Source organism: Neorhizobium galegae (assembly GCF_021391675.1).
Classification (GTDB): domain Bacteria; phylum Pseudomonadota; class Alphaproteobacteria; order Rhizobiales; family Rhizobiaceae; genus Neorhizobium; species Neorhizobium galegae_B.
The window spans coordinates 403,019-518,361 of sequence record NZ_CP090096.1 but is presented as its reverse complement, the minus strand read 5'-3'; the positions used below and the strand labels follow the sequence as shown (position 1 = coordinate 518,361).

At 60.0% G+C, this 115,343-nt stretch carries 107 protein-coding genes, 2 tRNA genes and 5 pseudogenes (2 of these 114 running past the window's edge); 65 read left to right on the top strand and 49 right to left on the bottom strand.

Features of this window, described 5'->3' with window-relative positions; genetic code table 11:
• The 5 genes from LZK81_RS25200 to LZK81_RS25185 form a co-directional block, all read left to right on the top strand.
• Positions 1-940 carry the 3' portion of a FecCD family ABC transporter permease gene (locus LZK81_RS25200; RefSeq protein WP_233957735.1) on the top strand. 101 nt of this gene lie to the left of the window's left edge, so only the last 940 of its 1,041 coding nucleotides appear in the window; its start codon lies off the left edge, out of view; the stop codon is at positions 938-940.
• Positions 937-1,698: an ABC transporter ATP-binding protein gene (locus LZK81_RS25195; protein WP_233957734.1), complete on the top strand. Its 762-nt coding sequence runs from the start codon at positions 937-939 to the stop codon at positions 1,696-1,698. The genes LZK81_RS25200 and LZK81_RS25195 overlap by 4 nt, the downstream gene beginning before the upstream one ends.
• Positions 1,699-1,826: 128 nt before the next feature.
• On the top strand, positions 1,827-2,228 hold the full coding sequence (locus LZK81_RS25190) for a hypothetical protein (RefSeq protein ID WP_233957733.1): 402 nt from the start codon (positions 1,827-1,829) through the stop codon (positions 2,226-2,228).
• Positions 2,229-2,439: 211 nt separating this feature from the next.
• Positions 2,440-2,742, top strand: a complete 303-nt coding sequence (locus LZK81_RS29495; protein WP_418936526.1) for a GCG_CRPN prefix-to-repeats domain-containing protein — start codon at positions 2,440-2,442, stop codon at positions 2,740-2,742.
• A gap of 202 nt (positions 2,743-2,944) precedes the next feature.
• Positions 2,945-3,130, top strand: coding sequence for a hypothetical protein (locus tag LZK81_RS25185; RefSeq protein ID WP_046608080.1), 186 nt, complete (start codon positions 2,945-2,947; stop codon positions 3,128-3,130).
• Between the two features lie 22 nt (positions 3,131-3,152).
• Here the strand turns inward: LZK81_RS25185 and LZK81_RS25180 are convergent, their stop codons facing one another.
• On the bottom strand, positions 3,153-4,808 hold the full coding sequence (locus tag LZK81_RS25180) for an acyltransferase (RefSeq protein WP_233957732.1): 1,656 nt from the start codon (positions 4,806-4,808) through the stop codon (positions 3,153-3,155).
• Positions 4,809-5,093: 285 nt separating this feature from the next.
• On the opposite strand from LZK81_RS25180, the gene LZK81_RS25175 reads away from it, so the two are divergent.
• On the top strand, positions 5,094-5,831 hold the full coding sequence (locus LZK81_RS25175; RefSeq protein WP_233957731.1) for a FadR/GntR family transcriptional regulator: 738 nt from the start codon (positions 5,094-5,096) through the stop codon (positions 5,829-5,831).
• A gap of 184 nt (positions 5,832-6,015) precedes the next feature.
• Here LZK81_RS25175 and LZK81_RS25170 read toward each other — a convergent pair whose 3' ends face one another.
• Positions 6,016-6,948 (bottom strand): LysR family transcriptional regulator, encoded by a 933-nt coding sequence (locus tag LZK81_RS25170; RefSeq protein WP_233957730.1) that lies wholly within the window; start codon positions 6,946-6,948, stop codon positions 6,016-6,018.
• Between the two features lie 267 nt (positions 6,949-7,215).
• Here LZK81_RS25170 and LZK81_RS25165 point away from each other — a divergent pair, with 267 nt between their 5' ends.
• From LZK81_RS25165 to LZK81_RS25140, 6 genes and pseudogenes are all read left to right on the top strand, one after another.
• Entirely contained in the window at positions 7,216-7,950 is a 735-nt protein-coding gene (locus LZK81_RS25165) for an SDR family NAD(P)-dependent oxidoreductase (RefSeq protein ID WP_046608092.1), read from the top strand.
• A gap of 50 nt (positions 7,951-8,000) precedes the next feature.
• Positions 8,001-8,753 carry an SDR family NAD(P)-dependent oxidoreductase gene (locus LZK81_RS25160; protein ID WP_233957729.1) on the top strand — a complete coding sequence of 251 codons (753 nt, stop codon included), beginning with the start codon at positions 8,001-8,003 and terminating at the stop codon, positions 8,751-8,753.
• A gap of 31 nt (positions 8,754-8,784) precedes the next feature.
• Positions 8,785-9,384 (top strand): NADPH-dependent F420 reductase, encoded by a 600-nt coding sequence (locus tag LZK81_RS25155; protein ID WP_233957728.1) that lies wholly within the window; start codon positions 8,785-8,787, stop codon positions 9,382-9,384.
• A gap of 161 nt (positions 9,385-9,545) precedes the next feature.
• Positions 9,546-10,175, top strand: a complete 630-nt coding sequence (locus LZK81_RS25150) for an NADPH-dependent F420 reductase (protein ID WP_233957727.1) — start codon at positions 9,546-9,548, stop codon at positions 10,173-10,175.
• Positions 10,176-10,477: 302 nt separating this feature from the next.
• Entirely contained in the window at positions 10,478-10,891 is a 414-nt protein-coding gene (locus LZK81_RS25145) for a nuclear transport factor 2 family protein (RefSeq protein WP_046608074.1), read from the top strand.
• 103 nt (positions 10,892-10,994) lie between these two features.
• Positions 10,995-11,626, top strand: a pseudogene (locus LZK81_RS25140) (class I SAM-dependent methyltransferase).
• A 194-nt stretch (positions 11,627-11,820) separates the two neighbouring features.
• Here the strand turns inward: LZK81_RS25140 and LZK81_RS25135 are convergent.
• The 5 genes from LZK81_RS25135 to LZK81_RS25115 form a co-directional block, all read right to left on the bottom strand.
• A complete protein-coding gene (locus LZK81_RS25135; RefSeq protein WP_233957726.1) occupies positions 11,821-13,200 on the bottom strand; it encodes an enoyl ACP reductase FabMG family protein in 1,380 nt (459 codons plus the stop codon).
• Between the two features lie 391 nt (positions 13,201-13,591).
• The gene (locus tag LZK81_RS25130) at positions 13,592-14,011 is read right to left on the bottom strand and encodes a hypothetical protein (protein ID WP_233957725.1); all 420 of its coding nucleotides are present in this window, start codon (positions 14,009-14,011) and stop codon (positions 13,592-13,594) included.
• Positions 14,012-14,202: 191 nt separating this feature from the next.
• On the bottom strand, positions 14,203-14,451 hold the full coding sequence (locus tag LZK81_RS29490; RefSeq protein WP_418936525.1) for a diguanylate cyclase domain-containing protein: 249 nt from the start codon (positions 14,449-14,451) through the stop codon (positions 14,203-14,205).
• Between the two features lie 336 nt (positions 14,452-14,787).
• Positions 14,788-15,180: a hypothetical protein gene (locus LZK81_RS25120; RefSeq protein WP_233957724.1), complete on the bottom strand. Its 393-nt coding sequence runs from the start codon at positions 15,178-15,180 to the stop codon at positions 14,788-14,790.
• Complete coding sequence (locus LZK81_RS25115; protein WP_233957723.1) at positions 15,177-15,743, bottom strand: hypothetical protein; 567 nt, start codon at positions 15,741-15,743, stop codon at positions 15,177-15,179. Before LZK81_RS25115 ends, LZK81_RS25120 begins: the two co-directional genes overlap by 4 nt.
• A 273-nt stretch (positions 15,744-16,016) precedes the next feature.
• On the opposite strand from LZK81_RS25115, the gene LZK81_RS25110 reads away from it, so the two are divergent.
• On the top strand, positions 16,017-16,202 hold the full coding sequence (locus LZK81_RS25110; protein WP_233957722.1) for a hypothetical protein: 186 nt from the start codon (positions 16,017-16,019) through the stop codon (positions 16,200-16,202).
• A gap of 228 nt (positions 16,203-16,430) precedes the next feature.
• Here the strand turns inward: LZK81_RS25110 and LZK81_RS25105 are convergent.
• A protein-coding gene (locus LZK81_RS25105; protein WP_233957721.1) for an IS3 family transposase occupies positions 16,431-17,533 on the bottom strand; the annotation gives its coding sequence in 2 pieces (ribosomal slippage) (positions 16,431-17,272 and positions 17,272-17,533; 1,104 coding nt in all).
• Positions 17,534-17,611: 78 nt separating this feature from the next.
• Between LZK81_RS25105 and LZK81_RS25100 the strand changes: the two are divergent.
• Positions 17,612-17,740 (top strand): annotated as a pseudogene (locus LZK81_RS25100) (helix-turn-helix domain-containing protein); the annotation flags it as partial.
• Between the two features lie 348 nt (positions 17,741-18,088).
• On the opposite strand, the gene LZK81_RS25095 reads toward LZK81_RS25100, so the two are convergent.
• Together LZK81_RS25095 and LZK81_RS25090 are read right to left on the bottom strand one after the other, a co-directional pair.
• Entirely contained in the window at positions 18,089-18,880 is a 792-nt protein-coding gene (locus LZK81_RS25095; protein ID WP_233957720.1) for a discoidin domain-containing protein, read from the bottom strand.
• A gap of 11 nt (positions 18,881-18,891) precedes the next feature.
• Positions 18,892-20,673 carry a heparinase II/III domain-containing protein gene (locus LZK81_RS25090; protein WP_233957719.1) on the bottom strand — a complete coding sequence of 594 codons (1,782 nt, stop codon included), beginning with the start codon at positions 20,671-20,673 and terminating at the stop codon, positions 18,892-18,894.
• 220 nt (positions 20,674-20,893) lie between these two features.
• Here LZK81_RS25090 and LZK81_RS25085 point away from each other — a divergent pair, with 220 nt between their 5' ends.
• The 7 genes from LZK81_RS25085 (at position 20,894) to LZK81_RS25055 (ending at position 28,967) form a co-directional block, all read left to right on the top strand.
• Entirely contained in the window at positions 20,894-21,844 is a 951-nt protein-coding gene (locus tag LZK81_RS25085) for a carbohydrate ABC transporter permease (protein WP_233957718.1), read from the top strand.
• A gap of 3 nt (positions 21,845-21,847) precedes the next feature.
• Positions 21,848-22,684 (top strand): carbohydrate ABC transporter permease, encoded by an 837-nt coding sequence (locus tag LZK81_RS25080; protein WP_046607297.1) that lies wholly within the window; start codon positions 21,848-21,850, stop codon positions 22,682-22,684.
• A 4-nt stretch (positions 22,685-22,688) separates the two neighbouring features.
• Positions 22,689-23,861, top strand: a complete 1,173-nt coding sequence (locus tag LZK81_RS25075; RefSeq protein ID WP_233957717.1) for a glycoside hydrolase family 88 protein — start codon at positions 22,689-22,691, stop codon at positions 23,859-23,861.
• A gap of 9 nt (positions 23,862-23,870) precedes the next feature.
• The gene (locus LZK81_RS25070) at positions 23,871-24,980 is read left to right on the top strand and encodes an ABC transporter ATP-binding protein (RefSeq protein WP_233957716.1); all 1,110 of its coding nucleotides are present in this window, start codon (positions 23,871-23,873) and stop codon (positions 24,978-24,980) included.
• A gap of 20 nt (positions 24,981-25,000) precedes the next feature.
• Positions 25,001-25,732: a DUF624 domain-containing protein gene (locus tag LZK81_RS25065; protein ID WP_233957715.1), complete on the top strand. Its 732-nt coding sequence runs from the start codon at positions 25,001-25,003 to the stop codon at positions 25,730-25,732.
• Between the two features lie 30 nt (positions 25,733-25,762).
• Complete coding sequence (locus tag LZK81_RS25060; protein WP_233957714.1) at positions 25,763-27,043, top strand: ABC transporter substrate-binding protein; 1,281 nt, start codon at positions 25,763-25,765, stop codon at positions 27,041-27,043.
• 64 nt (positions 27,044-27,107) lie between these two features.
• On the top strand, positions 27,108-28,967 hold the full coding sequence (locus LZK81_RS25055) for a DUF2264 domain-containing protein (protein WP_233957713.1): 1,860 nt from the start codon (positions 27,108-27,110) through the stop codon (positions 28,965-28,967).
• Between the two features lie 39 nt (positions 28,968-29,006).
• On the opposite strand, the gene LZK81_RS25050 is transcribed toward LZK81_RS25055, so the two are convergent.
• On the bottom strand, positions 29,007-30,008 hold the full coding sequence (locus LZK81_RS25050; protein ID WP_046607302.1) for a substrate-binding domain-containing protein: 1,002 nt from the start codon (positions 30,006-30,008) through the stop codon (positions 29,007-29,009).
• A gap of 191 nt (positions 30,009-30,199) precedes the next feature.
• On the opposite strand from LZK81_RS25050, the gene LZK81_RS25045 reads away from it, so the two are divergent.
• The 8 genes from LZK81_RS25045 (at position 30,200) to LZK81_RS25010 (ending at position 39,696) form a co-directional block, all read left to right on the top strand.
• The gene (locus LZK81_RS25045; RefSeq protein ID WP_046607303.1) at positions 30,200-31,222 is read left to right on the top strand and encodes an ABC transporter substrate-binding protein; all 1,023 of its coding nucleotides are present in this window, start codon (positions 30,200-30,202) and stop codon (positions 31,220-31,222) included.
• 81 nt (positions 31,223-31,303) lie between these two features.
• Positions 31,304-33,535, top strand: a complete 2,232-nt coding sequence (locus LZK81_RS25040) for an ABC transporter permease (protein WP_233957712.1) — start codon at positions 31,304-31,306, stop codon at positions 33,533-33,535.
• Positions 33,532-34,593, top strand: a complete 1,062-nt coding sequence (locus LZK81_RS25035) for an ABC transporter ATP-binding protein (protein ID WP_233957711.1) — start codon at positions 33,532-33,534, stop codon at positions 34,591-34,593. Before LZK81_RS25040 ends, LZK81_RS25035 begins: the two co-directional genes overlap by 4 nt.
• 28 nt (positions 34,594-34,621) lie before the next feature.
• Positions 34,622-35,443, top strand: coding sequence for an inositol monophosphatase family protein (locus LZK81_RS25030; RefSeq protein ID WP_233957710.1), 822 nt, complete (start codon positions 34,622-34,624; stop codon positions 35,441-35,443).
• A 103-nt stretch (positions 35,444-35,546) separates the two neighbouring features.
• Positions 35,547-36,851 (top strand): sn-glycerol-3-phosphate ABC transporter substrate-binding protein UgpB, encoded by a 1,305-nt coding sequence (gene ugpB / locus LZK81_RS25025; RefSeq protein ID WP_233957709.1) that lies wholly within the window; start codon positions 35,547-35,549, stop codon positions 36,849-36,851.
• Positions 36,852-36,916: 65 nt separating this feature from the next.
• Positions 36,917-37,798 carry a sn-glycerol-3-phosphate ABC transporter permease UgpA gene (gene ugpA / locus LZK81_RS25020; RefSeq protein WP_046607307.1) on the top strand — a complete coding sequence of 294 codons (882 nt, stop codon included), beginning with the start codon at positions 36,917-36,919 and terminating at the stop codon, positions 37,796-37,798.
• 9 nt (positions 37,799-37,807) lie between these two features.
• On the top strand, positions 37,808-38,656 hold the full coding sequence (ugpE, locus tag LZK81_RS25015; protein WP_046631729.1) for a sn-glycerol-3-phosphate ABC transporter permease UgpE: 849 nt from the start codon (positions 37,808-37,810) through the stop codon (positions 38,654-38,656).
• Positions 38,656-39,696, top strand: coding sequence for a sn-glycerol-3-phosphate import ATP-binding protein UgpC (locus LZK81_RS25010; RefSeq protein ID WP_233957708.1), 1,041 nt, complete (start codon positions 38,656-38,658; stop codon positions 39,694-39,696). Before ugpE ends, LZK81_RS25010 begins: the two co-directional genes overlap by 1 nt.
• Positions 39,697-39,887: 191 nt before the next feature.
• Here LZK81_RS25010 and LZK81_RS25005 read toward each other — a convergent pair.
• The 8 genes from LZK81_RS25005 to LZK81_RS24970 form a co-directional block, all read right to left on the bottom strand.
• Positions 39,888-39,963: transfer RNA gene (locus LZK81_RS25005), tRNA-Phe, on the bottom strand.
• Between the two features lie 167 nt (positions 39,964-40,130).
• The gene (gene yacG, locus LZK81_RS25000; RefSeq protein WP_046607348.1) at positions 40,131-40,340 is read right to left on the bottom strand and encodes a DNA gyrase inhibitor YacG; all 210 of its coding nucleotides are present in this window, start codon (positions 40,338-40,340) and stop codon (positions 40,131-40,133) included.
• A 129-nt stretch (positions 40,341-40,469) separates the two neighbouring features.
• A complete protein-coding gene (locus tag LZK81_RS24995) occupies positions 40,470-41,090 on the bottom strand; it encodes a Maf-like protein (RefSeq protein WP_046607347.1) in 621 nt (206 codons plus the stop codon).
• A 25-nt stretch (positions 41,091-41,115) separates the two neighbouring features.
• Positions 41,116-41,334, bottom strand: coding sequence for a translation initiation factor IF-1 (infA, locus tag LZK81_RS24990; RefSeq protein ID WP_004435948.1), 219 nt, complete (start codon positions 41,332-41,334; stop codon positions 41,116-41,118).
• A 152-nt stretch (positions 41,335-41,486) separates the two neighbouring features.
• The gene (locus tag LZK81_RS24985; protein WP_046607399.1) at positions 41,487-41,966 is read right to left on the bottom strand and encodes a low molecular weight phosphatase family protein; all 480 of its coding nucleotides are present in this window, start codon (positions 41,964-41,966) and stop codon (positions 41,487-41,489) included.
• A gap of 2 nt (positions 41,967-41,968) precedes the next feature.
• Positions 41,969-42,442, bottom strand: a complete 474-nt coding sequence (locus tag LZK81_RS24980) for a UPF0262 family protein (protein ID WP_046629732.1) — start codon at positions 42,440-42,442, stop codon at positions 41,969-41,971.
• A gap of 3 nt (positions 42,443-42,445) precedes the next feature.
• Entirely contained in the window at positions 42,446-43,759 is a 1,314-nt protein-coding gene (hisD, locus tag LZK81_RS24975) for a histidinol dehydrogenase (RefSeq protein WP_233957707.1), read from the bottom strand.
• A gap of 68 nt (positions 43,760-43,827) precedes the next feature.
• Positions 43,828-44,262, bottom strand: a complete 435-nt coding sequence (locus tag LZK81_RS24970; protein ID WP_046612708.1) for a DUF2948 family protein — start codon at positions 44,260-44,262, stop codon at positions 43,828-43,830.
• A gap of 696 nt (positions 44,263-44,958) precedes the next feature.
• On the opposite strand from LZK81_RS24970, the gene LZK81_RS24965 reads away from it, so the two are divergent.
• Positions 44,959-46,020: a class I SAM-dependent methyltransferase gene (locus tag LZK81_RS24965; protein WP_233957706.1), complete on the top strand. Its 1,062-nt coding sequence runs from the start codon at positions 44,959-44,961 to the stop codon at positions 46,018-46,020.
• Between the two features lie 101 nt (positions 46,021-46,121).
• Here the strand turns inward: LZK81_RS24965 and LZK81_RS24960 are convergent, their stop codons facing one another.
• From LZK81_RS24960 to LZK81_RS24950, 3 genes are all read right to left on the bottom strand, one after another.
• Entirely contained in the window at positions 46,122-46,964 is an 843-nt protein-coding gene (locus LZK81_RS24960; RefSeq protein WP_233957705.1) for an oxidoreductase, read from the bottom strand.
• A gap of 140 nt (positions 46,965-47,104) precedes the next feature.
• Positions 47,105-48,397, bottom strand: coding sequence for a UDP-N-acetylglucosamine 1-carboxyvinyltransferase (murA, locus tag LZK81_RS24955; protein ID WP_233957704.1), 1,293 nt, complete (start codon positions 48,395-48,397; stop codon positions 47,105-47,107).
• Positions 48,398-48,508: 111 nt separating this feature from the next.
• Positions 48,509-48,760 carry a hypothetical protein gene (locus LZK81_RS24950; RefSeq protein ID WP_233957703.1) on the bottom strand — a complete coding sequence of 84 codons (252 nt, stop codon included), beginning with the start codon at positions 48,758-48,760 and terminating at the stop codon, positions 48,509-48,511.
• Between the two features lie 152 nt (positions 48,761-48,912).
• On the opposite strand from LZK81_RS24950, the gene LZK81_RS24945 reads away from it, so the two are divergent.
• From LZK81_RS24945 to LZK81_RS24935, 3 genes are all read left to right on the top strand, one after another.
• Positions 48,913-48,987, top strand: a tRNA-Thr gene (locus tag LZK81_RS24945).
• 259 nt (positions 48,988-49,246) lie between these two features.
• Positions 49,247-49,621, top strand: a complete 375-nt coding sequence (locus LZK81_RS24940; protein WP_233957702.1) for a hypothetical protein — start codon at positions 49,247-49,249, stop codon at positions 49,619-49,621.
• A 408-nt stretch (positions 49,622-50,029) separates the two neighbouring features.
• Positions 50,030-51,829: an ABC transporter ATP-binding protein gene (locus tag LZK81_RS24935; protein WP_233957701.1), complete on the top strand. Its 1,800-nt coding sequence runs from the start codon at positions 50,030-50,032 to the stop codon at positions 51,827-51,829.
• A gap of 71 nt (positions 51,830-51,900) precedes the next feature.
• On the opposite strand, the gene LZK81_RS24930 is transcribed toward LZK81_RS24935, so the two are convergent.
• The 3 genes from LZK81_RS24930 to LZK81_RS24920 form a co-directional block, all read right to left on the bottom strand.
• Positions 51,901-52,812 carry a class I SAM-dependent methyltransferase gene (locus LZK81_RS24930; protein WP_233957700.1) on the bottom strand — a complete coding sequence of 304 codons (912 nt, stop codon included), beginning with the start codon at positions 52,810-52,812 and terminating at the stop codon, positions 51,901-51,903.
• Positions 52,813-52,931: 119 nt separating this feature from the next.
• The gene (locus LZK81_RS24925) at positions 52,932-53,987 is read right to left on the bottom strand and encodes a glycosyltransferase family 61 protein (protein WP_233957699.1); all 1,056 of its coding nucleotides are present in this window, start codon (positions 53,985-53,987) and stop codon (positions 52,932-52,934) included.
• 41 nt (positions 53,988-54,028) lie between these two features.
• Positions 54,029-55,000 carry a UDP-glucuronic acid decarboxylase family protein gene (locus LZK81_RS24920; protein ID WP_233957698.1) on the bottom strand — a complete coding sequence of 324 codons (972 nt, stop codon included), beginning with the start codon at positions 54,998-55,000 and terminating at the stop codon, positions 54,029-54,031.
• 410 nt (positions 55,001-55,410) lie between these two features.
• Here LZK81_RS24920 and LZK81_RS24915 point away from each other — a divergent pair, with 410 nt between their 5' ends.
• Positions 55,411-57,207 carry an ABC transporter ATP-binding protein gene (locus LZK81_RS24915; RefSeq protein WP_233957697.1) on the top strand — a complete coding sequence of 599 codons (1,797 nt, stop codon included), beginning with the start codon at positions 55,411-55,413 and terminating at the stop codon, positions 57,205-57,207.
• Between the two features lie 82 nt (positions 57,208-57,289).
• Positions 57,290-58,528 (top strand): hypothetical protein, encoded by a 1,239-nt coding sequence (locus tag LZK81_RS24910; RefSeq protein ID WP_233957696.1) that lies wholly within the window; start codon positions 57,290-57,292, stop codon positions 58,526-58,528.
• Positions 58,529-58,592: 64 nt separating this feature from the next.
• On the opposite strand, the gene LZK81_RS24905 is transcribed toward LZK81_RS24910, so the two are convergent.
• Positions 58,593-59,402 (bottom strand): glycosyltransferase family A protein, encoded by an 810-nt coding sequence (locus tag LZK81_RS24905; protein ID WP_233957695.1) that lies wholly within the window; start codon positions 59,400-59,402, stop codon positions 58,593-58,595.
• Between the two features lie 274 nt (positions 59,403-59,676).
• Between LZK81_RS24905 and LZK81_RS24900 the strand changes: the two genes are divergently transcribed.
• The 5 genes from LZK81_RS24900 (at position 59,677) to LZK81_RS24880 (ending at position 65,080) form a co-directional block, all read left to right on the top strand.
• Positions 59,677-60,495, top strand: a complete 819-nt coding sequence (locus LZK81_RS24900; RefSeq protein WP_233957694.1) for a class I SAM-dependent methyltransferase — start codon at positions 59,677-59,679, stop codon at positions 60,493-60,495.
• Positions 60,496-60,751: 256 nt separating this feature from the next.
• On the top strand, positions 60,752-61,672 hold the full coding sequence (locus LZK81_RS24895) for a hypothetical protein (protein ID WP_233957693.1): 921 nt from the start codon (positions 60,752-60,754) through the stop codon (positions 61,670-61,672).
• 95 nt (positions 61,673-61,767) lie between these two features.
• On the top strand, positions 61,768-62,457 hold the full coding sequence (locus LZK81_RS24890; protein WP_233957692.1) for an FkbM family methyltransferase: 690 nt from the start codon (positions 61,768-61,770) through the stop codon (positions 62,455-62,457).
• 71 nt (positions 62,458-62,528) lie between these two features.
• Positions 62,529-64,391 (top strand): hypothetical protein, encoded by a 1,863-nt coding sequence (locus tag LZK81_RS24885; RefSeq protein WP_233957691.1) that lies wholly within the window; start codon positions 62,529-62,531, stop codon positions 64,389-64,391.
• Complete coding sequence (locus LZK81_RS24880; protein ID WP_233957690.1) at positions 64,388-65,080, top strand: WbqC family protein; 693 nt, start codon at positions 64,388-64,390, stop codon at positions 65,078-65,080. Before LZK81_RS24885 ends, LZK81_RS24880 begins: the two co-directional genes overlap by 4 nt.
• Positions 65,081-65,148: 68 nt before the next feature.
• Here LZK81_RS24880 and LZK81_RS29365 read toward each other — a convergent pair whose 3' ends face one another.
• From LZK81_RS29365 to istA, 9 genes and pseudogenes are all read right to left on the bottom strand, one after another.
• The gene (locus tag LZK81_RS29365) at positions 65,149-65,316 is read right to left on the bottom strand and encodes a hypothetical protein (RefSeq protein WP_326491529.1); all 168 of its coding nucleotides are present in this window, start codon (positions 65,314-65,316) and stop codon (positions 65,149-65,151) included.
• Between the two features lie 114 nt (positions 65,317-65,430).
• A protein-coding gene (locus tag LZK81_RS24870) for an IS3 family transposase (protein WP_233957689.1) occupies positions 65,431-66,517 on the bottom strand; the annotation gives its coding sequence in 2 pieces (ribosomal slippage) (positions 65,431-66,262 and positions 66,261-66,517; 1,089 coding nt in all).
• 145 nt (positions 66,518-66,662) lie between these two features.
• On the bottom strand, positions 66,663-67,787 hold the full coding sequence (gene rfbB, locus LZK81_RS24865) for a dTDP-glucose 4,6-dehydratase (protein WP_233957688.1): 1,125 nt from the start codon (positions 67,785-67,787) through the stop codon (positions 66,663-66,665).
• Positions 67,774-68,910 (bottom strand): dTDP-4-amino-4,6-dideoxygalactose transaminase, encoded by a 1,137-nt coding sequence (gene rffA / locus LZK81_RS24860; protein WP_233957687.1) that lies wholly within the window; start codon positions 68,908-68,910, stop codon positions 67,774-67,776. Before rffA ends, rfbB begins: the two co-directional genes overlap by 14 nt.
• Complete coding sequence (gene rfbA / locus LZK81_RS24855; protein WP_233957686.1) at positions 68,907-69,794, bottom strand: glucose-1-phosphate thymidylyltransferase RfbA; 888 nt, start codon at positions 69,792-69,794, stop codon at positions 68,907-68,909. Before rfbA ends, rffA begins: the two co-directional genes overlap by 4 nt.
• A 109-nt stretch (positions 69,795-69,903) precedes the next feature.
• Positions 69,904-70,539, bottom strand: coding sequence for a class I SAM-dependent methyltransferase (locus LZK81_RS24850; RefSeq protein ID WP_233957685.1), 636 nt, complete (start codon positions 70,537-70,539; stop codon positions 69,904-69,906).
• 93 nt (positions 70,540-70,632) lie between these two features.
• Complete coding sequence (locus LZK81_RS24845) at positions 70,633-71,529, bottom strand: glycosyltransferase family 2 protein (protein ID WP_233957684.1); 897 nt, start codon at positions 71,527-71,529, stop codon at positions 70,633-70,635.
• 277 nt (positions 71,530-71,806) lie between these two features.
• On the bottom strand, positions 71,807-72,985 hold the full coding sequence (locus LZK81_RS24840) for a methyltransferase domain-containing protein (protein ID WP_233957683.1): 1,179 nt from the start codon (positions 72,983-72,985) through the stop codon (positions 71,807-71,809).
• A gap of 225 nt (positions 72,986-73,210) precedes the next feature.
• Positions 73,211-73,848, bottom strand: a pseudogene (istA, locus tag LZK81_RS24835) (IS21 family transposase); the annotation flags it as partial.
• A gap of 426 nt (positions 73,849-74,274) precedes the next feature.
• Between istA and LZK81_RS24830 the strand changes: the two are divergent.
• The 5 genes and pseudogenes from LZK81_RS24830 to LZK81_RS24810 all read left to right on the top strand — a co-directional run bounded on the left by LZK81_RS24830 (position 74,275) and on the right by LZK81_RS24810 (position 77,675).
• Positions 74,275-75,252, top strand: coding sequence for a lysylphosphatidylglycerol synthase transmembrane domain-containing protein (locus LZK81_RS24830; RefSeq protein WP_326491528.1), 978 nt, complete (start codon positions 74,275-74,277; stop codon positions 75,250-75,252).
• Positions 75,245-75,853, top strand: coding sequence for a class I SAM-dependent methyltransferase (locus LZK81_RS24825; protein WP_233957682.1), 609 nt, complete (start codon positions 75,245-75,247; stop codon positions 75,851-75,853). Before LZK81_RS24830 ends, LZK81_RS24825 begins: the two co-directional genes overlap by 8 nt.
• A 23-nt stretch (positions 75,854-75,876) precedes the next feature.
• On the top strand, positions 75,877-76,827 hold the full coding sequence (locus tag LZK81_RS24820) for a methyltransferase domain-containing protein (RefSeq protein ID WP_233957681.1): 951 nt from the start codon (positions 75,877-75,879) through the stop codon (positions 76,825-76,827).
• A gap of 358 nt (positions 76,828-77,185) precedes the next feature.
• Positions 77,186-77,492, top strand: a pseudogene (locus LZK81_RS24815) (ATP-binding protein).
• A 12-nt stretch (positions 77,493-77,504) separates the two neighbouring features.
• Positions 77,505-77,675, top strand: coding sequence for a hypothetical protein (locus LZK81_RS24810; RefSeq protein WP_233957679.1), 171 nt, complete (start codon positions 77,505-77,507; stop codon positions 77,673-77,675).
• On the opposite strand, the gene LZK81_RS24805 is transcribed toward LZK81_RS24810, so the two are convergent.
• Both LZK81_RS24805 and LZK81_RS24800 read right to left on the bottom strand, forming a co-directional pair.
• A complete protein-coding gene (locus LZK81_RS24805; protein ID WP_233957678.1) occupies positions 77,670-78,602 on the bottom strand; it encodes a hypothetical protein in 933 nt (310 codons plus the stop codon). The genes LZK81_RS24810 and LZK81_RS24805 overlap by 6 nt on opposite strands.
• The gene (locus tag LZK81_RS24800) at positions 78,602-79,264 is read right to left on the bottom strand and encodes an acetyltransferase (RefSeq protein ID WP_233957677.1); all 663 of its coding nucleotides are present in this window, start codon (positions 79,262-79,264) and stop codon (positions 78,602-78,604) included. The genes LZK81_RS24805 and LZK81_RS24800 overlap by 1 nt, the downstream gene beginning before the upstream one ends.
• Before the next feature lie 267 nt (positions 79,265-79,531).
• On the opposite strand from LZK81_RS24800, the gene LZK81_RS24795 reads away from it, so the two are divergent.
• The gene (locus LZK81_RS24795) at positions 79,532-80,347 is read left to right on the top strand and encodes a phytanoyl-CoA dioxygenase family protein (protein WP_233957676.1); all 816 of its coding nucleotides are present in this window, start codon (positions 79,532-79,534) and stop codon (positions 80,345-80,347) included.
• 137 nt (positions 80,348-80,484) lie between these two features.
• Here LZK81_RS24795 and LZK81_RS24790 read toward each other — a convergent pair whose 3' ends face one another.
• A complete protein-coding gene (locus LZK81_RS24790) occupies positions 80,485-81,384 on the bottom strand; it encodes a glycosyltransferase family 2 protein (protein ID WP_233957675.1) in 900 nt (299 codons plus the stop codon).
• Between the two features lie 288 nt (positions 81,385-81,672).
• Between LZK81_RS24790 and LZK81_RS24785 the strand changes: the two genes are divergently transcribed.
• The 3 genes from LZK81_RS24785 (at position 81,673) to LZK81_RS24775 (ending at position 86,639) form a co-directional block, all read left to right on the top strand.
• Positions 81,673-83,517 (top strand): glycosyltransferase family 39 protein, encoded by a 1,845-nt coding sequence (locus LZK81_RS24785; protein WP_233957674.1) that lies wholly within the window; start codon positions 81,673-81,675, stop codon positions 83,515-83,517.
• Between the two features lie 1,050 nt (positions 83,518-84,567).
• A complete protein-coding gene (locus tag LZK81_RS24780) occupies positions 84,568-85,968 on the top strand; it encodes a sensor histidine kinase (protein WP_233957673.1) in 1,401 nt (466 codons plus the stop codon).
• The gene (locus LZK81_RS24775; protein WP_233957816.1) at positions 85,965-86,639 is read left to right on the top strand and encodes a LuxR C-terminal-related transcriptional regulator; all 675 of its coding nucleotides are present in this window, start codon (positions 85,965-85,967) and stop codon (positions 86,637-86,639) included. Before LZK81_RS24780 ends, LZK81_RS24775 begins: the two co-directional genes overlap by 4 nt.
• Here the strand turns inward: LZK81_RS24775 and LZK81_RS24770 are convergent.
• Entirely contained in the window at positions 86,613-87,212 is a 600-nt protein-coding gene (locus LZK81_RS24770) for a hypothetical protein (protein ID WP_046607363.1), read from the bottom strand. The two genes, LZK81_RS24775 and LZK81_RS24770, sit on opposite strands and share 27 nt — an antisense overlap.
• Before the next feature lie 523 nt (positions 87,213-87,735).
• On the opposite strand from LZK81_RS24770, the gene LZK81_RS24765 reads away from it, so the two are divergent.
• From LZK81_RS24765 to LZK81_RS24755, 3 genes are all read left to right on the top strand, one after another.
• On the top strand, positions 87,736-88,554 hold the full coding sequence (locus LZK81_RS24765) for a DUF1236 domain-containing protein (protein ID WP_233957672.1): 819 nt from the start codon (positions 87,736-87,738) through the stop codon (positions 88,552-88,554).
• Positions 88,555-88,576: 22 nt separating this feature from the next.
• Positions 88,577-88,759, top strand: a complete 183-nt coding sequence (locus LZK81_RS24760; protein WP_233957671.1) for a hypothetical protein — start codon at positions 88,577-88,579, stop codon at positions 88,757-88,759.
• Between the two features lie 72 nt (positions 88,760-88,831).
• Positions 88,832-89,230, top strand: a complete 399-nt coding sequence (locus LZK81_RS24755) for a DUF1236 domain-containing protein (RefSeq protein WP_233957670.1) — start codon at positions 88,832-88,834, stop codon at positions 89,228-89,230.
• Between the two features lie 112 nt (positions 89,231-89,342).
• Here the strand turns inward: LZK81_RS24755 and LZK81_RS24750 are convergent, their stop codons facing one another.
• The 5 genes from LZK81_RS24750 to mscL form a co-directional block, all read right to left on the bottom strand.
• Positions 89,343-90,131: a polysaccharide deacetylase family protein gene (locus tag LZK81_RS24750; protein ID WP_233957669.1), complete on the bottom strand. Its 789-nt coding sequence runs from the start codon at positions 90,129-90,131 to the stop codon at positions 89,343-89,345.
• 124 nt (positions 90,132-90,255) lie between these two features.
• Complete coding sequence (locus LZK81_RS24745) at positions 90,256-90,588, bottom strand: hypothetical protein (RefSeq protein WP_233957668.1); 333 nt, start codon at positions 90,586-90,588, stop codon at positions 90,256-90,258.
• A gap of 110 nt (positions 90,589-90,698) precedes the next feature.
• Positions 90,699-91,733: a UDP-glucose 4-epimerase GalE gene (galE, locus tag LZK81_RS24740; RefSeq protein WP_046607368.1), complete on the bottom strand. Its 1,035-nt coding sequence runs from the start codon at positions 91,731-91,733 to the stop codon at positions 90,699-90,701.
• A gap of 159 nt (positions 91,734-91,892) precedes the next feature.
• Positions 91,893-93,062: a pyridoxal phosphate-dependent aminotransferase gene (locus tag LZK81_RS24735; RefSeq protein WP_233957667.1), complete on the bottom strand. Its 1,170-nt coding sequence runs from the start codon at positions 93,060-93,062 to the stop codon at positions 91,893-91,895.
• Between the two features lie 116 nt (positions 93,063-93,178).
• On the bottom strand, positions 93,179-93,604 hold the full coding sequence (gene mscL / locus LZK81_RS24730) for a large conductance mechanosensitive channel protein MscL (protein ID WP_046607370.1): 426 nt from the start codon (positions 93,602-93,604) through the stop codon (positions 93,179-93,181).
• A 198-nt stretch (positions 93,605-93,802) separates the two neighbouring features.
• Between mscL and LZK81_RS24725 the strand changes: the two genes are divergently transcribed.
• Positions 93,803-97,318 (top strand): PAS domain-containing hybrid sensor histidine kinase/response regulator, encoded by a 3,516-nt coding sequence (locus LZK81_RS24725; RefSeq protein WP_233957666.1) that lies wholly within the window; start codon positions 93,803-93,805, stop codon positions 97,316-97,318.
• A gap of 196 nt (positions 97,319-97,514) precedes the next feature.
• A complete protein-coding gene (locus LZK81_RS24720; RefSeq protein ID WP_233957665.1) occupies positions 97,515-98,750 on the top strand; it encodes an OpgC family protein in 1,236 nt (411 codons plus the stop codon).
• A gap of 212 nt (positions 98,751-98,962) precedes the next feature.
• Here the strand turns inward: LZK81_RS24720 and LZK81_RS24715 are convergent, their stop codons facing one another.
• Positions 98,963-100,495: a UxaA family hydrolase gene (locus LZK81_RS24715; RefSeq protein ID WP_233957664.1), complete on the bottom strand. Its 1,533-nt coding sequence runs from the start codon at positions 100,493-100,495 to the stop codon at positions 98,963-98,965.
• 34 nt (positions 100,496-100,529) lie between these two features.
• Entirely contained in the window at positions 100,530-101,231 is a 702-nt protein-coding gene (locus tag LZK81_RS24710) for a FadR/GntR family transcriptional regulator (protein WP_105432769.1), read from the bottom strand.
• Positions 101,232-101,509: 278 nt separating this feature from the next.
• Between LZK81_RS24710 and LZK81_RS24705 the strand changes: the two genes are divergently transcribed.
• The 9 genes and pseudogenes from LZK81_RS24705 to LZK81_RS24665 all read left to right on the top strand — a co-directional run bounded on the left by LZK81_RS24705 (position 101,510) and on the right by LZK81_RS24665 (position 110,480).
• Positions 101,510-103,075, top strand: a complete 1,566-nt coding sequence (locus LZK81_RS24705; RefSeq protein ID WP_233957815.1) for a sugar ABC transporter ATP-binding protein — start codon at positions 101,510-101,512, stop codon at positions 103,073-103,075.
• Positions 103,076-103,084: 9 nt separating this feature from the next.
• A complete protein-coding gene (locus tag LZK81_RS24700) occupies positions 103,085-104,113 on the top strand; it encodes an ABC transporter permease (protein WP_233957663.1) in 1,029 nt (342 codons plus the stop codon).
• A gap of 97 nt (positions 104,114-104,210) precedes the next feature.
• Positions 104,211-105,136: pseudogene (locus LZK81_RS24695) on the top strand (ABC transporter substrate-binding protein).
• Between the two features lie 75 nt (positions 105,137-105,211).
• Complete coding sequence (locus LZK81_RS24690) at positions 105,212-106,225, top strand: aldo/keto reductase (RefSeq protein WP_233957662.1); 1,014 nt, start codon at positions 105,212-105,214, stop codon at positions 106,223-106,225.
• A gap of 3 nt (positions 106,226-106,228) precedes the next feature.
• On the top strand, positions 106,229-107,047 hold the full coding sequence (locus LZK81_RS24685) for an amidohydrolase family protein (RefSeq protein ID WP_233957661.1): 819 nt from the start codon (positions 106,229-106,231) through the stop codon (positions 107,045-107,047).
• A 4-nt stretch (positions 107,048-107,051) separates the two neighbouring features.
• Positions 107,052-108,059, top strand: a complete 1,008-nt coding sequence (locus LZK81_RS24680; protein WP_233957660.1) for a zinc-binding alcohol dehydrogenase family protein — start codon at positions 107,052-107,054, stop codon at positions 108,057-108,059.
• A gap of 11 nt (positions 108,060-108,070) precedes the next feature.
• Positions 108,071-108,400 carry an L-rhamnose mutarotase gene (locus tag LZK81_RS24675; protein WP_046612571.1) on the top strand — a complete coding sequence of 110 codons (330 nt, stop codon included), beginning with the start codon at positions 108,071-108,073 and terminating at the stop codon, positions 108,398-108,400.
• A gap of 50 nt (positions 108,401-108,450) precedes the next feature.
• On the top strand, positions 108,451-109,185 hold the full coding sequence (locus LZK81_RS24670; protein WP_046612552.1) for an SDR family oxidoreductase: 735 nt from the start codon (positions 108,451-108,453) through the stop codon (positions 109,183-109,185).
• Positions 109,186-109,202: 17 nt separating this feature from the next.
• Positions 109,203-110,480: an L-fuconate dehydratase gene (locus tag LZK81_RS24665; RefSeq protein ID WP_233957659.1), complete on the top strand. Its 1,278-nt coding sequence runs from the start codon at positions 109,203-109,205 to the stop codon at positions 110,478-110,480.
• On the opposite strand, the gene LZK81_RS24660 is transcribed toward LZK81_RS24665, so the two are convergent.
• A complete protein-coding gene (locus LZK81_RS24660) occupies positions 110,477-111,877 on the bottom strand; it encodes a mannitol dehydrogenase family protein (protein WP_233957658.1) in 1,401 nt (466 codons plus the stop codon). The two genes, LZK81_RS24665 and LZK81_RS24660, sit on opposite strands and share 4 nt — an antisense overlap.
• 284 nt (positions 111,878-112,161) lie before the next feature.
• On the opposite strand from LZK81_RS24660, the gene LZK81_RS24655 reads away from it, so the two are divergent.
• Entirely contained in the window at positions 112,162-112,734 is a 573-nt protein-coding gene (locus LZK81_RS24655) for a hypothetical protein (protein WP_233957657.1), read from the top strand.
• Between the two features lie 96 nt (positions 112,735-112,830).
• Positions 112,831-114,114: a cystathionine gamma-synthase family protein gene (locus tag LZK81_RS24650; RefSeq protein WP_233957656.1), complete on the top strand. Its 1,284-nt coding sequence runs from the start codon at positions 112,831-112,833 to the stop codon at positions 114,112-114,114.
• A 42-nt stretch (positions 114,115-114,156) separates the two neighbouring features.
• Here the strand turns inward: LZK81_RS24650 and LZK81_RS24645 are convergent, their stop codons facing one another.
• The gene (locus LZK81_RS24645; protein WP_233957655.1) at positions 114,157-114,546 is read right to left on the bottom strand and encodes a hypothetical protein; all 390 of its coding nucleotides are present in this window, start codon (positions 114,544-114,546) and stop codon (positions 114,157-114,159) included.
• Between the two features lie 760 nt (positions 114,547-115,306).
• Positions 115,307-115,343, bottom strand: the 3' portion of a protein-coding gene (locus LZK81_RS24640; RefSeq protein ID WP_233957654.1) for a YdeI/OmpD-associated family protein. It continues 527 nt past the right edge of the window; 37 of the gene's 564 nt are visible here — the last part of the coding sequence; its start codon lies beyond the right edge, outside the window; the stop codon is at positions 115,307-115,309.

Sequence of the window (115,343 nt, the reverse complement as noted above, 5' to 3'; positions counted from 1 at the left end):
GATCGGCGATCTGCCGATCCCGCTCGCGACGACCTTTTCTGCGGTTGCCAATCGGCTGGGATGGACGGCGGTAGGGCTCAACCGTATCCATGAGACGGTCATCTGGGACTACCGTCTCAGCCGGGCGCTGGTCGCGGCCTTTTGCGGTGCGGGCCTCGCCCTGTCGGGAGCGATCATGCAATCGCTGCTGCGCAACCCGCTGGCCGAACCCTATGTTCTCGGTATCTCCGCCGGCGCGTCCACCGGAGCCGTCGCGATCGTCATCCTCGGTGTTGGCGCAGGCACGGTTTCACTATCGGCCGGGGCTTTTGCCGGCGCCTTCGCCGCCTTCTTCTTCGTGGCTCTGCTATCCAACGGCACGCGCGGCGGTGCGGACCGCACCATTCTTGCCGGTGTCGCCGCTTCGCAGCTCTTCAACGCCTCGACCTCCTACATCGTCACGACGTCGGGCAATGCCCAGCAGGCGCGCGACGTGATGTTCTGGTTGCTTGGCAGTTTCGGCGGCGTGCGCTGGCCGGAACTGACGCTGGTCTCGATCATCGTCGGCATCGCGCTGGTGGCCTGCCTGCTTTATGCCCGCGTGCTCGACGCCTTTGCCTTCGGCGATGAAGCGGCGGCGTCGCTCGGTGTCAATGTCGCGCACGCACGCATCGTGCTTTTCGCCCTGACGGCGATGATGACGGCGACGATCGTCAGCATGGTCGGCTCTATCGGCTTCGTCGGCCTTGTCGTACCGCATGTGGCGCGGTTTGCGGTCGGACCACTGCATGTCCGCTTGCTTCCGGCCTGCGCCGTCGTCGGTGCCGTTTTCATGGTGGTGGCGGACATTGCGTCACGCACCCTCATCCCACAGCAGGTCCTGCCGATCGGCGTCGTCACCGCGCTGGTCGGCGTGCCCTTCTTTTCGATCATCCTCTACCGGTTCCAACGCGCGTCATGAGCATCAAGACCGAGAACCTCACCTGGAAAATTGGCCGGAAGACCGTGCTCGACGGGGTTTCGTTCGAGGCACAGCCGGGCAAGACGCTCGGCCTGCTGGGACCGAACGGTTCGGGAAAGACGTCTCTCCTGCGTCTGCTCGCGGGTCTGAAACTGCCGCATTCGGGTTCCATCATGCTCGAGGGCAAGGATCTCAAGACAATCGGGCGGCGGTCGATCGCAAAGCGAGTCGCCTTCGTTGAACAGCACGCCACGACCAATGCCAATCTGAGGGTCGTCGATGTGGTGAAGCTCGGGCGGTTTCCACACCGGTCGATATTCTCCGGCTGGTCGCTCACTGACGACGAAGCGGTCGAGACCGCTCTTGCGCGTGCCGGCATGGCCCACAAGCGCAACGACCGCTGGCAGTCCCTTTCCGGTGGCGAAAAGCAGCGGACCCATATCGCAAGGGCGCTGGCGCAATCGCCGAAGGAACTCATCCTCGACGAACCGACCAACCATCTGGATATCCAGCATCAGATCGGCCTGATGCGGCTGGTTTCCGGCCTGCCGATGACGAGCATCATCGCGATTCACGATCTCAACCATGCAGCGATGTTCTGCGATGAGCTGATCGTCATGCAGAACGGCAGGATCGTCGCGTGCGGGGCACCGGAAGAGGTGCTGACCGAAGCTCTGCTCAGGGACGTGTTTTCCGTCGAAGCACGGGTAGAAGCCTCGCCGCACCATTCACGACCCCATATCCATTACCTCGTCTGATCCCCCCTACGACAGAGTTCCGACCGCACAGTCCGCGCCATGAGAGCCGAAGGCCGTTGCGCGAACGTCCACTGGAACAAACAAACCCTTGTCATTGTTGTTGGTCATCCGGAACCGGAGGGCCCGACATGAAACGTCTTCTCATCACGGCAGCGGCCGTTCTTTCGCTGTCGGCCAACCTGACACTCGCGCAGGAAACTCCTAACGCGTCTCCCAGTACCCCGCCACAGGCTGAGCGGGATCGCGCCTCGAACGCGCCGCCGCCCGGTCCTCAGGAACCGGCCGCTGACAGGGACGGAGACGAGTGGCGGATGCCTCCGATGGCGGACCGTCGACCACCACGGGAGCGCGGAGCGCGTTTCCGCATCGAGAACGGGCGAACCACGATCGACCTGCGCTGCGCCGACGGCGAACCCACAAAGGATTGCGCGGATCTTCTCCTGCAGGTGCTGGACCGGCTGGAGCGAGGAGCGTCGTCGGACGATTCCGACTCTCGCGACGACGGCCGGAACCGCTCGCGTTATCGCTGAGGCCGGCTGCCAGAAGGAAACCGGGCCTGTCCTTGTTCAAACCTCCTCGCCGCAACTCTCATGGAAGGAGCCTTTCGGGACTTGAGCAGACGTGCGCAAACGCCGCCCTCGAGCAAATGTACATAAGCTGAAGCTTAGATGAATGCGGACTTCAGCAACGGTTCAAGGATCGCGCCGCAATCTGTCAGCGTGTGCACTCTGGAGGAAACCGATGCGCAGGATAGTCTTAGCGGCCAGTTTGATCGCAGCTTGTCTTTTCGGAGGCGCGGCAAATGCCATGCCGATCGGAACCATTGCCGTGCCGGCAAAACCAACCGCCGAGAAGGTCGATTGGGCTTGCGGCCGCGGTTACCACCTGAACCGGTGGGGCGATTGCCGCCCCAACCGCTGGCGGCCGCCGCCGCCCCGCTACAGCGATCGGTGGGATCGTCGGGATCGATGGGACGACCGAGGACCGCCTCGCCGGGAATGGCGAGGCCATCGCGACTGGCGCGATCACCGGGATTGGCGTTGATACGGGAAAGCCCTTCTGCTCTGCAGAGGGGCTTTTTCTCGATGCCAAGCTCTGCGACACGCTTGGCTGAGCCCAGTGGCGCCTGATGCGGACACTATCCACTCCACGCGAAAGCCGGGGTTGCGACGACAGGGGTTGAATTTTAGCTTCATCTAACGAACAATTGCCGCTTGGGAGCGTTGTATTGTTAGGAGGAAGCGTCATGAAAAAGGATGCCGATCGGCAGGTCAGAATTCCTGGGCCACGCGACCACGACGTCGCTGAACACTGCCGTAAAAACGGAATGCGGCTGGAGGACGAAAAGAAGATGTTAAGGCTCTTGGGAAAGCACGCGCCGGTGCACGAGATCCACTCGAACTCGCCGCCACGACCGCCGCGATTCCGCTAGGCGCCAATAACGCCTGCAAGCGCTACAGCCCCATTCCCGCCGGTCGCGTCCGATGCACCCCTTTGGGAACGAAGGCGAAGTTTTCAGCCAGGCCCAACAGGTCCGCGGCAAGATGCAGGGTCGAAAGCCACATTTCCGTGCCCTGCAGGCTTCCTGTCTGACCGTCAGCGAAGGCAAAGCCCCTTTTCGCCTGCCACCGGTCCGGCGAACGCAAGATGATGTCCTCAGCCACTGCTTCCGCCTGGCCGCGCATGAAATCCGTCTGCTTGAGGCACAACCAAAGCGGATGGATCGTATCGAGCAGATTGCAGGCCGTATAGGTTGGGCCGGAAAAACCGCTGCTGTTTCGATAGTGCGCCATGACGGAATTGATCGCGGCTTCAGGGAAAGGGACCGGGATGCCGAACTGGGCATGGGCTCCGCGGGTGAGGCGGTAAAAGCCGTTTACCGGCTGCAGGAGGCCTTGTTCCGCGGTCGGCTTTCCCCACAGCCCGATCGAACGATCGATATGGGTCGAAAGCCAGCCAAAGAGGATTTCCTTCCCCCTGCCGCTCCTGAAATACCGGGCGTTGAAATAAAGCGCGGTAGCGATAGCGTCCACCCGGTCGCCGCACCACCATGCGCGGCTGCTCCAGGGCAAGGCCTCCAACCAGTCGCAGAGCCCGACCGCGTCCATCTCGACGCCGGAGATCGGGTGGGAGGGATGCGCGCCGAGTATCTCCAGCGCATAACCGACCGCCAGCACGTTATAGAGAGTGAGGGAGTCATCGCGGATATTCTTCGCAGGGTCAGGTAGCCGAAACGGATCGGGGAAAAAGCCGGTCGCCGAGTCTTGCAGCGCCTGAAGGCGATCGACGATCGCCTTCGCCCCGTTCCCGGAAGGCTGTTCCCCAAAACCCGCGGCAATCTCGATCGCATCGCATTCATGCCTGACGCTCATGCGCGCAACACCGTCGGCATCCGTCGACCGATAACCGCCGGGCGTCAGATGCCGTTCCCGCACATCTCGCCACTCGGCTTCCGCCATCTTGCTGATCTGCAGCAGCGCCTGCTCGACCTCGGCCCGGCGCGATTTTCCCGCCGCTGCCGTTTCCCCGCGACGGCGCACGACTTTGGCCGGCACTCCCGCCGCGATCGCCAGATCTGGAATGTCCTTGGTGACAACCGCACCGGCGGCGATAACGGCACCCCTCCCGATCGTCACGCCGTCCAGAATGACCGCATTGGCACCGATCCACACATCATCGCCGATCGTAATGCCGAGTGTCTCGTGAGGCTGATCGTTGATCGGTATGTCCGGATCGTCGAAGCCATGATTGAAGCCGACGATCGAAACGAGCGAAGCAATACGCACACCGTTTCCGCACCGGACCTTTCCGGAGATGCATGCGTAGGGGTTGACCGAACAATTGGAGCCGAGTTCCACGTCTCCACGCACGAGCGCGTGCCCCGCAATCCAGGAACGATCGCCGAGGATCAGAGAGGATGTGAAAATGCGCGCGTCGCTTGCGATATAGGCAGTATCTGCGATCCGTGCTCCGGCGGACTGCGCCAGTTTTTCCTTCAGCCTCTTTTGGAGATCGCCCTGGATATCCGCAGGCCCGCGCTCCCAGGTGAGAAATTGCAGCCTGGCTTCCCGATCCATCTTGGATTCGGAAACTTCTTGATCTGTCCGCATTTCGTCACTCGTTTTGCACGCCGGCTCCATGCTCGGAAAAATGCCGACGGGGGATCAGAATTCGGTGGGCCGATGTCATCATACCAATTTTTGACATTCGGCAAATTGAGGAAATACAGCAGACGAATTTAACCGTCCAGCTTTTGTTTTCGACCTCCGCCGGCGCTGATCGATGCCTCTCAAGATAAATGGAATTCACTCCCGCATTGATATGGCCCCGAATTTGTCATACACGTGTGATGAATACGGCGCGGACGCGTCGCGTCGTTGCAGCGGGGATTGAGCGTGACAACCCAGACCAAGGATCGGAACAAGGGACCGGGATCGCTGGTGTCACGGGTCGGGGAAAGCCTTCGGACCGCAATTTCCAGCGGTCAGTATTCGCCCGGCGACAAACTCCCAAGCGAAGTCGAACTGACGGAAACGCATGGCGTAAGCCGTACGGTAGTTCGGGAAGCGGTCGCTGCGCTCAGATCGGACGGGCTTGTCGAAGTGAGGCAGGGCGCGGGAATTTATGTTCTCAGCCAGGAGACCTCACCTCCCTCCGGCCGGAAAATCGACCGGGCGCGCGTCTCGTCCGACCTGGAGGTGCTCGAGGTGCGGGCTCCGCTGGAGATCGAGGCTGCCGGTCTGGCGGCGATGCGCCGGTCTCCGGCGCAGGAAGAGGCTATCTTCGATTGTCATCGGCATATTCTGCAATGCATCGAGCAGAACGAATCGATCCGCGAGGCGGATCTTGCGCTGCATTTCGCCATCGCCGACGCCACGAACAACCCACTGTTCCGGCAGCATCTGGAATTTCACGGCACCGCGGCCATTCCGCAATCGAGGGCCACGCCCGGCGAACGGTCCGGAGAACAGACCGCCTACCGCCGCATGATCCATACGGAACATGAAGCAATCGTCGTGGCGATCTCGGATCGCAACGAGGAGGCGGCACGCAATGCCATGCGCGACCACCTGAGAGGAAGCCAGATCCGCTACCGGGATGTGCTGAGGGATTTCAAAGCGTTTTCCAGCTGATGCCGCGCAGGTCAGCCGCATGGCCGGCCCGGCTCTTAGGCCCCAATCCGTGAAACAGCACCGAAGGTTTGCTCCTTTTGAAAAGGCGGCAAGCGCCTGACTTTACTTGCAAACTCGCAACGAGGGCGGGGGCATCATCGGCGCCGATCGTGACCCCACCCGATCTGCATTTCATCTCAGTAGGTCAAGGATTTACGGGCCCGGTCATAGGGGGAAACCTTCGGCGCTGATTCACAGACAGCCCGGCGAGAAGCGGGGCATGGGCGGCGAGCCGGTGGGATACGAACTCCGTGATGAGCTGCACGCGCTTCGTCTTGCGTGTCTCCCCCTGTGTGAGGAGCCAGAGCGTTCCGTACATGTGCCGCTCGGTGCCCGGCACCCTCACCAAAAGGGGGTCGGCATCTCCGACGAAGCACGGCAGCGTCGTGATCCCCAGCCCTTGTCGTACAGCAACGATCTCCGCCGCGGCGTCCGTGACCCTGAAGGGGACCCCCGTGGTGTGAACCTCACCTGCGCTCGCCCACTCCGGAATGCCATGCATGCTGATGACGATCCACCGAATGGGATCAGGCGCGCCCGCACGCCATGCGGCCAGTCGATCGCGAGATATGTAGACGCCGCCGAACACCTCGGGTCCCTTCAGGCCGTGAAGATTGAGCGGCAGCGTTTTACGGTCGTAGACCACGCGGATGGCGACGTCGGCCTCCCTGTTGGTCAGGTTTGCCAGTTCGCCGGACGACAGGATTTCCATCTCGATGTCCGCATGCAGGCGCGCGAAATCGGCGAAGTCGGGCATGAGCAGGTGTGTCGCGAGGATCGGTGTCAACGTCACCCGGAGAAGCCCGCGCACGCTCTGATCGCGCCCGAAGACGCGTGTCTCCAGCTGCTGCGACGAAACTTCCATCTGGACGGCGAACTCGAGAACCTCCTCGCCCGCAGCCGTCAGGCGGTAGCCCGACGGCTGCTTTTCGAACATCTGCGCGCCGAGGCGTTCCTCGAGCTGAGCGATCCGTCGCAGCACAGTTGCATGGTTCACTCCGAGGCCCTTGGCGGCGGCCCGCACGGAGCCTCCCCGTGCGGCGGCAAGAAAGTAGCGAACGTCATCCCAGTCGATCATGGTGCATTCCAGCACCGTTCGGTGCGCTTCCCAAGCTGTACGGAGCGTACCATACCGCAGCATGGCCAAGCGTCATAGCGGCGCCAGCGTACATCGAAACGTCTTGCGGCGAGGCGGGACACAGTCACCGGCGCTCGGCCGGATCGATTATGCACCACCGATGTGCGAACTCACGCACTCTCAGAACGACGGGAAAAGGACCATCTTCAGGCTCAGACGGCGCCCACGAACAATGAACGCGGAGCCAGAAACAGAAAGATGGATGACATGAACAGACTGAACGGAAAGACGGCCGTGATCACCGGGGGCGCCACGGGCATCGGCCTTGCTGCGGCCAAGCGCTTCATCGAGGAAGGCGCCTTCGTCTTCATCTACGGCCGCCGGCAGGAGGCGCTCGACGCCGCCGTCGCCGAGCTCGGGCCGAATGCCCGAGCGGTGAAGGGCTCAGTCTCCGATCCGGCCGACCTCGACCGTCTCTACACGGCGGTGAAGGCCGAGCGCGGCACCCTCGACATCGTCTTCGCCAATGCCGGGGCGGGAGGCCCGCTTGCGCTCGGCAAGATCACCGCCGAACACATCGACGAAGCCTTCGACACCAACGTGAAGGGTACGATCTTCACGGTCCAGCAGGCCCTGCCCCTGATGGGTTCGGGCGGTTCGATCATTCTGACCGGATCGAGCGCCGGAACCACCGGCGCCCCGGGGTTCACCGCCTACAGCGCCAGCAAGGCGGCCGTGCGAAACCTCGCGCGCACCTGGGCGGAGGACCTGAAGGGCACCGGCATTCGGGTGAACGTGCTGTCCCCGGGGGCGACGGCGACCGAACTCGCCAAGGAAGCTCTGGGCGAAGAGGGCCAGAAGGCTTACGGCGCGATGACTCCGCTCCAGCGCATGGCCGATCCGGCGGAGATCGGGGCCGTGGCCGCCTTTCTCGCGTCGTCGGACAGCAGCTTCATGACAGCCAGCGAAGTCGCCGTCGACGGCGGCCTGGCGCAACTCTGACGCCGGCGCGGTTCCGCGCCTAGCTCAAACACAGCGAAGGAAAAAAGATTATGAAAGCACTCGAAGGTAAAATCGCAGTCATCACGGGCGGAAGCAGCGGGATCGGGCTGGCGACAGCCAAGCGCTTCGTGGAAGAAGGTGCGTCCGTCGTGATCGTTGGGCGGCGCGAGAAAGTCTTACAAGAGGCCGCGGCCCTTATCGGCAGAAACGTGACAACAGTCCTGGGCGACGTCTCGCGCCTGGAAGATCTGGACCGGCTCTACGCCATCGTGAAAGAGAAACATGGTCACATCGACATTCTCTTCGCAAACGCGGGCGCAGGGACAGTCGCGCCGCTCGCAGTCGCGACCGAGGCCCATTTTGACCAGACCTTCGATGTGAACGTGAAGGGGTTGTTCTTTACGGTGCAGAAGGCCCTTCCCATCTTCAAAGACGGCGGATCGATCATTCTGAACTCTTCGGTCTCGAATGTGATGGGGCTGCCAGCGTTCAGCACCTACGCAGCAAGCAAGGCGGCTGTTCGCAGCTTCTCGCGGTCTTGGACCCAAGAGCTGAAGGACCGCAATATCCGCGTCAATACGATGAGCCCTGGCGCGATCGAGACTCCCGCCCTGGCAACAACGACCGGCCTTACCGCTGAGCAGGCCGAGCAGGCGGTCGCCCAGTTTGCTGCACAGATCCCCATGGGTCGCAGGGGCAAGCCAGAGGAAATTGCGGCAGCCGTCACCTTCCTCGCCTCCGATGAAAGCTCCTACATCACCGGCGTGGATCTCGCCGTCGATGGTGGTTGGGCGCAGGTCTGACCCGGCGTTAACACAGGATCGGAGAAGCATCATGAGCTATGCAATTATTGGCTTCGGCAAGATCGGCCACGCTCTTGCCAAGGCGTTTGCCCGGAAGGGCATCGAAGTGTCCGTGGCAACCACGCGCGACCCGACAAGCTTTGCATCCGAAGCGGCCGCGATCGGCCCCAAGGTCATTGCCAAAACACTGCCGGAAGCCGTCAAGGCGGACATCATCTTCGTGGCTGTCCGTTTCGAGGCGCACCGCGACGTCGCGAAGGCGCTGTCCACCTGGCAGGGGAAGACCATCATCGATGTGACCAACGCCTACGGCGTGCCCCCGGAAGACCTGGGAGGACAACCTTCTTCCAAGTTCGTCGCGCAGGCCTTCACCGGTGCAAAACTGGTCAAGGGCTTCAACCATTTGCTCGCTGCCACCCTTGACCAAGATCCGGCCGAACATGGGGGCAAGCGAGTCGTGTTCCTGGCGAGCGACGATGACGGTGCCGCAGAGGAGATTGCTGCGCTCGCGGAAAATCTCGGTTTCGCGCCGATCAAACTTGGCGGGCTTTCGGAAGGCGGGCTGCTTATGCAGGCGCGCGGGAACACTTGGGGTCGGCTGATCTTTCAGCACTTGGTCAAGTTCGACTGATGACCGCGACGTCCCACCAGCAGGGACGCGGCGCGATACGGTGCGACCAAGATGGAGGAAATTCCTATGAGCATAGATAAGAACGTGCAGACCGTGATGGACTTCCTCGCCGCGATCGGCCGCGGCTGCTTGAGTCATCGTTTGATCGGGGAGAAACGGTCATGAAAGTTGGGTTCATCGGCGCTGGTCGCATGGCTACGACCATCGGTCGTCATTTGATCGGCGGAGGCCACGAGGTCGCCCTGTCCAGTTCTCGGGGGCCGGAGGCGTTGGCGGGGCTCGTCGCCGATCTGGGTCCGGCCGCCAGCGCAGAATCCAAGCAGGAAGCTGCGGAATGCGATGTTGTGATCCTGGCCACGAATTGGGCGGATGCGCCGGAGGCGCTCAAGGGAACCAACTGGCGCGGCCGCATACTCGTCGACGGGACGAACGCCCACGTGGGCGATAAACCGGACATCAGCGCTGCCGGCGTAGCGAGATCGATTGCCGCGTTGGAGGGCCGCACGTCGAGCGAGACAGTCGCCGCAATGGCGCCCGGGGCCAGGCTGGTGAAGTCGATCAGTAATATGCCGATGGCTTGGATACAGGATTTCTCGCCACAGAAGCCGAAGACTGTACTGTTCGTGTCAGGAGACGATCGCGATGCCAAGGCGCTCGTGGTCGAACTTATCGATTCGACTGGCTTGGTCGCGCTCGACCTCGGCTCTCTCGCGGACGGCGGTACGATGCAACAGCTCGGCGGCCCTCTATCCGCTGTTGAATTGCACTTCGTCCGCCGGATCGTTCGGTAAGAAAAACTTGAGCCGCGTGCATTGTGAGTCAGCGAATTCGTCGCCGTTTCAGTGGGATTCAGGATGAACACCCCAAACCGATGTTTGTTCGAGAAATAGCGCGCATCGAGGACCCCCAGTTCGTGTCGGGAAAAGTCGCCGGACGTCGCGCTCGCCGTTCGATCGACGCACCGGACACCGCGTTCGCCGATCCCTTCGTCCTGATGGCCGAGGATTGGACGCCCCAGGGGATATTCCCTTTTCACCCACATCGCGGCACCGGATCGAGCGCTAACCGATCCGTGCGAAAAGGAGAAAGTCCCATGAGCATTGAGAAGAACATCCAGACCGTGGAGGACTTCTTCGCGGCGATCGGCCGCGGCGATAGGGAGGCTCTGCTGTCACTGGTCGCCGAAGACATCGAGTGGGTCATTCCGGGCGAGGACTGGCCGCTGGCCGGAACGCATCGCGGACACGCGGGGCTGGCGAATTTGCTTGAGACGTCGTCCACGTCGTTAGAAACGTCCACGGAACCTCGGGAGTTCGTGGCGCAAGGAGACCGGGTCCTCGTCGTCGGCTTCGCGAGGGGAAGGATCAAAGCGACGAACAAGACGTTCGAGGACGACTGGGTCTTCGCCATCACGGTCCGGGACGGCAGACTGACCAACATCCGGGAATATGTCGACACGCAAGCACTGGCGCGGGCCGCGCGGATGGATGCGTCCGGACCTAAGTAGAGCGGGACTCTGCGGCGATCGGGTCGGGCTAGACGGTGGATCAGCCGTAGATCGACCGCTCTCACGCCCCACCCATCGAATGCTGACACTGAAGGAGATGCTTATGTACGACCAATCCATATTATCCGAGTTGATCCGGTTCGCACGAGTGGATACGGGCTCACCGTCATCGACGTTTACCCAGGCGACGGCGACTGGACGCGCCTGTTCTCCGACGTCGTGGGACGCGAAGGACGGGTCACCAGCTTCGTGCCGGCCGAAGTCGCTCACTTCAAGAACGATCCGGTCGGCCGCATGCGGACGCTTGCGAAGGAGCCGGGCCAAGCGAACATCGAAGCCGTCTCGGCGGACCTCGTGGCGATGCCGGAGGCCACGCCGCCAGCGGACGTCGTGTGGCTGCACCTGTTCTACCACGATCTCCACACCGCGCTGATCCAGGCCAAGGGCGCGACGGCGGCCGACTTCAATCGGGCCGTCTACGAGCGGCTCAAGCCTGGTGGGTTCTACGTCGTCGTCGATCACGCCGCCACGGCCGGAGCAGGCTCGGGCGACGCCCAGTCGCTGCATCGGATCGACCCTGCCTCCGTCCGCGAGGAGGTGGAGGCGGCCGGCTTCGTACTGGACGCCGAAAGTACCATACTCGCGAACAAGGACGATCCACACTCGACCAAGGTGTTCGATCCCTCGATCCAGGGCGCGACCGATCGCTTCGTCTATCGGTTCGTGAAGCCCTGACAGGTCCCCCGGCGCCAACTTCAACCCGGCCTCCCATGGAGGCCGGGCTGCTGCACGCTGCGCCAGTCTGCAGCAAGGACAGCTTTCGGAACTCGTTGGAGGGCCTGCAAATGTCAGTCGAGGGCGCATTCCTGTCGCAAGCTTCGTCGCTTCATACCCAAAACAGCCAGCTTCCAAGCTAAGCTGGGAAGCCGTCACGCCATCTCAAGGTGCGAGGATTCCATTCCCTGCGCGATAAGCGGCGCGGGAGACTTCGAATGCGGGTGGGAAGCGTTAAGTCGCCGAGCCACGATATCGTGATTGAGCCACAGGACGGGACCGGAGGGTTCGGAAGATTCGCCAAAAATGAGCTGCCCGGTTGCCTTCACAACGAGACCGCTCAGGAGGTCGCTGATCATCAACTTGCTATCCCGATGCATCTGGGTGATCTCGTTGGACGTGCCGATGGTCAAATCGGCCTGTGCCTGGCTGTTTGCCATGGGCCATGCCGAAAAGTCATAGAACGGTCGCATGACCTCGCTGGCCTGCATGTCGGTGATCTTCCGGAACACATCCTTCATGGTTAAGCCGTCTGCCAGAAGCTGCTGGCAGGCCTGCCACTGTTCGTCTGCCCATTGGCCACCGTTTTCTTTCTTCAACGCAAGCAGCAGCGGTATCAGGGGCAGCTCGATACCCGTGAACACATCGGACGAATTGGTCCGGATTTCGGGACAGTTATAGACAGTTGCCTTGATCCCTGTCGCCCAGGCTTCCTCTGCAATGCCTTCGAGCCGCATCTTCGCATAACCCTGGGTGTAGTTGGTGTAGGTCTGCCAACGATAGCTTCCGTCAACGAGGACCGCGGATCCGTGGTAACCATAGGCCGTGTATCGTATTTGACCGCCCGAAGCTTCCACGCGCTCGCGGATCGCCGCGCTGAAATCAATGAGATGGCGAAAGGTGTTTGCGGAGACGTCGTCAAAATTCTGCAGGATGAGTTTTCCCATGTCACTGTCGAGCAAGGTCTGCGACGACATGTGGCGGGCTGCGGTCCCCTTGTAGATTCGATTGGCGACGACCAAGAATACCTTCGCCTTCGGGATGCCCCCGGCCATTGTGTGGGCGAAGAAAACATTGCGGCCAGCGGCGATCATTCCGTCGAGAACGGTCATGACTTTTGAAAGCGACTCCGTAAAACGCGCAGTGGCGATGTCGCGGCATTGCCCGACATAGTCCCAGTCGAGCTTGTCGTGTTCCCAGCTCTCAAGCGTCATCTTTGCCAGGAGATCGGTGGGAGTTGGGCCGTCTGCGGGCGCATCGAGATCGAAACCCGCCATAAGAGGTATGTTGATGATCCTGCCGCCCAGCCGGGCCTCCGCCGAAGACAGTTCCTCGGCGTCGAGTGGCCGCAGCGCGTTGTTCTCGTCGCGCCGCCCGACGGTAATCCCCACAATCTCCATTCCAGCCCGTCTGGCTTCCTCGAGCAAGCCGGTGGCGTATCCGCGGCCGAACAGTTCGCCGAAGAGTACGAAAACATCGCCTTTACGGAAGACCGTGTTCTCGGAAAGACGATTCAGTGCAACCGGATTTTCCATGCTGTCAGCTCTTTGATTCGTGTGTCGTCGAGCAGTGGCTCATACGAGCTTTCACAAAGACATGACCGCACTGGCACAGAATGGGAACTCATTTTCGGTGACCGTTCATTTCAAAACGTGAAGTCGGTCTCTGCTGTTCCTGCAATGCGGCGAAATGCCGAGGCCATTGGAGATCGGCGTGTGAAACAGCACCGAAGGCTGATCCCCTTTTGAAAAGGCTGCAAGCGCCCGACTTTACTTGTAAACTCGCAACGAGGGCGGGGTCATCATCGGCGCCGATCGCGACCCCACCCGATCTGCATTTCATCTCAGTAGATCAAGAGTTTACGGGCCCGATCATAGGGGTTAACCTTCGGCGCTGATTCACAATTGAGCGGTAGCATGCGTTCTGCTACCATGCTCCGGGCCACTTCTGCCATAGAACGCCCATTTGATCGTCTTCAATCAGCTGATCTGATCTCTGCGTGGCCGCTACTTCACCGGAATTCTCCTCGGCCCGTACGGCGTCCAGCATTTCACCCACAGCAAATTCCACCATCACACAAAGTGAAAAAGACCCGTTCAGTATTGGAATGTAAGCTGCGGCGGTGGTGTTGGCATAGCGACGCAGCAAACGTAACCGCGAAGGGAGCATTTCGGTGAGGCAATATGCGGTTTGTTCGAAAACATTCTCTAATGAGGCAATACGAATCCCATCCTGACAGTCGCCGCGTTTGAAAAGGCGGTAAGCGCCTGACTTTATTTGCAAACTCGCAACGAGGGCGGGACCATCATCGGTGGCGAACGTGACCCTACCCGATCTGCATTTCATCTCAGTAGATCAAGGCTTTACGGGACCGGTTATAGGGTCAACCTTCGACGCTGATTCACACCCGAGTCCCACTGCGCATTAGCGGTACTCTGGCGGATGTCTTTTCACGCTGATAGCCAGCTGGGCGCACGCCTGACGGCGTGCCGTTCGCCTTCAAGCCCGTTTTCGCAGATCGCTCGGCCGTGGCAAGGCTATGCGACACGTATTGCGACCCGCCGTCTTCGCTTCGAGAGTGTGCTATCAGCCTGAAGAAGCATATCCTCGAAATGCCAATCGGTCTGCGCCAGTGTGGTGATTCCAAAGCTGGCTGAAATCGGGCCTCGGGTCCTCGCCGAACGAGAGTTTGGTCTCGGCAATAGCAACCCGGATACCATCGGCAACGATCTGCCGGCGTCGATGCCGGTCCCCGGCAGGAGGATTGCGAATTCCTCGCCCCCCAATCGGCCGATAAGGTCGCAGCACCCAAGCTAACGTCTGGCTCTGCTCGCGGAGCGCGTTGCCCTTAGTAACGCGAAAAGCATCGGCCTGAAGCGAAGACTCCCATCGCCGCGCCTTCGCAGTGAAATCTCGCAGATACCGGCTCGCGGCGCAAATCCCGCTCTGTAGGATTCTGCGATCCGCCAGAACCAATCCTGGTCGAGGTCGGTCAGGCGTTCTATTTCGACAACTGCGTCGGCCGCCCGATCGAAAAGTGCGTAGCAGAGCTCCGCATTGTCATGACGGGAATGGTAGGTAATGCCGTCGGCCTCGACGGGATGTTCATATAGTGCTCCTGATCAGACCTGCGGAACATCGTAGGGCAAGCCGCTATGCGAGACTTCGGCTGTGGCGCCGATTCGCGCGAGGCCTGGACCGGCGAAGCGGATCAGCTTCAAATTTCTGTTGGTGCTGAAGCGGAGATGGGCTTTCCGTCTGAGCAGATCGGCATCGATCAGCGTGCGACCCGGCGTCCGCAGAAATGTTTCCGCGAAAGCGCCGGCGATCACCTTGGCAGCATAGAGGACGCCGTAGGAAGCATTGGGAGCATTGAAACTCCCCATCGCCGAGGTGTCGAAGAAGATCGGATCTCGCCCGGCCGAGTAGAAGCGATGAAGGACTTCTCCGGCCGAAAGCTCCACCACTTCCGGCTGACGCTGTTTCAGGTCCGCGGGAGGGAGCGGGCCGCTCACGCCCCCTGCTCGCCCTGCCGCCTCGCAGCTTCAAGCACAACGTCAAGCTTTCCGGACTTGAGCAGATCGATGGGCTTGCGGTTGTTCAATCTGACATCCGCATGGGAAAGGAAGTTGAGCATTGACCATGGATTGCTGGTCTGCAAGGCTTCACGCACAGCTTTTAGACCGGGAACGGCCAGCAACGAGCCTTCCTGAACGCGCTTGTCGATCGCCTGTCGGGACACGCCGCGCATCAAGGTGCGGACCTGATCAAGATCATAGGCTCCGCCAGCGTCTCGCAGATCCTCCTGTGCAATGCGGATGCCTTCGAGCATGGCTCGGCTGCGTGCATCGGGTTCGAAAGCCGATCTGTCCAAAAGCGGCTTCGCATCGAGGTGAACTTGACCGTGCTCTTTCTCGATCACCTCCGTGACACGTGATTGGTCGTCTCGTACGGCTCGCCAAGCCCACTGACGCCCTACCCCGGCGATCAGATGAAGATTCTTTTTGGACGCGACGAAATTACAAAGGAGCTTCTGGGCGCTATCGAGCGCATTCGGATCGGCGAAGTGCGGAACCATGCCCTCCAGCAATGCGAATGCAATTACGCAGTCGAATTCAGCGCCTTTGACAACTTGAATTGTGGAAAATTGTAATTTCGGACCGCGTCGCGAACACGGGTCTGAACATGGCAATGTTGGACACCGCTTGCACGCCGGCGTTTTCGAGCCGCTCGATTTGGACGCGTGAGCGATCGAAGAATGCCGTCCGATGATCGCAAAGTGACAATCTCCCGACCGCTATCCCGCACACCGGTGGGGCAATCGAGCTTTAGCGTTAACGCAAGGAATCTTATGAGGTCGGCACGAAAAAAGCCCCTCCTCACGGAAGGGCTCGCTTTCATAGCCAGTCGCGGCGATCGCGCCTATCGCGACCGTCTCGCCAATCTCGCCGAGGCGGGCCGCGACGGTCGTCCCATCTATCGCGCCGATCTCGGTGATAATACCGCGGCGGTGGTGGCGGTGGCGCCCACCGGCTAGGTCGGCAAAATCCACGACGGGTCAGTTCAAAACCACGGCCACAGGCACGATCCACCAACTGAACGTTGGGATTCGGCGGGACCGTGATCCCGCTGGCCGGCATCGAGCTGGCTGGACCAGCAAACAATCCTGCCACCAATAGGCCGGCCGCCAGAAGTACATTGCGCATCTTCTTCTGAACCGCCCCAGGTTTCTGGACCAGCGGAGGCTGGAGTTTTCCGGCTTCATTCAGGGAGGCGGGCTGGTTGCGCCTCCCGAATTCATCAGCGCGATCGGGACCTTGTTGCCGATTGCGCCATGTGGCCGAACCTCATTGTAGTCTCTACGCCAATCCTCCATCTTTTCGCGCGCATCCGCAAGGGTCAGGAACCAGTGCTGGTTCAGGCATTCCGCCCGGAAGCGGCCGTTGAAGGCTTCGATGAAGGCGTTGTCCGTGGGCTTTCCCGGACGTGAGAAGTCCAGGATCACGCCCTTGGCATAGGCCCATAGGTCGAGATCGCGAGACACAAATTCGGTTCCCTGATCGACACGGATCGTCTTCGGATAGCCGACTTGCCGGCACACCCGCTCCAATGTCTGCACCACGTCTTCGCCGCGATAGCTGTGACGCGGATCAAGCACTGGGACATAGCGCGAGAAGGTATCGACCACTGTCAGAACCCGCAGCTTCTTTCCGGTCGCGAGTTGGTCGTGCACGAAGTCCATCGCCCACACATCGTTGGGTCCCACAGCCTTTTGTCGGTCCTCCCGCAGTTTGGCTTTAACCCGACGCTTCGGTGTCTTATCGCGCAACTGCAGACCCAAGTCTCTGTAAATGCGATAGGTTCGCTTGATGTTGGTGCCCCAGCCCTCGCGTTCCAGGAGCACATGCACGCGTCGATAGCCATAACGCACACGGGTCTCGCAGATCTCCCGAATACGACGTTCCAGGCCGGCCTGATCGGCACGGCGAGAGGTGTAATGGTAGGTCGACCGATCGAAGTTCAGCGCCCCACAGGCACGCCGGATCGAGATTGCCCAGTCCCGGCACATGCACCTTACCACCTCTCGCTTGCGAGCAGGCCTTAGAGCTTTCGCCGGATGACGTCCTGCAACATCACCCGATCCAGCGTCAGATCCGCGACGATCTTTTTCAATCGCGCATTCTCGTCCTCGAGCTGCTTCAGCTTCTTCATCTCCGGCGGCAACATTCCGGCGTACTTCTTCTTCCAATTGAAATAGGTCGCCTGGCTGATCCCCGCCTTGCGGCAGATCTCCGCGACCGTCACCCCCTCATCACCCTGCTTCAGAATGAACGCCTTCTGCGCGTCCGAAAACTGCGATGCCTTCATCGTCTTCCGTTCCTTTCCCAGCCAGGAAAATGCACCGGAAAACTCTAACCAAAACTGGTCCAGTTTGAAGGGCTCAGATCACTCTCGGAAGTTGCCGTCGCATGTGGCTTTGCAGATGAGAGTCACCTGACCCGAATGTTCCGGCGAGTGGTTGGAGTGGCGCCGGGCGCATGGCGAACGGCAAGAGCCTCGACGCTTCAACATTAAGAGGCAACTGCCGGTGATTGTGTGTCTGGAAGCCGAAGATTTCCAAGAACTCAGATAGATTTTGAGGCTGTCCCTCGCGTTGACACCAAACCATCACTAGATTGAAATTGTTGAATAAATTTCTCGGTTGTACAGCTGACATTTGGCTGCCGGTGCCATCTGTGTTTGTGAAACAGCACCGAAGGTTGCCCCCTTTTGAAAAGGCGGCAGGTGCCTGACTTTACTTGCAAACTCGCAACGAGGGCGGGGGCATCATCGGCGCCGATCGTGACCCCACCCGATCTGCATTTCATCTTAGTAGATCAAGGGTTTACGGGCCCGATCATAGGGGCAACCTTCGGCGCTGATTTACATATCCGCCTCGCGTCCCCAGATTTCGATCTGGGTCAGCGCCGGAAAGGGCGACGGATCGTCGGCCTTGATCAGGCTGTGCAGCCTGATCCATTCCACGGTCTGCTCCCTCACCGGGAAACACTGAGCCGCACCCGTCTTGACCAGCGAGAAACATGTGGTCTCGGCGTTGGAGAAGGTGACGCTGGCTTTTTCCCACCAGGCGTCGTGCGGAAAGTCCGCTCGCAGGTAGAGGACGATTTCGTCGATTTTCACCGGCCGGCCGAAATCGAGCGTCAGCGTCGCATCGGGATCGCGATTGATCCCCCAGCTCGTGTAGGGCCAGAAGCCATGATCGTCGTTCGCCTTTTCGCCGTCGATGGCGTTGCGCGCGGCAAAGACCGCCTCCCCGCGTGTCTCCACATTCGCCTTGGCGAGCGGAAAGATGGTGGCATTGGCGTGGTCGTCCCATGGATTGAAAGCCAGGTTCCGACGTGCCGCGATCTCCTCCGGCCGCGCCTTGCGGACGCATAGTCTGTGGATCCCGCCTTCGAAGGCCCGCGGCGAATAAGGAATGCGCTTGGAACCGAAGGGGACCCCGAGCGCGTAGCTCTGCCCCTTCATATAGACGATCGCGGGCGTCATCGCGTCGTCGAGCGCGAGCATGAGATACCCCGGCTCGGACGTTTCGACGACGACCTGATCGCCTTCGTTGTAGCTGTCGCGATAAACGAGATATGTTTCGTCCATGCCTGTAGCCCTGGCGCGAACCTCGCCCGCCACATCTACGACTTTCAGTGTCAGTTCCATGCTCGTCCTCCTCAGACGATCCGCAGTTTCAGGCAGGTCCCGGCAAAGGGGATGCGCAGTCGATAAATTCTCGGGGGCCAGGAGATACGCAGGCGGGCATCGTCGATATCGATTGCGTCGACCTCGATCGCGCCGGCTCCATCAAGGTCGATGCGGCCGAGGCCGTCGAAATGAATGGCGTGGTCGATGGTCGGTTCGACGCAGGTCATCAGAGAAAGCACCGCCGGCAGTTCGCCCTCATGGATATCCACGACCTCGATCTCCTGCCCGCGCCGAAGCGTGACGGTTCGCCGATAGGATCGGACGCGGGCCTCGGCCGGATAGGCGGATGCGATGTCCAATGATATCTGCGCCTGTTTTTCGGTGAACTCGGCGTGGACATTCCGCGCCGCGCAATCCGCGCCGGCGGCCTGGCTCACACCACCGAAAGTCGGCAGGTTGTGGAAGCCCGACTGCATGGTCCAGATCTCGTACCGCTCGGAAGAAAATGTTTTTGCCGTGTAGGTTTCGACGCCAACATCGATCAGGAACGGCTTGCCGTCCTTATAGACCGTGAGACTGCCGACGTCGTTGTGGTTATGGCTTTCCCCGTTGTTGCCGCCTTTGACGGCGAGCGCAAAGCGGTCGTCGCGGGCAACGAACAGGCCAATTCCCGGATAAAACACATCGCCTGCCGGCTTCGCTTCTCCGCTAGCTGCCGGCGTTACCAGCAGCTCCTGCACGCGGTACCAGAGGTTCCACTCCTCCGGCAGATGCTTGTGCTCCGACGACAGGCGATCTCGCACGGCGAATGCCGCCAGGATATCAGACCCGACGGCGCTGCCGAAGAGATATTCTCGCACGGTACATGGTTCTATGACCGCGGCGGAATCGGCAAAATTGAAATACCGGCGGCCGGCCACATGCATGTTGACGATATATTCCGCCATGCTGCGGATTTTGGGAGCTTTCCAGAGCGGCGTCATGGAAGCTGGCGCGACCGTGTCGAGGATGGCCATCGCCCCGGCCATGCAGAGCGCCGCATGGCGATAATAAACCACTCCCTCCTCGCAGGCTCCATCCTCCGCATAGTCCTTGGTGAAGGCATCCAGGCTGGAAAGGGCCTTCTCGACAATCTGCCGCCGCAGGTCTTGTTCCGTCTTCAGGGCAAAGGCCGAAAGCAGGACGTTCTGCGTTATCCACGCCGTCCAATTGTTCATTCGTTCGGCGCCGTTGCCCATCCACCAGAAATGCCGGTCGAGGTAGGGTGACAAGATGCGCACCCGGACCTCCCGTTCGATCCGGGCGACGATCTGCGGGCTGACCTGGTCGAGCCGATCTTTCATGAGAGCGGCCACGGTCGCCAGCAAGGCACCCGTCTCCGCCGCAAACAGATCGACAACCGGCTGCTCCGTATCGGGCAAGGCAAACCGCAGTCCGCCCCGCTCGTAGGCGTTGTGAGCCGGAAGCTGCCAGCCGCTTTCCTCACAGATCAGGAAGACACCGTCGACGATTGCACCGATAAAACGCCCCCTGCCCTCGAGCAGTTCGGCAAGAACCAGATCGTTCAACATCCGCCGCCGCGAAAAATACAGCGCTTCAAAGCGGGAGCGGTTCCCGTTCAGCGAATATTCCCGGTAGTCAGAAGCCTTGATGAGCGACCACGGCCGGCCAAGCGCCGACTCCGCATCCCGGATAACTGCGGAGCGCATATCATCCGATACGGCATCCCAGGCGGCCCGGTCGCCGATCGGCGCGCCGGGCATGAAGTCCGCCAAAACCGGCGGCAGCGACCCGGCGATCTCGCTGAACATCAGCCTTCCTCCATGCGACCGATAAACGACCTCATTCGCCACCTATCATACGTATTTTAAGATGACTACAGGATTCATATGATTTATCCATAAATTTGTTTGACCAATGTGAGAGATGTGCTATCCCCTCGGTAGGGAGGCGGCACGCTCGTGACACAATGGCGGGCCGTGGATAGCCCTTGGGCATCGATCGGAGCATCCTGGTTCGAGGAGGGATAAAGTGTCCATATCGAATTCGACCATTGCCGCAGGTGATGCGCCGGCCGTGTCCCGGCGGCCGAGCAAGGTGTTGTCGCGCCGCCGGCGCAAGATACAGAGCGCGCTGGTCGCCTACTCCTTCATCGCCCCGAATTTCCTCGGTTTTGCCGTCTTTACGCTCGGGCCGATCCTGTTCGCCTTCGTGCTGGCGTTCATGCATTGGGACGGTTCGAATGCGATCACCTTCGCCGGTCTCGACAATTTCTGGCGGCTGTTCGAAGACAAGGTCTTCATTGCCGCGTTCTGGAACACGATCATCTATACGGTCGTCTCGGTTCCCGCGACGCTCGCCTGCGCGCTCGGCCTCGCGATCCTGCTGAACCAGAAGATCTTCGGACGCGACTTCTTCCGCACGGCGATGTTCTTCCCCTACGTCGCTTCGCTGGTGGCTGTCGCCGTGGTCTGGAACATGATCTTCAACCCCGAAATGGGGCCGGTGAACATGATCCTTTACACACTCGGCCTGGACCCCAAGGACATGCCGGGCTGGGCAGCCGACCGGCATTGGGCGATGGTCACGGTCATCCTCTTCGGCGTCTGGAAGAGCATGGGTTACTACATGGTTATCTATCTTGCCGGGCTGCAGGGCATCAATTCCGAGCTCTACGAGGCGGCCGATCTCGACGGCGCCAATGCGTGGCAGAAATTTGTCTATGTCACGGTGCCGCAGCTCGGGCCGACGACCTTCTTCGTCACGGTCATGCTGACCATCCAGGCGTTCAAGGTCTTCGATCAGATCTACATGATCACCCAGGGCGGCCCCGGCACCTCGACGTTGGTCCTCGTTTATCACATCTACAACGAAGCCTTCATTTCCTGGGACCTCGGTTATTCCAGCATGATTGCGCTCGTTCTCTTCTTTCTCGTACTGGCGGTCACGGTCGTCCAGTTCCGCCGACAGAGGGAGGATTGATCCGTGAAGATTGCCGGACGCAAGGTCACCGCCAACAGCATTGCAGTCTATGCGACGGTCATCGTCATCACCGCCGTGATGCTGATGCCTTTCGCCTGGATGCTGTCAGCCTCGCTGAAACTCAGCCGAGACGTCTTCGTTTTCCCGATCGAGTGGATTCCGTCGCAACCGCAGTGGCAGAACTACGTGGACATCTGGACGAAGATTCCGCTCGGCCTGTTCATCTACAACACATCGAAGCTGACGATCATCGTCACCCTGCTCCAGCTGCTGACGTCGAGCTTCGCCGCCTATGCCTTTGCCAAGCTCGATTTTCCCTACAAGAACACGCTTTTCCTCGGTTATATCGCGACCATCGCCATGCCCTGGCAGGTCTACATGGTGCCGCAGTTCCTGCTGATGCGCGAATTCGGCTTGAACAACACCCATCTGGCGCTGATCTGCCTGCAGGCCTTCACCGCCTTCGGCGTATTCCTCATGCGGCAGTTCTACATGTCGATCCCGACGGAGCTGTGCGAAGCGGCCCGTATCGACGGCATGAACGAATATCAGATCTGGGCGCGCATCATGCTGCCGCTGTCGAAGCCCGCACTTTCGACGCTGACCATCTTCACCTTCGTCACCACCTGGAACGACTTCCTCGGTCCGATGATCTATCTGACCAAGACGGAGCTGAAGACGATCCAGATCGGCCTGCGCATGTTCATCTCGCAATATTCCGCCGAGTACGGGCTGATCATGGCGGCATCGGTCGTCGCCCTCATTCCCGTCCTGATCGTATTCCTGTCGCTGCAGCGCTTCTTCGTCGAAGGCGTCGCCTCGTCGGGCCTCAAGGGTTAACGTCATGAATGCCGTTGTGCAGATCGCTCCCCAACCGATCACCGATGCGGAGGTCAAGGCAGCGCTCGATCTCGCCGTCGCCCAGATCCGGCGCAATCTGCCGGCCTTCACCTATGCGTCCCAGAACCATTCCAGCGTCGGCAATTTTTATCCCGCCGTCGAGAATACCCAGTGGACCGCAGGTTTCTGGCCGGGAGAAATCTGGCTGGCGTTCGAGCATACGGGCGACAAGGTTTTTCAGCATGCGGCGCAGATCCAAGTGCAGAGCTTCCTGCACCGGATCGAGAATCGCATCGAGACCGACCACCACGACATGGGCTTTCTCTATTCGCCCTCGTGCATCGCGGCATGGAAGCTGGTGGGCGATGAGGACGGGCGCAAAGCCGCCATTCTGGCCGCGGACCAGCTTATCGAGCGCTTCCAGCCGATCGGCCAGTTCATCCAGGCCTGGGGTCGCAAGGGTGTCGCGGAGGAATACCGTTACATCATCGACTGCCTGCTGAACCTGCCGTTGCTCTATTGGGCAAGCCGCGAGACGGGCGATGAGAAATACCGCGACATCGCGCTCATCCATGCCCGCACGACGCTGGCGAATTCGGTCAGGCCGGACAATTCCACCTATCATACGTTCTACATGGATCCGGTTACCGGTGCCCCCGTGCGCGGTGCGACGAAACAGGGCTACAAGGACGACAGTTTCTGGGCGCGCGGGCAGGCGTGGGGCATTGCCGGCATGGCGCTTTCCTATCACTACGAGCCGATCGACGAATATCGCAAAACGTTCGACCGGCTTCTCGATTTCTATCTGAAGAAGCTGCCGGCCGACATGGTGCCTTACTGGGACCTGGTGTTCTCCGAGAGAGATGGCGAGCCGCGCGATACGTCGTCGGCCTCGATCGTAGCCTGCGGATTGCTCGAAATGGCCGACCTTGTCGAGGCCGATGTCGCCGCACGTTACCGCGAGCTTGCGCGGCGCATGATGAAAAGCCTCGCCGATCACTATGCGGTAAAGGATCCGGCCATGTCCAACGGCCTTGTCCTCAACGGAACCTATTCGAAAAAATCGCCCTACAACACCTGCCGCGGCGAAGGCGTCGACGAGTGCGTCTCCTGGGGCGACTATTATTACATGGAAGCCCTGACGCGCCTCTCGCGCGCCTGGTCTTCCTATTGGTGAGAGAATCCGATGGCCAGCATTTCACTGAAAAAACTGAACAAGTCCTACGGCGCCCTCACTGTCGTCCATGACATCGACCTGGAGATCGCCGACAAGGAATTCATCATTCTCGTCGGCCCTTCGGGTTGCGGCAAATCGACGACGCTGCGGATGATCGCCGGGCTGGAGGAGATTTCCGGCGGCGAGCTCCAGATCGGCGGCGACCTGATGAACGATGTGCCGTCCAAGGACCGCGACATCGCCATGGTCTTCCAGAACTATGCGCTCTATCCGCATATGACCGTCTACAAGAACATGGCTTTCGGCCTGCAGCTTCGCAAAGTCTCCCGGGATTTCATCGACAGCCAGGTTCAGGACGCCGCGAAAATCCTCGACATCACCCACCTTCTCAACCGCAAGCCGAAGGCACTGTCCGGCGGCCAGCGCCAGCGCGTCGCACTCGGGCGTGCCATGGTGCGCAATCCGGCGGTCTTCCTGCTGGACGAACCGCTCTCCAATCTCGACGCCAAGCTTCGCGGCACCATGCGCGCCGAGATCACCAAGCTGCACAAGCGTCTGCATGCCACCTTCATCTACGTCACCCACGACCAGATCGAGGCGATGACCATGGCGGATCGCATCGTGGTGATGAAGGACGGGCATATCCAGCAGGTCGACACGCCGCAGAACCTCTATGATCGGCCGGTCAACATGTTCGTCGCCGGCTTCATCGGCGCACCGCAGATGAACATGATGCCGTCCGTGATCGAGCGGCGCGGTGAGAGATATTTTGCCTTGTTCGACGGGCGGGAACTGCCATTGCCGGCCCATTTCGACAGAAGCCGCATCGCACCCTACGAAGGCCGCGAGCTGGTCATCGGCATCCGGCCCGAGAATTTTCACGAATTGCCGCCGGCCGATATCGCGCCGGAAAACCTGGCGCCCTTCAGCGCGGTCATGGAACTGGCCGAACCGATGGGCTCGGAAATCCATCTCAACATCGTCGCCGGAGGACGCAGCCTGATCGCGCGCGTGTCGCCCCGGTTCAAGGGCGCAATCGGCGACGAGGTCAAGCTGGTCGTCGACACCACCAATATGCAGTTGTTCGACAGGCAAACGGAGCGCTCGATCCTTTATTAGGCGAGCGGGAGGAAACGGCCATGCAATGGCTGCGCGACATGTGGACGAAGGAAGGACCGGGCATTCCGAAGAATGCGCCGAAGAAGACCGGTCTTGCCCTTTTCGCCGCTACGTTCGCCCGCGAATGGTGGGAGATGGTCAAATTGAACATCCTGTTCATTCTGGCCGCACTCTTCGTCGTCACCATCCCCGCTGCAATCGCTGCGACCGCCCGCGTTTCGGTCGCCTTCGTCGAAGACCGCAACACCTACCTCCTGCGGGATTTCGTCGAAGCGTTTTTCCGATATTTCTGGCGTGCGACCGCGTGGGGCCTGGCCTTCACACTTGCGATCGGCCTCGGCGTCTATGCGATCGTCACCTATGCCGCGACCGCGAAAGGCAATCTCGTCCTCGCCCTGCCGCTGACGATTGCGCTGATCGCGACGGTTTTCATCGTCGTGGTGGCCTGCCATCTCGTCGTGCTGATGGTGATGCGTGATCTTTCGGCGCCGAAGCTGCTGCGGCTGGCAGCCGTCGCCTCGGTCGTGCGTCCGCTACCGGCGCTCGGCGCGCTTGCATTCGTGGCCGCGCTCTGGCTCGCGCATATCGTTTTTTATCCGGTGTCCGTGTTCATGCCGGCCACCCTTAACTTTTCACTCGGAATGTTCGCCGTCACATTCGGCGTCCATCGGGCAGCGGTCATGGTTCTAGCCCTGCCAATGGCAATACAGGCGCATCGCGAACCGCAGGCGGGTGACGCTAAGCATATCTAGTCCAGAGACACTTCAGGGAAGGAGAACGGAATGTATTTGGAAAAACTCGGGAGATCGGTGAGGTTCGCGATAGCGGGTCTCGCCATGGCGACGTCGGTCGCAGGATCGGCATACGCACAGTCGGGCAACGCCGTGACGCTCAAATGGGCGCTGTGGGATTGGGACAAGGTGGCTTATTACAAGCCGCTCATGGAGGCATACCAGGCCAAGCATCCGAACGTTAAGTTCGAGTCCGTGGACCTCGGTTCGCAGGACTACCAGCAGATGATCGCCACGCAGCTTGCCGGCGGCTCCAAGGATATCGACATCGTCACCGTCAAGGACGTTCCGAACTACACGAACCTCGTCCGTGCCGGCTCGATCTCGGACCTCTCCGGCTTCATGACGGAACAGAAGATCAACCCGGCGTCGTTCGGCGGCCTCGTCGACGAACTCAAGATCGACGGCAAGATCTATGCCCTGCCGTTCCGCTCGGATTTCTGGGTCGTCTATTACAACAAGGACATTTTCGACAAGGCCGGTGTTACCTACCCGACCAACGACATGACCTGGGCGCAGTTCGACCAGATCGCCACGAAGCTCGCTGGCGGCATGGGCGCGAACAAGACCTACGGCGCTCTCTTCCACACATGGCGCTCCACGGTCCAGCTTCCCGGCATCCTCGACGGCAAGCAGACGCTCGCGGGTCCGGACTACGCTTTCCTGAAGCCTTGGTATGAGCGCGCGCTTGCCCTGCAGAAGGCCGGCGTCGTTCCGTCCTATGCGTCGCTGAAGACCTCCAATACCCACTACTCGGCGCTGTTCTTCAACGGCACGATCGGCATGCTGCCGATGGGTACCTGGTTCGTCGGCACCCAGATCGCCAAGGTCGCTTCCGGCGAATCCAAGAGCAAGAACTGGGGGATCGTGAAGTTCCCGCATCCGGACGGCGTTGCAGCAGGCACGACCGCAGCGCAGATTTCCGGTCTCGCCGTCAACACCAACTCCGCTCACAAGGCCGAGGTGCTCGACTTCATCAAGTTCGTCACCGGCCCGGAAGGGGCGGCCATCATCGCCGGCACCGGCACGATCCCGACCGTCCGCACGCCGGAGGTCACCGCCAAGATCGCATCGCTGCCGGGCTTCCCCCAGGACCAGGCGAGCAAGGACGCACTGCAGTCCGGCAAGTCCTTCCTGGAAATGGCCGTCAATCCGAATGCCGCAAAGATCGAAGTTGTCCTCAATCGTGCGCATGACTCGATCATGACCGACAACATCTCGATCGATGGCGGCCTGAAGGAAATGGCCGACGGCGTGAAAGCCATCAAGTAACAGCCCGACCCGGGGCGGCCATGGCCTCCGCGGGTCTCTTTTTTTCAATGAAAATGGTTTGCCCGTGATCTACGACCCAGTTCGAGCCAATCCCCTTTGCGGGAACCCTCTTCTTTCCCAAGCCGACCTTGGCAGAGCGGTGCTGGATCTGTTCAAACCGCTTCTTCCCTATTTTTCGCAAGGCGGCGCGCGGGTCCGCCTGAGCGCGACCGGCGCGCATTTCGACCGTGCCGCGGCCGACCTTGAAGGTTTTGCCCGACCGCTCTGGGGGATCGTACCGCTCGCAGCCGGAGGCCATGATTTCCCGCATTGGGATCTCTACCGCCGCGGCCTTGCAAACGGCACCGATCCATCTCATCCGGAATATTGGGGCGACATTTCAGATCGCGACCAGCGTCAGGTGGAGCTGGCGGCGGTGGGTTTTGCGCTTGCCATGGTTCCCGAACATATCTGGGACCCGCTCAGCGAAGGGCAGAAGAAAACAGTCGCAGCCTATCTCCTGTCGGCCCACGACAAGGAATTCGTCGACAACAATTGGAAATTCTTCCGGGTCCTCATCGATCTCGGCCTGACACGCGTCGGCATAAGCCTGGACCGGTCCAAGACCGAAAAATATCTCGATGAGACCGAGGCCTTCCGGCTCGGCGAAGGCTGGTATCGCGACGGGCCGGTCAAGCGCGTCGACCACTATATCCCCTTCGCCCTGCATTTTTATGCGCTGATCTATTCGGTGCTCGCGACGGCCGATACTGCGCGCGGCGATGCCTATCGCGAACGTGCCCGTGTCTTTGCGCAGGACATCCGCCACTGGTTCGGTCCGGATGGCGCGGCGCTTGCCTTCGGGCGCAGCCAGACATACCGGTTTGCCGCCGGCGGCTTCTGGGGCGCATTGGCATTTGCGGGCGTCGAGGCCCTGCCCTGGGCCGAAATCAAGGGCTACTACATGCGCCATATCCGCTGGTGGTCGAAGCTTCCGATCGCCGACCGCGACGGGGTTCTGTCGATCGGCTACGGTTATCCCAATCTGCTGATGAGCGAGAGCTACAACTCGCCCGGCTCGCCCTATTGGGCGCTGAAATTCTTTTTGCCCCTGGCTCTGCCCGCCGACCATCCGTTCTGGCTGGCACAGGAAGCACCGGCACCCTCCTTTGCGGACCCGGTTCCGCTCGAAGAACCCGGCATGGTCGCCATGCATACGCCCGGCAACGTGGTTGTCCTCGCCTCCGGGCAGCAGCACGACAAGATGCGCGGCGCCAACGAGAAATATTCGAAATTCGTCTATTCCACCCGCTACGCCTTCAACATCGAGGCCAACGACCGGCATTTCGCGGCGGCAAGTTTTGACGGCATGCTGGGCCTTTCCGACGACGGGGTGCATTTCCGCATGCGCGAGACGCTCGAGCAGGCGCTGATCGCCGACGACAGGCTCTATTCCCGCTGGAAGCCCTGGAGTGACGTCACGGTCGAGACATGGCTGGTGCCGGCCAACCCCTGGCATATCCGCATCCACCGCATTGTCACGCCTCGCGCTCTGCAAACGACGGAGGGCGGCTTTGCCATCGAGCAGGCGGATTTCCAGGCCGACATCGCCAGCCGAGGCGAAGGTCTGGCCGTTTGGTATGGTCAGACCGACACCAGCGCGATCATCGACCTCTCACCTGCCTTCAGGCGGGAGGGCCATGCCATGAGCCCGATCGCCAATACCAATCTCATTCACGCAAAGACGCTTCTTCCCCAGCTCCGTGGACAGATCGAGGCAGGGACGACGCTGCTTGCCGCGGCGGTCATCGCGCTCCCCAATGCCGAGATGGACCCGGCCTTTCTGCAGTCCGTCCCGGTCTGCCCGGATGTGGCGGAACTGGAGCGGCTGTTCCGTGCGCAAGGACAGGTGATCCCCGCCTTCAACCTTACCGGCGCCAAGTGAGGCAGGCCACAGCGGCCTGTCCTATGCTTGCCTGCCGCTTCATCCGCCCCTCACCGATCCGCGCCAGACGAGGTCCGCATCAAGTCTTCGGGAGTTCGTCTCGGCCGATGTGACCTGATCGAGCCAGGTGACGGCTTCGGCCGCAATCCGGTCGACGGGCTGGGCAAAGGTCGTGAGATTGTAGGACGACCAGGACGCCTGCTCGATGTCGTCGAAGCCGACGACGCAGAGTTCGGACGGAACCGCAAGGTTGAACTGATGCCGGGCGGCATCCATCAAGCCACAGGCAAGCAGGTCGTTGACGCAGAAGATCGCGTCCGGCCGCTTCTCGCGGGTGAGCAGCCGTTGCGCCAGCACCACGCCGCTCTGATAGGTGGTCGAGCCGAACCGTTCGACGGTCACCTCGAGGCCATGTTCGCGGCCCGCAGCGCAAAAACCCTCCTCGCGGGCCATCAGGCTCGGCGTCATCGCTTCCGAATTGGCGAAGGCGAAGTTGCGACAGCCGGCGCGCAGCAGGGCGATGAAGCTACGCCGGGCCGCATCGCGATCATTGAGGTTGATCATCAGGGCGCCGTCGCGATCCTCGTCGCGGTTGATCAGCACAAGCCTTTGTCCGCTCTTGAGGCAGAGATCGGTGATCGACCTGTCCGGCATGCCGGACAGGATGATCGACGCATCGGCGCGGTAGCTGATCGCCTGGCGGAGTGCCTGGTCGACGCTGTCGTCGGAGCGGTCGGTATTGATCAGCATGGCGATCTTCGAGGCGCTCTGGAGCTGGCCGGTGAGCGCCCGGATAAGGCTGGCGCGGTAGGGCGTATCGAGCTCGGAAACGATCAGGCAGACGATGCCGCTTTCGTTGCGCATCAGCCCGCGAGCGAGGTGGTTGACATGATAACCCAGCGCCTCGGCCGCTTCGATCACCCGTCGCCGCGTCTCCTCCGAAACGCTTGCACCCGGCGTGAACGTGCGCGAAACGGCCGACCTGGACACACCAGCCCGGTCAGCGACTTCCTTGGCGCTGACAAAAATCTTGCGGCTCATCGCCCTCTCCCTTGCCTCAATCAATGCCTATTTTTGCAAGCGAGTGCAACAAGCAGATGACAAGAAATGCGGCCGGCGACCATATTCTTTAGCAATTTGTTATTGACAAGATCCATGACTACGTGGAACCATTGCACACGCTTGCAAAGGCGGGTGATGTGGAGGCGTCACCATAATCTGGGAGGATAATCATGCGCCTGGCTCTCACAGCCGCTCTCGCGGCTGGCTTGACTATGAACGTATCGGCATCTCGTGCCGCGGAAGAACTCAACCTGATCTGCTCTGCCGACGTGGTCATCTGCGAGATGATGCAGCAGATGTTCCAGAAGGATACCGGCATTCAGGTGAACATGGTTCGCCTGTCGTCCGGCGAAACCTATGCCAAGATCCGCGCCGAAGCGCGCAATCCGAAAACGGATATCTGGTGGGCCGGTACGGGCGACCCGCACCTGCAGGCGGCGTCCGAGGGACTGACGCAGGAATACAAGTCGCCGCTTCTCGGAGAGCTGAACGACTGGGCGAAGAAGCAGGCGGAAAGCTCCGGCTTCCGCACGGTCGGCGTCTATGCCGGCGCGCTCGGCTGGGGTTACAATACCGAACTCTTCAAGCAGAAGAACTACAAGGAGCCCAAGTGCTGGGCCGACCTCCTGGATGCCTCGTTCAAGGGCGAGATCCAGATGGCCAACCCGAATTCGTCCGGTACCGCCTATACGGCGCTGGCAACGCTCGTGCAGATCATGGGCGAAGACAAGGCCTATGACTATCTGAAGAAGCTCAACGCCAACGTTTCGCAATATACCAAGTCCGGCTCAGCGCCCGTCAAGGCCGCCGCCCGCGGCGAGACGGCGATCGGCATCGTCTTCATGCATGATGCGGTGGCTCAGGCGGTCGAAGGTTTCCCGGTCAAGTCGATCGCGCCCTGCGAGGGCACCGGCTACGAAATCGGCTCGATGTCGATCGTCAAGGGCGCTCGCAACCTGGAAAACGCGAAGAAGTGGTATGACTGGGCGCTGAAGGCCGACGTACAGTCGCACATGAAGGAGGCGAAGTCCTTCCAGCTTCCGTCAAACGCCAAGGCGGAAGTCCCGAAGGAAGCGCCGAAGTTCGCCGACATCAAGCTGATCGACTACGACTTCACCAAATACGGCGACCCGAACACCCGCAAAAAGCTGCTCGAGCGCTGGGACAAGGAAATCGGCGCGAGCGCCAACTGATCCCGATCGCCATCGTCGCGCTGCGGCTTAGCCTGTAGCGCGACCAGACTTTCCATGCTCTCGATGAGGTCGCGGCCGGCCATGGACAATCGCAATCGCAGACTTGACCTTGTCCTTGCCGTCGGCGCGGCGGCCATGGTCTTGTTGCCGTGGTACCGGATCGAGAAGGGTTTCCTGTCATTCTCCTGGCTGGGGGACTTCCCGGGGGCGGCCACGGTCGCTCCCGGGATGCTGCAGATCTTCGTGCACGGCCGGCTTTGGTTGTTGGCCGCCTTGCTGGCACTTGTCGGCGCGGCCGCGGCGCGGTTCGTGACCGACCCGATGCGGCGCGGCGCGCTTCTCGCCTGGTCGGGCGGCTTCGGTGTCGTCTTTCTCGCGCTCCAGGGGCTCGCAATCGGCAGTACCGGCTGGAGCTGGACAATCACCCAGACGCTCTTCGGTGAGCTCGCCGGCGGCCAGTCGTCGATGGGTGCCGGCGCCGTCCTGATGTCCGTGGTCTTCGTCCTCTTATTTTCCTTCGGCCTTGCCGAAAGGGGTGTGATGCGCGGCGACGCGTTTGTCGTCTCGACCATTTCCGTGCTGATCTTCCTCGTCGCGGTCTTCGTCTTTTATCCGATCGGCAGCATGTTCATCGGTGCCTTCCAGGACTTCGACGGTTCGGTGAATTTCGATGGATTCAGCCGCAACATCGCCGAATCCTCGATCTGGAGCCTCGATTGTCTTGCCGGCGGCACACGCTGCGGGATCGCCTGGCGCACACTTTTCCTGGCGATCATGACGGCTGCAGGCTCGACGCTGCTGGGTCTCGCCTTCGCGCTGGTCGCAACCCGCACGCATTTTCCCTTCAAGAAGGGCCTGCGGCTGCTGACCGTGCTGCCGATCATCACCCCGCCCTTCGTCATCGGCCTTGCGCTGACGCTTCTGTTCGGCCGCGCCGGCGTCGTCACCCAGGGCCTTTCGTCGGTCTTCGGCATCGAGCCGAGCCGCTGGCTCTATGGCCTCACCGGCATCTGGATCGCCCAGGTTCTCTCCTTTACGCCGATTTCCTTTCTCGTTCTGATCGGCGTCGTCGAAGGGGTCAGCCCCTCGATGGAGGAGGCTTCCCAGACATTGCGGGCAAACCGCTGGCGCACCTTCTGGCGCGTTTCCCTGCCGCTGATGAAGCCCGGGCTCGCAAACGCCTTCCTGATCGGCTTCATCGAAAGCATGGCCGATTTCGGCAACCCGCTGGTGCTCGGCGGCAGCCATGGCGTGCTTTCGACGGAAATCTTCTTTGCCGTCGTCGGCTCGCAGAACGATCCGGCCCGCGCCGCAGTGCTTGCGATGATCCTGCTCTGCTTCACGCTGTCGGCCTTCCTCGCCCAGCGGCTCTGGCTTTCAGGCAAGAATTTCGCGACCGTCACCGGCAAGGGCGACAGCGGCGCCCATATCGCGCTGCCCCGCCCGCTTTCGATTACCGTACATATGCTCGTCATCCCCTGGATGATCTTCACGCTCATCGTCTACGGCATGATCATCTTCGGTGGCTTCGTGAAGACCTGGGGCCTCGACAACACCCTGACGCTTGCCCATTACGCCAAGGCTTTCTCCGTCACCGTCCGCGACGGTTCGCTGGTCTGGACCGGGGTTGCCTGGAATTCCTTCTGGACGACGATGGAGATCGCGCTGATCTCGGCGCCGCTGACGGCTGCCGTCGGACTGGCCACGGCCTATGTGATCGTGCGGCAGAAATTTGCCGGCCGTGAACTCTTCGAGTTCGCCCTGATGATGAGCTTTGCCATTCCCGGCACGGTCATCGGCATCAGCTACATCATGGCCTTCAACCTGCCGCCGCTCGAAATGACCGGCACGGCGCTGGTCCTCGTCGCCTGCTTCGTCTTCCGCAACATGCCGGTCGGGGTGCGCGGCGGCATCGCCGCCATGAGCCAGCTCGACAAGAGCCTCGACGAAGCCTCGATGACGCTGGGAGCAACCAGCTTCCGCACCATCCGCAAGGTCATCCTGCCGCTCCTGAGGCCGGCGATCACCGCCGCACTCGTCTATTCCTTCGTGCGCGCCATCACCTCGATCAGCGCCGTCGTCTTCCTGGTCAGCGCCCAGTACAACATGGCGACCTCCTATATCGTCGGCCTGGTCGAGAACGGCGAATACGGCGTGGCGATCGCCTATTCCTCCATGCTGATCGTGGTGATGATCGCCGTCATCACCGGTTTTCAGCTGATCGTCGGCGAGCGGCGGTTAAGGCGCGAGAACCGCATCTCGGCCGAACTCGCCCGTGTCCCGACTTCCCTGCAGCAGGAGAAAATCGCATGAGACCAGCCCATGCCGGATCCGTCGTTTTCCAGAACGTCCGCAAGACTTTCGGCGCCTTCACGGCCATTCACGACCTGTCGCTGACCGTCGAGCCAGGTACGCTGGTGACATTGCTCGGCCCCTCCGGCTGCGGCAAGACCACGACGCTGCGCATGCTCGCCGGCCTCGAACACCCGGCCTCCGGCCGCATTCTGATCGGCGGCAAGGACGTCACCATGCTGCCGGCCAATGAGCGGGATGTCTCGATGGTCTTCCAGTCCTACGCGCTCTTCCCGCACATGACTTCGCTCGACAACGTCGCCTACGGGCTGGAGTCATCGGGGCTGAGCCGGAGGCAAGCGCGTGAACAGGCCGAGCACGGGCTCGAACTTGTCGGCCTTGCGGGCATGGGACGCCGTCTTCCCGCCGAACTGTCCGGCGGCCAGCAGCAGCGCGTCGCCGTCGCCCGCGCGCTGGTCCTCGAACCCCAGGTCCTGCTGCTCGACGAGCCGCTGTCCAACCTCGATGCACGTCTGCGCCGCCGCGTCCGCACCGAAATCCGCGAGCTTCAGCAGCGCCTGCAGTTTACCGCCGTCTACGTCACCCATGACCAGGACGAGGCGCTGGCGGTCTCCGACAAGATCATCGTCATGAAAGATGGCGAGATCGCCCAGGAGGGCAGCCCGCGCGACCTCTACGAGGCACCGGCCTCGTCCTTCATTGCCGACTTCATCGGCGAGGCAAATGTCGTGCCCTGCGAGATCATCGATATCTCGGGCACACAGGCGACCGTCGGCATCGAAGGCCTCAGGCATGTCGTGCCGGCGCGCGGTGCAAGGCCCGGCCGCGGCAAGCTCGCGGTCAGACCGAATGCCATCACGGTCGAACCGGCCGAAAGCGCCGCCTTTTTCGGGCGGATCAGGCACACGGCCTATCTCGGCGACCATATCGAATACGAGGCGGAAACGAGCGGCGGGACGTTGTTCATCGTCGACCCGTCGGTCGACCGCCCTCTTCCTCCCGGCACACAGGTCGCCATCGGCCTCAAGAGCCGCGGCATCGCCATCATCGCGGAATGAAAGTCTGCAGACAGGGACATGTTTCTTCATGAATAAAAACGAGCAGCACATCAGGGATCGCCACGCGCTTGCCGAAACGATCGCACGGGAAGCGGGAAAGGTCGCCTTCGACTATTTCAGCCGGCGCGAAACATTGATCATCGAAACCAAGGGCGATCCGCAGGATGTCGTCTCGATCGCCGACCGGGAGGTGGAAAACCTCATCCGCGACCGGGTGTCCGAAACATTCGCGGACGACGGCTTCCTGGGGGAGGAATACGGGCTTGCGGAAGGCAGTTCCGGCTATACCTGGGTCGTCGATCCGATCGACGGCACCAGTCCCTTTGTCAGCGGCATGCCGAACTGGTGCGTCTCGATCGCCGTTCTCCATGACAAGAAGCCGGTCGTCGGCGTCATTTTCGTACCCTGCTACGAAGAAATCTATTCCGCAGCGGCCGGACAGGGCGCCACGTTGAACGGCAAGCGGCTTTCGCTCGATGGCCGCAAGACGATCCGCAACGCGCTGACCGGCATCGGCGCCAATCACCATGTCACGCCGGCCGCCGTCGGCAAGATCGTCAACGATCTCCTCGAGGGCGGCGGCAATTTCGTCCGGCTGGGATCGGGCGCGCTGATGCTCGCCTATGTCGCCGCCGGCCGGCTGGTCGGCTATTACGAGCCTTATATGCACGCCTGGGATTGCCTCGGCGGCTATTGCATCGTCGAGGAGGCAGGCGGCTGGTTCCTGCCCTTCCCCACGGAAGGCGGGCGGCTCACCAAGGGCGCGCCGGTACTTGCCGCCGGCCCGGGTGCCGTCAGCGATCTCAAACGCATCGCCGGTATCGGCGCAGGGGATTCGGCGGCTGCGTGACCGCTTCATTCACGCGCCGTCCGAGCCTTGAGGTCGGCGGCGCGCAGAAAAGGGTCCTTGTCGGACCCGATCTTCGGTTCATGGTCAAGGGAGGAAAACATCCATGAAAATCGTTCTTGCTTCAGCAATTGCCGTAACCACATCACTGCTCATGGCGTCGAGCGCGATGGCCGTCACCGAGATCCAATGGTGGCACGCCATGACCGGCGCCAACAACGAGGTCGTCGAGCAGCTTTCCAAGGAATTCAACGAAGGCCAGAAGGACTACAAGATCGTTCCGGTCTTCAAGGGCAGCTATCCGGAAACGCTGAATGCCGGCATTGCCGCCTTCCGTGCCAAGCAGCCGCCGGCGATCATGCAGGTCTTCGACGCCGGCAGCGGCGTGATGATGGGTGCCCAGGGCGCCATCGTTCCAGTCGCCGACGTGCTGACGAAGGGCGGCTACAAGTTCGACAAGTCGCAGTACCTGCCGGGCATCGTCGCCTACTATTCGAAGCCGGACGGCACCATGCTGTCCTTCCCTTATAACTCCTCGTCGCCGATCCTCTATTACAACAAGGATATCTTCCAGAAGGCCGGTCTCGATGCCGCCAACCCGCCGAAGACCTGGCCGCAGGTGTTCGAGGCAGCCAAAAAGATCAAGACCAGCGGTGCCGCCCCCTGCGGCATGACCTCGACCTGGCTCACCTGGATCCAGACCGAAAATCTCGCCGCCTGGAACAACGTCTCTTATGGCAGCAACGAAAACGGGCTGGCCGGCGTGGACGTGAAGCTCGCCGTCAACTCCGAGTTCTTCGTCAAGCACTTCCAGTCGATCGCCGATCTCGGCAAGGACGGCACCTTCCGCTATGGCGGCCGCACTTCGGAAGCCAAGCAGCTCTTCACGTCGGGCGAATGCGGTATCATGACGGAATCCTCCGGCGGTCTCGGCGACATCATCAAGACCGGCATGAACTACGGCATCGGCCAGCTTCCCTATTACGAGGGCGCCGGCCGGCCGCAGAACACCATTCCCGGTGGCGCCAGCCTCTGGGTCTTCGCCGGCAAAAGCGATGCCGAATACAAGGGCACTGCGGAGTTCTTCAACTTCCTGTCGCAGACCAAGGTCCAGGCCCGCCTGCACCAGGTTTCCGGCTATATGCCGGTGACGATGGCGGCTTATGACGAAACCAAGAAGTCCGGCTTCTACGACAAGAACCCCGGCCGCCAGGCGCCGCTCCTGCAGATGATGGGCAAGGCGCCGACCGAGAACTCCAAGGGTGTACGTCTCGTCAACCTGCCGCAGGTCCGCGACATCATGAACGAGGAGTTCGAGTCGATGCTGGCCGGAAAACAGGATGCCAAGACGGCGCTCAACAAGGTTGTCGAACGCGGCAATGCCGCGATCCAGCAGGCAATCGAAAAGTAAGCAGCCAGGGCCGTCCGCGTCAGCCGATGCGGACGGCCTCATTCGCATTCCAAGGGAGCCCGCCCGTGCAAAGCGTCGTCTTTCCGAACAAGATCCTGCCCTATTTCCTGGTCGCGCCACAGATCGTCCTGACGGTCATCTTCTTCTTCTGGCCCGCAAGCCAGGCGCTCTATCAATCGGCGATGCGGGAAGACCCGTTCGGCCTGCAGAGCAATTTCGTCGGATTGGCAAATTTCAGGTTGATCCTGTCGGACGAGAATTACCTTCATGCGCTGCAGGTGACGATCGTCTTCAGCGTTGCGACCGCCCTGCTCTCCATGGGCCTGGCGCTGCTGCTGGCAACCGCGGCGGATCTGGTGGTGCGCGGCAAGGGCTTCTACCGCACCATGATGATCATTCCCTATGCCGTGGCGCCGGCGGTTGCCGGCATGCTGTGGCTTTTCATGTTCAATCCGGCCATGGGGACCCTGGCCTATATTCTCAGACGCAATGGCATTGCCTGGGACCCGTTGCTCAACGGCGATCAGGCGATGGTGCTGGTCGTGGTTGCGGCCGCCTGGAAGCAGATCAGCTACAATTTCCTGTTCTTCGTCGCCGGCCTGCAGGCAATCCCGAAGTCGCTGCTGGAGGCCGCCGCAATCGACGGCGCCCGCGGCAGCCGCCGCTTCTGGACGATCGTCTTCCCGCTTCTTGCGCCGACGACCTTCTTCCTGCTTGTCGTCAACACCGTCTACGCCTTCTTCGATACGTTCGGCATCATCCATTCCGTGACCGGCGGCGGGCCTGCCAAGGCGACCGAGACGCTGGTCTACAAGGTCTACAACGACGGCTTCGTGAACCTCAACCTCGGCTCGTCCGCCGCCCAGTCGGTGGTGCTGATGGTCATCGTCATCGCGCTCACGGCGTTCCAGTTCCGCTTCGTCGAGCGGCGCGTGCATTATGGTTGAGGTGACCCGATGATTGAGAACCGCCCGCTCGCCACCCTCATGGGGCATCTGATGCTGATCCTCGGCATCGTCATCGTTGCCTTTCCGATCTATTATACCTTCATCGCCTCGACGGCGACGTCGACCGCCATCATCCGTCCGCCGCTGTCGCTGCTGCCCGGCGGCCACATGATGGAGAACTACAACGAATCCATCTCCGGCGGCGTCGAGCGCGTGGTCGGGGTGAGCCTCGAACGGCTGCTGTTCAACAGCTTCGTGGTGGCGATCGCGATTGCCATCGGCAAGATCGTCATCTCCTTCCTGTCGGCTTTTGCGATCGTCTTCTTCCGTTTTCCCTTCCGCATGGGCTTCTTCTGGATGATCTTCATCACCCTGATGCTGCCGGTGGAGGTGCGCATCCTGCCGACCTACAAGGTCATCGTCGATCTCGGCCTGATCGATACCTATGCGGGACTGACGCTGCCGCTGATGGCATCGGCGACCGCCACCTTTCTCTTCCGGCAGTTCTTCCTGACGATCCCGGGCGAGATGGTCGAGGCTGCCCGCATCGACAATGCCGGACCGTTCCGCTTCATGCGCGACATCCTGCTGCCGCTGTCGACGACCAATATCGCGGCACTCTTCGTCATCCTGTTCATCTACGGCTGGACGCAATACCTGTGGCCGCTGCTGGTCACCAATGACGCGAAGATGAACACGATCATCATCGGCCTGCGCCGCATGGTCGACTTCGCGGATGCCTCAACCCCCTGGAACTACGTCATGGTCACCGCGATCCTGGCGATCATTCCTCCCGTCATCGTCGTGGTGCTGATGCAGCGCTGGTTCGTCAAAGGTTTGGTGGAGACCGAGAAGTAATGGCAAGGATTGAACTCAAGGATGTCCGCAAGGTCTATGGCAGTATCGAGGCGATCAAGGGCGTATCGCTCGATATCGAAGACGGCGAGATGATCGTGCTGGTCGGCCCCTCCGGCTGCGGAAAATCCACCCTACTGCGGATGGTGGCCGGTCTCGAAGGCATTTCCTCGGGCGAGGTGACGATTGCCGACAAGCGCGTCAACGAGCTGGAACCCGCAGAGCGGGACATCGCCATGGTTTTCCAGAACTATGCGCTCTATCCGCACATGACCGTGCGGCAGAACCTCGCCTACGGCCTCAAGAACCGAAACACGCCGAAGGATGAGATCGACCGCCGCATCACCGAGGCGGCGCGCGCGCTGGAGATCGAGCCGTTCCTGGAGCGCAAGCCGCGCCAGTTGTCCGGCGGCCAGCGCCAGCGCGTCGCCATGGGCCGTGCCATCGTGCGCAAGCCGGCCGCCTTCCTGTTCGACGAGCCCCTGTCCAACCTCGATGCCAAGCTGCGCGTCCAGATGCGGGTCGAGATCCGCCGCCTGCAGCGTTCGCTCGCAACGACCTCGATCTACGTCACCCACGACCAGATGGAGGCGATGACGCTGGCAGACCGGCTGGTCGTGCTCAATGCCGGCCGGATCGAGCAGGTCGGCACGCCGATCGAACTCTATGAGAAGCCCGAGACCACTTTCGTCGCCACCTTCATCGGCTCGCCGTCCATGAACCTCATGAAACTCGGTAACGGCGCCAGCTGGAAGATGTCGCCGGAGGCGCGACTACCCAACAATGCGGCCACGATCGGCATCCGCCCGGAGGACATCGTGATCGCCAATGGCAATGCTTCCGGGCCCGTCAGGGCCGAAGTTCAGGTGGCGGCGGTCGAACTGGTTGGTGCCGAAAGCTACGTCCATGCCCTGACCGCCGACGGCAGTCCTGTCGTCTTCCGCGTCGCAGGCCGTTCCGGCATCCAGATCGGAGAGACCATGGCCCTGACGGCCGACGCCAGCCGTTTCCATCTGTTCGATGCCGCCGGAAAGAGGGTCTGACGGAGGAGTTGCCAAGCGCCGTTCCATCGCAAGGTCGCCGGCTGTGGCACCGACGCCGCGCTGACGAGCTCGGCGAAGAAAGATGGCTGGGCGCTATGGGCCGAGGTTTCCGAGCAAACGAGAGAAAAGGCTGGGCGGGGAGAAACCACGACCCCTGCCGGAACATCAACCATCTTGTTTTTAAGGAAAAATGGTGCCCGGAGGCGGATTTGAACCACCGACACGCGGATTTTCAATCCGCTGCTCTACCAACTGAGCTATCCGGGCATCGAGGCCTATGAAGCCTTCCGGCCCAAGGCCGGCGGGGGCGTGTCCCCCGGAGCGAGCGGGGTTATAACATCTTGTTCGGCCATGTCCAGCGCCGGAGCCCACTTTTTTGACAGGTTTGCGAAAATCGCTATTTCCTGAACAAAAACAGGCGCGACCTGTCTGGCTCAGTCGTCCGAACCGTCGGCCTTGGTCTCGTCGTCCGAGACGGGAATGGCGTAGGAGCCCGTCAGCCAGCGCGACAGGTCCAGCGTGCGGCAGCGGTCGGAGCAGAAGGGATAGTGGTCGCGCGCCGAGGGCTTGCCGCATTCCGGGCAGGGTCTCGTCTTCCTGAGCGGCTCGACCTTGCCGCCGGTCTTGATCGGTTCCGATGTCATCTTTGATACTCCTTTCTACAGGGGGCATGGCGCAGCCGGCAGCCTTCCAACGCCGATGACACCCTTGCGGGCGCAGCCGGAGCACCTTTCGGCCTGCTCCATCGGCCTGCGCCGTCTGAACCGGCCTCTTCAGCCCTCCGGCCAGGCCGCCACCACGTCGAAGCCTTCGCCGGCCAGAAGCCCGGTCACCTCGAAAAGCGGCAGGCCGACGACATTGGTGTAGGAGCCGACGAGTTTCTGGACGAACGATCCGGCAATACCCTGGATCGCATAGGCGCCTGCCTTGCCGCGCCATTGCCCGGACGCGATATAGTTTTCGATCTCGCGGGTGGAAAGCCGCTTGAAGCGCACCTTGGTCTGCACGACCTTCTGGCGGAACTGACCGCCGGGGGTGATCAGGCAGATGCCGGTATAGACCCAGTGGCCGCGTCCCGAGAGCAGGTGCAGGGCGGACGAGGCCTCCTGCGTATATTCGGTCTTTTCGAGAATGCGGCGGCCGACGGCGACTACCGTGTCGGCCGACAGGATATAGCTGTGCCGCCAGGCCGGATCGTTTCTGATTCCCGCCAACGCCGCTTCCGCCTTTTCGGTCGAAAGCCTGCGGGCGAGCGAGCGCGGATGTTCGGATTTCTTCGGCGTCTCGTCGATATCCATCGGCATCAGCCGCGCCGGCGTAATACCGGCCTGGTTGAGGAGGTCGAGGCGGCGCGGAGAACCGGAGGCCAGTATCAGCTTTTGTTCCAGCGCCATGAGAGCCCGCCGCGAATGATGAGGATTACTTGAAGCGGTAGGTGATGCGGCCCTTGGTCAGGTCGTAAGGCGTCATTTCGACGAGCACCTTGTCGCCGGCCAGAACGCGGATACGGTTCTTGCGCATGCGGCCGGCGGTGTGGGCAATGATCTCGTGTTCGTTTTCCAGCTTCACGCGAAACGTCGCGTTGGGCAGGAGTTCTGTCACGACGCCCGGGAATTCGAGGACTTCTTCTTTAGCCATCTATAGTTTTTCTTCCTGTGTTGGGTTGGGCCGGCGACGCTTTTCGCGCCCGCCCGGAAATTTGCGCGGAAACTACACAATCATGTCCGCTTTGTGAACCTCGCTTGAGCGCTATTCTCAATGTCGTTTCAAGCGGCCTGCGACGAGCGGTTTCAGGCGGTCTCGGCCGGATGCCGGCTGATGCCGGAAAGGCGCTCGTCGATCAACTTCCAGAGATGGTCGCGAACCTCCCGATAGGCATCCAGCATCTGGTCGCGGGTGCCTGTCGCAGCGGTCGGGTCCATGGTCGGCCAGTAGACCACGTCCACGGCATTTGAACGGGTCAGTTCCAGCGCGGCATGGTGGGCTTCCGGCGTCAGCGTGACGATCAGGTCGAAAAAATCGTCCTCAAGTTCCTCCAGCGTACGCGGCTGATGGCGGCCGATCGAAAGCCCGACCTCCTCCAGTACCGCATCCACGAAGGGATCGCGCTCGCCGGAGCGCACGCCCGCCGACTGGACGTAGATATCGGGTGGCAGCAGCCGCTTTGCAATGGCCTCCGCCATCGGCGAACGGATGGCGTTGAAGCCGCACATGAATAGAACGGCGCCCGGCCTTTTGGCTTTTGTCTCCGGGGCGAGCACGGCTTCCATGCTCAACCACGCCAATAGAGCACGCAGACCAGCGTGAAGAGCCGCCGCGCGGTATCGAAATCGACGCGGATCTTGCCGTCCAGCCGGTCCATCAGCGTCTGCGAGCCTTCGTTGTGCACCCCGCGGCGACCCATGTCGATCGCCTCGATGCGGCTCGGGGTCGAGGAGCGGATCGCCTCGTAATAGCTCTCGCAGATCATGAAGTAATCCTTGATGATCCGCCGGAAGGGGGTCAGCGACAGGATATGGGTCGCGACCTGTTCATCTTTGTCCGTGGTGATGCCGAGCATCAGCTTGGCGTCCACGAGCGAGAGCTTCAGCTTGTAGGGGCCGCCGGCATGGCCGAGCGGCTCGAAGGAGTTTTCCTCGACGAGATCGAAGATGGCGACCGCCCGCTCGTGTTCCACATCGGGCGTGGAGCGCCCGATCGAGTCGTCCAGAACGACGTCGTAGAGCCGGAAGTCCCCTTGCCCCATCCGTCAGCCCTCGTCGTCGAGGGGCAAGCCGTTCAGGCGGATCGCAACGGAACGGGCGTGGGCATCGAGGCCTTCGGAATGGGCAAGCGTGATCGCCGCGGGCGCAAGCTGGCGGAGCTGATTGGGCCCAAGCCGCAAAATAGAGGTGCGCTTGACGAAATCGAGCACCGAAAGGCCGGACGAGAAACGGGCCGAGCGGGCGGTCGGGAGCACGTGGTTGGAGCCGCCGACATAGTCGCCGATCACTTCCGGCGTATGGCGGCCGATGAAGATCGCGCCGGCATTGCGGATGCCGGGCAGCAGCGCGTCGGGATCGGCAACGGCAAGCTCCAGGTGCTCGGCGGCGATGCGGTTGGCGAGCGGCACGGCGGCGTTCAGGTCCGGCACCAGGATGACGGCGCCGAAATCGCGCCAGCTCGCCGCTGCGGTTTCAGAGCGCGACAGGGTCTTCAGCTGGCGCTCGACGGCCGCCTCCACCGCCTTGCCGAGCCCGGCATCATCGGTGACGAGGATCGACTGCGCGCCGGCATCGTGTTCGGCCTGGGCGAGCAGGTCGGCCGCCAGCCAGTCCGGATCGTTTTCGCCGTCGGCGATGACGAGGACTTCCGAGGGACCGGCGATCATATCGATGCCGACCGTGCCGAAGACATGCCGCTTGGCGGCCGCCACATAGGCATTGCCGGGGCCGACGATCTTGGCGACCGGGGCGATCGTCTCGGTACCGTATGCGAGCGCCGCCACGGCCTGGGCACCGCCGATGCGGTAGATCTCGGTGACGCCGGCGATGCGGGCGGCGGCCAGCACCGCAGGGTTGATCGTTCCGCCATTGGCCGGCACGACCATGACCACACGCGGCACGCCGGCGACCTTTGCCGGAACTGCATTCATCAGCACAGAACTCGGATAGCTCGCGGTGCCGCCCGGAACATAGAGCCCGACCGCCTCGATCGCCGTCCAGCGGGAGCCCAGGCCGACGCCGATCGCGTCCTCGTAGATATCGTCCTTCGGCATCTGGCGGGCATGGTGGCGCTCGATGCGCTCGGCGGCGAACTTCAGGGCATCGATGACCTTCCGGTCGGTCGCGGCAAGCGCCGCGTCGATCTCGGCCTCGGTCACCTTTATTCCGACCTTGGCGAGGTCGATCCCGTCGAAACGGGCGGAATAATCGATCAGCGCCTGATCGCCGCGAGCGCGCACATCGTCGATGATGGCGCGCACCACCGTGTTCACGTCTTCCGAGACCTCGCGCTTGGTCGACAGAAATGCGGAAAACCTTGCCTCAAAATCCGGCGACGCCTGATCCAGCCAAATTGCCAAGCGGATATTCCTTCCAGCTCAAAAAACGATGTTATCCCGGTCGGGCTGTTCGGACAAACGGGGCCGGATCAGGGATGACGGGGCTTGGACGCCGTTTCCCATGCGCCGCCGACATCCGCAAGAGCAACTTCGATGCATTCGACGTCGAGCGCAATCGTCGATTTGCCGGAAAGCACCAGTTCGACCGTGCCTTCCGGGCCGTCGCCCTTCTGCGAGAAGGTGATCGCCAGCAGCGACAGGACCTCGTCCTTACGGCCGCGATTGATGCCGGTCGAGCGCACCGCCTCGACCCGCTTGAAGACGATCGCCGAACGGCGGCGTTCGAACCCCTTGCGCTGCTTGGCCGCGGCATTCTCCCAGACGAAGCGGTTGGCCGCGAGCGAGAAGTTGCGCTCGGGCTGCGACCAGCGCACGTCGCCCACCTTGAAGACCGCGTCCTGCATATGCGCGGAAATGACACCCAGGTCGTCCGTATCAAGGGCCAGCAGCTTCAAGTCGGTCATCGCTTCCAATATCCATTAAGAGGTGCGTATTCACGCGAAAGTTCCTGTACTTGAGATAGGATGTGGCGAGGCAAGAAGCAACGGCGGCCCGCAAGACAGAACGCAGCTTTATCCGCACCGACGGACGTGTCGGCACGGTTGAGGAGGGGAATGGGGCAGGCAGGGTATCGGGTATGGATGTGAGGTAGGTTTCCGCCTGCCCCGATCGCCTCTTGCGGTTTGCGGAGGATTTCCGAGCCCTCCCTTGCCGCTTTCACGACCATCATCGAAACCGGGATCTTGCGAACCTTCGTGAGGCAGCCGGTTCCCATCCGATGATGCGGCTATTATTGCCCGATGTCTTGACCGCGGGGATGCCGGCGAGGCGAGAAATCTGCCAAGTCGTTGACGAAACACGCCGACAAATGCCGTTTGGCCCCATTTCGTCCCCGGGGTCCCGGGGGGCATCGCAGATGGCGGGGCACGCTCCGCCTGCCGGCCACCTCGCGCCCCAAGTGGGCGGTGGGGTGCGCGGATCGGCAGCTTTACGTCATCAACGGGCATTGAAAACTTGAAATCGATTACCGTTCGATAGGGACTTAAGCCTTCTGATCGGTCGTCTAGTCCGAATGCTTCATTGACGGTGTGCCGCCCCGGCGTAGAATCTCTGTGGGTAAAACACATTGGGCCGGGGCTGGTGTATCTATGGAGGATGCCATGCAGGAACCTGATATGCAGAAACTCGATGCACTTGTCGGTCGGCTGGTGGGCGATCTCGGCGCTGGCGTGTCCGGCGTTCTCGTCGTGCTTGGCGACCACCTCGGCCTGTTCCGGGCGATGACGGACGGACGGATGCGATCCTCGATGGAGATCGCGGAAACGACGGGGCTCGCCGAACGCAATGTGCGCGAATGGCTCGCCGCCATGGCTGCGGCCGACTACGTCACGTTTGATGAAAAATCGAACAAGTTCGGTATGACGCCCGAGCAGGCGATGGTTTTTTCCAATGAGGACAGCCCGGCCTTTTTCGGAGGCGCCTTCGAAATCGTCCAATCGATGTGGATGGATGAGCCGAAGGTGGAGGAAGCCTTTCGCACGGGCCGCGGGCTCGGATGGCACGAGCACAGCACCTGCCTCTTCCGGGGCACGGAGCGCTTCTTCCGTCCCGGTTACAACAGCCATCTGGTCGACGAATGGATTCCCGCGCTTCAGGGCGTACGGGAAAAGCTGGAACGTGGGGCGGAGGTGGCCGACGTCGGCTGTGGCCATGGCGCCTCGACGATCCTCATGGCAAAGGCTTTTCCGAAGTCGCATTTTCACGGGTTTGACTACCATGCCCCTTCCATTGAACGCGCAAAGCGTGCGGCGCAGGAGGCTGGCGTCGGCGACCGGGTGACGTTCCACCAGGCTTCGGCGAAGGAATTCCCCGGCGGCAACTACGACCTCGTCGCAATGTTCGACTGCCTGCACGATATGGGCGATCCGGTCGGAGCAGGCCGTCATATCCGCGAGACGATGGCGAAGGGTGGCACCTGGATGATCGTCGAACCCTTCGCGCATGACGGCCTGAAGGACAATCTCAACCCGGTCGGGCGGGTTTATTACGGCGCCTCGGCCATGATCTGCACTCCGGCCTCCATGGCACAAGAAGTAGGCCTTGGCCTCGGTGCCCAGGCTGGGGAGATGAAGCTTCGCAAGGTGGCGCTCGACGCTGGCTATTCGCACTTCCGACGGGCGAGCGAAACTCCATTCAACATGATCTTCGAAGTGCGAGCCTGAACCGCTTTGGGTTTACGCGGTTCCGGATACGCAAACCGAACCGAAGCCCTGACACCAATACCAGGTGATGTCGGGCCGGGCCGCAGAACCCAGCCCGACATTCAGCCGGGAAAATCGGCGGAAAGGCTGATTTCCTCCCAGAGTTCGATCTGGCCCAGGCGCTCCTTCAGCTTCTGGGTGACAGCGTTATAGCAGATGGCCCCCAATACCAGGTGGCGGGGCGCCTGATCCGCCTCGGTCGCGGCGATCATCGCCTCGCCGGCGCGCACCGGATCGCCCGGCTGGCGGCCGCTATAGCCGGAGGTCGCGCCCATGCGGGCCGCGGCGGTCTCGGCGTAGTCGGCGATCCTGCTCGGCGTCTGCTTCAGGGATCGGCCGGCCCAGTCGGTGCGGAACGGACCGGGCTCGACGCAGGTGACCTTGATGCCGAGCGGTGCGCCTTCGAGGGTGAGCGCATCGGAAAAACCTTCGACTGCATGTTTGCTCGCCGCGTAATAGCCGGAACTCGAGAGGCCCATGAAACCGGCCATGGAGGTGATGTTGAGGATATGGCCCTTGCGCTGCGCTCGCATGCCCGGCAGCACGGCGCGGGTCATGGCGAACAGGCCGAAGACGTTGGCGTCGAACATCGCTCGGATTTCGTCCTCCTCGCCTTCCTCGATCGAGGCCTGATAACCGTAGCCGGCATTGTTGACCAGCACGTCGATGCGGCCGAACTTCTGCTCGGCGGCGGAAACCGCATCGGCAATCTGCTTCATGTCCGTCACGTCGAGATCGAGTGCCAGGACATGATCCTTGCCGTCGGCCAGATCGGCGACCCGATCCTTGCCGCGGGCAGTGACGACGGTCGGCCAGCCGCGCTCGATCGTCAGCTTGGCGAGTTCGCGACCAAAGCCGGTGGAGCAGCCGGTAATGAACCAGACGGGGGTTTGTGCATCGGTCATGGGAAAATCTCCGTGGGGTGCCGGATCAAACAATATGAGGCGGGAAAAGGATGGACGTCCCAAAGAGATAGAAACGCAAAAAAGGACGGCAAGGGCAATGCCCCGACCGTCCTTTGCAAAATATCGGCCTTGCGGATCGATCAGTCGCTGACGCGTTCGACCACCGCGCCGCAGCGGGTGAGCTTTTCTTCCAACCGCTCGAAACCGCGGTCGAGGTGATAGACACGGCTGACCATGGTCTCGCCTTCGGCGGCAAGGCCGGCGATGACCAGCGAGACGGAGGCGCGCAGGTCGGTCGCCATGACCGGAGCACCCTTCAGCCGCGTCACGCCTTCGACCCGAGCCTTCTGCCCGGAGAGCGAAATCCTGGCGCCGAGGCGGGCGAGCTCCTGCACGTGCATGAAGCGGTTCTCGAAAATGGTCTCGGTAATGTTCGAGACACCGGAAGACCGGGTCATCAGCGCCATGAACTGCGCCTGCAGGTCGGTCGGGAAACCCGGGAACGGCTCGGTGGTGATATCGACCGGCTGGATGCCGTTGCCGTTGCGCACGACCCGCAGACCGCTTTCCGTCTCGGTGATGTGGGCGCCGGCCAGACGCAGCGTGTCGAGAGCGGTGTCGAGCAGCGATGCTTCGGTGCCCTCGAGCACGACATCGCCGCCGGCCATCGCAACCGCCATGGCATAGGTACCGGTCTCGATGCGATCCGGCAGGACCCGATGGCGGGCGCCGGAGAGCGAGGTGACGCCCTCGATGGTGATCGTCTGGGTGCCGGCGCCGGAAATCTTGGCGCCCATGGCGGTCAGGCATTTTGCGAGATCGACGACCTCCGGCTCACGGGCGGCGTTTTCGATCACCGTCGTGCCCCGGGCAAGCGTCGCCGCCATCATCATCACATGGGTCGCGCCGACCGACACTTTCGGAAAGACGTAGCGGGCGCCGATCAGGCCGCCCTTCGGCGCCGTGGCGTTCACATAACCGCCGTCGACCTCCAGGGTGGCGCCGAGCGCCTGCAGGCCTTCGAGGAAGAGATCGACCGGACGCGTGCCGATGGCGCAGCCGCCCGGCAGGGAAACGCGCGCCTGGCCTTCGCGCGCGAGCAGCGGCCCGATGACCCAGAAGCTGGCCCGCATTTTGGAGACCAGCTCATAAGGAGCGGTCGTATCGACGATGGTGCGGCAGGTGAAGTTGATGGTGCGCGAATAACTTTCTTCCTGCCGCTCGCGGCGGCCATTGACGGCGACATCGACGCCATGATTGCCGAGGATGCGCAGGAGCTGTTCCACGTCGGCCAGATGCGGCACGTTTTCGAGCGTCAGCGTATCGCTCGTCAGAAGGGAAGCGATCATCAGCGGCAGAGCGGCATTCTTCGCTCCCGAGATCGGTATGGTGCCCTTCAGTTCGTTGCCGCCTACAATTCTGATGCGATCCATAAGTTGTAACTCTTCCTTCTGAGCGCGAAAGGAGGCGTCCTTAGACGAAATCCGCCGCTGCTTCAATGATTGCTGAAATGGCCTGCCCGAATAGCCCGTCTGGCGCATAAGCTACGATGATTCGTCCGTTTTTGCGGCAGGCAGTGCCGGTTCTGCGGCGGGAAGTCCCTGGGTCAAATCCTCCTCGCCGGCCCGACGGGCCCGCGCCTGGGTCTTGCGGCGCATCAGATTCTCGCGAAGCTTGGCCGCAGCCTTCGCCTTGCGCTGCGCGTCGCGGGCTTGAGCCGCCTTGCGGTGCCGGTCGCCGCGGCCTTCGCCGGTATCCCCGCCTTCTGAATCGTTCCGTTCTTCATCATTCGCCATGGCTCTCCATACCCAAAAAGCGGGATTCTTGAAAGCGGAAGCGACGTTTTCCCCACTCGTTGGCAAAGAACTTGGAATTTGCGGCTTGCGCTGCCGGTGAACCTATGGCAATAGGCCGCTGCCGACGACGCGGGTCTTTCGCGCCGGCTGACGCTGCTATAGCTCAGGGGTAGAGCACTCCCTTGGTAAGGGAGAGGCCGAGAGTTCAAATCTCTCTAGCAGCACCATTTTCCTTCTGGAGAAGCGGTTTGGACTTACACTCTCACTGACGGCTCCCCTCGCTCGAGGCGCTGCAGAGCCTGTCCGATATGCCCCATGTGCCGTGCCTCGTCCGGCGAGACGCTTCTTGCCGTCTCTCGGCAATTCTCGCTTCTATTATCAGGCGTGAACGCCAAAGGCGATGATCCGGGAGCGAACGGAACTTGTTATGCTGCCGTTCATTTTAGCTCTGCTAGTTTGGCGTATTACCGTTGCTGGAGAGAAACAATGAAAGCGAAACAATTCGGATTGCTGGCGGGCATGTCGGCCCTGCTTGTCGGCATCAGCATTCAACCTGCACCTGCTACCGCCCAAGGGTTCGAACTTGAGTTCGGAGAACGTGGCATGCGGATCGAGCGCCCGGATGGCTATGATCGGCGACACGATCGTAGATATGATCGGCGATACGAGCGCCGCTCTGAGCGTTCGGGCTGCGGCCCGCGGGAAGCTCTGGGCGCGGCATCACGTTACCTGGATGACCCGGCCATCAACGCTGAAAACCGAAGGTACTATTCTATCGATGGATACGGCAAGCGCGGTGGAGGCCGTGGCCGTCCGGATTCCGTGATGATCTCCAAAGCCCCCGGTTGCCCACGCGTGTAGCAATCACTGCTTCGGTAAGCCGGTAAGGCCAAAGCCCGAGGTCGGCATGCTGCCCTCCGTTGCAGACACAGTCTTGTACAGCAGAGTATATGCTCGAGGCCGGACTGTGGACGTGACGGAGGCCATGCCGGTGCTGCAAGCCCATGGGTGATGAAAACCGGCCGCACAGAAGCCTGGCCGCGGCACGCAATGCCTTCCTGCATTTCGCCTCCTTCCGCGCAAATTGACCGAATAAGTATCACACCGCGATGTTACCAACGGCGGCGAACGGACACCTCCGGCTGTGGATGCGATCGGGCCACGGGTCTTCAGAATCGTATGAGGCGTGGTTGGCAAAGTGGTTCGCAAGCGTTTAATACGCCGGCTATGTGAGAACTTAATCGTCGGGTGCGGCGAGCGGGAGCCCAATTGAACGGCAAAAAAAGCAGGACGAGCCACCTGGATTCGGGCGCTGTGACCAGCGTCCTCAAGCGGGTGATCGCCGAAAACGGCAGGGATCATATCCGCGGTTATGCCTTTGCGATCTTCTGCCTGATCGCGACAGCCATGTCCACCGCCTTCACGGCATGGATCATGGAGTCGGTCGTCAACGAGGCTTTTGCCAACAAACGGGCCGACATGGTGCTCGTCATCTGCTTTGCGATCTTTGCAGCCTTCGTCATTCGCGGCCTGGCCACCTACGGGCAGGCGGTGACGCTGTCCAAGATCGGCAACAATATCGTCGCTCGCTATCAGCAGCGTCTCTATTCGCATCTCATGAAGCTTTCGGTCGGCTTTTTCGCGGAATCGCGATCAGCCCAACTCGCCGGGCAGATCGGCCAGAATATCGGCGGCATAAGGGACGTCCTCAACCTGGTGGTCACATCGACCGCGCGCGATCTGCTGACGCTGGCGTCGTTGATCATCGTGATGATTTCCAAGGACTGGGTTCTCTCGCTGATCGTGTTTGCGGTGGCGCCGCCGCTCATTCTTGCGATCCGCTACCTGTCGCAGCGGCTGCGCAGTGTGACGCGCGAAGCCGTCGAGGTGAGCAGTAAGGTGCTGGGCGCCATGCAGGAAACGATCCAGGGCATTACCGTCGTCAAAGCATTCACCATGGAACAACAGCTGGAAGCCAAGGTCCGGCGCATCATCGAAACGTCCGAAAGACAGAGCAACCGGATTGCCCGCCTGTCCGAACGCACCGCACCGCTCACCGAGACATTTGCCGGCGTGGCGATCTCCAGCGTGATCGGTTATGCCGCCTTCCGTTCGATCTATGACGATGTTGCCCCCGGCGCCTTCTTCGCCTTCATCACGGCCTTGCTGATGGCCTACGATCCCGCCCGCCGGCTGGCCCGGATGCAGGTGCAGCTCGAACGATCCGTCATCAACGCCCGGATGATCTACAGTCTGCTCGACATGCAGCCGTTGCAGCGGGAAAATCCGAATGCCCCCGACCTTGTCGTCACCAAGGCGCAGATCGAACTGAAGGGCGTCGTGTTCGCCTATGGCAGCGGCCAGCCGATCCTCAAGGGGGTAGACCTCGTCGCGGAAGGCGGCAAGACCACCGCCCTGGTCGGCCCGTCGGGCGCCGGCAAGTCGACGATCATCTCGCTGATCCCGCGTTTCTACGATCCGGCCGAAGGCCAGATCCTGATCGACGGACAGGACATAGCCCATGTGACCAAGGCCTCGCTGCGCCACAGCCTGGCCTATGTCACGCAGCAACCCTATCTGTTCGAAGGAACAATCCGCGACAACATCCGCTATGGACGGCCCGAAGCGACCGATGCCGACGTCGAGGAGGCCGCCCGCCTCGCCCATGCCCACGAGTTCATACTCATGCAGCCGGCGGGTTACGAAACACCGGTCGGCGAAAACGGCATGACCCTCTCCGGCGGCCAGCGCCAACGTCTGTCGATCGCACGCGCGCTCGTGCGCAACGCACCGATCCTTCTTCTCGACGAAGCCACCTCGGCGCTCGACAACGAATCCGAAGCCGCCGTGCAACGGGCGCTCGATTCGGCCATGCACGGACGAACCGTCGTCGTCATCGCCCATCGCCTCTCGACCGTCGTCAACGCCGACAAGATCATCGTCATGCACGAAGGACGGGCAGTCGAAGAAGGCACCCACCAGGAGCTTGCCAAACGCGAGGATGGTCTCTACGCGCGGCTTAACAATCTAAAGGCGCCGGAAAAGAGTGAGATATCACCCGCGACCTGAAGCTGTCTGTGGCTGACAGTACCCCAATACGCGGCTACTCCAAATGCCCGAGACATTCATGAATCGAGGTGTCATACCGATGTCTTGCGGATGATGACCTGCCGGAAAAGGTAGACAAGTTCAAACTTTCCCCTCTTCATTTCCAGGAAGCGGTGGATGGCATTCGCCGGATTGTCGTTCGCATCGGCATAGTAGCCCCAGATATAGTCGTCGAACGCCATTATTCCGCCAGGCTTGAGTGCCGCAAAGCCGTTCACGGCATCCATCATCACGTCGTCCGCGAGATGCGAGCCGTCGACGTAAATGAAGTCGAACGCAAGGTCCTTCGGCTTCTCCATGAAGTAAGCGTTGGATGTACCCTTGAACTTGGTCATTCTTCCGGCCTGACCTATAAGGTTCGCATTGAAGCGGCCCTCGACGGCCGACATCGCCTCCTTCTCGTGTTCATCGGAACCAGCCCAGGTATCCACGCAGGTCAACGTCGCGTTCGGCAGGGTTTTAAGGAAAAAATAAGCGGACATGCCTTCCCAACTGCCGATCTCGAGCGCCTTCAGGTCGGCTCTGTTGCGGAGATCGAGGCGATCGAACAACCACATCCAGATTGGAAGATGGCCGACGAACCAGTCATTGCTAAGCTGCAGGCCCTTCAATTCAGATGCCACGAAGGCCTTCGTCGCGGGCTTGTATCTCTTCTCGATGCTGCGCCGCTTTCTGCGGAACTTCATGTATTTGAGAACGATTTTCAGCCCTGAGCTGGACCGGAGCAGGAATCTGATGTCGGAAATCTCTTCGGCGATCGATCGGAGCAGCCTCGAGAAACTCACTTTGCTTGACACGCTATTTCCTTGCTTCGAATAAGGCACAGGAAGCCGAACAATCGGCTCGCTGGCAATATCAACATCATATCTTCCACCCTGAGACCTGTGAAGCCAACCCGGGGAGGATCCGGTGGAAACCGTAACACTACAGAATGCAATGCTCACGAACGCCGCAGATTCTCGAAGTCATCGTCGAGTGGCTCATCAGGCTGGTTATCGGAAGGCTGAAAGTTGCGATTCGGCCGACCGTTCCGGAAATCTATGGGCTACGTCGTTTGTCTTCTTCAGATAGAACCGCGTGCCATGGAACACATACGTTCGAGATTTCTGTCGAGCTCTCGGGGATCGACAGTCATGTTGTCATGGTGGGATTCCAAATGCGCGGAGGCAGTATCCGCCAGCATGTAGTGGTAAGGATGCGATAACGCTGAGGCGAGCGTGAAGTAGCAATTATTGGTCTTCGTATCCCGCGGATGAATTTCCAGGATCGAGCCGCCCGGCGCCATGAACAACATGTTGACGAAGCCTGCACCATGCGGACCGGCAACCATGGTGCATTCGCTCAGAAGCCTCACCTGCTCGGAGAAAGACAAGCTCTCGCCATGAATTATCTCAAAACCATGCCTGGAGAGAACCGGTACGATCTCGTCTTCATTCAGCACTCTTCTGACCGGTGCCTTGCTGCGGCTGATATAGATACGCCGGTCCGGTTTTCGCTCGGTACCAAAGGTCAGGCGATATCTCTCCGCAACAGATCTGATCAACCGCTCGTTATAATTGCCTGTTGCGGCGGTATGGGCCGGAAGCGCCAGCTTCTCAATGATGAAAGTCTTCTCTTCCGGAATAAACGTCGTGGAACCAAGGCGGAAGGGCAAGAGCGACTGCTCGACAAAGGGAACGAATTGGAAGGAGAACGGCAGGATCAGGTGGAGGTCGCGATCCTGCTCCCTCGCCAGATGGAGTCTTGGTATCGCATCCGTCAGCCAATGAAAATAATTGCTGCTCCAGTTGTCTGTGATCCAGACGCCTTTGGAAATCCGTTCGATGGGTAGCCGGTATAGCTTTCCAAGCGCTTTCAGACGCCGCATAACGCTAAGCTGACGGTCACCGACGAAGCTTTCCTTCAACAAAGTGTGGCCTTGATAAAGCCAGCCATTGGCACGTGCGGTGATGTTCTCAAGCTGGAGAATCCGGCTTGCAGGGACATCGTAGCTCAGATTCGGCGTGAACAAGCCGGCGTCTCTTTCCTCGAAGTTCCTTGGCAGAGCGCGGGTAACCACCGTGGGTTCCCCCAGCGTTGAGACGGTTTTATCCTGCGGTCGGGCAAAATGATAAAACATCAAATCCTCAGGCAATCAGTATTGGCGCGGAGGCGGCAAGCTCATCGCGCTTCGTCATCCAATGGGGCCTTGGCGTTGCCAAGTAGTTCATCAAAATAGGCGATCGTCTTCTCAAGTCCCGCCCGCAGCTCGACCGTTGGCTGCCAGTCGAGAAACTGCTTCGCCTTGGAAATGTCCGGCTGACGCTGGATCGGATCGTCAGAAGGCAACGGCCGGAATACCAACTTCGATCTTGATCCTGTCAGCTCCAGTACAAGGTCCGCCAGGCCGCGTATTGTAAACTCGGTCGGGTTTCCGATGTTGAAGGGGCCGACAACATCGTCTCCGGTCGCCATCATTCTCAGCATAGCTTCCACGAGATCGTCGCGATAGCAGAACGAGCGCGTCTGCTCGCCCCGACCGAAAATGGTGATGTCGTCTCCCTTGAGCGCCTGGACAATGAAGTTGGATACGACACGCCCGTCATTCGGATGCATACGCGGCCCGTAGGTATTGAAAATGCGCACCACTTTCGTTCGCAGCTTGTGCTGGCGGCGGTAATCGAAGAACAGCGTCTCAGCGCAGCGCTTGCCTTCGTCGTAGCAGGAACGAATGCCGATCGGGTTGACATTGCCCCAGTATTCTTCGACCTGGGGATGGATGCTGGGATCTCCATAAACCTCGGAGGTCGAAGCTTGCAAAATCTTTGCCCGCACTCGCTTTGCAAGCCCGAGCATGTTGATGGCGCCGTGGACGGAGGTCTTGGTCGTCTGGACGGGATCGTGCTGATAGTGAACGGGAGATGCGGGGCACGCAAGGTTGTAGATTTCGTCAACCTCGACATAGAGCGGAAAACAGACGTCATGGCGCATCAGTTCGAACCGCGGATGGCCGATCAGATGCTCAACATTCCCGCGAGTACCCGTAAAGAAGTTGTCGACACAAAGGACCTCGTCTCCTCGATCAAGCAGGCGCTCGACAAGGTGCGACCCGAGAAATCCAGCTCCACCTGTTACCAATATTCTCGCGTTCATGCCTGCTTCCTTGTAAGCCGTATCGCCACCTAGCCGAGAAATACTTTGATGTCAAAATCCTGGATAGCCACTGTTATTTTTGCCATGTTCGCCGCTTCTGTTTTCGAGAGAGAGGCCTTTGACGACCATCGTTTTTGCCAATCCAGCCCACGGCATCGGAAGCTGGAAGAGCGGAGTGGGCTCCAGCAGTGTGTTGAGCCCTATGTAAAGCCAACAGCGGCCGGCGCTTGAACATCATCAACAGTGAATCAGGGCCAATATCAATGCCGTTTGACACCTCCGGCTGTGGATGCGATCGGGCCACGGGTCTTCAGAATCGTATGAGGCGTGGTTGGCAAAGTGGTTCGCAAGCGTTTAATACGCCGGCTATGTGAGAACTTAATCGTCGGGTGCGGCGAGCGGGAGCCCAATTGAACGGCAAAAAAAGCAGGACGAGCCACCTGGATTCGGGCGCTGTGACCAGCGTCCTCAAGCGGGTGATCGCCGAAAACGGCAGGGATCATATCCGCGGTTATGCCTTTGCGATCTTCTGCCTGATCGCGACAGCCATGTCCACCGCCTTCACGGCATGGATCATGGAGTCGGTCGTCAACGAGGCTTTTGCCAACAAACGGGCCGACATGGTGCTCGTCATCTGCTTTGCGATCTTTGCAGCCTTCGTCATTCGCGGCCTGGCCACCTACGGGCAGGCGGTGACGCTGTCCAAGATCGGCAACAATATCGTCGCTCGCTATCAGCAGCGTCTCTATTCGCATCTCATGAAGCTTTCGGTCGGCTTTTTCGCGGAATCGCGATCAGCCCAACTCGCCGGGCAGATCGGCCAGAATATCGGCGGCATAAGGGACGTCCTCAACCTGGTGGTCACATCGACCGCGCGCGATCTGCTGACGCTGGCGTCGTTGATCATCGTGATGATTTCCAAGGACTGGGTTCTCTCGCTGATCGTGTTTGCGGTGGCGCCGCCGCTCATTCTTGCGATCCGCTACCTGTCGCAGCGGCTGCGCAGTGTGACGCGCGAAGCCGTCGAGGTGAGCAGTAAGGTGCTGGGCGCCATGCAGGAAACGATCCAGGGCATTACCGTCGTCAAAGCATTCACCATGGAACAACAGCTGGAAGCCAAGGTCCGGCGCATCATCGAAACGTCCGAAAGACAGAGCAACCGGATTGCCCGCCTGTCCGAACGCACCGCACCGCTCACCGAGACATTTGCCGGCGTGGCGATCTCCAGCGTGATCGGTTATGCCGCCTTCCGTTCGATCTATGACGATGTTGCCCCCGGCGCCTTCTTCGCCTTCATCACGGCCTTGCTGATGGCCTACGATCCCGCCCGCCGGCTGGCCCGGATGCAGGTGCAGCTCGAACGATCCGTCATCAACGCCCGGATGATCTACAGTCTGCTCGACATGCAGCCGTTGCAGCGGGAAAATCCGAATGCCCCCGACCTTGTCGTCACCAAGGCGCAGATCGAACTGAAGGGCGTCGTGTTCGCCTATGGCAGCGGCCAGCCGATCCTCAAGGGGGTAGACCTCGTCGCGGAAGGCGGCAAGACCACCGCCCTGGTCGGCCCGTCGGGCGCCGGCAAGTCGACGATCATCTCGCTGATCCCGCGTTTCTACGATCCGGCCGAAGGCCAGATCCTGATCGACGGACAGGACATAGCCCATGTGACCAAGGCCTCGCTGCGCCACAGCCTGGCCTATGTCACGCAGCAACCCTATCTGTTCGAAGGAACAATCCGCGACAACATCCGCTATGGACGGCCCGAAGCGACCGATGCCGACGTCGAGGAGGCCGCCCGCCTCGCCCATGCCCACGAGTTCATACTCATGCAGCCGGCGGGTTACGAAACACCGGTCGGCGAAAACGGCATGACCCTCTCCGGCGGCCAGCGCCAGCGTCTGTCGATCGCACGCGCGCTCGTGCGCAACGCACCGATCCTTCTTCTCGACGAAGCCACCTCGGCGCTCGATAACGAATCCGAAGCCGCCGTGCAAAGGGCGCTCGATTCGGCCATGCACGGGCGCACCGTCGTCGTCATCGCCCATCGCCTCTCGACCGTCGTCAACGCCGACAAGATCATCGTCATGCACGAAGGACGGGCAGTCGAAGAAGGCACCCACCAGGAGCTTGCCAACCGAAAGGAAGGCCTATACGCCCGCCTCAACAATCTAAAGGCGCCGGACGGCGCTCGAACTGAAATAGCCTGAAGGCAGCAAGGGGCAAGACCGCAGATTTTAGCAGGAATGCTATCAAAGCCATTGCTGAATGGCCAAATGAACGGAAATGGTGATGGTCATTGAACGAGAGCGGCGAACGCTTGTTATTGTTGAACGCAAGCTCGCGCAAAACCGTGGGCACTATCATACTCAGATAACGGCCCTGCGGACGATGCTGCCAAACTACGAGACAGCACTTATAACAGGCGAAGCCTATGATGGCTTTCTTGGGATTTCAGCCGCCACTCTCGCCACAAGCTCGCTAAAGGGCCAGAAGCTGAGGTCAAGGTTAAGGCATGGAAACCCTTTGGAACGGGTCGGCGCACTTCTCGCGCTTCTAAGAAAAGGTTTGATGTTCAATATGCCGGTGTCGGCATATGGCCGCCAGTTCGCCGAAGTTGTGACTAACCTTAAGCTAGACCAGAGCGATCTCATTATCGTTCCAACGGCAGATCTCGACACACTCGAGTCTTCTGTCGATCTGCATCATATTCTCGGGGATGCTGCCCCTCGGGTCATCCTTCGCTTCCTAAACGCCGAACTCGGTGACCGAAACGATGGGGTCCGCTCCGCCCGCCTGCGCGAGGTACAGGCGAAGCTGCCGAAACGGGTTCTGCTATTTACCGAGACGGAGGAGTTGGCAGATCATCTCCGTAAAGAATTCAATATTCCCGTAGCGGGCGGTTTTTATCTTCCCTGCAGCGTGCCAATCGCAGACTCTCCCGAAGAGCGGGTGTTGAACGGCAGGTTCCGGATCGGTGTGTTTGGAGAACCCAGACTTGAAAAAGGAAGCTCAAGGATTCCTGGCATAACAACCGCACTGGCGCAGAAGGCAGCTGCAGGATCCGCGGGCCCATTTGAGATTGTAGTTCAAGGTGCAGCGGCGGATTTCCAAAAGCACGGCGTATACGAGGCGCTCGCGGAGCATCAGGCGAGTGGAAGGGCTGTCGTCGTTTCTCCGCATGACAATCGCCTCTCTCCCCAGGAGTTCGCGCGACTATTCGCTTCGGTTGATGCTATTCTCCTGCCTTACGACACGAGTTTGTACAACCTTCAGGGCTCCGGCGTCATCCAGGATGCCGTGGCTGCACGCAAACCCATCATCTATACCAAGGGGATGTCGATGATGTCATTCCTCGATCATGGAAACGGTCTGGCAGCTGAAACGGATCAGGACTTTGCAGAAGCAATCATGCGTGTTGCTTCTGATCCGTTGACCTTTCGGGAAGGTACCGCCCGTGCAGCTGCCTACCTGCAGAACGCCATAGCCGCCAGTCCTTTCCTGCGCGCCATCAACGCAGCGCAGCAATAAGCGCTGAGCTCCTCTGCGGATCTGAATCCGCTACCAACACTTTCTGCCAAGTCGCACGAAACGCCTACCGTCCGGGAACGTGCTCAAGGGGAGTGTCGTTCAAGAGGCTGGGGACGATATAGAGCTTACCTCCCTGGCGACCAATAAACTCGTTCAAGGCGACGTGCTCACACACCTCCTCGCCCTGACTATCCAACCCAAGATACAGGCTCTGCTGGAGGAACTCGGTTCGATAAATTCCAAAGCCGCCGAATGCTGATTGTACCGGGATAGGTTTATCCTGAGGGGATATTTTCTTTTGACGTCCGGTTACGAACTCCTCGATTGCGGCCTTGATCTTCTTTTTCCTGTTGAATCTCGCTCGCCCCGCCTCGCGGACTTCTTTCCAGCAGTCGGTCGGGCACCATGAAGGGTGGCGCAAGGCCCAGATGTCGTAATACCAGTCACGTTGGTTGGCAAAGAGGCCGGCCCAATCATCCGGCGCCGAGTTGATGGCGTTGGAAAGCCCAGGTTCTTCCACGAGATTGGCGTTAACGCCGTCGAGGTCTAAAACTATTAGCAGGTCGTGGTGGATGCCTCTTTGTAAGTCATCGCGCAACGCAGTCATGTACAAATTTCTTGCAATAGCCAATCTCGGCGTCCTTTTGGCTACATTTGCCGCCAATCCATCAACATTTTGTATGTGCGCATCGTGATTCGCTTCGGCCCACTGCCTCAGGACTTTTTCGGTGCCATCTTTGGAATCGTTGGTGACGATGAAGAACTTTGTTCTCGTAAAACTTTGCTGCAGGCGACTGAGGCGAGGTAGAGTTTGAAGTAGGCCTTCTTCGCAATCTCGCGCGGCGCCCACTATGAATGCTGACTTCTCGATCATTGAGGTTCCTGAGACTTGATGCCGTTTCTAACTGATGTTCGGCTGTGGCTAGCCTTATAGCCGCGAACACTCCCGAGCAATCGTTTCCAGTGCCAAGGGCGCATTATAACCCCTGCACGGTTGCCCCCTTTTCAGTTGATCCGCCTGTGCGGAATACCAGCACGCTTCCGAAAAGTAGCGCTATCTCTTTGGGGTCAGACTATGGCCAGGAGCTCAGGCCTTGTGTGGCACCAAGACCGTCTGTAGGAGTGAGGCGCCAGACAAAGAGATCGACATGGTGAGAAGCAAAATAACGGGCGGCACTACTACCTTGCTGTTCAAGGCACGCGTCCTGAACAAGTACGAGGTATCCTACTTCAGGTGTGACGAAACCGGTTTCATCCAGACCGAAGAGCCCTACTGGCTAGATGAGGCATACTCATCCGCGATTACGAAGCTTGATGTAGGTATCGTCAGCCGTAACGTGCAATTATCCGGGGAGCTGTCTCGGATGATCGCCGCCGCAGGCTTCAAGCAGAACGGCCAGTTTCTCGATTACGCGGGTGGATACGGCCTCTTCACCCGACTTATGCGTGATGCGGGGTATGATTTTTACCACACCGATAAGTACACGGAGAACCTGTTTGCCGAGTTCTTCGACCTTGATGCATTCGCCCAAACTCCGGACTTCGAAATGGTTACGGCGCTGGAAGTTTTCGAACACCTCCCAGACCCCGTCGCGGAAGTGTCGCAGATGCTGACTTATGCGGACAGCATTGCCTTCTCGACTAAGCTTCAGCCGAAGAATGATATCAGGACCGTCGGCGACTGGTGGTATTTCATACCCGAGACCGGTCAACACGTTTCGCTTTTCAACGAAGCGTCTCTTCGCGTTCTCGGGAAGAAGCTCGGCCTGAATTTTTATAGCGATGGAAGCTCCCTCCATCTCCTCACCAAGCGCGCGCTCCCGGCCCACCCGTTCAAGAGCCGCGAACCTTTTATTATACGCAAGGCGCGCAAGTTGATCGATAAATTCGACCGAACGAAAGCCGGTGGTCGTAGGAGCCTCATTCAGAGTGACTGGGAGCGCATCCGGCAGATTATCTCCGGTTGAGCTAAACGGTGATCTTTGCCAAATGAACACCTTTAGCGTGCATTTGCGCCACAAGTCGCGCGCGAACGCAAGCTGACGTCCACCATCTTGCCCCTATCCTGTGGCCAAGCATCCGGATGCAGACCGTCAGCTTGCTCAGGGTATAAATCTAATCTACAAGCAGCCGCAGATGCCATGATCGGCAATTAGAAGCGGTGTCTCCTCGATTAGTGGCACTCGGAAGCGGTCTCGTTCCGATCCGTACGTGAGTTGAAAGATGAACGAAGCAAAACCGATCGCCCCTGTAGTATTCATCATTTTCAACAGGCCTGATCTTACCGAAATCGTTTTTAAAGAAATTGCCAGAGCACGCCCTGGCAAGCTCTTCATCATCGCTGACGGGCCGCGTGCGGATCGGGCTAACGAAGCCGAAAGATGCGCTCAGACACGGCAGGTGGTTGAGAAAGTTGATTGGGACTGCGAGGTATTTCGCAACTACTCCGACACCAACATGAGCAGCCGCGACAGGATTTCTTCGGGATTAGACTGGGTGTTCGCGCATACGGATCGAGCAATCATCATTGAAGATGATTGCCTGCCGGATCCCAGCTTCTTCCCTTTCTGTACCGAGCTTCTCGAAAAGTACCAGCACGACGAGCGCATAGGCTCCATCAACGGCTCGAACTTTACGCATGACCGTGTGGTTATCGATAATAGCTATTTCTTCAGTCGGTACCCGTTGATATGGGGGTGGGCCACCTGGCGCCGGGTTTGGCAAAATTACGACCTGTCTATATCGCGTTGGGGGACATTGCGTGAGACCGACTGGCTCAGAAGCGTGGCGTATCCTGAGGAATTCGGACACTGGACCAAAGCGTTCAACAGGGTATTTGAGGGAGGACTCGACGCTTGGGACTACCAATTTACCTTTTCACAGTGGCTTCAGCGACAGGTCAGCATACAACCAAAAAGCAATTTGATTAGTAATCTCGGCTTCCGCCCGGATGCAACGCATACGGTAGACGCTAGCCCGGTCGCTGGACTGCCCCTCGATGCCATGAACTTCCCGCTACGCCATCCTGCAGATCGTGCAATCAACTTTTCCGCGGACGAGATTTACCTGCGAGAGCATTGCTTCCGCAGGAAAAAGGAGAAAGGGCTTAAGCGGCTAGTGAGAAAGATATTTCCTGGGACATAGGGCTAGAACAACATGTAGCCAGTTGCGCGCTTGCTCAATCCGCTTAGCGCCACATCGGTCTCCGATGCCCCGTCGAATATATGGAGCGAAATCTGATGGTAAAACTTCGTCTTCCTTTCAAGAAGAAGCCCGTTAGCCCGTATACTGCCCTCAACGAGCTGGATCGGAAGATCGAGAAGTATCTCGACTACGACAACGGTTTCTATGTGGAGTTGGGTGCCAATAATGGCATACGGCAATCAAACACATATTACTTCGAGAAGAAGCGAGGGTGGAGCGGCGTCCTGATCGAGCCCTCTCCGAACAACTTTCTCGAATGCCGGAGGAACCGAAGCGAGAAAAACTCGATCTTCTGCAACGCGTGCGTCAGCTTTGACTATCCGCACAAGTATGTGGACATGAGTTACGGCAATCTGATGAGCGTTTCGACGAATGTCGATCTTGATCTGGAAAGTGTCACAGATCACCTCGAGCAATCTCGTCAGTTTCTAAGAAATCAAGAAGCAACCTTCGAGTTCGGCGCCGTGGCCAAGCCGCTCAGCACGATCCTGGAAGAAGCCAAAGCTCCAGCGTTGATGGACTTGCTCTCGTTGGATGTTGAGGGCGCCGAATACGAAGTTCTCAGGGGAGTGGACTTCGACCGTCACAATTTCAAATTCATTGTTATCGAGTGCTGGAAGACTGAGAGGATTACGAGCTTGCTAGAGGCCACGGGTTATGTTCTGCAGGATCAGCTGAGCCATCACGACTACCTCTTCAAGCTGAACAGAACGCCAACGGTATGACGGCAGGCGCCTTCTGCCTGCAGCCTTTTTCCGGCTCGATATTAAACCGATCCTGAAGCGCTAGGACCCACATGAACGAAATAGAAAAAAGTGGCGTGATCCAAGAAGATATACATGGCGGGCGAATGATCGCCATAGCCCAACACGTGATTGCGTTGCTGTGCCTAATATCAACTGCTGTAATCGTTGCCTGGCTTTGGAAATACAGCGCCTATGGCTTAGATTTTACCGATGATAGTTTTTATCTGATATGGATGGAAAATCCATATCTCTATAAGTTTTCGACAACTCAATTTGGCTTCATATACCACTGGCTTTACATTTTATTAGACGGCGATATTGCATCGCTTCGTCGATTCAATATTCTAACAACCTTGTTTCTCGCCTGGTGGTTCGCTTATTTTTTTCTGAGTTGGCTCGCGCCCGAGGCCCAAACAAGACGTTTGTCGCTATATGCGGCCACCGCCGGACTGGCGACGAGTGCGCTCATCCTCTTCGATTCCTGGCTGCCCACACCAAACTATAATGGCCTTGCACTCCACGCGCTATTCATCACCGGTATCGGCGTTGTCTTGGCTGACAGGTCTCATCATTTAAGAAGCGTTATTGGATGGCTGCTGATTGGCCTAGGTGGATGGCTAGCGTTCATGGCTAAACCATCCACCGCGTTTGCCTTGGCCATTGCGCTTTTCATCTACCTCCTCGGTTCGAAAAAAATCTCGCTCCGGTTACTATTACTATCGATCTGCACTGCCGTGGCGCTCCTTCTTATAAGCGCTTTGTTTATCGATGGGTCAGTCGATGCCTTCGCGAGACGGATACAGCTTGGCATAAAGTACGGCCAACACTTGAACGGCAATAATACTATAATGCAGATCTTGCGGATTGATAATTTTCGTTTTCGCGTAAAAGATCAGCTTATAGCGGCGGCAATTGCGGCCATAGGGTTGGCCGGCATTTGGGGTATTATTACCGGGAAGCCGAGAGGAGCGTTTCTTGCTATAGCCATCTCCATCTGCCTCCTCTCTTTGATCGCAGCGTTGGCATCTGGTGCGATTCATGGAACGATAGGCTTGGGAGAATTCCAAGGTCTTTCGATTTTTGGCGTCATGCTTATCGCAGCGGTAGCAAGCTTTCGTTTTGGTGGGAGAGGAACACTAAAAAAGATCTCATCGGCGCAGTGGAGTATGGCTGCACTGTTTATTAGCATGCCCTATGTGTATGCGCTTGGAACGAACAGAAATTACTGGGTAAACGGCTCGTGGGCCGGTATCTTCATTTTGCTCGCGTTCGTGACGCTGCTGGGTCCCATCGCGCGCGCGCGCCGCAGTTGGGCGTTCGCCCTCCCGCTTGCATTATGCACCCAGGCCGTTGCTGCGGTTCTCTTGCAGACAGGACTGGAGCAGCCCCCACGGCAACCTCAGCCTCTGCGGCTCAATGACACTATAACAGAGGTCGGTCCACGACGCTCGCCGCTGGTTCTTTCATCAGGATTCGCGTCATATATAACCGACTCCGTTAGGATCGCTCAGGAAAGCGGTTTCCCACCAGGCACTCCGGTTATTGACCTGTCCGGTCACTCGCCGGGAATTCTTTTTGCCTTAGGGGCCAAGAGCATCGGTCAGCCTTGGACACTAGGTGGATGGCCAGGAACCTTTGAGTATGCAAAGGCATCTCTGGACCAGGTGTCCTGCGATGAGGTTGCTGCAGCCTGGCTACTACTTGAACCTAACGGCCCAAATAGCATCTCAACCGAATTGATTTCCGCTTTGGGCCCGAATTTTTCTGCAGGCTATCAGAAAGTCGGCGATTGGCAGACCGCGAAAGGAGCGGCAGGCTTTGACCGTCGCGGAGGCCAGGAATTCTATAAGCCGACAAACCCAGATGCCGGTCGCGAAGCATGCAGAGCCTTACGAACAGGGAGCGCCGAATGAAAAAAGTGGCTATCGTTCAGTCCAACTATATCCCGTGGAAGGGCTATTTCGACATGATCGCGGCGGTGGATGAGTTCATACTCTACGATGACATGCAGTACACGCGACGCGATTGGCGCAATCGGAATCAGATCAAGACGCCTCAAGGGGTTCAATGGCTCACTGTTCCCGTTCGGGTTAAGGGGAAATACCACCAGAAAATCCGGGAAACCGAGATCGAAGGCACCGACTGGGCGACCGCCCACTGGAAGAGCCTGGTCCAGAATTATCGCCGCACTCCCCATTTCGGAGAAATCGCTGTGTGGTTGGAGCCCCTTTACCTGAACGAGCCACCAAGTCATCTCTCGCAGCTCAACCGCCGATTCATTGAGGCAATCTGCGGCTATCTTTCAATCCAAACTATGATTTCCAATTCATGGGACTATACCTTAGTGGAAGGGAAGACAGAACGTCTGGCTGACCTCTGTGCTCAAGCGGGTGGCACAGAATACCTATCTGGCCCCGCAGCAAAAGAATACGTAGATGAGGGAGTATTCAAAGAACGGGGAATAGCACTTAAATGGTTCGACTACACGGGCTACCGAGAATATCCCCAGCTCTGGGGTGATTTCGTTCATGGCGTTACAATTCTTGACCTCCTCTTTAATTGCGGTAGAAACTTCCAAACTTACGTGAAGTACATGAAATAGAGCTCTCCACAATGGCGGAAATGACTGGGCGGCGCAGTAGGTGTTCGTGATTTGCCTTCAGATCGGCATTAAAGCGCATGGCGACGAGTGCCGGCGTGTATAGGGTCTGCCGGACATTGGCGCGTCCGCCGCGGATGAAGACACGGCCGGTCCATGCCCCCGGACTGCCGTGCGACGGGTGCCAAGCCTGCGAGCGAGGCTGCCTGCCCTTGATCGAGTGTGCCGAGTTCCGGCATGTCGATCAGGAGCGCGAAGGCGGTGACTGCAGACAGTCCCGGGATCGAGACAAGGATGTCGAAGCGGCCTGCAAGGGTAATCCCCCCGTTTTTAGCGGGGCTCTGCAGTAGAATTCACGCAGCTATTTTCAGTTTCTGTGCGGGCGTGATGCCGCCGATGCCCATATTAGGCCGTTCGTTGTTGTACGTCCATAGCCACTGCGTCGCGAATTCCTGTGCCTCCTCGATGCTTTCGATGATGTATTGGTCGAGCCATTCATGTCGGACGGTGCGGTTGTAGCGCTCGACATAGGCATTCTGTTGCGGCTTTCCGGGCTGGATGTGGCTCAAGGCAATTCCTTGCGTTTCGGGCCATCCCATCAATTTGCCACTGACATATTCAGGTCCATTATCCACACGAATGGCGAACGGTTTGCCGCGCCACTCGATGAGTTGGTTGAGACTGCGGATGACGCGTTCAGCAGGTAGCGAAAAATCGACTTCGATGCCCAGCCCCTCGCGGTTGAAGTCGTCCAAGACATTCAACAGCCGGAATTGCCTACCGTCTTCCAGACGATCCGCCATGAAATCCATGGACCAAACCAGGTTCGGCGCTTCCGGCACGGCCAAGGCATCGGGCTTGTCCCGCTTCAATCGCTTGCGTGGCTTGATCCTGAGATTCAATTCCAGCTCGCGGTAGATGCGATATACGCGCTTGTGGTTCCAGCGATACCCCCGGACATTGCGCAGGTAAAGGAAGCACAGGCCGAAGCCCCAAGTCTTCTTCGCCCGCGTCAGACCGATCAGCAGGTCGGCGATCTGCTCGTTCTCATCGTTCAGCTTGCGGCTGTAACGATAGCAGGTCTCACTGACACCAAAGGTGCGGCAGGCCAGCGCAATGCTGACCCCATGTAACGCCACTGCTTTCCCGGCCATCTCCCGGCGTTGAGACGGCCGCGTCACTTTTCCCCAGAGCCTCCTTCAGAAGGTCGGCCTGCATGCTCATCTCAACATACATCTTCTTAAGCCGTCGGTTCTCCTCTTCCAAAGCCTTCATCTGGCTGATCATCGAGGCATCCATGCCGCCGTACCTCGCCCGCCACTTGTAAAACGACGCCGTGCTCATGCCATGTTCCCGGCACAGCTCCGGTACCGGAACGCCGCCTTCAGCCTGACGCAAAATCCCAAGGATTTGGGGTTCGCTAAATCTGCTCGTCTTCATCAAAATCTCCTCGATCATAAAGCCCGAGAGAATTCTACTTTTGAAGCCCGTTATTGTGCGGGAGGATTACCGTCGTCCCAGAACTAGCTGTGTGCACCCTTCCGACGCCTTTCTTTGTGAAGATTAAACGCGATAGAGCCATCGGCTATCGAATCTGCCCCAGACGTTCCCGCTGATATCTGCCAGCCTGTACGCGGTGGCACCAATCGAGGTTGCCGAGATACCATTGCACGGTCTTTCGGATGCCCGTCTCAAAAGTCTCAGTCGGTTGCCAACCCAACTCGCGCTGGATTTTGCTGGCATCAATGGCGTAGCGGCGGTCGTGCCCCGGGCGATCCTGCACGTGCGTGATGAGCGCCCGGTATGCCTGGATAGGGAGTGTAGGATCCGGAGGCGACAATTCTTGCAGGACGTCGCAGAGGGTCTGAACGACCTCGATATTCTGTTTTTCGTTGTGGCCGCCGATATTGTAGGTCTCGCCGACCTCGCCTTCGGTGATCACCTTATGGAGGGCTCGCGCATGGTCTTCGACGTATAGCCAGTCACGTATCTGATCGCCATTGCCATAGACCGGCAACGGCTTTCCTTCCAGCGCATTGAGGATCACCAACGGGATCAATTTTTCCGGGAAGTGGTAGGGCCCGTAATTGTTGGAGCAGTTGGTCACCACAACCGGCAGACCATAGGTTCGCATCCAGGCGCGAACCAGGTGGTCAGAGCTGGCCTTGCTGGCCGAGTAAGGGCTGCTGGGAGCGTAGGGGGCCGTTTCTGTAAAGAGATGAAGTTTCGCATCGTCAGTATCAGCCGGGTGCGGCAGGTCGCCATAAACCTCATCCGTGGAGACGTGATGAAAACGGAAAGCCTGCTTACGCTGACCGGCTAATCCCTGCCAGTAAGTGCGAGACACCTCCAGTAAAACATAGGTGCCTAGGATATTGGTTTCTATAAAGGCTGCCGGACCGTCGATGGAACGGTCCACGTGGCTCTCGGCCGCCAGGTGCATGATGGCATCCGGGCTATGCTGAGCAAATATCCGTTCTAGCTCGGCGCGGTTGCATATATCGACTTGCTCGAACGCGTAGCGGTCTGAGCAATCAACCTGGACCAAATTCTCCAGGTTTCCGGCATAGGTCAGTTTGTCGACGTTGACCACCAAGTCGCAGGTATTCTGGATGATGTGGCGGACTACCGCCGAACCGATAAAACCGGCTCCGCCGGTAACCAGAATTTTCTTTCCCGTCGATGCTCTTGATGGGTCAGCCGATGGCATCTTTCAAAACCCTGACAACGTGTTCCTGCTGCTCAGCAGTCAGATCAACCCACAAGGGCAAACGCACCAGCCTTTCCGACTGGATGTTGGTCACCTGCAAGTCGCCCTGTGTGCGGCCATACCGTTTTCCGGCGGGCGAAGAGTGCAGGGGCACATAGTGGAAGACCGAGAAGATATCGCTTCTCTTCAGCTCACTAAGTACCTTCTGGCGATCGATCTCCGGCGCCAGCAAAACGTAATACATGTGGGCATTGTGCTGGCATTCGTCCGGAACGATGGGCCGGCGAAGCAGTCCTTTAGCCTCGAGCGGTTCAAGAAGCGTGTGATAATGTTGCCAGATGCCCAAGCGGTGATTGGTGATGCGCTCGGCTTCTTCAAGCTGGGCACATAGGAAAGCCGCGATCAGCTCGCCCGGCAAGAACGAAGAACCGACCTCCTGCCAAGTGTATTTATCGACCTCACCCCGGAAAAAACGTCCGCGGTCCGTGCCTTTTTCCCGGATAATTTCGGCACGCACCGCCAAAGCGGGGTCGTTCACCAGCAGGGCTCCGCCTTCCCCTGAAATTACATTCTTGGTTTCGTGAAAGCTGTAGGCCCCGAGATCGCCAATGCTGCCCAGTGCCCGGCCTTTATAGGCTGCCATCACGCCCTGCGCCGCATCTTCCACGACCTTGAGGCCATGGCGTTTGGCTATGCTCAAGATGGTGTCCATCTCGCAGGCGACACCCGCATAATGAACCGGGGCAATGGCGCGAGTGCGCGAGGTGATAGCCGACTCGATCAGGCGTTCGTCCAGGTTCAAAGTGTCTTCCCGGATATCAACGAACACCGGAACGCCGCCGCGCAGCACGAACGCATTGGCCGTCGAGACGAACGTGTACGAAGGCATGATGATCTCGTCACCGGGCTCGATGTCGAGAAGCAATGCCGCCATCTCCAGGGCGGCGGTGCATGAGTGCGTCAGCAGCGGTTTGACGCATCCACTCTTGTTTTTCAGCCATTCGTGGCAACGCTTCGTGAAAGGCCCGTCACCAGCAAGCATGTTGCCGAACTTCGCTTCCGCGATGTAGTATAGCTCTTTACCGGTCATGAACGGCCGGTTGAACGGGATTTTCTCGCTCACTGCTCATCCTCTTGAAGCCTGTGCCACTCGTCGGCGACGCCGCGCAGATAGTCGCTGTACTCGCATGCCGGCATGCGCTCGATCAAGGTTTCAAATTGGGCAATGCTGAGGAACCCTCTCACCAGGGCCGCCTCTTCCGGACAACCGATTTTCACGCCTTGCCGTCGCTCGATCGCCTCGATGTAGGAAGAGGCTTCATGCAGCGCGGTACTGGTGCCGGCGTCAAGCCAGGCAAAACCGCGGCTCAAGCGCCGCACCTGTAGCTTGCCGAGCCTCAGGTACTCCAGATTGATGTCCGTTATTTCCAGCTCACCGCGGATGGATGGTTTTACCGCCTTCGCAATGTCCAGCACGCTGTTATCGTAGACATACACACCAGGGACGGCGTAGCTGCTTTTGGGATGCTGGGGCTTCTCTTCAATGGAGATTGCCTTTCCGTTCCGGTCGAACTCCACCACGCCATAGCGCTCGGGGTCCTTGACATGGTAAGCGAAAATTGTTGCGCCACCCGTAAAGCTGGAGACCGCCCGAGGGAAGTCGTCCCCACCGGAAAAGATATTGTCGCCCAGCATCAGGATCACATCATCGGAGCCCACAAAATCCGCCGCAATCAAAAATGCCTGTGCAATCCCTTCCGGCCTCGGCTGCTCGCGATACTGGATTGCTACTCCCCACTGGCTGCCATCCCCAAGCAAATTCTGATACCGAGGCAAGTCATGCGGCGTCGCAACGAGACAGAATTCCCTGACCCCTGACGCAATCAGAACAGTCAGAGGGTAATAGATCATAGGCTTGTCGAAAACAGCCTGGAGCTGCTTACTGGAGACTTGCGTCAGAGGATACAGGCGCGAGCCCGCGCCGCCAGCAAGAACAATCGCTTTCATTCGTGTCTCCCCCCACAGAATGCGACTACATCATACTCGCTGTCATTGTCAAAATAGCAATGCACGAGTTGGGCATTATCACTAGCCGCTAAAATGATGAGCTTCAGCCTCATAGCTGCTTCCTCACGATGATCGTAAACTCGTATAGCTCATAGTCATGCAACAAGGCCACCTGTCGGGAATACCGGCGCTTGCAAAGATCAAATAGATCCGGCGGATTGGCATAATATAGATCGCTCCGCATCCGGTCTGCGTCTGAATAGGACGTCAAACAATTGAAGGAAAACCCCTTTCGGCTCGTCGCGTTCATCATGTCCAGCGCTTCAATCAAATACGCAAGCCACTCCTCGTCGGTCCGCCCGAGCCGCACATTGAAAATCCCGGACGCTACGGAATAATCAACGATCTCGCCTGGCGAGTTGCCCAACCTGAATGTGACACCCGGTGATGCGGCGAAGCGCGAACGCGCTGCTTCAATCATCGGCAGAGCGATGTCGACGCCCACGTAACGGGTAGCGTGGCCCAGCTGCGCAAGGTGGTCCAGCAATGCGCCGTAGCCACACCCTATATCGGCGATGGAATAAGGTTGCGAGGCGTCGACCACTTTAAGTAGTTGATTAAATCGCATGAACTGGCCGGCTTGGCTGTTCCAATCCACGCCTGCTGCGGTCTGGCCATGTTCGGCGATCCTTCCGGCGTAATAATTCGCCACATCCTTCAGTATCTCATCCCTCGATTCAGCCAAAACGTGTCTCCCATTTGCATCGTATGCGGAGGATGTATTAAAAGGACCTCTACCCTCATAAGCTGTTATAAGTATAGCATCCAAATTGGTCGTTTAGTCCTGCAAATAACGTCGTTGAGAATAAATTTCCTGAACAATCGTGCGGGGTCTATCCTTCACTTCCTCCAATATCTGCTTCACATAAAGGCCCATCAATCCGGTAAAAACAGCATTTAGACTGAAGAAAAATACGACGACGGCCATAAGAGATGACCATCCGTCTTGAATTGGACCAGTCATCGCATGGAAGACTACAAAGGCGCCGTAAACAATACCCAGGAAAGCCATTATTAAACTGAAGCCCAGCATTAACATCAGGGGTTTTGCCGAGAACGTCGTTATAGCAAGAGCAGTCAGAGCAACTCGTCGCCCCAACGAATAGGTCGTATCCGAAGTGCTGGCTTTGACAAAACTGAAGGATGCCTGGGGATAACCAGCAAGAATGCTCAGTGGAACGAACACCGGGTTCTTGTCCCGGAATTTAAGTAGAGTGGTAACATAGCGGCGGGTCATTAATCGCATTGTCGATACGTTTTCGGGTATGCGGACTTCGCTCAATACAGAGAAAAGCCAATAGAATATATGTCCGGATATCCGCTCGATCCGGCCGCCTTTCCGGCTTTCCTGCAGTCCGTAGACGCAGTCCACCGCCTTTTCCAGCAAAACACACGACATTTCCGAAAGCAATTCGGGTGGCTCCTCCAGATCGCTGTCAATCAGGAATACCAGATCACCCTGAGCATGTTCCAACCCCACCAACATCGCTCTATGATGGCCGAAGTTTCTGCTCAAGCACACCAGCGATATCCGAGGGTCGAGCTCAACCCATCTTCGAACAATGTTCACCGAGCCGTCCGGACTACCATCATCGACAATCACAATTTCGATGTCATCCGAAACCGCCTCACCCGCGGCCAAGGCCCGTTGGATGAACTCCTCGATCGTGTCCATGGACCTGTATAAGGTGGTGACGATAGAAAGTTTGCGACTCATGGGAATCATGTGACTTTCAGTGACCGCGACTTGAGCCAATCACTACATTGGGCTGACGCCTCGGTCTCGTACTGTAATTCCGATCCATTGAACAATTGCGAGAGTTCATCGAGCTGAGCGCCGGTCAATCCGCAATCTAGCGTAATGCAATCTAGTAGCCTGACCTCCTCCGCGAGGACGTCGTAAATATCGTTTGCTTCGGTTGTCGCAATAACTCCGTAGCGAGCAATTTCCGTCATGGGATAGCATCCTGCCTTGCAATTTCCAAAGGATGAAAAATCGGGACATCTTCCGATCTAAAACGATCTCGAACAAGCGGCCAGCTTCGCTCATGCACAGCTGCAATGAGGGGCATTTTGGGAAAGCTCAAGAAATCGTTAGTTGACATCACAGGTTTACTATAGAAATTGGTCTCTACCGGCTGATCCCTTACAAAAAATTCGGCATTTTCGATGATGGAGGGGCTATAGGCATGAAGAAGATCCGAGTACTCACCCGTGCCGAAGATACCATACTTCCGGCCTATGAGCATCCTGTCGGCCGCATCTTGCATTCTGCTCCAGGTATTCACATACTCTGCGCGTTGCTGAGAAAGAAACTCGAAGCCGCGACTCCGATTGTCAAGATCGGCGTCGCCCAACCGCAAAAGGTGAATCCGAAAGCCCTGCAGGCCGCCCGTCAAAGGAGAGTTCGCAACCATCCGGAGGTTTACACCAGCTACAATCATAGCCAACGAAGCGGACGTAAAGTTGGATAGATGATCGTAAAAGAGCAATTCCGACCCTGCTATCTCCCCATCGGGACATACGACTATGATATTTCCCGTTTTATCAATGACTCGTCGGCATGCTTGGAGAAAACCGTGGGGATTACGTGAGTGCTCAATGACGTTGACGGAGAGGCAGAGATTATAGCAATGGGCACTCTCCTCGAACTGCTCGGCAAAACCCTCGTGGATAGAAATTCGACCTCCCGCTATCGAGCGCGCATATGCGGCTACTCTGGAACTAGGCTCCACTCCAGTCGCGATTTGAGCGCCGAGACTGTTGGCCAGGTGATTGAGTAACGTACCGCTACCGCATCCAAACTCGATGATTTTCGAAAAGTTGCCTCCCTTCCCCAGATGACGCGTCAAGAAAGCTTCTATCTGTCGGCCATATTCGGCGGAGCGCGCAGCCTCGGCCACGGTGTCTCGTAAGCCAATCGAGTAATCGGCGCTATAAATCTCTTTTATTTGCTCTTCTGAAAAATTCTGGGTGTGGAAGCCATGGCCGCAGTTGTTACAAGAACCCCGCCTAAGAGGACTTGATATAACCTTGCCATCACTAACCATCGAACGGGATGCATGGGGAACAGGTAAATCCTTACAATCTACTGACCCACATGCGGGACACTTAGAAATATATTCCTTCAAGCGAAGTTCCCCGCAAATGCTCGCTAGCAGACCGCCATAACGCAATTCCGGCGCCGAGCGCAAGCCTTAACAGGCAAGCGCGGCTCCAGTATATGGAAAACCTCTCCCTCTTTGCACGGATGATGGTCGAGTAGCTATGCCATTCGGCTTCGCCCTCATAGATCCGGGCGGGCGGATTTCCCGCACCCGGCTCTTCCCGAGAGTAACCCGCGTCATCTCCTGGCCTGCGCCCAAGTTCGAGTCCTTGCAGCGACCGACGCGATCGACCTCCGTCTTCATGTTGTCGTAGATACCGCGACCAGGCACGCCGCCGAACACACGGAATCCATGCCAGTGGGCGTCGAACAGCATCTCGTGGGTCTGCAACAGATACGCTCGCAAAAGAAACGCCCGGCTGTGCGACAGCTTGATGTGGGCAACCTGCAGCTTCGTGCGCTCGCCGCCTATGACGGCATAATCCTCACTCCAATCAAACTGGAATGCTTCGCCGGGTCGGAAAGACAGCGGAACGAATATACCGCGACCAGTGGTCTGCTGCTCACGTTGCCGATCAGCCCGCCATTCGCGGACGAACGCCGCAAACCGCCCATAAGAGCCGGTAAAGCCGAGAGCCCCCAGATCGGCGTGAACGTGCTACGCTGCTTGCGCGACTTCCCGGCCTCGGTCTTCAGCCAGCCCGATTGCTTGTTGGCAAAAGGGTCCAGCTTGCTTGGTCGTTCCGGTATCGCGAACTTCGGCTCGATCGTGCCAGCGCTCAGATACTTCGCAATCGTGTTGCGTGAAAGTCCGGTTCGCCGGCTGATCTCACGGATCGACAACTTCTCGCGCAGTGCCATCCGACGGATAATGTTTAAAAGTCCCATGTGGATCACTCCGTTGCCCCCGTCGCTCACCGCGTTGGGGGAAGGTTCACATGGCTCAATTCTCAATGGAAATTACGCGCCTGACCGGCTCCGTTCTGAGTGGAAATCAACATGATGTCTGCGATATCAATTGCCTGGGCACGTCCACAGAGATGAACTGCGACCTTTCGTTCGAGATAAACAAAGGTCAAAAGGCGAAGATGCGACTTGGCTTTGCAAAAAAATGGTCTGGTATGGATGCGCGTTCCGATATAACGGTCGTTGCCATCGCACAACATAGGGCTGAAGTATCGAATCGGTCCTCAGGCCTTTTCGCTCTCCGGCTATCAACACCGCTTGGTAGAAGTATCTTGTAATTCGCAATACTGTAGAATTTCTGACGGGATCCAGACGTGAAACGCATCGAATTTATAAGACTGGTAAGCCATGCCTGAACCAAAGAATTGCGCAAGTCGCGTCGGTCGGGCTGGCATGATCGCACGAGTTTTCAGACGCTCTTGGCCAATCGCTATCGCCGTTGCTGCCTGCAGCTTTGCCCTATACCAATTCGATTGGCGCAAAATGGCGGTTATCTTGCCTACGGTCCCCGTTGGCTGGCTTCTCTGCATGATGTCCATAGTGACGATCTTGGTATTTGCAGTTTGCGCCGCCCGCTGGATCGCGATCAGCCGACTTCCCTGGATCTCGCCGGTGATCGGCCGCGTTTATTGCTACGTCGCTTTCGTGATCGGCGCATCGATTGTCACGCCCCTGCAGCTGGGAGAGGTGCTGAAAGTGAAGTTTGCGCATGAATCCGGCATCAACATAGGCAACTCGACCTTCAACGTCGCGCTTGAGCGCATCCTCGATCTGGCGACCATTGCCGCCATGGGGGTATCTGGCCTGATTTACGTCCGCTCCGGATCGGCATTTCTGTCGCTGCTCGCGCTGATACTCATGTTTTCTGTCGGGCTCGCCATTCCGCTGGCCCTGCAGGCCTATGTTCGCCGACTAGCTGACACGTCGCTCGGACAGCGCATGAAAGTCATTTCGGGGCGACCGATCCCTACATCTCGCCTTGCGATCTTTGGGGTCACGACGATTCTTAAGTGGGGGCTGACTTTGGCAGCCTGGTTGCTCATCCTCAGCGCCGTCGATGTAAACCTGACTATCGGGCAAGGATCGCTGCTGGTCGGCTCGGTAACGGCGATATCTATCTTGTCGATGATTCCGGGTGGACTTGGCGTTCAAGAGATTTCGGTGCGAGCGATCCTCGTCGGAATGAACGTCGAACCGGGTCATGCCGAGGCGGCTGCCATCGTTCTCAGGTTGTTCACGCCGGTTATGGTCGTCCTCGGTCTTGCCCATTTGCCTTTCCTTTATCGAATATCCAACTCTACAGGGCGAACAAAAACCAATGTCTGAGAAACAGGGCATCTTTTCCATCTTGCGCCATCCGGTCGTATACGAGGCCGTCCAGCAGATCTTCCAGGCCGAACGCAATCGCAAATGGTTTGCCGACACCTATGTCCGCGCAAATCCCGGCGACCGCGTGTTGGACGTAGGTTGCGGACCCGCAAACCTGCTGGAGCATCTTCCGGACGTCGATTATATCGGCTGGGAACCCAACCCCGCGTATATCGAAACAGCGAAAAAGAAGTATGGCACCCGCGGCAGCTTCAACATAGGGTATTTCGGTGAAGCCGAGGCATCAACGCTGCCACCGGTGGACATCGCCGTCGTCGGTGCCGTTCTGCATCACCTTGATGACGAGCAGGCTCGTCATCTCTATGCACTTTTGCGCAAGGTAGTGAAGCCGGGCGGACGCGTGGTGAGCCTCGATTGCGCCTATATTGAGCGGCAGAACCCTTTGGCCCGCCTTCTTGTGTCGCTTGATCGAGGCCAGCATGCTCGCCATCCAAACGCCTATACATCGCTTGCCGCAACCTCATTTTCGGACGTGACGGGCGACCTCATCCCGCAGCGTTTCCCGCCTTATACCTTTTGGATAATGACGGCGCGCTAGAGTATCTTTCCCGGGAGTTTTAAGTGACTACTTTGATGGACTATGACGCCATGAGAACCGTGTCGCGCAGACTTTGCCCCAAGTGCGGAGCTGCCGCAGTCATCGATGACAATCAACCGATTTGGCCCATTAACTTCGCTTGTCTCAACTGCGGCCACGCGCCAATGGTCTGTGATGGAGTACCGCTATACGCGCCCGAGCTTGCGGACACGATCTCGGGTTTCGATCCGAAGTCCTTTGAGATGCTGGCCGAGATCGAGGATGAGCATTTCTGGTTCGTACCACGAAATAGAATGCTCGTAGGACTGATTGAAAAGTACTTTCCAACGGCGCGAAATGTTCTCGAAGTCGGCTGCGGAAACGGCGTCGTGCTGACAGCCCTCGCCAGAAAGGGCGCCAAACAGCATCTGGTGGGCTCAGAATTACACCCGTCGGGGCTTGTCGTTGCGGCGCAGCGCATGGGAAAGAATGCCGAATTGGTGCAGATGGACGCGCGCCATATCATGGCGGAAAATGCGTTCGACGTCATCGGCGCTTTTGACGTGATCGAACATATCGCCGAGGACGAAGCGGTCTTACGCTCTGCGCATCGTGCATTGCGCGCGGGTGGCGGCCTGGTCATCGCTGTCCCGCAGCATCCATGGCTTTGGAGCACGGCCGATGAGATTGCGTATCACCAGCGCCGTTACAAGCGCGGCGAACTGGAAGCGAAATTGGCCAGAAACGGTTTCCTCGTGGCCTATTCCACATCCTATTGCGCAACGCTCCTGCCGATGATGATCATCAGCCGTGTTCTGGAGCGGAGACGCAAGAAGAGTGTTGGCGAGCCGAAGATGTCGGATCTAGAGGCAAAGCCGCCTCGTCTTATCAACGCTATCCTACGCTCGATCCTGAGCTTCGAAGTCTCCACGATTTTGGCGGGGATGCGGTACCCAGTGGGCGGATCGCGGGTCGTTGTTGCTATCCGGAGATAAATAGCCGTTGGATTTCGGTCGTCTACCGGACTAAGAAATAGTCGCGCACCCGAAGCCGGATTACAGTGAGCAAAGAAACCGGTAGATTGACTGGTGCGCCTCCTGGAATATCATGATTCAGTTTATTAGAGCTCATAGATCGTTCGGAGGAGAGCCGAAGCCGATTGACGCGCATATGAATGTTTGGTCATGACTTCGGAGCTTTTTTGATGCCTCAACCAGTTCTCTCGATTGCCTCGACACTTTATCTTTCCGCTCCTTATCTTGCCGAATTTATAGAGCGCGCCTGTCAGGTAACCAGCAAGCTGGGAAACGACTAAATCTCGCGCTCATTGAGAACGGCTGGCGGGTACTGTTTATGCGCACCGAACTTGTTCAAAAACTCCAAGTGGCACGTCGTGAACTTCAGCTCGAACCCCCCATTTCAGAGCTCGACAAGTTCGATCTGCTCATCCTCGACGATCTCACCTATGTCACCAAGGGCCAGGCGGAAACGAGCGTGCTTTTTGAGCTCATCTCTGCGCGCTATGAGCGGCGATCGATCGTGATCGCTGCCCTTTTGGGAATGGAACAGGGTTTTACCCGATCCCGCCATGACGCTCGGTGCTGTCGATCGGCTCGTCCATCACGCGACGGTCTTTGAGATGAAGGTTGAAAGCTACTGACGTCGATCCCCGATGGAAGCCAAACGACAACGCGGCAGACCGGCCGCCTATGCGGCAATCAGAAACTCCGCCGAGATTGAAGCTGCGCGACAATCAGATTACGACGAAGCGCTTGCCAGCGACAATCGCGATGATATCGTAACGACCGCGACACCAGATCTCATCCAGATCGTCACTCTATAGTCGGGCTAACCCGAAGCCCGTCCTCCCGTAACCATCACCATTATAAAGCATGTACCTATTTCCCTTCAAATCGAATACGCACGGATAGGTTATTTCCGTACGTTCCCAGGGATCTGGTTGTCCTTCCATTTTTACGCAGTCGTCCATACGCTGCCAGCTCTTCCCTCCGTTGACGGAGACTGCATGGCCGAGACAGTAGTTCGGATTGCGGCGTGCATACCACATAGAAAGGATACCATTCGCTTCCTGCAGCACACTTGGGCGGGAGACCGCGAACTCGGAAGGATCTAACTGGCCCGCGAGAGGCACGACCACACCAGGCATCTGCTCCCACTCGACTCCGTCCAGCGACCGCGCTTGCTTAATGACATGATTCATCTCCAAGCCGCTGTCGCCCCAAAAAAGGTGGCTTCCAAACCACATTCTGTATTCGCCGGCCAGTTCCATGACCCAGGGATATCCGAGCGTGAATGGATTTTCTCTACTTCTGCCGACGACCGGGGCGGGGCTCAATCGTTCCAGCGTGCCGTCCTCAAGCACTTCAGCCAAGCCGATGAAGTTGGTGAAGGGAACATGTGCTCCAATTGTCCAGCCCAGATAGTAGGCAAACAGGCGTTCACCGCGCCGAATGAGGGATGTGACGGTTACACCATCGGCATCAAATGCGCCGCGCGGGCCTGGCCGAAAAAGCGGTCCCCGGATTTCACCTGTTTCGAACCGGTCCCCATCAATGAAGATGTCGACGCGCGCAAGCGACGATTTGTTGTCCGCATCGCGGACCGAGTAGAAAATGCCGACGCTTTCGTCAGCTCCGACCAGGACGGTTGGATAGCTTGCATGGCTCACCCACCAGTCTGATCCACTCCTTGGTTCGATGACACGACCAAGTCGACGCCAAACCTGTTTCGATTCGTTCGCCATTGCCATCAAATATTGCGCAGCCTGGTGGATGGAACCTTCCGCTTTTCGATCGTTGCCGTCGGCGCATAGACGCCCTCCGCGTCCGTACTCTGCTGCACCAGGCAGCCGGCGCCTAGCAGTGTAAAAGGCGCGATCTCGATATGGTCCACGACCGTCGCGTTCACACCGATGAAGCTGTTATGACCCACTTTGACGCCACCGGAGATCACTACATGCGACGAGATGAAGACATTATCTTCAATGACGGAATGGTGGCCGATATGGTTACCACTCCAGAGCGTCACATTGTTTCCGATCTGGCAGAAGGGCTGCAGCGTATTGTCTTCGAAAATCAGGCAGTTCTCGCCGATCTTGTCGGTCATCACGGTCGCACGCGGGCTCACATAGCTCGTCAGATTATAACCCGCCGAGCGCATGGCCTCGACCTTCTGCGCGCGCAGCACGTTCATTTTGTTGTACGACAGGGCTACGAACGCATCATAATCGGCGGGCGGAAATCGGGAGGTAACCTCTTCGAACGCGACAAGGGGCTTGCCGAACGCGGTATCGCTTTTGACGTAATCGCCATCGACCGTGAAGGCGGCAACCGTGCGGTTGATAGTCTTACGAAAGAGGTAGTCGACAACCTCAGCGATGTCGCCGGCACCAAAAACAATAACAGGCTTCATAGGTAGTTTGTCCTCACCACTATCGCTAGCTGTATTACCCCGTCGACGACCCGTCAACTCTTCATTCCCCATCGCGCAACGCCCTTCCCGTAAGCAGATCAGAATCTCCGTTCGCGTAAGCGGGCAAGAGTTGATTGCCAAGTTTCAGCATTTTTTCCGCTTCCATTCGGGTGTCGGCAATCTTGATGCCAGCCAACCAGTTTTGGCTTGGCGCGATTTATTCTCTGGTGATAAAGGTTGCTGCATAAAAAACTGGAGGGCTCATCCATGAATGAAATATCACCCGTTCCGCGGTATGGCGTCCGCGAGCAGGTTCGGTCCGAATCTGCAATCGACAAAGCTTGCGAGTCGCTGAGACTATTGGGATATGCGGTCGTTGGTGGCGGCTATAGTGCAGAGCAGATGGCGCAATTTTCGCAGGCCTTCGACAATGCCAGGGAAAAACTCTTCGCAAAGTACGGACGCGACGAGTTGACGGCAATTGATGAACACAACACCATCCGCGTCCTAATGCAGATGGATCCGCTCTTCCTTGAGCTGGCCATGAACAAGAATATCCTCGAAATATGCCGGCGCCTGATCGGCGGAACGGTGATGCTGAACCAGCAGAACGGCGTTATCAATCCGCCGCTGGGCGAACGTTACAATCAGGGCGCCTACCACCGCGATCTGCCACATCAACATTTTACATCGACGCGACCGCTGGCGATCAACGCTTTGTTCTGCGTTGACCAATTCACGACCGACAATGGTGCAACCTTTGTAGTGCCCGCTTCACACAAGCAGGAGGAATTCCCCTCCGATCTCAGCGTCAGCGATTTCCAAATTCAGGTCACGGCACCTGCCGGTTCGTTCATCGTGCTCGATTGTATGCTTTATCACGCTGGCGGCGTCAACCGCACTGAAAAGCCGCGCCGCGCAGTGAACCATGTTTACACGATACCGCTTATCAAACAGCAGATATCGTTACCGACGGCCCTCGGTGACGACTTCACTCACGACACCGCGGCGCGCACTCTGCTAGGCTATAATTTTCAGGTCCCCGACAGCGTCGAAGGCTACTACGCCACACGGAAGAAATAGCCGCTGATTAACATGAGACTTGGGTGTTCTGCACTAAATCCTTCACCTGGAAGCAAGCCCGGTAATTGGTGTTGGCCGGGCTTCACTGGGGCGGATCGGATTTGTCGATCATGTATAGTGGACGTTCTTTGACGGTGTCAAAGATCCATCCGCGCGACGTAGAGACCCATGCCGCCGATGCAGGTCAGGATGATGCTGCCCATTATCAGGTTGACGGTCATCAATGCGGTAAAGCCTTCCGGGGGATTTCCCACGAAGGCCATGACGATGAAGACGATGCCGAGCCCAGCGCTGAAGGCGGCGCATGCCAAGCCGAGCCACAATATCCACATTAGAGGTGCAGTGGACTGGAAGAAGAACCCCCGGATAGAGTGTTTCAGCAGCGTCTTAAGGGTGTAGCTGGATTTCCCAATCTGTCGTGAATGCCGCTCGTAAATCAGCGATACGGAATCGAAGCCGAGCCAGCGCAGGATGAAGAGATAATGACGCTCATGCTCTTTAAAGCGGAGATAGGCATCGATCACTTGACGCGAAATCAGGCTGAATGATCCATGGCTCGGATCGGCTCCAGAGCCGGCGACCTTGTTCATCAGCCAGAAATATAATCGGTTGGCAAGACGGCGGCCTGCGGGATCGCCCATCTGCCGGCTGGCATAGACAATATCGAAGCCCTTTCGAGCGGCCTCGAGAAGATTGGGAATGAATTCGGGCGGATCCTGAAGATCGCAATCCATGATGACCGCATAATCTCCATTGCATTCTGCCAATCCTGCGGTGATAGCAATCTGCTGGCCGAAATTGCGCGACATGCGGATTACCCGCACGCGCCCGTCGCGCGCCGCAATCTTTGAGAGCACGGGCCATTGATCCTGAGGTCCGCGGTCGTCAACGAACACGATCTCATGGCTGTCGACCAGCTGTTCGAGCACACTTGTCAGGCGTTCGTGAAGGGGGACAAGTGTGCCGGTGCAGCCAAAGCACGGCACCACCACACTTATCTGGGGTCTCGATCTGCTTTGGCCTGAATCGCCTGCCATGTATAAACTCCTAAAAATAGGCGCTTCCCTGGATTCGCTGCCTAGTCGAATAAATATGCCGTCACTAGCAAACTTTCCCTGTACTCTGCAAATCCCCCAAACGAGATAAGCGGCGGCAGTTGTTTCTCGTCCTTGACGGCTAGATTGAAAAAGACAGATTTCAAGGTTTTTTGATCGTGATGTTTGCATTAAGGAAGTAGCGCGGTGGCAATAATCCACCTCTATTTTCTCAAATCCGACCTCTGCCTGTCCCGCAGATGAGGATATTTACCGGAGAAGCGACGCGACATGCACTCACAGTTTATCGAGGAAAGAGAGCAGAACGATAGGGCCGCATCAGAAGCGACTGCCTACAGCGCTTCTGGCTGGCTGTTCGACGTCGTATTCGCCGGTCTGCTCCCGGCGCTATTTCTGCTTTTTGCGCCGATCCAGCGTTTCATGCCGGCCGGATGGGTCGATCCTGGGATCTATTTCGGTCTGTCCATGGATTACTTTGACATCGTCAAAACATATGGCTGGGACTATCATTCGTTGCGTGTATCGTTCGTATTACCGAATGCGCTCGCAAACATGCTCATGCCGCCGATACCGGCACGGTTGATCGTCGTTTTCGGTTTCTATCTGCTTGGCCTTTTTGCGCTCTATGACGGCATCCGCATTCTTTGGGGGCGTATGCCTGCCGTCGTCACGACGTCTTTCCTTGCCTATAGCCCTGTCTATCTGCTGGCCAATACGGCCGGCTACGTTGACGGTGCTTATCTCGCGTATTTGCTCTGCCTTTTCGCCGCGCTTGCGCGCTGGAGTGTGAGCCGTCAAACGTTCTGGCTGGTTGTCGCCGGCATGTTCGCGATGCTCGCTATCCTCGCCCATACGCTTGCAGTTAGCGCGGCGGGGCTTGTCATTCTTTTCTTCCTGATCCTGCGATGGGAAGACATCATTCGTCGACCGTTTCGTTTTGTGCTGGGCGGGCTGGCCGGCGGCCTTCTGACCTGGCTGTTTTTCGTGGTTGCGCTCCACAAGATCCATTTCGGCATCAGCGCATTTTCTGCGCTGAGATGGATCGTAAACGCCTCTTTCACCGGGTTCGGCGCCAACTATCGTCATGGATTGATGGACTGGTTGCCAGTTACGACGCGTCATGCGCCCGGCATTGTCGTCTCCCTGACACTGATTCTCCTTCTGCTAGCTCGGCGCTCGGAGGGTTTCCGACGCATCGAAGTCGCGGCAGCCGTCGTCGCATTCGCCGGCGCAGCCTTATTTCCGGCCTATGATCTCAGCCTCAAGGGCGTCATTACGCAGACTATCTTTTATGCCGGACTGGCAGTACCCGCATTGGTAATCGGCACTGCTTCTATGAGCGCAATTCTTCTGCCGCAGGCAGGCAATCTGCGCCCTTTACTTGCGATTCTCATCGCCCTGTTTTTCATCGTGACGAGCTGGTTCGCACCGGCAATTTCTGCTTTCTTGTCGACATCGGGGCTCAATGTCGACCTGTTCGTGCTCACTGCCTGCGGCATGATCATCGGTCTGGTTTTGTTGACGCCGTTGCAAAAGGCTCAATCCGTCAGGACCGCGGCACTGGTGGCGATCGTGATCGTTTGCGGCCTGTCGCTGGCAATGAACAGAGACAGCCGGCAGCTCTACAAGACGGCCGGCACGATCGACAATCTGGAGTATTTTCGAGCCGCCGCCTTCGTTCGCGACCTGCTCAAGTCAGGTGTGCCGACGGGACGGATACCGCTTTTCTGGTTTCAGCGAGACGAATTCGCTGCCCGTGACGGGCGCAGCAGAGAGCTTGCGCGCACCCTGCGCTTCGGCGACTCGGAATTCGTGCTGACGCTCTACGATACGCTTGCATCGCTTCGGTTGTGGCATCGTTCGCTATTCCTACCGGAATTGAAGCCGGATCAATCCCTGGAATCAGCCCCCTTCCTGATGAACGCCTCTGTCACCGTCGTCTTCATCGACCAGGACAAGGCCAAACTGCAAGCGGCAATCGACTCGCTGCGCAATGCCGGCGTTAGCTGCAACGTCGCCGACAGATCGACCTTTCACAGCCAATCGTTCGACATCAACGTGACGTTGATTGAGCTGCACGGAGCAGGGGACCGTACCCCAGCAAGCTGCGGATGAGGGCCGGCGCGGATGGTAAGGGGGTGCCGGTCGCGCGCCAGCACTTTCGCAAAGCACGCTCGCGGATCTCACCTAAATTCTGCCCGGAACAGCTCAGTTCTTCATTGATCCGATCCGGACGGCTCTCGGATTTTTCGACGGTCAAACGCGGGCTTGGGCGCAGACTGCTACCCCAGCTAATGTCCCGTGAACTTGCAGAAGAGTTCGCGAAGTCGCCCACAAAAGTCATCAAAACGGTGCCGTACAAGCTCCCATTTGTTTGAGCACGAGGTTTCCGCCGGCAGACAGCGATGGCACCGCCCGGATCGAAGAAGCCTCGGGGAAGAGCTGGAGGTCAGAAGAGGATATCCGCTTCGAGAAGGTAATCGGGAGATTCGATCCATCTGAGGCGCTCGTGCTTGGTCGTTCGGCTGCTCCGGCTTCCTTGCGTTGAAAGTCTGGACGCGGCGCATGAATCATGTCGGATCGGCGTTCTCGATCTCGGGAGCATGCCGATCGACCTCCGACACGCCACGCTCGACAACTTGCCGCTGCTGCCGCGTACGACAAACGAACCGGTGAGAAAACGATGCGCCGCGTCTTCGTCGGAGACGTGGGTAGCGTAGTCATCCTCGTCGCGATGGACATTCTGCCAGTATTGTGTCGATATTGACATACCAGTTCCCCATGACTTGCCGGACCTCGGCAGCGGGCCGTCCTCATCGACTGCGTCGAACCCCAGCGGAGACTGTCGCTCATGGCCGTGACATTCCATCTTGTAGAGTTCCGCCACGTAAGTGTTTTTGATTCGTTGATTGCTCTAAGTTCGTATCCGCCAGCCTGGCAAAGTGACCGATGCGTGCGAGGACATGAGCCTCAAGGCTACGGAGGATCGCCGGCGACACATACCGGGCTTTCGGAGCCTTACTGTAGGTGGCTATCGAGAAGAACCCGCGTGTCAAAAGTCCTTGCTCTGGTGAGGTTTTAATCCGCTCCCAATGCAACTATCAGCCCCCTTCTGCGTTGCGCGCCATCGGCTCGCGCGGTGCGGGTCATCGGAACGGCATACTGATGCGGCTCGGCGCAATTCTTGATCGCTGGAACGACCAATCCCTCGCCCGGCAATTCCTGCTGGCGGGAGGTTTGATCGCCTTCGCGGCGATGCTTCTGGTCGGCGCCTTCGTGACCAGCCTCATCGAGGCGGCGGTCACCCGCAATTCGGCAGCTTCCACCGCCCTTTATGTCGACAGCATCATCGCCCCGCTGCTTCCGGACATGAAGACCAACCAGACGCTCGACGACGTCACCACCCGCGCGCTCGACGAGACCTTCGGCCAGGGCGCGCTCGGTGGCCAGGTCATATCCTTCAAGCTCTGGCGCAGGGACGGCACGATCCTCTATGCAACGGACAAAAGCATGGTGGGACAGAAATTCGGTCCGAGCGAGGGCCTGCAAACCGCATTTTCCGGACAGATGGTGGCGCGCTTCGGACTTGCCGAAGACCCTGAAAGCAAGATCGAGCGGGCGACTGGCATGCCACTTCTCGAAATCTACAATCCCATCCTGCAGCCCTGGTCGGGAGAGGTGGTCGCGGTCTCGGAGTTCTACGAGGTTGCTGGCGATTTCGAGCGAAGCCTTTATCAGGCGCAGCTTCGAAGCTGGGCGGCGGTGGCCGGCGTCACGCTCGCCTTCTTCCTGATCCTTTCGGCGATCGTTTTCCGCGGCAGCCGCACGATCGACCATCAGCGACAGGCGTTGACGCAGCGAGTGGCTGAACTCTCCGACCTGCTTTCGCAGAACGAGGCTCTTCACGCGCGGGCCCAGCGGGCCTCGCGGCGCGCCACCGCCCTCAACGAGAGTTATCTGCGCCGGCTCGGCGCCGACCTGCATGACGGGCCGGCCCAGCTTGTCGCCTATGCGGCACTGCGGGTGGACAGCCGGCTCCTGACCGATCCCGCAACGCCGCCGACCGCCCGCGAAGCGGAGGTCACCACGATCAAGGCCCGCCTCGACGAGGCGATGGACGAGATCCGCAGCATCTGCAGCGGCCTGGTTCTGCCGCAGATCGAAACTGCCGAGCTGCCGGAGGTGCTGCAGCGCGCCGTCAACGCGCACCGGCAGCGCACGGGCGTTGCCGTCGCGCTGTCGGTGTCGAGCGGATCGCGGCCACTTTCGCCCTCGGCCAAGATCTGCATCTATCGCTTCGTGCAGGAAGCGCTTAACAACGGCTTCCGGCATGGCGGCGGTATCGATCAGAGCGTCCGCCAGAGTTTTGACAACGGCAATGTCGTAGTCGAAGTCGCCGACCGGGGGCCGGGTTTCGACCCCACACATATACGCCCGGAAGGTCTCGGGCTCGCGGGGCTCAGGGAGCGGATCGAAAGCCTCGGCGGCACATTCGCGATCATCACATCGAAGGACGGAACCACGGTCAGAATGTCGCTGAACGTGCATGAAATGGAGCAGGCCTGATGGCAGGAATAAAGATTGCGGTCGTTGACGATCATCCGTTGTTCCGCGAAGGCGTGACGCGCAGCTTCGGCGAGATCGAGGATTTCGAGATGGTCGGCGAAGGCGGTTCGCGCGACGACGCGCTGCGCATCGTGCGGGATTTGTGCCCGGACGTGATGCTGATGGACATTTCCATGCCGGGAAACGGTCTTCAGGCCATTGCCGAAGCGCTCGATTATTGCCCGGACCTGAAGATCGTCATGCTGACGGTCTCGGAGGCAAGCGAAGACATTGCGACCGCGCTGAAGCTCGGCGCAAAAGGCTATGTCCTCAAGGGTGTCGGCTCGAGAGGCCTGGCTGACGTGGTCAGAACCGTGGCATCCGGAGAGAGCTATGTTTCGCCTGCCCTTTCGGCGCGGCTGATCGCCGGGTTGTCCGCCTCCAGCGAAGCGCCCGCAAAGCCGAACCTTCTGTCGGAACTGACCGATCGCGAACAGGAGGTTCTGAGCCTCGTGGCATCCGGCCTCAGCAACAAGCGGGTGGCGCGCGAACTCGATCTTCACGAAAAAACCGTCAAGCACCACATGACCCGCATCCTGTCGAAGCTGAAGGTGACCAACCGGACGGAGGCGGCACTCGCTCTTCGCGACGCAACCGATCAACGCTCAGCGGCCGAAAGACCGCAATCTTGAGGCATCCGAAGGGGTCGCGGTCCGGTTGACGATCGTGCGGGAGCGCGAATCCCGCATCTCGTAACGTCCTTGGGAAATCCGTTCCGTTGCGCCGTTGTGGTGGCGGACGGTTATCGAGGTTTCCCGAACATCGACCTCGACGCCCGCTTTCGATGGGGCAACCGCCGCCGGGGCCGAAGGCCGCGCGGGAGCAGCGGTTGTGCTGCGCGACGTTGTGGTTGTGCCTGCCGGGGCCGATCCACCTGTACCGGTTCCACCGGTTCCGTTGCCACTGCTATTGCCGGAACCGTTGCCGTTGCCGCCGCTATTGCCGTTGCCATTTCCACTATTGTCGGAATTGCCGCCGGCATTGTCACTGCCGTTCCCGTTACCGGAACCGCCGTTACCGTTTTCACCGCCGTTTCCACCATTGCTTCCGCCTCCGCCGCCATTGCCGTTGCCGTCCTGGGCCGCGGCGCTCGACAGCGTGACGCGCAGCAAGCCGTCCGCGCCGGCCACCACCTTCAAAGGCAGCACGGTTGCAACAATCGCGGTGAGCGCTCCGCTCAAGAACAGCATTCTACGGATCGGCATCTCTTGGCTCCTGGGTGGCCATCTCCTGCTTGGGGCATTTTTGAACCATTCTGCAAGTCTAAACCGGACGCCTGCCTTATGGTTCCGCAGCCCCAATTCCCGGTCAAAGAGCCCGCCGACCGCGACAGGATGGTCGGCGGGCAAGGTTCTGCGCTGAAAAGGACCGATGATCGCGCAGGAACCGGGTCTGACCCATCAGACGGCAAGCACTCCCAAGATGACCATGCAGACAAAAAGCCGCGACGGGGATCGATAGCCATCTGGCCGGGAACATGCCGTGCTTCGGGACGCCCCCTCCCCCCAGGATCAACGGCACCCTATCAGCGCGGTTCGTCGATTTCATCCCCCCTTGGACCTTTACCCCGCCCCGTCAGACCAAAGGCCCAAAACATGATCGGCCTGAAGTCCCGCCCTGCCCGACTGAAGCCCGAATCCCGGAACGAGCCATGGCGGCGGAAGTTCGAATGGTGAGTGCGGCCCACCCACGGGTTCGCAGGGCAACCGAAAAATAGAGGAAACATCCATGAAACCGTCAATGAAACATACGCTCGCGATTGCGCTTCTGGCCGGATCGACGCTGTCGGTGGTGCCGGCCATCGCTCAAAGCCAGGCTCCGACCGTCGGTCAGGACGGCAGCAATTCGGCAACTCCAATCCTGCCACGCAAAGGCACCCAAGGCTCGGACGGTTCATCCGGCGCCAAACAGGCTCAGCCGCAGCAGGACATGGGCGCCGCGACACAACAGCCGCAGGGCTCAGCCAGCGGGAATGACAAAATGAACGCCCAGGCCCAGAGCGGCGACCAACAGCGCCTGAAGCCGAAGGGCGATCGGGCGGCTCAGGAGAAATCCGGCGATACCACGAAGACGCAGGCCAGCGACGCCCAGTCGCTCGCCACGGACAATACCGCGCAGCAGAAACCTGCCGGCCAGAGCGACAGTTCCACGACCGCCAATTCGAGCTCGGGCTCCGGAACGGATACCGGCAAGCCGGCAACCGACGACACGGCACGCCAGAATAGCGGCGCCCAGCAACCCGGTTCGGATCAGGCTGCCACCGATAAACCTTCGAACGAGACGACCGGCAGCATCAATATCTCGACCGAACAGAGGACGGAGGTGCGCAATATCCTCGTCCAGAACAAGGTCGAGCCGGTCGATGTCGAAATCAGTGTCGATGTCGGCGTCGCCGTGCCGACGACCGTGGAACTGCATCCTCTGCCGCCGCGCATCGTCGAGATCGTACCGGCCTATCGCGGTTACGAATACTTCGTGCTGGCGGACGGCCGGATCATCATCGTCGACCCCTCGAGCCATGAGGTCGTCTACATCCTGGTCGGCTGAGCGCTGAATGCGGGAGAAAACCATGCGTGACCGGGAACCGACCGTGATCCATACGGGCGGCGGCGGTTGGGCCGTCGCCGCCATCCTGCTGATCATGGTCGTCGCAGGGCTCTTCCTGTTCGAAAGCGGTTACCTCGGAAACCGCGACATCGGCATCGACGTGACCCTGCCCAAGATCGAGCCGCCGGCTCCAGTCACGAGATAGCAGCCTCGATCGCATTCCAAGGCGCGGCGCGAATTTTCGCCCGCGTCACAACACCCAGAAGGAGAAACCATCATGAAGACCAAGATCCTTATTGTTTCCGCCGCAATACTCGGCGTCCTCGCACCTGTTGCTTCGGCCCAGCAAGGCACCGTCAATGGTGCGGCCGGCGGCGCCGTCACCGGTGCGATCATCGGAGGCCCGGTCGGGGCCGCCGTCGGCGGCGTTGCCGGCGCAGTTGCCGGTACCGCCATCGACCCGCCGCCGCAACGCGTCGTTACCTATGTGGAACAGGCTCCCGCCCCGGCATCGCCCGTCGTCGTCAAGGAGAAGATCGTCGTCGGCAAGCCCATCCCCGAAACGGTCGTGCTGACCCCGGTTCCGGACAGCCCGAAATACGCCTATGCGGTGGTGAACGAACAGCGCGTCATCGTCGATCCGCAGACCCGCACGGTCGTTCAGGTCGTCCGCTAAATACGACCCATTGCCGAAACCAGATCGGGGGAGAGACGGGATCCGTCTCTCCCCCGATCTGTGTTCAGGGATCAAAGTGGTTCGAGAGAAAATGGCTCGAGAGACCGCGTCCTCACCGGGTCGTGTCGTCGTCGCCGATGCCGTCCACGTCGGAAAGGCGTACGAACTCGACGCCGCGCCGTTTCAGGGCAACCAGCGCGCGGGCCACGCCCTCGCCGGCCGCATGCGTGGGCTGGTTGATATGCGCGAGGACGACATCGCCGTCCTTGGCGGCAGCGATGCGTTTTTCGGTGACGTCGGCACCGAGCAGGGAACCGCCGTCGCCGTTCAGCGAATAACCGGCGACCCGATAGCCCATATCGCGGATCTGGCGTATCGCCGAAGGATCGTATTTGGCGGTCGAGCCGCGGAACCAGCGTGGTGCGGAAAAACCCGCCGCCAGCATGGCATCAGCGCCGCCTGACACTTCCTGGCGAACCGCTTCGGGCGATCCGGCAGCGGCGATGCCGTAGATCAGGACGGGCACATCGACCGCCGGCACATGGTTCTGGCCGTGGTTTTCCAGTTCGAAGAGGTCGAGATTCTGTAGAAAGATTGTGACCGACTGCGGGTTGTTTCTCAGCCAGCGGGCCGTAACGAAAATGGTCGCGGGAATTCTCTCTCTGACCAAGGTGGACAGGATGCGCTCGTCCGCCTTGCCCATGCAGGCATCGAAGGTCAGCGCCACCCGGGGACGGCTGGCATTGCCGGAACGGCTGACATGCAGATGCGGCTCGACCAGTTTGGAAGAGGGCGCGGTATTTTGCGTCAAGGAAGGGTTTGGGGACTGCTTCTGGGGCAAATCCTGAGCACCGGCCGTCAGAGGCAGCAGGAGGAAGGTACAAAGCAGAACGCGTCGCATGATGGGATACCGATATCGAGAAGGCTTTCCCTTATCGGCAAATCCTCAAAGACGCCATGCGACGGAATCGACGGCCACAAAAAAGGCCGGACGATGCCGGCCTTCTTGGGGAAAGACGTTCAGATCAGCAGTCCGAGGCCTGACCGTTCGTGTTCGTGCCGGCCTGGCCTGAGGGAACCGATGCGGTGCCGGTCGTATCAGGCGTGGTGGCAGAGCCCCGTGTCTGAAGGTTCGGAGCGCAGTTGGTGCGCGTGTCCTTGGTGCCCGCCGCATTGCCCATGGCGCCGCCGGTCGTGCTGTTGGTGGCGTTGGGATCGATCTTCTTCTGGCTGTCGCTGCTCTCGCTGGCCGAGGTTCCGTTGGTAGTTGCATTACCCTTGCCGCTGGTCTGGGCAAGCGCCCCACCGGCCGCCAGGCCGAGGGAAAGAATCGATACGGTAACAAGCTTGAAAGTCATGGGATTTCCTCCGTTCAACCACCGGCAGAACCGGCGGATTGGGTTTGCCCGCCCAGGTCAAACCCAGGAAGGCCGAGGATGTTCCATGAATTTCCGTGCCGATCCGGAACCTAGAAGCGTGCCGACGCCAGCCTGCTCTGCAGCGACTTGAGGTCTTCTGCCTTGCGGGAAGCCAGCCCCTTCTCCCAGGAGATCGCAGTCTCGACGATGAGATCGAGATCGTCGTGGCGCGGTTTCCAGTCAAGCAGCCGGCGCGCCAGCGTCGAATTGGCGACCACGCTTGCCGCGTCGCCCGGCCGGCGGGGTCCATAGCGGATTTCGAACTTGCGGCCGCCAACCCGCATCACGGCGTCCAGAACCTCCAGGACCGAGTAGCCACGGCCGTAACCGCAGTTGGCGATCAGAGGTTCGCCGCCGCGGCGCAGGTAGCTCAGGGCCTTCAAATGCGCGTCCACGAGGTCGGTGACATGGATATAGTCGCGGATGCCGGTACCATCGGGTGTCGAATAATCGGTCCCGTAGACATCGACCCCACGGCGCTTGCCGAGCTCTGCCTCGCAGGCGATCTTGATGAGATGGGTGGCGCCCTCGGTCGACAGGCCGGTGCGGCCGAGCGGGTCGGCGCCGGCAACGTTGAAATACCGCAGCGCCACGAAACGGAAATCATGCGCCGCGGCGGCATCGCGCAGCATCATCTCCGACATCAGCTTCGACTGGCCATAGGGGTTTTTCGGATGCAGGTCTGCGTTTTCGAAGACGGGGGTGTCGTCTTTCTGGTCTCCATAAACGGCAGCCGTCGAAGAGAAGACAAAATGGCGAATACCGGCGGCAATCGCGGCAGCGGCCAGCAGCCGGGTATTGCCGGTGTTGTTCTCGTAATAATCCAGCGGGTTGGCGACCGATTGCGGCACCACGATCGAGCCCGCGAAGTGCAGGATCGCGTTGATGTCGTTTTCCGCAAAGATCTGCGAAAGAACGGCGCGGTCGCCGACGTCGCCGAGATAGAAGCGCGCCTCGGCCGGCACGGCCCAGCGAAAACCGGTCGAGAGCCGGTCGAGAACGACAACTTCCTCGCCCGCGTCGAGCAAGGCCCAGGCCATGTGGCTGCCGATGTAACCCGCGCCGCCCGTTACCAGAACTGCCATGTCTATACTTCCCTGCTTTCTTATCGTTGGCAGGACAAAAACACGGGCGGTCTTCAACAATGCTTACCCGACGCTGGTCGCGCCGGGTTTATCTGGGCCTAAGGCAAACAGGCTCTTGAGCAGATTGCTCGAATTTTATCGTTTGCGTGCCGGAACGGTTCAAAGACGCTTGATGTAGTCGGAAAGGCGGCCCGCTGCCTCTTTGATCTGCTTCGGATCGCGCAGGAAGCAGGCGCGCAGGAAAAGCTCGCCGCCCTTGCCGAAAGCCGAACCGGGCGCCAGTGCCACGCCGATCTTGTCGACGATATCCAGCGCCGCGCTGCGGCTGTCGGTGATGCCGTCCACCTTGACGAAAGCGTAAAGCGCCCCGTCCGGCTTCAGGGTCTCGACCCGATTGGTGGCAATCAGCGCGTCGCAGAGAATATCGCGCGCCTCGGTCGCCCGGGCGATATTCGCGTTCACGAAATCATCGCCCTGGTTGAGCGCTACCACGGCGCCGCGCTGCAGGAACTGGGCCACGCCGGAATTCGAATACTGCACCAGGTTTTCGATAACCTGTCCCATTTCCGGCGGAGCGACAATCCAGCCGACCCGCCAGCCGGTCATCGACCAGTTCTTGGAGAAGGAATTGGCGAAGATGATCCGGTCGCCGTCCTCCATGATGTCGAGGAAGGACGGAGCCCTTGGGGCGCCGCCGTAATAATACCGGGCATAGATCTCGTCGGCGACGATCCAGATGCCGTGCTTGCGGGCGAGCGTCAGGATATTCTTCAAGTCATCGAGCGTTGCGGTCCAGCCGGTCGGGTTGGCGGGCGTGTTGATGAACAGGCCCTTGGTCTTCGGCGTGATCTTCGCCTCCAGCTTGGCGAGATCGAGCGACCAGCGGCCGCCGACGAAATCGAGCGGCAGGCCGACCGAATGGGCGCCGGAGATCTCGATCGCCGAGATGATGTTCGGCCAGGTCGGCGACAGATAGATCATCTCGTCGCCCGGCGAGGTCACCGCCTGAACCGCCAGCATGATCGCGTGCATGCCGGACCCGGTGACGTAAAAATGCTCGACCGGCAGCGAAACGGAGAAATGCCGCGTGTAATAATCCGACAGCGCCTGGCGCAGTTCGGGAATGCCGCGCTGCCAGGTGTAGAAGGTCTCGCCGCCGAGAAGCGCCTCGGTTGCGGCGCGATTGATGAAGTCCGGGCTGGGCAGATCGCCTTCACCGGCCCAGAGCGGGATCAATCCCTCCCGTCCGCGGGCGTAATTGAGAACCTCGACAATGCCGCTTTCGGGCGCCGCGACGGCGCGGGGGCTGAGACTGGAGATGATCGACATGGAATTCCCTTGGCTTGTTTCCCACTTCTTTAGCGCAGGAAAGCCAGGGAATCCCATGATAATCCGTGAGGCCGGGATCGATTCTGATGATGAATCGCAGCGGCGTGATCAAAAGATCACTTTGTCTTCAGAATGTCGCGGATTTCGCTCAGGAGCTGGATATCGGCCGGCGGCGGGGCGGGGGTTTCGTCGGCCGACTTCTTTTCATCGGCGAGGCGCATCTTGTTCACGGCCTTCACCATCAGGAAGATGATGAAGGCGAGGATCAGGAAATTGATGAGGACGGTGATGAAATTGCCGTAAGCAAAGACCGCGCCCTGTTCGCGGGCAGCGGCCAGCGACGGCGCTGTGACGGTGCTCGACAGCGCCAGGAAGTAATTCGAGAAATCGAAGCCGCCTCCGGTGATTGCGCCGACGATCGGCATCACGATGTCATCGACCAGCGATTTTACGATGCCGGTGAAAGCGGCACCGATGATGATACCGACCGCGAGATCGACGACATTGCCCTTGGCAACAAAAGAACGGAATTCGCTGATCATTGACATGGCCAATTTTCCCCCATGGCGTTTCAGGTTTCAGTAAAACGCAACATAGCGCTTTCTACGGATGTGAAAAGACGCCGTTCGCCAAGGCTTAAATACGATCGTCTATTGGACTTTTTGCCGAGAGGCCCCCTGATTTCCAAGCGCATGCTTTTCCCCTAATGTTTGAGGCTCAAAGCCTTTTGCGGAGGAGCAATGCTTCCGGGCTGGATCATTTTCGTTTCGGCTTTCGCCTATGTGCTGCTGCTGTTTGCAGTGGCGAGCTACGGCGACCGGCGGAGCCGTATCTTCGGCGTGCCCAAGAACGGCCGGCCGATCGTCTATGCGCTCAGCCTTGCGATCTACTGCACCTCCTGGACCTATTTCGGCGGCGTCGGGCTCGCCTCGCAGAGGGGCCTGGAGTTCACCGGCATCTATATCGGCCCGATCCTCGCCTTCACGCTCGGCATGCCGATCATCCGGCGTATCGTCGAACTCGCCAAGGCCGAGAAGCTGACCTCGGTCGCCGATTTCATCGCCGCCCGCTACGGCAAGAATTCCACCGTCGCGATGATCGTCGCGATCATCGCGCTGGTCGGCGCCGTTCCCTATATCGCGCTGCAGCTGAAAGCGGTGTCGAGTTCGGTCGCCGCCATGGTCAATCCGTCGGATTACGGCATCGGCAGCGGCAATCTCTACTTCATCGACCTGGCGCTGATCGTCACGCTGATGATGGCCTGTTTCGCGGTCATCTTCGGCACCCGGCACACGGATGCGACGGAACACCAGGACGGGCTGATCCTTGCGGTGGCGATGGAATCGGTGGTCAAGCTGCTCGCCTTTGCGACTGTCGGCTTTTCGGTCTTCTTCATTCTCTTCGACGGGCCGGCCGACCTGCTCGCCAAGGCATCGGAAAACATGCTGGTCGGTTCGGCGCTCGCCTACGAGACGCCGATCAGCCGCTGGCTGGTCCTGATCGGGCTGTCGGCGTTTGCGATCATCATGCTGCCGCGGCAGTTCCATGTGACGGTGGTCGAGAACCGCACGACAAAGGAGCGCAAGGTGGCGAGTGCGCTGCTGCCGCTTTACCTCGTTGCCATCAATATCTTCGTATTGCCGGTTGCCATGGCCGGCCTGATCACCTTCGGCGGCACCGGCGACGCCGACCTCTACGTGCTGACGCTGCCGCTCGCCGGCGAACTGAAGGTCGTGTCGCTGATCGCCTTCATCGGCGGTTTTTCCGCTGCCACCGCCATGGTCATCGTCGAATCCGTAGCACTCTCGATCATGGTGTCGAACGACATCATCATCCCGATCTTCCTCAGGCAACGGCTGATGGCGGCGCGCTCCGGCCAGCGCACGGACTTTACCCGCACGCTTCTGAATATCCGCCGCGTCGCGATCTTCGGCGTTCTCATGCTCGGCTATGCCTATTATCGCATGGCCGACAGCCAGTCCGGCCTCGCCTCGATCGGGCTGCTCGCCTTTGCGGCGATTGCGCAGGTGGCTCCTGCCCTCCTCGGCGGCCTCGTCTGGCGCCGCGCCAATGCCCGCGGGGCGATCCTCGGCATGTCCTTCGGCTTCCTCGCCTGGGCTTACCTGCTGTTCGTGCCGAGCCTCGGCGGCCCGGACAATTCCCATGTGGCGACCGCTGTCCTCAATTTCCTGTTCCCCGGCACCGGCATCTTCTCCGGGCCGCAGACAGACCCGCTGGTCAACGCAACGATCTTCAGCCTGACACTCAACATTCTCGCCTTCGTGCTGGGCTCGCTGTCGCGCAATCCGCGGCCGGTCGAGCGCATCCAGGCCGGCATCTTCGTCAAAAGGCACCTGCGCTCGCAATTCGCCACCCGCGGCTGGAAGACCCGCGTCGGCGTCGGCGACCTGAAGACGGCGATTGCCCGTTATCTCGGCGAGGAACGCATGCGGCGCTCCTTCTCCAATTACGAAAGGACGGCCGGCCGTACATTCAGCGACGATCAGCCCGCCGACATGGCGATGATCCATTTCTCCGAACAGCTGCTCGGCAGCGCCATCGGCTCGTCCTCGGCGCGGCTTGTCCTGTCGCTGATCCTGCAAAAGGCGGAGGACACCAATTCCGACACGGCCTGGCTGCTCGATCAGGCAAGCGAGGCGCTGCAATATAACCAGGACATGCTGCAGACGGCGCTGTCGCAGATGGACCAGGGCATTGCCGTGTTCGACAGTTCCGAACGCCTGACCATCTGGAACCGGCGCTTCCGCAATCTGCTGGATCTGCCGGAACAGGTCGGCCAGGTCGGCTTTCCGCTTGCCGACATGGTCGCCATCCTCTCGGAACGCGGCGATCTTGCCCCAACCGATCAGGCGGAGGTGATCCGCCAGTTCCAGACGCTCGATGCGCCCTTCTCGCTGGTGCTGAACGGCGGCGAGCGGATCATCGAAGTGCGCTCCAATGCCATGCCGGACAAGGGCATCGTCGCGACCTTCACCGACATTTCCGATCGGGTCGCCGCCGACCAGGCACTGAAGCAGGCAAACGAGACGCTGGAACAGCGGGTCGGCGAACGCACCGCCGAACTCACCCGCGTCAACAAGGAGCTCGCCGAGGCGCAGGCCTCCGCCGACGAGGCCAATATCGGCAAGACCCGGTTCTTCGCGGCCGCCGGCCACGACATCCTGCAGCCGCTCAATGCCGCCCGGCTTTATTCCTCGGCACTGGTGGAGCGGCTCGGCGCCTCCGACAACAACGGCTCGCTTGTCCGCAATATCGATTCCGCGCTGGAATCGGTCGAGGCGATCCTCGGTGCCGTTCTCGATATCTCCAGGCTCGACACCGGCGCCATGAAGCCGCGCTTCACCTCGGTGCCGCTCGACGACCTTCTGAAACGCATCGAGACCGACTACGCGCCGATGGCCCGCGAGAAGGACCTGGAATTCGTGGTCATGCCGACATCGCTGAAGGTCCGCTCCGACGCCAACCTGCTGCGCCGGCTGGTGCAGAACCTCGTTTCCAACGCGATCAAATACACGATCGACGGCAAGGTGCTGATCGGCGCGCGCCGGCGCGGCGACCAGGTGGTCATCGAGGTGCTCGATTCCGGCATCGGCATTCCGCCCTCCAAGTTTCGCACCGTGTTCAAGGAATTCGCCCGGCTGGACGAAGGTGCGAAGACGGCGGCCGGCCTCGGTCTCGGCCTGTCGATCGTCGACCGCATTTCGCGGGTGCTCAACCATCCGGTCCAGCTCGCCTCCACGCCCGGTCGAGGCACCGCCTTCCGGGTACAGGTGCCCATGGACGTGGCTGCGTCGCAGGCAATCCGTGCAGCCGACCAGGTCGAGCGCCGCAAGCGCACGCAGCCGCTGAACGGGCTCAGGGTTCTCTGCATCGACAACGAACCGCGTATCCTCGAAGGCATGGCGCTGCTGATCACCGGCTGGGGCTGCACCGTCGGGCAGGCGGATTCGCTCGCAGCCCTCGACGAGATCGTCGCCCGCCGCGAACCGCCGCCGGAAATCATCATCGCAGACTACCATCTCGACGACGGCAACGGCATCGAAGCCGTTCTCAAGCTCCGCCAGAAATACCAGGCGGACATCCCGGCGCTGATCATCACCGCCGACCGCACCCCGGAAGTCCGCGCCGAAGCGGAGCGCCACGACATCGGCGTGCAGCACAAGCCGGTGAAGCCAGCCGCCATGCGGGCCTACCTTACGCAGGTTGCAGGCCTCAAGCGCGTCGCGGCGGAATAGTCTGAACCTCACCCAACCTGGCGTTCATCGCGGAGTCATCACGCACAGTTTACGATAGATCAGGTTTAAACGCTCGAATAGGGCTGGAACTGTCCGGCTTTTTGCCGCGTTTAGCCGCGTACATCCTGGCCCGCAGAGGCCTTACGGACCGAAAGGCGACAGCCGTCGGAACCGGCAAAGACGGAGACCGCGACCGATGAAACGCTTTGATATTATTGATGGTATGCGAGGATATTTCCTCGTTTTCATGGTACTCAACCATCTGATCTTCGCCGGCGGCTATTTTCTGGTCAAGATCAACCACAATCAGCTCGCCTTCGTAGAAGACGCCCAGGGCTTCGTTTTCCTGTCCGGCCTCCTGATCGGCATGGTCTATGCCAAGAAGATGCTGAAGAACGGCTATGCGGCCGGCCGCACCGCCATCTACAACCGCGCCTTCGAGCTTTATCGCTATGCGATGGGCATCGTGCTGGTTGTGCTGGTCGCGCAGATGCTTTTGCCGGGCGCCTATTCGATCTGGTTCAACTGGCTGGGTTACACGACCTTCGACGACCCGCTGCGCCTCGCTGCGATCGCGACCTTCCTGTACCAGCCGACCTTCATGGACATCCTGCCGCAGTATATCGTCTACATGCTCTTCGCCCCGATGCTGGTGAAGCTCGTGCTGGAGGACAAGTGGCATTATGTGGTGGCCGGTTCGGTCATCCTGTGGATGGCGGCCCAGCTCGGACTGCAGCAGATCGCCACGACGCCGCTCAACGATCTGGTCATGGGTGCGGACGACCAGGGTATCCGCGTGTCGTTCAACCTGCTCGGCTGGCAGGTCGTCTTCTACTCGGGCCTCGTGCTCGGCGCGCTGACCTCGGCCGGCAAGATCAAGTGGAGCAATATCCTTTCGCCGGACAATACCTTCATCCCGAAGGTGGCGCTGCTGATGGTTCTGTTCTTCCTGCCGCTGCGCCTGATCACCGCGCATGAGCTGATGCCGCCGCACATGATCGGCAAGTTCGCCTCGATGGAAATCCGCGCCGATTTCGGCCCGGTCTACCTCCTGAACTTCGCAGCCGTCGCGATGCTCGTCACCTGGCTGATCGTCGCCGGTCCGAAGCACAAGGACGAGTGGGTGCGCCGCATCGCCGGTGCGATCACCTGGGTGTTCTCGATCAAGTACCTGCAGCTTCTCGGCCGCCACTCGCTCTACGTCTATGTGTGGCACGTCGCGATCGTCTACTTCGTCTATTATTTCGACGGACGGACGCCGGAGCTCGACGAGTTCACCAAGACCGCGATTGCGCTGGTCTCGATCGCGCTGCTGTCGCTGCCGGCTCTATGGCGTGAACGCGACAAGCTGTTCGGCACGGCGCAACCGGCCCCGGTCAAGGTGCAGCAGCCGGCAAAGCCCGGCGCACCGCAGCAGATGGTCATCCGGTAAGGCGACATAAGGTCAACGCAAAACAAGGGCAGCGGCTCAAGGCCGCTGCCCTTTGCGTATAGGAACCTTGCAACCCACTCGACGTCATCCTCGGCCTTGAGCCGAGGATCCAGCATCCGCACCGCCAGCCCATGGATCCTCGGGTCGAGCCCGAGGATGACGGAGAACGGGGCGGGTAGCCGCTTTCCCGCGATATCCCCGTAGACTGCTTTTTACGTAACCGCCCCGACCTGCCATGGCACGAATTCGTTGTCGCCGTAGTCGTAGATCTCGCTGAGCGTCTGCTTGCCCGAGGCTACCGCGATCACATCCTCGAAAATCCTCAATCCCGCCTGTTCGATCGTCTCCTCGCCGGTGACGATGCCGCCGCAGTTCAGGTCCATGTCTTCCTTCATGTGCTCGTACATTTCGGAATTGGTGGCGATCTTGATGCAGGGCGACGGCTTGAAGCCCGAAACCGAGCCGCGGCCGGTGGTGAAACAGATGACGTTGCAGCCGCCCGCCACCTGGCCGGTCACCGCGACCGGATCGTAGCCCGGCGTATCCATGAACACGAAACCGGGTTCGGTGACGGTCTCGGCGAACTCATAAACGGCCTTCAACGGCATCGAACCACCCTTGGCGACCGCGCCGAGCGACTTTTCCAGAATGGTGGTCAGGCCGCCGAGCTTGTTGCCGTGGGATGGGTTGTTGTTGAGCTCGTCGCCGTTGCGGGCGGTATAATCCCGCCACCAGTCGATCCGCTGCAGGAGTTTTTGGGCCACGGCGGGGGTCACGGCGCGGCGGGTGAGCAGATGTTCGGCACCATAGATCTCCGGCGTTTCGGACAGCACCGTCGTGCCGCCGTTGCGGACGATCAAGTCTGAGGCGTAACCGAGCGCCGGATTGGCGGAAATCCCGGAATAACCGTCCGAGCCGCCGCATTCGAGCGCCAGTTTCAGTTTGGACAGAGGCTGCGGCGTGCGCGTCGCGGCATTCACGCCGGGCAGCATCTCCTTGATGATGGCAATCGCCGCATCGATGGTCTTGCGGGTGCCGCCATGCTGCTGGATGTTCATGGTCCGCAGCCGTTCGCCCTCTTCCATGCGGTAATGTTCGAGGATCGGGGCGATCTGGTTGGTTTCGCAGCCGAGGCCGATCATCAGGATGCCGCCGAAATTCGGATGCCGGGCATATCCCTGGATAGTGCGGATAAGCAGCCTGTAACCTTCCGACTTGTTGTTGAGCGCGCAGCCGCCGCCATGGGTGAGCGCCACGACGCCATCGATATTGTCGAAACCGTCCAGGCCGCCCAGGCGGTTGAAATAGTCGGCGATGTAGCGCGATACGGTGGCGGAACAGTTCACCGAGGAGATGACGCCGATATAGTTGCGGGTGCCGGCGCCACCGAGGCCCCGGTCGTAGCCCATGAAGGTGCGCCGCTCGGCTTCCGGCAGCATGCCCTTTTCCTCGATATCGACGCTGAACTGGTGCTCGTGCTCGGAAGGCAGCATGGCGAGGTTATGCAGGTGCACATGGCTGCCGGGGGCGATGTCCTGGGTTGCGACGCCGATCACCTGGCCGTATTTCTTCACCTCGCCGCCGTTCGGGATCGCCCTTATAGCCACCTTGTGGCCACGGCCGATCAGCTCGCGGGCCGCGAGATCGCCGTAACCGGTCGGGCCGCCGGCCCGCATCGGCTGCCTTGCGACGCCGACGTCGTCGATCGGATTCAAGATGATGATGGGTGAAGCCGCAAGATCCATTTTTTTGTTTCCTCCCGAAACAGCCACAGGAATATCACCGTGTCTCGTGGTTCATCCAGCGCTGTTTCGATTCCTCCAGATGGGCATGCATCATCGCCTGGGCGAGAAGCGGATTGCGTGTTTCCAGCGCCGCATAGATCGCCTCGTGTTCGGCCAGAGCAGCGCCCCAGGTCTGCGGGGTCTCGAACCGCACCCGGATCTGCGCCGACATCGGGCTGTGGCGCTCGTCGAACAGGTCGCCGACGATATGCGCCAGCACCGAATTGCCCGACTGGCTGGCGATGGTCAGATGGAAAAGCCGGTCGAGGTCGAGCGCCTTGCGCCCTTCGGCGATTTCGGTGCGCATCTGGTCGAGCGTCTGGCGCAGCGACCGCAATGTCTCCGGCGTGACCCTTGCCGCTGCGAGCAGGATGACCGCGCCTTCGACGGCGGCCCGTGCCTGCATCAGCTCGAGCGGGCTTTCACCCATGGAGCCGCTTTGCCATGGCCGGCGGTCCGGCTCGGCCGTCACGTAGATACCCGACCCCATTCGGATTTCGACGCTTCCGTCGATTTCAAGCGCGATCAGCGCTTCACGCAAGGACGGGCGCGAGACGCCAAGCTGTTGGGCAAGCTCCCGCTCGGCCGGCAGGCGTGCGCCGGCCGGAAACTGGCCGCCCTGGATCAGCACCCGGATCTGATCGGCTATCTGCTGATACAGCCGCCGCGGTTCTGCCGTCTTGATGGGTCCGTTCATAATTCGCCGCCCTGACAATGTGGCCTTACCATATCAGGAGGCGTGAGGAGAGCAACAATGAAATTTCTGTCGTTGATTTTTAACGACTTTAATCGTTTCCGCCCTTCTTCCTTTTGCCGTGATGGGTCTGCGGCCGGGTTCTGAAAAAATTGGCTTGACCACTTCCGCCCTCAGGTTTACCCATTATCAACGCCGGAGGGAGGAGCCGCCGGCAAGTGGGCCTGACCGGCCCCGGGGAGGCAAATGTGGAAAACCGTCCGGCCGAGCTTGGGCAGACCATGCATGGCGCCGCCATGCTGCCGGGCCGCGTCACGTCGGTTGCGGCCACCGAGCCGCTGCTCCGCCTCGACAATATCAGCAAGGACTTCCCGGGCGTCAAAGCGCTTGCCAACGTCCATTTCGACCTCCGCCGCGGCGAGGTCCATGCCGTCTGCGGCGAAAACGGCGCGGGGAAATCGACGCTGATGAAGATCGTCAGCGGCGTCTACCAGCCGAGTTCAGGCACGATCACCTACAAGGGCGAGGAACGGCATTTTTCCTCGACGCGGGAATCGGAAGCCGCCGGCATCGCCATCATCCACCAGGAACTCAATCTCGTGCCGCACCTGACGGTCGCGGAAAACATCTATCTCGCCCGCGAGCCGCGCCGTGGTTTCCTCGGAGGAAGCTTTCTGGTCGACCGCAAGAAGCTGCGGGCCGACGCCAAGCGCTGCCTCGACCGGCTCGGCGTCGACATCAATCCGGATCGTCCGGTGCGGGGATTGTCCGTCGCCCAGTGCCAGATGGTCGAGATCGCCAAGGCCCTGTCGCTCGACGCCGAAGTGCTGATCATGGACGAACCGACGTCGTCGCTGACCGAGCAGGAGACGCGGCTGCTGTTCAAGGTCATCCGCGACCTGAAGGCGTCGGGCGTCGGCATCGTCTACATCTCGCATAGGCTCGACGAAATGTCCGAGATCGTCGACCGCGTCACGGTGCTGCGCGACGGCCGCTACATCTCCACCGACGATTTTGCCGCCACCAGCATCGATGCGATCGTCTCGAAAATGGTCGGGCGGTCGCTGGAGGAGAAGTTTCCGGACCGCACGTCCGTCCCGAGCGACGAGATCATCTTCTCCGCGCAAGGCCTTTCGCGCGCCGGCGTCTTCCGCGACATTTCCTTCACGCTGCGCCGCGGCGAGATTCTCGGCTTTGCCGGCCTGATGGGCGCCGGCCGCACGGAAGTCGCCCGCGCCATCTTCGGCGCCGATCCGCTCGATACCGGCACGGTCACCCTGCACGGCCAAACACTCGCCATCAGCTCGCCGCGCGACGCGATCGCCGCCGGCATCGCCTATCTGTCCGAGGACCGCAAAGCGCAGGGGCTGGCAGTCAAGATGCCGGTCGACGCCAACATGACGCTCGCCAACATGGAGGCGGTCTCGAACCGCTTCGGGCTGATCGACTTCGCCAGGCATGCGCGGGCGACGAAGGAATACGTCGATCTCCTGAACATCCGCACGCCCTCGATCAAGCAGCCGGTTCGCCTTCTCTCGGGCGGCAACCAGCAGAAGATCATCATCGGCAAGTGGCTGTTCCGCAAGTCGAAGATGCTGTTCTTCGACGAGCCGACCCGCGGCATCGACGTCGGCGCCAAGCTGGCGATCTACCGGATCATGGACGAGCTTGCGGCAAACGGCATCGGCGTCGTGCTGATCAGTTCCGAGCTTCCGGAAATTCTCGGCATGACCGACCGCGTCGCCGTCTTCCACCAGGGCCGCATCACCGGCGTGCTGGAGACTGCGAAAACCGACCAGGAAGAGATCATGCGATACGCCTCCGGCTACGCTCGGTCGGCAGGATGAGGGCATAACATGGCTGAAATTATCGAAGTTGCAAAACAGAAGAGCGGCACGTTCAGCGACCGCCAGAAGGATATCATCCAGAAATTCGCCGCGCTCGGCAGCCTGTTCGTGCTGATCGGCGTCTTCTCGGCGACCAGCAGCGCCTTCTTCACCATCGACAACGGCATGACGGTGGCGCTGCAGGTGACCTCGATCGCCTTTCTCGGCATCGGCGCCACCTGCGTCATCATCACCGGCGGCATCGACCTGTCGGTCGGCTCGGTCCTGGCGCTGTCCGGGGTGGTCGCGGCGCTGGCGGTCAAGGATTTCGGAACGCCCGTCTGGCTCGGCATGATCTGCGGCATTCTCACCGGCTCGGCCTGCGGTTTCATCAACGGCATCCTCGTCACCAAGATGAAGCTGCCGCCGTTCATCGCCACGCTCGGCATGATGATGATCGCCCGCGGCGTGGCGCTGCAGATCACCGGCGCACGGGCCGTCTCGGGGCTCGGCGAATCCTTCGGCGAGCTCGGCAACGGCTCGCTCTTCCGGGTGGTCAACATCGGCGACGACGGTTTCCCGACCATCGTTTTCCCAGGCATCCCCTACCCGGTCATCCTGATGATCGCGATCGCGATTGCCGTCTCCTACATGCTCAACCGCTCGGTGCTCGGCCGGCATATCTATGCGGTCGGCTCGAACGCCGACGCGGCGCGGCTTTCGGGCGTCAACGTCGCCCGCATCGTCAGCTTCACCTATGTTCTCTCCGGCACGCTGGCCGGCCTGACCGGCTGCGTGCTGATGTCGCGCCTCGTCACCGCCCAGCCGAACGAGGGCGTGATGTACGAACTGGATGCAATCGCCAGCGCCGTCATCGGCGGTACCTCGCTGATCGGCGGGGTCGGCACGATTTCCGGGACCGCGATCGGCGCCTTCGTGATCGGCATCCTTCGCAACGGCCTCAACATGAACGGCGTCTCCGCCTTCACGCAGCAGATCATCATCGGCCTCGTCATCCTGGTCACCGTATGGATCGACCAGTTGCGCAACCGCCGCTGAGATAAGGGCACGCGGACCTTTACCCGCGAGACGTCATGGGAGTGAGGAGCTCTCTAAAAAACCGGCCGTTTCAGGCCAACGAAAAGAGGAGGAAGACATGAAAAAGCTTGCTGCCGCACTGCTGACATCCGTGATCGCACTCACCGCGTTCTCGGCTCAGGCCGGCGAAATCGCCGTCATCGTGAAGACCGTCAATTCCACCTTCTGGCAGAATGTCCAGAAGGGAGCCGATGCCGCCATGAAGGCCGGCGGGGGCAGCAACACCATGACCTTCCAGGGACCGGCTGCGGAATCCGCGATCGCCGACCAGGTCAACATGGTCGAGAACGCCGTCAACCGCAAGGTTTCCGGCATCGTGCTCGCCCCGTCCGATCCGGACGCCCTGGTTCCGGCCGTGAAGAAGGCTTGGGAAGCCCGCATCCCGGTCATCATCGTCGACTCGCTGCTCGCCAAGGGATCCGAGCAGTACTACCAGTCGTTCCTCGCCACCGATAACAAGAAGGCCGGTGAACTGGCCGCCAAGGCGCTGATCGACAAGGTGGGCAAGGAAGGCAAGATCGCCGTGATGTCCTACGTGGCGGGTGCCGGCTCCGAAATCGGCCGCGTCGGCGGCTTTACCGACTACATCAAGGCGAACTCGAAGCTGACGATCGTCGGGCCGTTCTACTCGCAGTCCCAGATGGCGACGGCGCTCAACCAGACGACCGACGTGCTGGCCGCCAATTCCGACCTCAAGGGCATTTTCGGCGCCAACGAGCCGACGGCGATCGGCATGGGCCGGGCGCTGAAACAGTCCGGCAAGGCCGGCAAGGTGGTCGCGATCGGGTTTGACGGAAACCAGGACCTGCAGGAATTCGTCAAGGACGGAACGCTTTCCGCCATCGCGGTGCAGGGGAACTCGGCGTCAAGACCGTGCTCCAGTCGATCAACAAGGAGAAGGTCGAAAAGTTTGTCGATACCGGTGTCGTCGTCGTCACCAAGGACAATATCGACAAGCCGGAAGCCAAGAACGTTCTCTACTAACCTTACCCCCAGCGGGCGCGCATCGCGAATGATGCGCGTCCGTGATCCTATTCCCAAAGGACTTCGGACGATCTCATGAATGTCACCGAGCGCCGCAAGCTGCCCCACGCCTCCGTCGAAGTGACCCAGATGGGGCTCGGCTGCGCGCAGATGGGCAGTCTCTACCACAAGACCTCTTACGAGGAATCGGCCGGCGCCTTTGGCGCCGCCTGGGAGGCCGGCATCCGTTATTACGATACGGCGCCCTTCTATGGATACACGCGCTCCGAGCGGCGGCTCGGCACCATGCTGACGGACCTGCCGCGCGGCGACTTCGTGCTCAGCACCAAGGTCGGCCGGCTCATGCAGCCGGACGAGACGGTCGGCTCGCAGGAAGACGGATATGTCGAGCCGCTGCCTTTCCGGCCGGTCTTCGACTACAGCTATGACGGCATCATGTGGTCCTTCGAGGCAAGCCAGCAGCGGCTCGGCATCCTCAAACCCGATATTCTCTACATCCACGATATCGGCAGCATGACCCATGGCGACAAGCACCAGCACTACTGGTACCAGCTGACCGCCGGCGGCGGTTTTCGCGCGCTGAAGAAGCTGCGTGAGGAAGGACTTACTAAAGCGGTCGGCCTCGGCGTCAACGAGTGGGAGATCATCCGCGACGCGATGCAGGTCTTCGATATCGACGTCGCCATGCTCGCCGGCCGGTACACGCTGCTCGAACAGCAGAGCCTCTCGTTCATGGACGACTGCGCCAGCCAAGGCGTCGGCATCGTGGTGGCCGGGCCGTTCAATTCCGGCCTGCTCGCCGGCAACCGCAAATTCAACTATGCGGATGCGCCGGCCGATATCCTCGCCCGCGTCGAGGTGTTGCGCGCGGCCTGCGAGGAAGAGGGCGTCAGCCTGCAGGCGGCGGCATTGCAGTTTCCGCTGGCCCATCCGGCGGTGGTGACGGTCGTCTCCGGCGCACGCACCGCCGAACAGATCAAGTCGAATGTCGACTGGTTCGGAGAGGAAATCCCCGCCTCCTTCTGGTCCCGCCTGAAAGCCCGCGGGCTGATCGCCGATGGCGCGCCGCTGCCCGGTCAGGAGGGCTGAACCATGCGGATCGACGCGCATCAGCATTTCTGGCGGATCGCGGACCGGACCGGCCAATGGCCGCCGGCCGAGCTTCAGGCAATTCACCGGGACTTCCTGCCCGACGATATGCGCCCGCTTCTCGAGGCCACCGGCATCGACGGCACGGTGCTGGTGCAGACCATGGAGAACGAGGCGGACACCGCCTTCATGCTCGATCTCGCCGACAGCACCCCTTTCATCCTCGGCGTGGTCGGCTGGACCGACATGAAAGCGCCCGGCGCGCCGGCTGCCATAGCCCGGCTGGCCCGGCATCCGAAGCTCAAAGGGCTCCGGCCGATGCTGCAGGATATCGGCGACGACCACTGGATCGGCGATCCGGCGCTCGATGCAGCCGTGGCCGCCATGCTCGAACATCATCTGGTCTTCGACGCGCTGGTACTGCCGCGCCATCTCGAACCGCTGCTCGGTTTCGCCCGGCGACACCCTGGTCTGCCGATCGTGATCGACCACGGCGCCAAGCCGCCAATCTCTGAAGGCCGTTTCATCGACTGGTATGCGCGCATGAAAGTGCTTGCCGAACTGCCGAACGTTCACTGCAAGCTTTCCGGCCTGCTGACCGAGGCGGGCGACCAGAAGCCCCAGGCGGTGCGGCCTTATGCCGAAACCATTTTCGACCTGTTCGGCCCCGGGCGGGTCATCTGGGGCAGCGACTGGCCGGTGCTGAGGCTTGCCGGGGATTACCAAGCCTGGCTGGATCAATGTCTCGATATCGTGCCCGCCGACGCTCATGGCGAGGTCTTCGGCGGCAATGCCCAGCGTTTCTATCGACTCGGAGCGTAAGAATATGCTGACTATCATCTGCGACGAACCAGGCAAACTCAGCGCCATCGACCGTCCCAGGCCTCTTCGCGGCGAAGGCGAAGTGCTGGTGAAGCTGCGACGCATCGGCGTCTGCGGCACCGACCTGCATATCTTCACCGGCAACCAGCCCTATCTCTCCTATCCGCGCGTCATGGGTCACGAGCTCGCCGGCACGGTCGAGGAAGCACCAGCCGGCAGTGCGCTTGAGGCCGGCGATACCGTCTCGATCATGCCCTACATCTCCTGCGGCCGCTGCCATGCCTGCCTCAAGGGCCGGACCAATTGCTGCCGCAACCTCGGCGTCCTCGGCGTGCATCGAGACGGCGGCATGACCGAATATCTGAGCCTGCCAGGAGCATTCGTGCTGAAGGCCGATGGGCTTTCGCTCGACCAGGCGGCGATGGTGGAATTTCTGGCGATCGGCGCCCATGCGGTTGCCCGCGCCAGGATCGAGCCGGGACAGAGCGTTCTGGTCACCGGCGCCGGTCCGATCGGGCTGGCGGTCGCGATCTTCGCGAAACTTGAGGGCGGAGCGGTGACGCTTCTCGACGGCCGTGGCGACCGGCTGGACTTCGCCCGCCAACAGCTTGGCATCGCCTCCACGGTTCAACTTGGTCCGGACGACCACGGGCAGCTCTCAGGCCTGACCGGTGGTGACTTCTTCGAAGCCGTCTTCGATGCGACCGGCAATCCGAAAGCGATCGAACGCGGGTTCGGTTTCGTCGCCCATGGCGGCACCTACGTGCTCGTCTCGATCGTTTCGAGCGACATCACCTTTTCCGATCCGGAATTCCACAAGCGCGAGACGACGCTGCTCGGCAGCCGCAACGCGACGACGGTGGATTTCGAGCGGGTGATGCAGGCCATGCGCGAGGGCAAGATCCCCGCAGCCCTGGTCACCCATAGAATGATGCTGTCGGAAGTGCCGGAACGCTTTCCGGGGCTGACCGATCCCGCGGCCGGCGTCGTCAAGGCGCTGGTGGAAGTCTAGAGGAGGCGATGATGCAGCGAATGGGCATGGTGATCGGCATCGAGCCGCAGATGATCGCGGAATACAAGCGCCTGCACGCCGCCGTCTGGCCGGACGTGCTTGCCCTCATCAGCCGCGCCAACATCAGGAACTACACGATCTTCCTGCGCGAGCCGGAAAACCTGCTGTTCGGAACCTGGGAATATCATGGCAGCGATTTCGAAGCCGACATGGCGAAAATAGCCGCCGACCCTAAGAATCAGGAATGGTGGTCTCTCACCATCCCTTGCCAGAAGCCGCTCGACAGCCGCAAGGAAGGCGAGTGGTGGGCGATGATGGAAGAGGTCTTTCATCTGGATTGAGGATTTCCTCAATCAGACTGACGGCCGGCCAGATAATTCGAGGACAAGACATGACGATCAGACTTGATGGGAAAACCGCATTCGTGACCGCCGCAGGCCAGGGTATCGGCCGGGCGGCGGCGCTCGCCTTTGCAGAAGCCGGCGCGACCGTCCATGCGACCGATATCAACGAAAGCTTGCTGGCTGCGTTGCCGAAACTGGACAACCTGAGAACCGCAAGGCTCGACGTGCTTGATAACGCGGCCATCGTCGCCTGTGTCGAGCGCATCGGCACGGTCGACATCCTCTTCAACTGCGCCGGCTTCGTCCATGGGGGCTCGATCCTCGAGATGAAGGACAGCGACTTCGACTTCGCGCTCGACCTCAACGTCAGGGCGATGATCCGCACCATCCGGGCGGTGCTGCCGGGCATGCTTGCGAAGAAGGATGGCGCGATCATCAACATGTCGTCCGTCGCTTCCAGCATCAAGGGCGTGCCGAACCGCTTCGCCTATGGCGTCACCAAGGCGGCCGTGATCGGGCTCACAAAATCCGTCGCCGCCGATTATGTGACGGACGGCATACGCTGCAACGCCATCTGCCCGGGCACGGTGGAAAGCCCTTCGCTGCAGGACCGCATGCGGGCCCAGGGCAATTACGACGAGGCCCGCGCCGCCTTCATCGCCCGCCAGCCGATGGGCCGGCTCGGCACCCCTGAAGAAATCGCCGAGCTCGCCCTCTACCTCGCCGGCGCCACCTATACGTCAGGCCAGGCTTACGCCATCGACGGCGGCTGGACCATCTGAGGCAATACGAGAGAACCATGACCCGCATCACCGATCTCCGCGTCTTCGATCTTCGTTTTCCCACATCGCAGAGCCTCGACGGCTCCGACGCGATGAACCCGGACCCGGATTATTCGGCGGCCTATGTCATCCTCGATACCGATAGCGGAGATCTTGCCGGCCACGGCCTGACCTTCACGATCGGGCGGGGCAACGACATCTGCTGCATGGCGATCAAGGCGATGCGGCATCTGGTGGTCGGACAGGAACTCGAAACCTTCGCCACGGCGCCCGGAAAATTCTGGCGGCATCTGACCAGCGACAGCCAGTTGCGCTGGATCGGTCCCGACAAGGGCGCCATCCACCTCGCCACCGGCGCGGTCGTCAACGCCTTCTGGGATCTGCTGGCCAAGCAGCGAGGCAAGCCGGTCTGGCAGCTGGTTGCGGAGATGTCGGCGGAAGAGATCGCCGACATCGTCGACTATCGCTATCTGACCGACGTGCTGTCGCGCGAGGATGCGCTGGCAATCCTGAAACGGGCGGAAGTGGGCAAGGCGGAGCGCATCGAGGTGCTGAAGCGCGAGGGTTACGCCTGCTATACGACGTCGGCCGGCTGGCTCGGTTATCCGGAAGAGAAGCTGCGCCGGCTGTGTAAAGAGGCGGTCGACGCAGGTTTCAACCATGTGAAGATGAAGGTCGGACGCGATCTCGACGACGATATCCGGCGGCTCACCATCGCCCGCGAGGTGATCGGCCCCGACCGCTTCCTGATGATCGATGCCAACCAGGTCTGGGAAGTCGGCCAGGCGATCGACTGGGTCAACAAACTCGCCTTTGCGAAACCCTTCTTCATCGAAGAGCCGACCAGCCCCGACGACATTGCCGGGCATCGAAAGATCCGGGAGGGCATCCACCCGGTAAAGGTCGCGACCGGCGAGATGTGCCAGAACCGCATCATGTTCAAGCAGTTCATCGCCGAAGGCGCGATCGACATCGTGCAGATCGATTCATGCCGCATGGGCGGGCTGAACGAGGTGCTGGCGGTGCTGCTGGTCGCCGCCAAATATAACCTGCCCGTCTGGCCGCATGCCGGCGGCGTCGGCCTGTGCGAATATGTCCAGCATCTGTCGATGATCGACTACATCGCCGTATCCGGCACCAAGGAGGGCCGGGTGATCGAATATGTCGACCATCTGCACGAGCATTTCGTCGAGCCCTGCATCATCGAGAACGCGGCCTATATGCCGCCGGTACGGCCCGGTTTCTCGATCGAGATGAAACCGCAATCGATCGCCGACTACACGTTTCGAGGCTAGAGTTTTTCAAGCTCCGCGTTCACCCGCGCACGCCATGCGCTATTCTCCGTGAGAGCCTGGGGGAACAGGCCGGGAATTGCAAAGAATGGTGCCGACGGATCATCCGCCGTCATCCTGGCGGCGGCAGCCTTCAGCTCCGTAGCGCGCGGATCGTTGATCTCCGCGGTCTTGCGTGCATAGGCGATCCAGAGAGCCACAACGTAAGCCGCAGACGACGCATCTCCACCATTCGCCAGTGCTTCCACTGCACCTGCGAAGATGCGCTGCGGCAGTTTCTGGGTGCCGTCCATGGCGATCTGCTGCGTCTTGTGGGCGATCGTCGGGTTCTCGAAGCGCTCGATCAGCTGGTCCATATAGCCGCCGAGATCGATGCCCGGCACCGGATCGAGCGTCTTCACCGCCTCCGCCATGTGGCGGCGCACCAGCGCCCGGTATTCCTGCACGGCCATGACATCGCGGACGAATACCAGGTCTTTCAGTTGGCCGAGATAGGCGATCAGCGAATGGGAGCCGTTGAGCAGCCGCAGTTTCATCTTCTCATAGGGCTCGACATCGGCGACGAAAAGCGCGCTGCCGGCTTCCCACCTGGGCCGGTCGGCCAGGAAATGATCCTCGATCACCCATTGCATGAAGGGCTCCGTGCCGAGCGCCAGCCTGTCTTCGGCGCCGATCAGCGTCTCGGCAAGGGCCCGCGTCTCGTCGGTCGCGGCCGGCACGATGCGGTCGACCATGCTGGACGGAAAGGCGCCGTGGCCGGCGATCCAGTTGGCGAGCGCCGGATCCCGGGCGCCGGCCAGTTCGATCACCAGCCGCCGCACGATGCGGCCGTTGGTCGGCAGGTTGTCGCAGCAAAGCACGGTAAAAGGCGGCAGGCCGGCGGCATGGCGGCGCGAAAGGCCTTCGACCAGATAACCGATCACCCCTTTTGGCGAGGTCGGGTCGGCAAGATCGGCCTTGACGGAGGGATGGGTGCGGTCGAGCCCCCCGGATACCGGATCGATGCCATAGGCCTTTTCGGTGACGGTGATGGTGACGATCCGGATTGCCGGATCGGCCATCAAGGCCAGGATTTCCGCCTGGTCCTCGACGCCCGACAGGCCCCTGGTGACCGAGCCGACGACCTGGGCGCTGTCGCCTGCGGCGCTGCGGGTAACCACCGAATAAAGCCCGTCCTGCGCCGCAAGATCCTGGACGATATCGACCGAGCGTAAGCTGACGCCGACAATGCCCCATTCGCCGAACTCCGCTGCCAGCGCGGCATCCGTATAGACCGCCTGATGGGCGCGGTGGAACGCGCCGAGGCCGATATGCAGAATGCCGGGCTTCAGAAGAGCCCGGTCAAAACCGGGTGCGGCGACATGGGGGGCAAGTGCGGTGGAGGCGGAAAGGCGTGGCATTCTTGATCATGATGCCCTGAAAGACTCGCGGGCATCCTCCCTTATTGACGCAAGCAGTGATAGCCCTGCGCAAGTGCACGGGTCAACGACATAGTCCCGACGCCTACCTCCGAAAGCCGGAGATTCCGACCGGAACGGGATGGAAGAGCCGGGAGCTGCGCTTTCAAAACATGCAAAATCTGATAGTGACTAACGACCGGGTCGCGGGGGCGCCCGGCACGTCCGCCGATAGACCGAAGACTGGCCAGGTCTTTGGCACGGGACGTTGTAGACAGGGGGCATTCATGCGTTTTCTGGCGGTTCTTTCGATGGCGTTCGGCTTGGCTCTGGCGGGGTGCTCGCAGGTGGCGGAAAAGGCGGAATCGGCCGCCAACCGGTCCTTCACCAGCTATGCGATGGACCGTCCCTATGCGGAGGTGGCCAATATCAACCAGTCGACCCTGGCGCGGCTTTCCGGCTCCGACGCGACGTTCGGGCCGATGATCGGCGCGACGCAGCTGAAGAACGGGATGACGATCTACCGGCATATCGCGCCAGCTTCGAAAACCGAGTCCGGTTCGAGCTTCGGCGGGCTGGTCGGCCGCTCGACCGTGTCGCAGAACAACCGGCTTTCCTATTTCCTGGTCGGCGCCGACGGCATCGTCAAGGACTGGGCGACCGGTTCGGTACAGGGCAATGTCAGCGACTGCGTGCAGTATATCGGCGGCATCATCAACCGCTGCTCCGACATGCGCCAGCTTGAGGCCTCGCTTGCGCTCTACGACATGCGCGTGACGACCAGGGGAGGACAGCCGATCTCGGCCTGGGGAGAGCCGGCAGTACCCGCCGCGCATCCGGTTATGCCCGCGGCGCGCTGAGCAATCCGGCTTTCGCAGGTAGTGCCCCTTGGCGGGGGCTTTTCCGATATTATCTCCGGTCATGGCATCCGCTTTTTTCAAGCCAGGAGATCCTTCATGACCGCCCCGCATCCCTCCAAGACGCATATCGGCAATCACAAGCTCCATCCCGAAACGCAGATGCTGAACTACGGCTACGACCCGGAGCTTTCCGAGGGCGCGGTCAAGCCGCCGGTGTTTCTCACCTCCACCTTCGTGTTCAAATCCGCCGAGGAAGGCCGCGACTTCTTCGATTTCGTCTCCGGCCGCAAGGAGCCGCCGGCGGGAACGGGCGCGGGGCTGGTCTATTCCCGCTTCAACCATCCCAACAGCGAGATCGTCGAGGACCGGCTGGCGGTCTATGAGCAGGCGGAGAGCTGCGTGCTGTTTTCCTCCGGCATGTCGGCGATCGCCACGACGCTGATGGCGTTCGTGCGGCCGGGTGACTGCGTGCTGCACTCGCAACCGCTTTACGGGGGCACCGAAACGCTGCTTTCGAAAACCTTTCTCAACATGGGCGTTGCGGCGGTCGGCTTTGCGGACGGGGTCAGCGAGGAACTGGTGACAGTGGCGGCCGGGGAGGCGATGGGCAAGGGCCGCGTCTCGGTGATCCTGATCGAGACGCCGGCCAACCCGACCAACAGCCTGGTGGACGTGGCAATGATCCGCCGGGTGGCGGAGGCGATCGGGGAAAAACAGGGGCACCGGCCGGTGATCGCCTGCGACAACACGCTGCTTGGCCCGGTCTTCCAGCGGCCGATCGAGCACGGCGCGGATATCTCGCTCTATTCGCTGACCAAATATGTCGGCGGCCATTCGGACCTGATCGCCGGTGCGGCGCTCGGCTCCAAGGCGGTGATGAAACAGGTAAAGGCGCTGCGCGGGGCGATCGGCACGCAGCTCGACCCGCATTCCTGCTGGATGCTCGGCCGCAGCCTGGAGACGCTGTCGATCCGCATGGAAAAGGCCAATACCAACGCGCTCGCCGTCGCCGATTTCCTGCGCGGCCATCCCAATGTCGAGAACATCCATTACCTGCCCTATCACGACCCGGCATCGCCGGTCGGACAAGTGTTTGCGGCGCAGTGCACGGGCGGCGGCTCGACCTTCTCCTTCGACATCAAGGGCGGCCAGCCGGCCTCGTTCCGGTTCCTGAACGCGCTGCAGATCTTCAAGCTGGCGGTGAGCCTCGGGGGAACGGAATCGCTCGCCAGCCACCCGGCGACCATGACCCATTCCGGCGTGCCGGCCGACGTGCGCCAAAGGATCGGCGTGCTCAACTCGACAATCCGGCTGTCGATCGGCATCGAACACCCCGACGACCTGATCGCCGACCTGACGATCGCGCTCGACAAGGCGTGACGGGCGGATGATCGCGCCTGGAACCAGCGGGTATCGGGGGCGTCATTCGTCCCCCTCCTCGGTTTTCCGGCGGCCGTCGTATTTGGGCTCGTCCTCGTCCTCGGGAAAAAGCCGGCAGATCCCGTCATAATAGATTTTCGCACGACGATGCTCTTCGGCGCGCGCACAGGGCGGATAGGCCGCATTGTAGCCGGCCTTGTATTGCGCCTCGGAGAGAAACCCGATGCAGCGTCTGGCGCGGCGGCATTTGCCGAGCGTGCAGTCCTTCCAGAAGCCGACATGGGTGGCGCCGAGCTGCGAGAGCCTCTGGCGCGTCTCCTGCTGTTGCCGCTCCGGCAGCCGGCGAAACTCTCCCCAGGTCATTCCGAAATAAGCGGGTTCGGCATCTTCCTCTTCCTGCCTGCGTTTCCATTCCGCCTCGCTCAAGGCCATCGCTCGCCCTCCTTATCGGCGCATGCTTCTTCGTTCACGCGGCCGGTCGCGGCCCGTGTCGTTTCCTGACTGGAGAGCCCACACGAATGCGGAACCTCATTTTGTTTAGTAATGTGTGGCTCCGCATTCGCGTGGCCTTCGGCGTCTTTTCGAGGCTTCCGGCCTCTACAGGTGATCACCTCGCCCCACTGCGTGGCTTCGTTCGCGACTTCCTTTCGGGAAATCCTGCCACTTGCACGGCCAATCCGAACCCGGCCCGGTGGCCAGGGGGAGGCTTGATAGGAAGGCTTGCCTTTCGACGAGCACTCCATGGCTTTCACCTCCCTGACCTTTCCTGCACGTTACAGGTCCAACCAGGGCGCCGGCCTCCGCCTGCCCGCGAACGTCTCGCGAAACACTCCGGCGACGGAAGCGAGGCAATTGTAGGCATGGTGGCGAGGGGTGGGGATGAACAATCGGGCAAGTTATTGAAAATGCCGGAAGGAGGCGGCGATTTGTCCTCGGGCAAGGCATAGGAGTGACTATTGAAGGGTGTGCCGTGTGACACCCCCCTCTGCCCTGCCGGGCATCTCCCCCACAGGTGGGGAGATTACAAGCGGCTTGACCTTCCCGCCAAACTGACCTTGCCTTCGGTCGCTGCCAAAGATTTGTGGATCGGCTACGTTCATTGTTTGGGGAAACCGGCGCGCCTAGCCGATCTCCCCACCTGTGGGGGAGATGCCCGGCAGGGCAGAGGGGGGCGAGGTGGCTAGAGACGCCTCTATTCGTCTACCGCCAGCTTCACCACCGCCTTCGCC

Coding starts and splice junctions, on each gene's coding strand:
- LZK81_RS24760 (WP_233957671.1), top strand. CDS start 88,577: ATGCGTGACCGGGAACCGACCGTGATCCATACGGGCGGCGGCGGTTGG.
- LZK81_RS24715 (WP_233957664.1), bottom strand. CDS start 100,495: ATGGATCTTGCGGCTTCACCCATCATCATCTTGAATCCGATCGACGAC.
- LZK81_RS24970 (WP_046612708.1), bottom strand. CDS start 44,262: ATGACCGACTTGAAGCTGCTGGCCCTTGATACGGACGACCTGGGTGTC.
- LZK81_RS24650 (WP_233957656.1), top strand. CDS start 112,831: ATGACCGCCCCGCATCCCTCCAAGACGCATATCGGCAATCACAAGCTC.
- LZK81_RS24690 (WP_233957662.1), top strand. CDS start 105,212: ATGAATGTCACCGAGCGCCGCAAGCTGCCCCACGCCTCCGTCGAAGTG.
- LZK81_RS24700 (WP_233957663.1), top strand. CDS start 103,085: ATGGCTGAAATTATCGAAGTTGCAAAACAGAAGAGCGGCACGTTCAGC.
- LZK81_RS25115 (WP_233957723.1), bottom strand. CDS start 15,743: ATGGTTCCGCACTTCGCCGATCCGAATGCGCTCGATAGCGCCCAGAAG.
- LZK81_RS24960 (WP_233957705.1), bottom strand. CDS start 46,964: ATGACCGATGCACAAACCCCCGTCTGGTTCATTACCGGCTGCTCCACC.
- LZK81_RS24770 (WP_046607363.1), bottom strand. CDS start 87,212: ATGCCGATCCGTAGAATGCTGTTCTTGAGCGGAGCGCTCACCGCGATT.
- LZK81_RS24645 (WP_233957655.1), bottom strand. CDS start 114,546: ATGGCCTTGAGCGAGGCGGAATGGAAACGCAGGCAGGAAGAGGAAGAT.
- LZK81_RS24765 (WP_233957672.1), top strand. CDS start 87,736: ATGAAACCGTCAATGAAACATACGCTCGCGATTGCGCTTCTGGCCGGA.
- LZK81_RS24790 (WP_233957675.1), bottom strand. CDS start 81,384: ATGGCAGGCGATTCAGGCCAAAGCAGATCGAGACCCCAGATAAGTGTG.
- LZK81_RS24665 (WP_233957659.1), top strand. CDS start 109,203: ATGACCCGCATCACCGATCTCCGCGTCTTCGATCTTCGTTTTCCCACA.
- LZK81_RS25050 (WP_046607302.1), bottom strand. CDS start 30,008: ATGAGCCGCAAGATTTTTGTCAGCGCCAAGGAAGTCGCTGACCGGGCT.
- LZK81_RS29365 (WP_326491529.1), bottom strand. CDS start 65,316: ATGCCGGAACTCGGCACACTCGATCAAGGGCAGGCAGCCTCGCTCGCA.
- LZK81_RS25010 (WP_233957708.1), top strand. CDS start 38,656: ATGGCAAGGATTGAACTCAAGGATGTCCGCAAGGTCTATGGCAGTATC.
- LZK81_RS24905 (WP_233957695.1), bottom strand. CDS start 59,402: ATGATCGAGAAGTCAGCATTCATAGTGGGCGCCGCGCGAGATTGCGAA.
- LZK81_RS24780 (WP_233957673.1), top strand. CDS start 84,568: ATGCGGCTCGGCGCAATTCTTGATCGCTGGAACGACCAATCCCTCGCC.
- murA (WP_233957704.1), bottom strand. CDS start 48,397: ATGGATCGCATCAGAATTGTAGGCGGCAACGAACTGAAGGGCACCATA.
- LZK81_RS24660 (WP_233957658.1), bottom strand. CDS start 111,877: ATGCCACGCCTTTCCGCCTCCACCGCACTTGCCCCCCATGTCGCCGCA.
- LZK81_RS24895 (WP_233957693.1), top strand. CDS start 60,752: ATGAACGAAGCAAAACCGATCGCCCCTGTAGTATTCATCATTTTCAAC.
- LZK81_RS24825 (WP_233957682.1), top strand. CDS start 75,245: ATGTCTGAGAAACAGGGCATCTTTTCCATCTTGCGCCATCCGGTCGTA.
- LZK81_RS24880 (WP_233957690.1), top strand. CDS start 64,388: ATGAAAAAAGTGGCTATCGTTCAGTCCAACTATATCCCGTGGAAGGGC.
- LZK81_RS24830 (WP_326491528.1), top strand. CDS start 74,275: ATGCCTGAACCAAAGAATTGCGCAAGTCGCGTCGGTCGGGCTGGCATG.
- LZK81_RS24985 (WP_046607399.1), bottom strand. CDS start 41,966: ATGGAAGCCGTGCTCGCCCCGGAGACAAAAGCCAAAAGGCCGGGCGCC.
- ugpB (WP_233957709.1), top strand. CDS start 35,547: ATGAAAATCGTTCTTGCTTCAGCAATTGCCGTAACCACATCACTGCTC.
- LZK81_RS24890 (WP_233957692.1), top strand. CDS start 61,768: ATGGTAAAACTTCGTCTTCCTTTCAAGAAGAAGCCCGTTAGCCCGTAT.
- LZK81_RS24845 (WP_233957684.1), bottom strand. CDS start 71,529: ATGGACACGATCGAGGAGTTCATCCAACGGGCCTTGGCCGCGGGTGAG.
- galE (WP_046607368.1), bottom strand. CDS start 91,733: ATGGCAGTTCTGGTAACGGGCGGCGCGGGTTACATCGGCAGCCACATG.
- LZK81_RS24735 (WP_233957667.1), bottom strand. CDS start 93,062: ATGTCGATCATCTCCAGTCTCAGCCCCCGCGCCGTCGCGGCGCCCGAA.
- LZK81_RS24965 (WP_233957706.1), top strand. CDS start 44,959: ATGCAGGAACCTGATATGCAGAAACTCGATGCACTTGTCGGTCGGCTG.
- LZK81_RS24675 (WP_046612571.1), top strand. CDS start 108,071: ATGCAGCGAATGGGCATGGTGATCGGCATCGAGCCGCAGATGATCGCG.
- LZK81_RS25035 (WP_233957711.1), top strand. CDS start 33,532: ATGAGACCAGCCCATGCCGGATCCGTCGTTTTCCAGAACGTCCGCAAG.
- LZK81_RS24685 (WP_233957661.1), top strand. CDS start 106,229: ATGCGGATCGACGCGCATCAGCATTTCTGGCGGATCGCGGACCGGACC.
- LZK81_RS25095 (WP_233957720.1), bottom strand. CDS start 18,880: ATGGAACTGACACTGAAAGTCGTAGATGTGGCGGGCGAGGTTCGCGCC.
- LZK81_RS24810 (WP_233957679.1), top strand. CDS start 77,505: ATGGAAGCCAAACGACAACGCGGCAGACCGGCCGCCTATGCGGCAATC.
- rfbB (WP_233957688.1), bottom strand. CDS start 67,787: ATGCCATCGGCTGACCCATCAAGAGCATCGACGGGAAAGAAAATTCTG.
- ugpE (WP_046631729.1), top strand. CDS start 37,808: ATGATTGAGAACCGCCCGCTCGCCACCCTCATGGGGCATCTGATGCTG.
- LZK81_RS25090 (WP_233957719.1), bottom strand. CDS start 20,673: ATGTTCAGCGAGATCGCCGGGTCGCTGCCGCCGGTTTTGGCGGACTTC.
- LZK81_RS25180 (WP_233957732.1), bottom strand. CDS start 4,808: ATGCGGACAGATCAAGAAGTTTCCGAATCCAAGATGGATCGGGAAGCC.
- LZK81_RS24710 (WP_105432769.1), bottom strand. CDS start 101,231: ATGAACGGACCCATCAAGACGGCAGAACCGCGGCGGCTGTATCAGCAG.
- LZK81_RS24925 (WP_233957699.1), bottom strand. CDS start 53,987: ATGTTTTATCATTTTGCCCGACCGCAGGATAAAACCGTCTCAACGCTG.
- LZK81_RS24745 (WP_233957668.1), bottom strand. CDS start 90,588: ATGACTTTCAAGCTTGTTACCGTATCGATTCTTTCCCTCGGCCTGGCG.
- LZK81_RS25130 (WP_233957725.1), bottom strand. CDS start 14,011: ATGAAATGCAGATCGGGTAGGGTCACGTTCGCCACCGATGATGGTCCC.
- LZK81_RS25045 (WP_046607303.1), top strand. CDS start 30,200: ATGCGCCTGGCTCTCACAGCCGCTCTCGCGGCTGGCTTGACTATGAAC.
- mscL (WP_046607370.1), bottom strand. CDS start 93,604: ATGATCAGCGAATTCCGTTCTTTTGTTGCCAAGGGCAATGTCGTCGAT.
- LZK81_RS24805 (WP_233957678.1), bottom strand. CDS start 78,602: ATGGCAATGGCGAACGAATCGAAACAGGTTTGGCGTCGACTTGGTCGT.
- LZK81_RS25060 (WP_233957714.1), top strand. CDS start 25,763: ATGTATTTGGAAAAACTCGGGAGATCGGTGAGGTTCGCGATAGCGGGT.
- LZK81_RS25070 (WP_233957716.1), top strand. CDS start 23,871: ATGGCCAGCATTTCACTGAAAAAACTGAACAAGTCCTACGGCGCCCTC.
- LZK81_RS24785 (WP_233957674.1), top strand. CDS start 81,673: ATGCACTCACAGTTTATCGAGGAAAGAGAGCAGAACGATAGGGCCGCA.
- LZK81_RS25185 (WP_046608080.1), top strand. CDS start 2,945: ATGAAAAAGGATGCCGATCGGCAGGTCAGAATTCCTGGGCCACGCGAC.
- LZK81_RS25030 (WP_233957710.1), top strand. CDS start 34,622: ATGAATAAAAACGAGCAGCACATCAGGGATCGCCACGCGCTTGCCGAA.
- LZK81_RS25110 (WP_233957722.1), top strand. CDS start 16,017: ATGAGGTCGGCACGAAAAAAGCCCCTCCTCACGGAAGGGCTCGCTTTC.
- LZK81_RS24720 (WP_233957665.1), top strand. CDS start 97,515: ATGAAACGCTTTGATATTATTGATGGTATGCGAGGATATTTCCTCGTT.
- LZK81_RS24795 (WP_233957676.1), top strand. CDS start 79,532: ATGAATGAAATATCACCCGTTCCGCGGTATGGCGTCCGCGAGCAGGTT.
- LZK81_RS25195 (WP_233957734.1), top strand. CDS start 937: ATGAGCATCAAGACCGAGAACCTCACCTGGAAAATTGGCCGGAAGACC.
- LZK81_RS25065 (WP_233957715.1), top strand. CDS start 25,001: ATGCAATGGCTGCGCGACATGTGGACGAAGGAAGGACCGGGCATTCCG.
- LZK81_RS24755 (WP_233957670.1), top strand. CDS start 88,832: ATGAAGACCAAGATCCTTATTGTTTCCGCCGCAATACTCGGCGTCCTC.
- LZK81_RS24705 (WP_233957815.1), top strand. CDS start 101,510: ATGCATGGCGCCGCCATGCTGCCGGGCCGCGTCACGTCGGTTGCGGCC.
- LZK81_RS25040 (WP_233957712.1), top strand. CDS start 31,304: ATGGACAATCGCAATCGCAGACTTGACCTTGTCCTTGCCGTCGGCGCG.
- LZK81_RS24995 (WP_046607347.1), bottom strand. CDS start 41,090: ATGGCGCTGGAACAAAAGCTGATACTGGCCTCCGGTTCTCCGCGCCGC.
- LZK81_RS24670 (WP_046612552.1), top strand. CDS start 108,451: ATGACGATCAGACTTGATGGGAAAACCGCATTCGTGACCGCCGCAGGC.
- LZK81_RS29495 (WP_418936526.1), top strand. CDS start 2,440: ATGCGCAGGATAGTCTTAGCGGCCAGTTTGATCGCAGCTTGTCTTTTC.
- LZK81_RS24900 (WP_233957694.1), top strand. CDS start 59,677: ATGGTGAGAAGCAAAATAACGGGCGGCACTACTACCTTGCTGTTCAAG.
- LZK81_RS24680 (WP_233957660.1), top strand. CDS start 107,052: ATGCTGACTATCATCTGCGACGAACCAGGCAAACTCAGCGCCATCGAC.
- LZK81_RS24920 (WP_233957698.1), bottom strand. CDS start 55,000: ATGAACGCGAGAATATTGGTAACAGGTGGAGCTGGATTTCTCGGGTCG.
- LZK81_RS25160 (WP_233957729.1), top strand. CDS start 8,001: ATGAAAGCACTCGAAGGTAAAATCGCAGTCATCACGGGCGGAAGCAGC.
- LZK81_RS25190 (WP_233957733.1), top strand. CDS start 1,827: ATGAAACGTCTTCTCATCACGGCAGCGGCCGTTCTTTCGCTGTCGGCC.
- LZK81_RS24950 (WP_233957703.1), bottom strand. CDS start 48,760: ATGGCGAATGATGAAGAACGGAACGATTCAGAAGGCGGGGATACCGGC.
- LZK81_RS24800 (WP_233957677.1), bottom strand. CDS start 79,264: ATGAAGCCTGTTATTGTTTTTGGTGCCGGCGACATCGCTGAGGTTGTC.
- LZK81_RS24655 (WP_233957657.1), top strand. CDS start 112,162: ATGCGTTTTCTGGCGGTTCTTTCGATGGCGTTCGGCTTGGCTCTGGCG.
- LZK81_RS25165 (WP_046608092.1), top strand. CDS start 7,216: ATGAACAGACTGAACGGAAAGACGGCCGTGATCACCGGGGGCGCCACG.
- LZK81_RS25150 (WP_233957727.1), top strand. CDS start 9,546: ATGAAAGTTGGGTTCATCGGCGCTGGTCGCATGGCTACGACCATCGGT.
- LZK81_RS24885 (WP_233957691.1), top strand. CDS start 62,529: ATGAACGAAATAGAAAAAAGTGGCGTGATCCAAGAAGATATACATGGC.
- LZK81_RS24725 (WP_233957666.1), top strand. CDS start 93,803: ATGCTTCCGGGCTGGATCATTTTCGTTTCGGCTTTCGCCTATGTGCTG.
- LZK81_RS25075 (WP_233957717.1), top strand. CDS start 22,689: ATGAATGCCGTTGTGCAGATCGCTCCCCAACCGATCACCGATGCGGAG.
- yacG (WP_046607348.1), bottom strand. CDS start 40,340: ATGACATCGGAACCGATCAAGACCGGCGGCAAGGTCGAGCCGCTCAGG.
- LZK81_RS25155 (WP_233957728.1), top strand. CDS start 8,785: ATGAGCTATGCAATTATTGGCTTCGGCAAGATCGGCCACGCTCTTGCC.
- LZK81_RS25145 (WP_046608074.1), top strand. CDS start 10,478: ATGAGCATTGAGAAGAACATCCAGACCGTGGAGGACTTCTTCGCGGCG.
- LZK81_RS25170 (WP_233957730.1), bottom strand. CDS start 6,948: ATGATCGACTGGGATGACGTTCGCTACTTTCTTGCCGCCGCACGGGGA.
- LZK81_RS24750 (WP_233957669.1), bottom strand. CDS start 90,131: ATGCGACGCGTTCTGCTTTGTACCTTCCTCCTGCTGCCTCTGACGGCC.
- infA (WP_004435948.1), bottom strand. CDS start 41,334: ATGGCTAAAGAAGAAGTCCTCGAATTCCCGGGCGTCGTGACAGAACTC.
- LZK81_RS25135 (WP_233957726.1), bottom strand. CDS start 13,200: ATGGAAAATCCGGTTGCACTGAATCGTCTTTCCGAGAACACGGTCTTC.
- LZK81_RS24910 (WP_233957696.1), top strand. CDS start 57,290: ATGGTCATTGAACGAGAGCGGCGAACGCTTGTTATTGTTGAACGCAAG.
- LZK81_RS24980 (WP_046629732.1), bottom strand. CDS start 42,442: ATGGGGCAAGGGGACTTCCGGCTCTACGACGTCGTTCTGGACGACTCG.
- rfbA (WP_233957686.1), bottom strand. CDS start 69,794: ATGAAAGCGATTGTTCTTGCTGGCGGCGCGGGCTCGCGCCTGTATCCT.
- LZK81_RS24940 (WP_233957702.1), top strand. CDS start 49,247: ATGAAAGCGAAACAATTCGGATTGCTGGCGGGCATGTCGGCCCTGCTT.